The organism is Armatimonadota bacterium (assembly GCA_037138755.1).
Classification (GTDB): Bacteria; Armatimonadota; Fimbriimonadia; order Fimbriimonadales; family Fimbriimonadaceae; genus Fimbriimonas.
The window spans coordinates 114,115-207,227 of sequence record JBAXHT010000004.1 but is presented as its reverse complement, the minus strand read 5'-3'; the positions used below and the strand labels follow the sequence as shown (position 1 = coordinate 207,227).

Here is a 93,113-nt window from a genome sequence, read left to right as displayed (position 1 = left end):
CAAGTGGCTCGTCGCATCCTCTTCTGCTTGCCCCGCCCACGCAAGGGGCTCGTCGTCTTGCTCGTCATTTGGTTTGCAAGGTTGTAGGTGTACGACTCGAACCGGATCATTGTAGATGGTGACGGGTTGTAGAGTCCCACCGAGATGAGGCGGTTGGAGCTATTGTACAGATACTCCCCAAGTGGTGGGCGCCTGATATGTCGGATCGAAGGGAGGTTGGGAGACACCCTCCACAGTGCGACTGTGGAGGGATCCAAAAATCTGCCAACTACGTTGGCCCTCGATCTTGCTCGAACGAGCTTCTGTCACCCGACTATTTCCCGGTTAGATGTGTCCGCAGTTTTTCATAGACCCAGCCGGCACCAGCGATGACTGCGAGAAAGATCGGTAAGGCCAGTAATGAAGCTACGATCGAGGCAAGATTCTCCGGGACTTGAGTAGCTGATACGAGAGCAAACACTAAGGTTATCGTGCTCGCTACAAGCAACAAAATAGCCACAAAACGACCGATTTTTCTAAGTGTCGCGCTCTTACTTGATGACAATTGCGCCCCACATGTTTCTGGTGATCATATCAGCTGGAACTTCAATCATGACTTCACCGCCGGTATTTGTTCCGCTTCCAACAATGAAATTCGTTACCGTTGATACGGGCCTCGGCCAGGCATAGATTACGCCGTCTTTGAATCCTTCCTTAATGATTCCCTCAGCGGCGCCGGGGTTTGTGTTGTGAATGGCTCCTACCACTCCTGGTGCGATCTCATCGACAGGCATCAGTTTTGCCATGACCCCGGTAAGGAGCTTTCCACCCACGTAGGACGTAACTCCATCAGTAACACCATCTATTATGGCTTCCGTCGCATCAACCTCACCTTTCTCCAAGTACTGTTCCAAGGCACTACCGATCGCACCTCCGAGTCCCGCTCCAACACCGGCACCAATTGGATTTCCTCCCGAAATAATTCCCCCGATTAGCCCGCCAGCTATAGAGGCGACAATCCTAACAACTCCTAGACCCAAATCATCATAGTTTGTGAGTGGAGCGCTCTCACAATAGACGTACCAGTTCCGGCCATCCTGTGCGGGATCCCGTGTCAAGAACCGTCCGGTGCTTGCATCATAATATCGGTGCCCGAGTAGTTTTAAGCCACTGGCGTCTTCTTGGTAGCCGAAACCTCCGGCGTAGCCGAACGCTCCTTGCCAGGTTCCGGTAGAGGCGACTGCGTTTCCGAAGGCGTCGTATTGCTTGGTAGCGGAGACGGCCTTTGCTGAGTCCGTCTGCATCTCGGCGTTCTTGAGGCCGGAGTGCAGGAAGGTTGTGGTCGTGCCTCTCTTCTCGGATGTGCCGGGAGTGTAGGAGGCGAAGGTATCGCGGATGACAGGAGCGGTTACTCCAATGCCATCTCTGACGTAGTTTGTCGTCACTCCGCCTTCAATCTTGCTGACGCGGGTGTCGAGGCCGTTGTAGGCGTAACTTGCCGTTGTTGCTCCGCTGAGGCTGGTGAGCCGGGACTCCCAGTCGTAGCTGAGGTTCGTGACCGATGAGCCGTTCGTGACGGACGTGGTTCTTCCCGCTGCATCGTATCCGTAGCTCTTGGAGCCAGCGGCTAGCCACGTTCGTGGGCTTGGTAAGCAGAAGTAGTCAGGAGTGGCACTGGTAAGCCCGTCGAGGAACCTCTCGGGGATTCTGAGAATCTGCTTACCAGTGTCCCAACTTGGAATCACCTACGGCTAGCTACGTTCGTGGGCTTGGTAAGCAGAAGTAGTCAGCAGTGGCACTGGTAAGCCCGCTTAGGAACCTCTTGGGGATTCTGAGAATCTGCTTACCAGTGTCCCAACTTGGAATCACCTCCGGCTTAGTAATCTCGCCTCAGCGTCATGTCGCCAGAGTCAAAACACGAGCGCCTGGAGGCGAGGGATGTTCCGGAGCGCCAACAAAACCTCTCAGCAGTGAGACGACCGAGCCATCACCACCCGTCCACCAACCCAAAAGACCAAGATCCGCCCCGCCAAAATTCCACCGAGCGAAGCGAGCCCAAACTTCCAGACCTGCCACCAATCCCGAACCACCACCCAAACGGGGCCGTGGTGGGTGGGAACCGGCGCGATCAGAATGATCGCGCCAACTCAAATCTCAGGTCGACAAACCCCCGATTTCCTAGCCTATAAGTAGATGATCAAATTCTGCAGACTGCGCGCGATACATCCAAATCAAGTCAACGCATCTCACCTGCTCCCGCTGATTCTTGAGCAATGCGATGAACGAAGCTCAGCTCCGACCTCCACTCGCCTACCCAGGCTTACCCCCCGTTTGCCCAAATTTCAAAAGTTTGTTGAACCTGACTACCCATCAAAATGCATCGCAGTTCTCTCATCTACAAGGGCCAAGAGTCCATGACCGAGAGCCAAATCCCTGTCCCCACTTGTCCCCACCAAAATCGAGAAAATCACACGCCGTTGAACCTAAGTCCCCACCAAAACGCGTCGCAGTTCTCTCCCCCACCACAGCGAACCGCCCATCGCGAATAGCGAAAAGCACAATGCCCGAACGATTACCAGTTTCGCTTACCAGCTATACCGTTTACCAGGTGTCAGTCAGCAAGGCATCGGGAACACCAGAAGTGTCATGGTAGATCAGAACGATTTTCGGGGACAGCGGATCGCACGAGCAGAGTTTGCAAGGCGCGGAATAGACATTTCTCGCTCCGACCTATATGTAATGCACGGCGTGCTCTATATGCGCGGCGAAGTCAAGCCGATGCCAAACGCCACCTTTAATGATATGGCAGCCGAAATGGGCCTCGTCACAAAAATCCTTCGTCAGCGCCCAGAGATTCGAGACCTCGTCCTAGAAGTCAAAGTCGCCGGCGTCTCTACCGAGCCGATCGAAGCAGCCGCATAATTTCTCCAACCGCATAAAAACTCCCCGAAACGAGGTACCCCTCCGTATCCTCAGCATGGCCAGCCGCCTCTATGGCGGCTACCGTGCTGTCAAACGTCCTCGTTTTCAGTCCTAGCTGAGCCAGAGTTTCCGAGAGTTCGGTCGGCGTCATTGAACGAGGATTGTCCACCGGAATAACCCAGAACTCCTTCACGAAAGGAGCGATTCGAGGATAGAACTCCTCCGGATCGTGCCCCTGAAGCATCCCCGTAATGCAAATCAGATTCTGCTTCTGATCTTGATGCAACATCGCCGCCAAAACCTTGGCCGAAGGCGGATTGTGCGCCCCATCGAAAACCCACTCGGCTCCGCGACTTTGCAGCCGTTGGTACCGCCCCGGAATCGCCGCTGTCGAGAAACCCTTCTGGACCGCTGCGTGATCACGAACGGCTCCCGCAAGTTCGAGACAGGCGTAAGCAACCGCCGCGTTATGGTGCTGAACCGCCCCGAAAAGGCTCGGTTCCAGCTCAATCTCCGAAGTCGGAGTTTGAACTCGAACCTTCCCGTTAGCCAAGAGTTCGAACCGCACCTCGATACCAAGGCGCCAAATAGAAGCCCCCACTTCAGCGGCCTGTCGCTCAGTCACCTGCAACGGCCCCGGTGCCATCTCGCCAATAACCGCTGGCCGCCCCGGCTTCAAAACGCCCGCCTTTTCAAAAGCAATCTCCTCGACCGTATTTCCGAGAATACTGACGTGATCCAGCCCGATGCTGACAACGGCCGAACAAGCCGGAGTGATGATATTGGTCGCATCAAGCCTCCCTCCGAGTCCGACCTCAAGAGCCACAAACTCGCACCGATTACGCTTCCAGCACTCTAGCCCCAGAGCAGTTTTGAACTCAAACTCCGTAACTCCACCAAATTCAGTCTCGCTTAAACTCTCACCAATCGGCTTCAAGTAGCCAGTAATCTCGGCCATCTCCGCCTCGGAGATGTACTCCCGCCCAAGCTGAACCCGCTCTCTAGGCTCAACCACATAGGGACTGAAAAACGCGCCCGTCGAAAAGCCCTGCTCCACAAGAGCACTCTGAATCATCGCCGTCGTAGAACCCTTCCCGTTGGTCCCCGCAACGTGGATGAACTTCTGGTCTGAAGGCAAAAGCGACGCCCGCCGAGCGAACTCCTCCATTCGGTCCAGCCCCAGCCTCCATCCCCTCGGAGCTAAGCTGGCGATATAGGCGACCGCCTCGTCGTAAGTCATTTCCCGCGCCGAGCTTGCTCCTCATCCATCAGCTTGTTCAGCCAGACAAATCCGCCAACGATAACCGCCAGCACGCCGGCCGCCATCACCAGCTCGCCCGGTCGAACCAGGCGGAGAACCTGACGCCCTTGGGGCGAATACCTGGCAAAAATACCAGTGAGCACGACTAGCCCAACCATCGAACCGTACAGCGTTCCAAAAAGCTTCCAGCCCCTCAAGCCTTCCCACCAACCCTTCCGCGCAAGTAACCAATCAGCAGCGCGATGTCCGTGGGCCGAACTCCAGGAATCCTCGAAGCCTGACCCACAGTTGTCGGTCGGATACGACTCAGCTTCTCCTTGCTCTCAAAGCTCAAACTGTTCACCAACTCGTAGTTCCAATCATTCGGAATCCGAAGCTCGTCCAACTTCTGCGCCTTCTCCGCCATCCGCTTCTGCTGAACGACGTAGCCGCTATAAAGAGCCTGCAGTTCAATCTGGTCTCTCGCCTCGCCAGTTGAGGGAATACCCAGTTCGAGACCCATTTTCGCGGCAATCTCTTCGACCTTCGCAAGACCAATCTCAGGGCGACGCATCAGATCAAAAAGGCTCGTCTTTTGCTTCGAGGCGTTGAGTCCAAGCTCACCAAAAACCACTTCATCGGCGATGGAAACGTAGTTGGATTCCAAAGCAAACAGACCCCTCTGGATCACCTCTTGTTTCGACTCAAATCGCTCCCAACGTTTATCGTCGCATAACCCCACTTCCCGGCTCAGCGGCGTCAATCGTTCATCTGCGTTATCGTGGCGAAGTAGAAGCCGGTGTTCTGCCCTCGCAGTCAGCATCCGATATGGGTCCTCAACTCCCTTCGTGGTTAGGTCATCGACCATCACCCCAATGAAACTCTTCGTCCGCGAGAACTCGACCGGCTCATCCTCTCGCGACCAGCGCGCCGCATTGATCCCAGCAACGATCCCCTGGCCCGCCGCTTCTTCATAGCCGCTTGTGCCGTTGAGTTGCCCTGCCAAGAACAAGCCGGGACACAGCTTGCTCATCAGTTGCGGAGTGAGCTGCAGCGGATCCGCCATGTCGTACTCCACCGCGTACCCAGGGCGAAGCATCACCATATTCTCCAGCCCCTTCATCGTTCTCAGAAGCTCTTCTTGAACCCAAGCCGAAAGCGAAGTCGAAACACCCTGAACGTAAACGTCCTCTCCATTCCATGTCTCTTGCTCAAGAAACACAGGGTGCGAGTCTTTGTCAGCAAACCGAACGATCTTATCCTCGATACTGGGGCAGTAGCGTGGACCGATTCCTTCGATCTGGCCGCTGAACATCGCACTCTCTTGAAGGTTGTTTTGAATGACTTCGTGTGTTCGGATGTTGGTGTGAGTCTGCCAGCAAGGTAGCAATGTGCGTTCGGGGAACGAACGGTCGTGCAGAAAACTCATTGCCCCGGCATCTTCCTCACTCTCCATCACTTCGGTCTTCGAAAAATCAATCGACGACAGCGCAATCCGAGGCGTCGTCCCCGTTTTGAATCGCCTGAGCCGAACTCCCAGCGAAGCCAACGAAGCCGACAATCCCACCGCCGCCGCGTCGCCGTGCCGAGCTGCTACCGTCTGCTTCTTCCCTTCGTGACACAAACCATTTAGAAACGTCCCAGTTGTCAAAACAACCGAACGTGCTTCGATAACCGAACCATCAGTCAATTCGACGCCCTTCGCTCCAAGGTCGGTCCAAAGCACTCGCTCAACCGCCGCCTCAATCACCGTCAGCCCCGCCTGCTTCGCGAAAACATCTTGCATGAGAACCGGATAAAGATCCTTACAAACGTGGGCTCGCAATGTCTGAACCGCTGGTCCCTTCCCTGTCCCAACCCGCCGGATGTGGGTCAGAGCGTAGTCGGTGGTGACTCCCATCTGACCACCAAGCGCATCCACCTCACGAGCAATATGCCCCTTCGCCGGACCACCAATCGAACAGTTACAAGGCAAGTGCCCTATCCGATCTTTTCGCATTGTGATACAAGCCGTATTGAGCCCCAACCGAGCCGAGGCAAGTGCCGCCTCGATCCCCGCATGGCCCGCCCCAACAACAATCACATCAAACCGGTTCAATCCCACCTCTCAGCAAGAATCTCGGCAATTGATTCCAACATGGTCTCGTCAGAAGCATCAAACGCCCCAACCGTATGCCCATCAATATCAATCTGCCCCAGCACCCGGTCCCTGCGACGTATCAAAACCACAATCTCCGACCGGGTCTGAGTCGAACACGCCAGATAGTTGGTGAGCTCCCGAACATCCTCGATCACCTGATTAGCATCTTCCGCGACCGCGGTTCCGCAAACACCTCGTCCGACCGGAATGTGCGTATGATCCGTCTCTGCCCCCACATAGGCGTCCAAAACCAGCATCTCCCCTTCAAGCCGATAGATCCCGCTCCAGTTGTAGGTTTCCAAAGCATCGAGCTGCTGCATCGCGAAGAGCCGCAGATCAAAGCCGGTCAACGCCGAGCCGCGTACCGCGCCGACAATCGCCACCGAAACTTCTTGGGAAACCACCAATCTATTATGAACGCAAGCTCAGATCTCCCTCTCATTCATCGATTGCAAACAATCTGGCTAGCCGGACATCGAAAAACTGACTGCAAAAGCGATCCTGGATATACTCATTGGATAGTGCTTCGTCGAATGGGTGGCTGGTCGCTTGAGTTCTCAGCGGTGTTTTTCCGAACCCTGGCGGGGATGTTTGCCTTCGCCGCAATCCAAGCACTACTGGGAAAGCTCTTCGAACCAGTCGTAAAGCCAATCTACGATCTCGCTGGGTCAGCGGGAACCGTTCCTCGTTTTATTGCCGTCCTCGGAATCTACAGCCTCCAATTCTGGCTCACATACAAAATTCTCGTGAAGGTTATCAACTGGTATCTGGACAAAGATGACCAGACCGCACGCCAGCGAGCCCAGACCTGACGAACCACCAAGTTCACAGGTGGAAAATCCCGAAGTAATCGGCACGTGTCGCCTGCCCCCGCGAACAACTCAAGCCTATACCTTGACCCGCATCCCTGACCGCGCACTCTCCAACGCCGCCTCAGCAACCCTAAGCGCCGCGACCCCGTCAGCCAGCGAAACCGTAACCGAAGCCTCGCCCCGGATCGCATCAACAAACGCTTTCATCTGTCCAAAGAACGGATCGTCGTCCGGCATAAAGTGCCCGTCAACGCGCCCCATGCCCCGAACAGTTCCGGTAGTCCGCGAATTCCATTCAAGCATTCCGCCCGAACCGCAGAATTCGAACGACATCCCCGGATCTTCCGCGTCCATCCACGTGGACTCAACGTGCCCGACAGCTCCACTCTCAAACGTCAAAGTCGCCAACCCATAATCTGCCCCGGAACCAGTCTTAGCTCCCACCGAACGTGCCACAACCTCCACAACCGGCCCAAACGTCCACAAAAGGAAGTCGTAATCGTGAACCCCGAGGTCGATAAACACTCCGCCCGACTTCGAGTGATCCTCAAACCACCCCCGTCCCCCGCCAGGAAGCCCACCACCCCGCGACATCCGCAACGCCGCCGGAACCCCGATCTCGCCTGCCTTCACCAACTGATGGGCCCGCCTGTACATCGGGAACCACCGCAAAACCTGCCCCACAGTACAAACCAACTCGGGTCTCGCCGAAGCCGCGACGGAAATCGGCCCCGCCGCCTCGACCGACAGCGTCACCGGCTTCTCAATAAATACATGCTTTCCAGCCTCCAGCGCAGCGACCGCAAAATCCGCATGAACATCGCTCGGAGTCACCACCGCAACCGCATCGCTCTTCTCCAAAAGCTCCTCAAAAGACCCGTAAGCAACCCCGCCAACCTCCGAAGCAAACGACTCCGAAGACGAAGGAACAACATCAAACGCCCCCACCGACACCCCCGGCAGCCGCATCAAATGCCGAGCATGAACCCGACCCAACCGCCCTGCCCCCACAAACCCAACCCGAATCATGGATTCATTATGATGCACTGCGGCTAAGACAGTTGAGGGAGTACCTTACTTCGGTTTCCAGCTAACCTTTACGTTCTTGGCACCTTTCAGAAGGTGCTCTTCAATGTAAGGAATGATCTTTGATTGGTCAGGAAACAAAAACCCAATCGTGAAAGTTCCGCTTCCGCTCAGTTCGATAATGAGTGATTTTCCACCGAAAGCAAAACCAATCTCTCGTCCGCTCGAGAGCTTTGCGGTCCCACTGCCATCGACAGTGCTGAAGTCAGCCATCGCCGTGTCCACCAAAGATCGACGCCTCGGATCCTGCTCAACCGCTGATATAGCAGCCATTCCAAGCGATGTAAGCGCAAAGTTGGCCCTCGCAAGAACTGAGTTAAATCTTACCGATTCACCGTCTCGCTCTGTCCCTTTCTGCGGGATATCCGAAACGGGAAAGGTCGTTCCCGAGTAAGCAACGTACCAATTGAAGGGTTGGTCGTAAGTTTCGTCACTGAACAAGTAGTCGTATTGACCTTCATCGTTCTTAAACGACAAGGATCGCAGCACCTTCTGAGCACGCTGGGCGTGGGTCGCGCTGCGGTTTCCTCGAATGGTTATGACCTTAGGACTCTTACCCGCAAGAATGATGATATCGTTGACACGAAAACTCCCTGAGTAACTTGCCTTGTTCTTGATTCGAGCGATCGATCGAACGTGCATCGCAAGTCGCCCGTTACCAAAGGTAACCCAGCGATAACCAGCAGAAATGAACTCACCAAAGTGCTCCGGATAGAAACAGGGCTTAGGATAGAAATACTTCTTATCGAACAAGCTTGCTTCACCTTCCGCTCTGTTTGCGAACTTGTCACCGCAATCCATGATAAAAAAGGCGAACGGGTGCTCTTCGCTTTCCGTCTGCATCCGCTCTCCCACGTCCCCGAAGGAGGCAGCCTTGCCCTCCGTAAACGCGAATGGACTCCAAACTCGATAGGATAAACCCTCGACTGAGGCCGACTTATTGTGCCGCACATGTCCGCCTACGGGGCCGAAGAATTCGGGAGCGCGCGCTTCCTCTTCTGAGGCGTCGGTCAAAGTAATGATCTTCTTCAGTTCCTCTTCCGACGAAACGCCAATCGCCACAGTGTAGTTGTGCGTTCCAACCCGCCAAAGGAGCGAGTAACTATTCGTAGAGGCAACGCGTAACAGAATGAACCCGTTGTCAAAGTACTTCACAGGTCTCGCCTTGGGGTCAACTGCTTGCGCAATTCTCAGTGCATCCGCGTAATGTGTCGGTGAGTCCGAGATGATCGTTTCGCTGAACCCGACAAACGCCCCTCCGATAAGAATTCCCTTAGTCGTGTTCCCCTTTACCTCCGGTGCATCGGCGATGTTAAAAACGACCGAGGGAGTGCGGATCTGCTGAGTGGGATGCGGAACGCCCTGAAGCGGTGCCTCGCCCGTAGAGTTGATCTTGATCGAAGATATGATTTTCCAGACGATATCTCGTTGCTTGAGCGATTGTTCAGTATCGATCCAGATGAAGAACTTTCCGTACTTGAACTTGTAGCAGTACCTGCCATCAACCGTTCCGTACAGGACCTCGTAACTTCCAAGCGGCATGTTCTTCTGGAAAGCGACTGTCCAGCGACTCGGCAGAATCAAGCTGTTGACGAAAGTGGCCTCGTAGAAATCCGCCGAAGAGTAGTAGCGTTTTCCAGATCCTTCTATGTATTGATTCGCCTTGAGATTGTCCTCGGCGATGATGATGTTGAACCCGTTTCCGGTCAGCCTGTGCTCTGTGATGCTCGGATTCGAAGAGCTTGGCTTAACCTCTGGCGCATCAATAGTCAGTCCGCCGAGTTTCTGTGTGGTGAGTGTCTGGCCATTAGCAACCCCAAAAACAATTCCAAGCAGCAAAGGAAAAACGACTCTGACAATTTGAACCCGAAGCACGAAGTTGAGACTAGCCAGCAGAGTTTGGGTTTCACCTCGGAGGTTTTGATGATAACTGCGGCGAAAGAGAGTATCTGTCCGGTCGCCTGCAAATGCAATGCTGAAACGATGGACACTCCGCCCGCCGATGCTCGTGATCCTTCGCAAACCTTACACAAGCAAACTGCGCCCACGTGCCATTCACGATTTTAAGGAACTCACGATACACCGCCATTATCCTATCACGTTACACTTCCACATGATTCCCGCGAGCAAAGCTGTTGTTTTCTCGTAGGCAACAAGGCAGATGAGGAAGTCCGTTGTTATCGTAGGAGCAGGTTTGGGCGGACTGAGCGCCGCTATCCAATGTCGCCTCAAAGGTCACGAAGTCACCATTCTAGAGCAAGGGCGCGTCGGCGGAAAGGCGGGCAGAATCGATGAGTCCGGCTACACCTTGGATCCGGGTCCTTCCATCATTATCCTCACCGAAATCTACAAGCAGGTCTTCCGAGACGCCGGACGAAATCCCGACGACTACCTTCAATTCGTAAGGCTGAACCCAATCACAAGGGTGATGTTCAAGGGCGAATCAATCGACATCCCTGACGGCTACCCCGCCGCCCAAGCCCTCATCGACCGCATCGCTCCCGAAGATTCTGCTCAGTTCGCCCTGATGTGGTCGAAGCTCACTAAGATCGCGCCGCTTGTCGACAGGTCCGTCTTCGCCCACCCCTACGACAAACCCTGGCAGCTCGCCGATCCGTCGCTGATCAAGTTTGCCCTTCCGTTTGATGTGCGAAAAACGTACAAAGAGCTGGTAGACGGGATGTTCAAAAGCCCTCTGCTCCGGGCGTTCTTCTACGGCTTTCCTTCCTACGGCGGCCAAAGCTACCGCAGCAAGGCCCCGGGTGCCCTCCTGATTCCTTACTTCATGCTCCAAGACGGAGTCTGGTATCCGAAGGGCGGAGTCGCCGCAATCCCCGAAGCCTTCTCCAAACTCGCTGTCGAACTTGGCGTCGAAATCAGAACCGAATCCCAAGTCGTCGGTTTCGACTCCTCTTCGGACCAGATCAAAGCTGCCGTGATCGCAACCGGTGAAAAAATCGCCGGTCAAGTCTTCATTTGCAATCGCGACCGAGTCCAAACCCAAAGCTGGCTTGGCCGAGAACTCCCCTCAAAACCAAGCTATTCCTACTTCACCGTCCACATGGGTGTCCGCCGTCAGTTTCCCGAGCTAAAACATCACACCCTTTTCGTACCGGACAACTTCGAAGCCGGTTTCGAAGAACTCTACGAAGAACGAGTCTTCCCTTATGCTCCAATCGTGTATGTCAACAACACTTCGGATACCGATCAATCCGTTGCTCCCGTTGGCTGCTCAAATCTCTTCGCCGTCATCACATCTCCAGCAAATGAAGATCACTTGGACTGGCCCGCCATAACGAACGAATGCGTCCAGAGAACGCTCGATGTCATGGCCCAGGGCGGAGTTATTCTCGACCCCTCTGAGATTGAGATGCAGAGAATCCAAACCCCGGTCTACTTCGAGCGTGAGCATGGAAACTTCCGGGGATCGCTGTACGGCGCAGACGAGAAGCACCGCCTCTTCGGAATGTTCCCCTGGTCCAACCAGGACCCGGAGTTCAAAAACCTTCTCTATGTTGGCGGCTCAGTCCAACCCGGAGCTGGCCTCCCCATGGTCACCCTCAGCGGAAGATTTGCGGCGGCGTTGGTTTAGGCAAGCACGAAATACTCATCCAGCCGCTTACAAGTGCTCTGACTAGGATCATCGTAAATCTCCAATGCCCGAACCAGCGCCGACGCCGTATCAATCGAAGTCACACAAGGCACCCCCGTCTCGATACACGCGCGCCGGATCCGCGCCGCCTCGCTCTCACTCGTTTCCGTCAACGAGGCCGTGTTCAGCATCATCGAAACTCCTCCCGACTGAATCAGCTCCAACAGATTCGGTGAACCTGCTTGAATCTTCTGAACCACCTCACAATCCACCCCGTGCGAAGCCAGGTAAGAAGCCGTTCCCGGCGTAGCCACAACTCGCCGACCGTTAGCCAGCAACCGTCGGCCAATATCCACCGCCTGATCCTTATCCTGATCCCGAACTGTCAAACAAACCGCTCCGTCGCCTTTAAAATTCACCCCCGCCGCAACGAACGCCTTGTAAAGCGCGGCCTCATAAGTCGAGTCAACCCCCAGAATCTCGCCGGTCGACTTCATCTCTGGCCCAAGCATCGGCTCCACCTTGCGCAGCTTCTGGAACGAGAAGACGGGCGCCTTCACCGCATAAACCGACGACGGCCCCGCTGGGGCAGTGTCCACAACGCCGCCTTGGAAGATCGGGGCCCATTTCGCAGCTTTCTCACCAGAGTAAGCCCGACCATCAGTCCCCAACGACCACAAACCAGTCGAGTATCCCATCGAAGCTAGCGACTCACCCATCATACAGCGAGTTGCGACATCGACCATCGGAATTCCGGTCACCTTGCTCAAAAACGGCACTGTTCGCGATCCGCGTGGGTTCACCTCGAGAACGTAAGCCTCGCCATCGACGATGACAAACTGAATATTCACCAAGCCCCGAGCGCCTAGCTCGCGAGCCACCCCAATTCCGATTCGCACCATCTGATCAATCTCAGACTGCGACAATGAAACCGGAGGATAGATCGCCATCGAGTCGCCGCTGTGCACCCCGGCGCGCTCAATGTGCTCCATAATGCCGGGAACCAAAACGTCGGTTCCGTCCGAAATCAGATCTACTTCAGCTTCCTTTCCGAGCAAGTATTTATCTACCAAAACCGGCTGACCAGGATTCGCCGCCTCCGCCTCGTTATAGAAACCCTCAAGCTGAGACTCCGAGAAAACAATTTCCATCGCCCGCCCGCCCAGAACAAACGAAGGCCGAACCAGCACCGGATACCCAACCTCCGCGACCACTTCCCGAGCCTCCGCCAGCGAGCGAACCGCCCGGCCCTGCGGTCGCTTCACGCCGAGTTTCTCCAGCAAAGCATCAAACTGCTCCCGATCCTCCGCCGCCGCAATCGCCTCCGGAGAAGTCCCCAAAACCTTCTGCCCGCGCCCTTCAAGCCCCTCGGCCAAGTTGATTGCCGTCTGCCCCCCAAACTGGCAAACCACGCCGATAGGCTTCTCATGAGCTATCACGTCGAGAACATCCTCAAGCGTCACCGGCTCAAAATACAAACCGTTCGAAGTATCAAAGTCAGTTGATACCGTCTCGGGGTTGTTGTTAACAAGGATCGCCTTGTAACCCATATCTCGCAAAGTCCAAACGCAGTGGACGCACGAATAGTCAAATTCAATTCCCTGTCCAATGCGAATCGGCCCGGAGCCAAGGACGAGAACTGTTTCAGCCATTAAAGGAGCAGTTTACCGCTCTATGGAACCACTAAGTCCGGTCGAATCGTCCGAATCTGCGAAGCAAACTCCGCCTTCCATTCATTCATGTTGGCTTCCGACCGAAACCGCAGAATCACGTCCGACCGTCGAGTCACCGTACGAGGAGATTTCACCTCGGCCTCCGAACCCCGCTTTGTCGTCTTCTGACTATCGCACTCTAGCGATCCCGTCTTGAAAAACAAGACAAATCGCTTCGTCCGAGCGTCCAAAGCGCACCGATCCAAATCGCTCCACTTCCCAGCCAAATACTCTTCAAGTCGTTCGGTTATGTAGTCCGCCGCCTTTGGGTCGGATTTCGGAGTAGTCTTCGTCTCTTGAAGAAACACGACCTTCTGGTCATCCGCATTCCCGATCCTCATCGACCGCACAACTCTGGAGGTTCGAGTCTCCTCAATCACCGAAGCATGTCCCTGAGTCAAACGCTTCAACTCAGAAAAATCAGCAAATGCGACGAGGAGTGAGGCAACAATCATGACCCGATGATACGCCGTCCGAATTAAGAAGTCAACAACCGCGCCGACTCTTCGCGCAAAGGCTGAAATCCCACCTCGTCCGCATAGCACCGAGCGATGTGCTGAACAACAATCCCCGTCGCCGTAGCCACGTTCAACGAAGCCATCACCCCAAACATCGGAATCGCCACCGCCCCATCACACATTTCAACCAGCGATGAAGGAAGCCCCATCATCTCCGACCCGACGACCAAAGTGCAAGGCCATTTATAGTCAAAAGCATCAAACGCCACCGCCCGCTCATTAAGGGTCAAGGCCACACACTGCCGCCCCGCTGCCTTAGCCGAGGCCACCGCCTCAAACTCATCCGCCCAACCCCAAGGCTGCCACTGATCCGCCCCCCGATGCCCCGAAAAATCCTCCGCCTCATCAGACTCCTTAGAGAACGTGACCCGCTCCAGCATAAAAGCCTCCGCCAGCCGCAAGATCCCCCCGTGGTTCACCTCCTTCCCCAAAGGGCAAACCACCAACTCAATCGGCACCCGAGGCCGCTCGTGATAACCCTCTCGAAGCGAACCATCAGCCGAAGTCCAAGCCCAAGAATTCAAAGCCCGCATCCGGCGGACACGTTCGCGGTAGTTGATCCTCATGCGACAATCGTTGCACAAACGCACCGCGCCATTCTACTAAGCATCCTCGTAACTCACAAGGTAAGCCATAAACGCATTCAGTCCACAGCTAAACAAGACGATCACCGCAAGAATCGGAGCCCCATCCGCAGACCCCATCAACCCAAGCGCCATCGCGCCACAGCACCCATTCAGCATCGCCATCACGATGTACCAAACCTTAGCGATCGACATCGCCCACTCAACCCGGAACAGAATAAGCAGATTCCAACCCACCCCAAGCGACCCCGTTCCCAAACCCGGACCCTTGCTCACCGTCTTCACATCCGACATCACCATGATCATGTTCACAACGTTAAGCAGGATGATCAAGATACAGATGACGTTCAAGGCAACGCCCTGCCACTCCGGTTTGTAAGAACCCCCACTAAACGCCGATGCCCGAATCTGCATCTTGCAGTGCGGACAAGTCGTCGCCCCAATAATCACCTGCTGCTTGCAAAACGGACACGTTTCAAACGCCGGCGCAGAAGGAGCCGGAGCCGCCACCGGTTGGTGAATCTGCTGTCGAAGTTGCCGAATCTTTGGCTGATTCTGCACACCAGGGCTCAGCATCGCCACAAAGTCCAGAGCCCCCTGCGACCACCCGTTCCGAACATAAATCTCCAAAATCCGAGCCGATAAAGACAAATCGTCCCGCTTCAACTCCCAAGCCCGATAAAGCCAGGTCACCGCCGCCATCGGGTCGCCAGCCTCATCACGATTTGCCAAAGTCACGCAAAGCTGCAGAATCGCCTGAAGCGCTCCGGGATGAGTAGGATTCAACGCAATCAACCCCTCAAAGCCCGCCTTCGCTTCCTCAAGTCGCCCATCAAGCATCAGCGCGCGCCCATACGCAAACAGCACAACCTGATCCTGAGGAAACACCTGCGAAGCCATCTGAAGCGGCCCTACCGCCGCCTGATGATTCCCCATCCCAAGCATTCCCAGCCCCTGATACTTAGCCGACACCCCGCTCGAATCTGATGCCCAAGCCTGAGTAACCTCCACCAGCGACGCATACTCCTTCGCCTGCAAAAGTTGCTGAAGATTTGCCTCGCCAATCGTATCCATCCGGATTATCGTAACCCCTGCAACAACGATTTTGCTACTAAAAATAGGATGACGCCAATTCTCCCCTTCTGCGAAACTGCGAAACTGCGAAACCCCAAACCCAGCAAACCTACCGTGCCAGATTAATGCCAGGTAGGGAAATTGCTGGGTGAGCTGACTAAGGGCGCACGGAAGCGAACCAAGGAAGCCGGGGTGATACGGATGTCACGACGAAATATGAAGGTTGTCAGACTGCTCGAACCAGAAATGTGCCTGCAATGCAGATTCGCACAAATCGCGGATGTCGAGACCGCTACCGCCGGAAAGCAGAGAATGATCTACTGCCGAAGGTTGGACTGCGACAACTGGGATATGAGTAGTGCCGAACAAGCCACGGACGTCCAAGTTCAGGACGAAGCCGCCTAAAAACCAGCTTTCCGGCCGCTACACCGGAGGGTTAGAAAAACAAGATAAGACTTAACAACGAAAGGGGTTAGTGTTTTCGGGACGCGAATGGAGGGTTCGCGTCCCACTTTTTTTGCGCGAACGACCGTATGCCGGGATGCACTGGCCAATTCTGCGCTGGTTGAAGATCAAATTGTGAACTTCTCACGCTCAACCTGAAATGGCGAATTTCTATGCTGGTGTCGCACTTGCCGATCCTTAACTCTACGCGTATTTGCCCGTTCGATGGGGCACATCCGTTGAGTTACCCGCTACCGAACGCCGATCGCCTTCCAGGCTTCCTTGAGTGACTCGCTCACGGCATTCTCCGCCGCCTGGACCTGACGGTCACTGGGTCGGAGTGTGATTCGCAGACCGCCAGAACGGCCAATGAACAGTTTTCCGCTGAACACCGCCTTCTCTTCCTTCACATCAAGAAACCAGGCTTTGACATCGGTTCGGCCCTCTCGGTCGGTGTAGAGGTCGCGATCTTGCTGCTTCTGCTCAGAGTTCACGATGACCGGCACATAGATGTAGTCAGCTTTGACTTCTTTGGCTAACGCAAAGAAGTTTGCTTTTCGATACTCTTCTTCGTCGGTTAGATCAATTTTCAGGGCTTTGATCGCTTCGAGTACCGAAGCTTCTGGAACCACTTGGTAGCCCTTTTTCGTGAACTCACGAGAAAGGAACTTTGCAACCTTCTCAGACTGTCGCTGCATCAGGTCCTTGTTCTTTTCACCGGAGAGGTTCAGGCCCGGGATGAAGGCAATCGTCGTGGTCGCTCCCACTTGGCTTGACGTCAGAATGGCATAAGCAAGGAGTGTCGTTGTCATCTCATTAGATTCAACGAATCACCTCCGGGTTGGGTTGCGGTCATGGGGCCTTCGTTCGCTAAACATCCTGAAAGACCGTCGGCTATTCATTGAATTTTGGAGATCGGCGTTGGGTCAGGACACTCTCGCACCGAACGATGGCTTTGATACCTCGGGATCTCGTGTCAAGTGACATGATATCTCGAGGCATCGAATCATACCTGAGGTATAATTCTCTCTCGCGACAAAGCAAACGCTTCCCTTGCTACGCCGCGAACACCTGAAAGGTGAATCCATGCCGAAGAAAATCACAAGCAATATCAAACTGAATATTCCGGCGGGTAAGGGAACCCCGTCGCCCCCCGTTGGACCTGCACTGGGACAAGCCGGTATCAACATGATGGAGTTCTTGAAGAAGTTCAACGAGCAAACCGCTCCGCAAATGGGCTTCGTCCTCCCCGTCGAAATCACTGTCTACGAGGATCGCTCGTACAGCTTCGTGGTCAAGCAGCCTCTGGCAACCGACCTCATCAAGCGAGCAATCGGCCTCGACAAGGGTGCTGCAAACCCGAAGACCGACAAGGCTGGCGTCATCAGCAAAGAAAAGCTTCGCGAAGTCGCAAAGCTCAAAATGGCTGACCTCAACACCGACGACGAAGAAATGGCGATGAACATCATCGCAGGCTCGGCACGCTCGATGGGCGTCCGCGTCGAAGGCTAAAAAACCTTCAAACTTTAGGCAATGAAGCCGAATCCGGAACCTTCCGGGTTCGGCTTCCGTGTTTTATGGAACACATCTTGTAGAGAAACGTCAAGTAGTAGCGGAATGAAATCAGCCCGAAGTCTGATCGCCCTTTGCGTTGTTGCCCTAGCGGCGGCAGGCATGGCTGCGGATTCAGCAGTGGGGCAATCTGTTGCTGACCATCTGAACCGCGAAGCAGGGACCGATCTCGCGTTCATCGTTGAAGGTCTGATCAAGGATTCCGGAGAGACAAAAGACCTGGCGAAGTGCTTGGGATACGAAACCGACGAGCTTTGGCAAGTTGAGCTCACCGGCAAGCAGCTGAAAGAAGCCTTTGAGAAGAGCGTCAGCTTCTTCCCTTCTCCGTTCAGTAGCTTTTTGCAGATCAGCGAAGCAAAGATCACTTTTGATCCAAGTAAGCCGATTGGCAGCCGAATTTCAAGTGTGACAATCGGTGCCTTCAGCCAGCCGCTAGAGGCAGACAAGAAGTACAAAGTCGCAATGCCAGCCAGCCTCGCCAAAGGTGGGTTCGGCTACAACAACATCTGGGAATTCAAAACTCCTAGCCGGATTGTTCGTCCAACCATTGGAGAGGTCGTACGCGGAAAAGGCGTAAACTCTCAGGCATTCCGATGGTTATCCAATCCCTCCTTCTCGGCTACGTCGCTCTAACCCAAACTCCCGAGACGTTTGACCAGGCCCGCTCTTGGAACTGGTTGACCAAGCAGTGTGCCCTCGGCCCTCGCACACCGGGTTCCGAAGCACATCTCAAGTGTCGAGACATGATTCTTGAGGAGTCGAAGAAGTACTGCGCTCGTGCTGAACTTCAGCCTTTCCAGCACCGCTGGACCAAGACGAACAAGGACGTCGAAATGTGGAACGTGCTCGCATTTCATAACTGGGACAAAGCCAAGGTCCGAGTTGTCCTCTCGGCCCACTGGGATACGCGACCTTCGGCCGACCAGGAGTATGATCGGCAGCGTGCGGCGAAGCCGATTCCCGGAGCAAACGACGGAGCTTCTGGGGTGGCGGTCCTACTTGAGCTGATGCGGCTCAACAAGACTTTGCCCGAGGATATCGGGATATGCTATGCCTTTTTCGACGGCGAAGATCTTGGCCCCGAGCTCAGCGAGATGTTCCTGGGAGCTGTTCACTACTCAAACAATGTCAAGTCGCCCAAACCGGACTACGGAATCCTGCTTGACATGATCGGCGACAAGGATCTCAAGGTTCCTGTTGAGCCAAACAGCTATAAGAAAGCTCAAAAGGTAACTGTCGCCCTCTACCGTCACGCGAAAAAGGTCGGGCTTGAGAAGACTTTCCCGATGGAATATGGTCCGGAGATTCTTGACGATCACCTCTCAATGAACGCCGCCGGAATCCCAACCGTGGATCTGATCGACTTCGACTACGAGCACTGGCACACGCTTGAAGACACCCCCGACAAATGCTCCGCTGACTCTCTGGGCAAAGTCGGAAAGTTGCTCGAAACTTGGTGCCGGCTGACTCCAGCGTGGAAACCTAAGTAGATTTCGGTTTGCGGTCGAGAACCGCAAACTAAGAACTGAACTCTGCTACCCCAGATTCTGGATCGCTTTCACAGGATCCTTTTTGGCTGCCTTCATTGACGGTGCAATGCCGCTCAGGACTCCGGTCACAAATGACGCTCCAAGAGTGCCGAAGACGGTTTGCCAGGTGACAATCGGATTGATTGGTGAGTAGTTCGCCAGGAGCACGCAACAGAAACCACTGAACAGCAAACCAACGAGAGAACCGAGCAAGCATATGCCGATACTCTCTGCTAGGAACTGCCGGAAGATCGAACCGTGAGTTGCTCCCATAGCTTTGCGAATTCCAATCTCCGAAGTCCGCTCTCCGACGGAGAGCATCATCACATTGAGAATGCCGATTCCTCCCACAAAAAGCGCGATCCCCGTCAAGCCAACCAAGAGCCACTGCAGGATATCGGTGAACTTGTAAACGACTTTGAGCAAGTCCTTTTGGGTCAGGATGTCGAACTGCTCCTCGTCAAGCGTCTTCCGTAGTTCTGCCTTCAACGTCCCGAGAAGCTGCTCGGGCTCGACTTTGGAGTCTAGCTGGATCAACAGTCGATCGGTTTGTGAAGTCGGAACCCGCTTGTGTAACCCGGTAAACGGGATGTAGATCAGGTTTTGGAAGCTCCCCATCGACATCAGCGAGTCGTCTTTGGTGTCGTCCTTCGTGATCCCGACTACTTCGAAGAAGCGACCGTTAATCTTGATCTTCTTGCCGAGGGCAGCTTTGTCACCGAAGAGACCCTGTTTAGCAATTGAGCCGATGACGACGACATCCCTTTGGTCGTCACTTTTGGTCAGCAATCGACCCGACTCAAGATCGAACTTCTTCATCTGGAACCAAGTCGGCGTAGTCGCGACCAGGAAACTTGCCGCTTCGTTCCCCTCATATGTTGCTCCGCCGCCCACAAAGGTCCAAGCTCCAACACTCTGAACACCTTTGACCTTTGAGACTCGCACGGCATCGGAATACTTCAAGTACGAGGCTCCGCCAAGATTGAAGTTCATCCCCCCGCTCAGCTTTCCGGGAATAACAATGAGGGTATTCACTCCGAGGTCTTGAACTTGCTCAGTGAAGTCCTTGCGAACGCCAATTGCGATGCTGGCTAGGAGAACTACGGCAATCGTTGCTGCCATCACTCCGCTGGAGGTGAGAACCGTCCGGCGCAGGTTCTCGCGCATGTTGGTAAGGGCTTCGATAATCTCGTTCAACGGTTATCCTACGCATCAGCGAAGCCGGGTATTGATGCGAAGCACCGATATCACATCGCTAAAGTTGGCGATTTTCGCCATGACGGTCGCAAGCTGACTCGTGTCGGTCACCTCAATTGTCGCCTCAATCTCGGCGGTATTGTTCGACGAGGTTCGGATGTTTGCTGCCGAGACGTTGGTTTTGGACTCGCCAAAGATCGTCGAGACCTCCATCAAGAGTCCCTGTCGGTTGATCGCGACGACCTTAATCGAGACGCTGTACACCGCGCCGTCCGCTGGCCAGTGAAAACGTAGCAGGCGCTCTGGTTCTGTCTCCTCCATCTTCATCGCGTGCGGGCAGTAGCGGCGATGGATCATGATTCCGCGCCCACGCGAGACGTATCCGACGATCTCGTCTCCCGGAATAGGCGCGCAGCACTTTGCTCTCGCGAGAAGAACATCCTTCATGCCTGCCGCATGAAGCTGGAGCCGGCCTTCGCGAGTCTTGGAAACCTCGATTCGGTCACCGGTTGGTGCGGCGGCGACTTCTCCACGGATCTTGCTGACGACCTTTTGGACGGTAAGCAGTCCGCTCCCGATTTTGGCGAGAAGGTCTTGCCCGTTTTCGGTTGAGTCAAACTCTCTAGCGAGCTTTTCGAGCTTGTCGTCTCCCACGTACTTCTTTGGTTCAAGACCGAGGGCCTTGAGTTCGGAGACCAAAGCCTCCCTTCCCCTGGCTGCATCCTGCTCGCGGCTCTGCTTGCGGAAGTAGGCTTTCAGCTTGCTGCGAGCGTGCGCGGAGCGAACGAACTCTAGCCAGTCGAGCGACGGTGTTGCGTTGGAGCGGTTGACGATCTCTACCACGTCGCCGTTTTGAAGCTTGGTTGAAAGCGGAGCGATGGCGCCGTTGATCTTTGCCCCGACCAGCGTCATTCCGATCTGGGTGTGAACGCGGAATGCGAAGTCAACCGGCGTTGATCCGACTGGCATGTCGATAACATCTCCGCCTGGTGTGAATACAAATACCTGCTCTGCAAAGAGATCAGTTGAAAGTGATCGAAGGAAGTCAGAGGATAGCCGAGCATCACTCGACCAGTCGAAGAGTTGTTGTCGGAGGTTCGAAAAGGTGGCAACTTCCTTCTCAGCTTGCTCGCCCTCTTTGTACGTCCAGTGAGCAGCAACGCCGAACTCGGCGATTTCGTGCATGCGGGTCGTTCGAATTTGGATTTCTAGCGGCGTCCCGCTGGGTCCGAGCACCTTGGTGTGAAGGCTTTGATAGCCGTTTGGCTTCGGGTTTCCGATGTAGTCGTAAAACAACGACATCATCGGGATGAACATCTCGTGGACGATTCCAAGAACGATGTAGCAGTCCGAAACTTCTTCCAGAATGATCCGGATTGCGAGCAGGTCATAGATTTCCTCGAAATCCACTCCCTGTTTGATGATCTTGTTGTAGATCGAATAGAGGTGCTTCGGTCGCCCTCGAATCTCAGCGACCTTGATCCCGCGCTCTTGCATTCGCTCCTTGATCAGGACGATGGCCTGTTCGATGTCTCCAAGCCGTTCGTTTCGGCTGCGGTTGACCTTTGCCGTGATGTCCTCATACTCAGCTGGGTGGAGGTACTTGAAGCTCAGGTCTTCGAGCTGCCACTTCATCTGCCAAATTCCGAGCCTTGCCGCTAGAGGTGCATAAATGTCTAGAGTTTCGGCTGCGATGCGAACCTGCTTTGCCGGTTCCATTGCGTCGAGAGTCTGCATGTTGTGAAGGCGGTCAGCGAGCTTGATGACCATGACTCGGAAGTCCTTTGCCATCGCAAGGAGCATTTTCCGAAGTGTCTCGGCAGTACGCGTCGTTTCAGCCGCCTTTCGCTGGCGGATCGTTGCGTTCTCCAGCGGTTTAAGAGCAAGTTTAGTGACTCCGTCGATCAGATGCGCGACTTCTTCGCCAAATAGATCGCGCATCTGATCCAACGACATCTCGGAGTCTTCGACGACGTCGTGAAGCAACGCTGCACAGATCGTGTTGTCATCCATGCCGAGTTCAACAAGGATCTTGGCGACTGCGACAGGGTGCAAAATGTAGGGCAAACCCGACTTCCGGGTCTGCCCGGCATGAGCCGTCTCGGCGACGAAATAAGCGTAGCGGATTTTCTTGATATCCGCATCCGAGCGGGTCTCGCGCAACTTCATGAACAGACGATGCAGATCGTCGGTATCTTCCCAGTCGTGCGGAATCTCGAGGGGCGGGCGCATCTTGGCTTATTGCCTGAGCGAGCGCGCCGTTGCGTCGCTTCGGAATAGGTAAGTATAGGTTATTTGAGGAGCATTTCGCGAACTTCGGCTGCTTGTTCCGGAGTGTCAATTCCGGGACCACTTGGGGCTACTTCAACCATTCTGATCCGCACCCCGTTCTCCATGAACCGAAGCTGCTCCAGACTTTCCGCGAGCTCAAGCGGAGTTTGAGACCAGCTTGGATAGGTCAGAAGGACTTCTCGCCGGTACCCGTATATTCCGATGTGGCCCTTGAGAGGCTGAGCTCTATCCGTTCGAGGAAAAGGAATTCCGTGGCGACTGAAGTAGAGAGCATTTCCACTCAGATCAGTAACTACTTTGACGATGGCTGGATTCGACTCCGCTTCACCTGGAAGCGATGCCCACGCAGAGACCATCTGCACAGAATGGTCCTGAAACGGACTCGAAACGGTCCGAATCGTATTCGGATCAATCAGAGGCTCGTCACCTTGCACGTTAATGTAAACATCAGCCTCAACCTTAAGCGCAACTTCGGCGATCCGGTCAGTCCCCGTCGGATGGTCATTCTTGGTAAACACGGCTTCCGCGCCAAAACCCTCTGCCGCTTCGAAGATCTCTTGGTCAGGGGTAGCAATCAGAACCCTCTCAGCCGCTCCAGAGAGCATAGCTTTTTCGTAAACCCACTGAACCATCGGCTTTCCGCAGAGGTCGATCAGCGGCTTTCCGGGAAACCTGGTGGATGCCATCCTCGCCGGGATGACGATGACTCTACTTGGCAATGGTCGAGACCTCTCCCGCTGGTGGAATCAAGTTCATTGCCGTCATCAAATGGCTTTCACCTAATGAAACTGTCACTTGGTAGGCCTTTGACTTCGTCGCAATTCGAGAGATAACCTGCGTTGAATTCGAGTCGGTGGCGAACCAATAGTCGACACCCTTATCAACTCGCATTTCGTATTTCAAAGAAGGATTTGCAGATTGAATTGACTCCAAAAGCTGGGCAAACTGCTCGGTGTCAAGAGCCTCAAACTGGCGCATTAGCAAAACAATCTGGTTCTCATAAATGACCGCGCCGAAGCCGTCGGTATTCGACTCCCACCCAACCGACTTGAACCCCTCAGGCAAGCCCGGGATGACCTCTTCAATTGGAAATCCGCGGGAAGGCCGAGGAAACACCGTCAGCGCTCGATCTGCTGGCTCGCCGAGCGAGAGCCTTCGTCGACCGTTAAGCACGCAAGTGATGGAAGGCGACAAGAACTCCACCATCTGACTGGCGACTTGGCGATTTACGGGCTTCTCGGTTGCCACAGGACCATCTACTCCGCTGCATCCAGCGATCGAAAGTGCGACCAAACCACCCAACAGCCACCGTCTCATATCAACTTTGGATCTGCAAGATTTTGTAGCGCGTCGTACCAGCCGGCGCAACGACTTCTACGATCTCACCGACAATCTTGCCGAGGAGAGCCTCGCCAAGTGGCGAGCCTATCGAAACCATGTCTTGGGCCGGATCGGCTTCGAATGAACCGACCAGCGTGATGTCAATCTCGTCTCCAAACTCTTCGTCCAAGACTTTAACAATTGAGCCCAATTGAGCGATCACACCGCCGTCATCTTTTCGCTCGACGATTTTGGCATACATCAAAGCCTTTTCAAGATCGTTGATGCGCCCTTCAAGCCTCGTCTGGTTCAGCTTTGCCTCGTGGTAGGCTGCATTTTCTCGAAGGTCTCCGTGCGACTTCGCCTCACGAATCGCCTCAGCGATCCTCATCCGCACCGGTCCCTGAAGCTCCTCAAGCTCTTTTTTCAGCTTGTCGAAACCCTCTTGGGTCACTTGAATTGCATTTCCCATCAACCCTCTATTGTAGCTGGTTAACACTTTTAATGTACGCTTGTTCAGTTGGAATCCGTATCGCCGACCGTTACCGTCATCATTGTCAGCTACAACACTTGCGAGCAACTTGGGCGTTGCTTGACGGCTCTGGTCGACCAGGGTGTTAGTCAGGTGATTGTCGTGGACAACGCCTCGACGGACGGCTCGATCGAGATGCTCCGAGAAGTTATGCAACGGCTATTCCCGGGTTCCATTACGTTGGCATCCTCGCGCAACCTCGGGTTTGGCCGGGCGAACAATATGGGTTTGATGCGAGCCGAAACCGATTTGGTGCTCTACCTGAACTCGGACGCCTATGCCCACCAGGGGGCAATCGCTAGACTTGCTTCCACTTTCTCCGACGCCTCTGTCGTCGCCGCCGGAGGACGGCTATTGAATCCGGATGGTTCCTTGCAAGAGTCCGTCGCCGGACGACTTACGCTCGGCGCTGTGTTTCTTGAACAGTTCTTTCTCGACGGTGTCGCGCGGCGATTTGGACGCTCGTATTGGCGCACACGGCTGCTCCCATCTGACCGCCCGAGCGATGTTGAGCAAGTCATGGGGGCCTGCCTTATGGTCCGCAGAGAGGTTGATCCTAGATTTGACGAACGCTTTTTCCTCTATTGCGAGGACACAGAGCTGTGTCATCGGCTCCAGAAGCAGGGCAGAATAGTTTACGATCCAAAAGCCGAGTTCACTCACGAGCTGGGTTCGAGCTCGATGACGAACCGCTGGCGGTCGGTAGCACGCTACAACTACGGCAAATGCCTCTACTTCAGAATCACTCAAGGTGATTTCCCAGCAATCCTCTGCTGGATACTCAACCGGATGGGAGCTTTCTTACGTGTGTTCTTTGGGCTGGTTGCTTCATTGCCATTGCTGGTGATTGGCGGCAGAACTCACGAAAAACTCGTCACGTTTCTTCCGGTTCTATTTGCTTCTCGGGGCGACGTGCTTCCCAGAGACTTCCAGGAACCAACTACTCCAACTCAATCGTAGCCGGAGGCTTGCTGGTCAGGTCGTAGAACACTCGGTTGACTCCGTCAACCTCATTGACAATCCGACTGGCAACTAACTCCAAAACCTCAAACGGAATGTCCACCGCCCGAGCCGTCATGGCGTCCTCGCTCTCGACCGCTCGAAGCACGATCGGCTGCTCATAAGTCCGCTCATCGCCCATCACTCCAACGCTCTTGACGTCCAGGAGTGCTGCATAAGATTGCCAAATCCCCTTGTGTAAATCCCGCTTCCGAAGCTCGGAACGGAAAATCCAATCGGCTTCTTGAACCATTCGAACCCGCTCTGGAGTGACTTCGCCCAGAATCCGAACCCCGAGTCCTGGCCCAGGAAACGGCTCGCGATCAACCATTTCGTCCGGCAATCCAAGCAACCGTCCAACCGACCGAACTTCGTCCTTAAACAGCCAGCGAAGAGGCTCGATTAGCTTCATTCGCATCCAATCCGGCAAGCCGCCGACGTTGTGGTGAGTCTTGATCTTAGCTGCGGTCGGCGATCCGCTCTCGATCACGTCTGGATACAAAGTCCCCTGAGCCAGCCAGTCGCACCCCTGAAGCTCGTTCGCATGATCTTCAAAGACCCGCACAAACTGCTCACCGATCGTCTTTCGCTTCTCCTCCGGATCCTTCTTACCCGCGAGAGCACCGAAGAATCGGTCGTGCTCATAGTACGCCTTCAAGTTTGCGTGGAAGTGCCCCCCAAACGTCTCGATCACTTGATCCGCCTCGCGGTAGCGGAGCAGTCCATGATCGACGAAGACGCAAACCGCTCGATCGCCAATTGCGCGAATCAACAAAGCCGCCATCACAGAAGAATCAACGCCACCGGAGACCGCGCAAAGAACCTTCTCTTCTGGACCTACCATCGCCCGAATCTTGGCAATCTCTTCCTCAACAAAATTCTCTGTCGTCCAGTCGCCCACCAGTCCGGCTTCTTCTAAGAACCCCTTGAGCAAAGCTTTGCCAGAAGTCGTGTGAGTCACTTCTGGGTGAAATTGAACTCCAAATCTCTTCAAACCGGCGTTCTCCATCGCCGCCACCGGGCATGAATCCGTGGACGATGTCACCGTAAAACCAGAAGGAATCGAGACGACCTGATCGCCGTGCGACATCCAAACCTGGTCATCTTCCATCAGGGCAACCAACCCCGATTTCGAGCTCAGATTACGAAGTCCGTACTCTTTGTGCGACGCAGTCTCGACCACCCCGCCGAGCTTCTTCGCCATCAGCTGCTGGCCATAACATATTCCTAAAACCGGAATTCCGTCCAAACAAGAGAAATCCAGATCGGGCGCACCTTCTTCCAGAGTTGAGCGAGGCCCACCGGAGAGAATCACAGCTGTGGGCTTTTCAGCTGATATGCGGGCATAAGCGGTGGTCCAAGAAACCATTTCACTGTAGACACCCTGCTCGCGCACACGGCGAACGATGAGCTGGGTGTACTGCCCGCCAAAATCAACGACAAGCACTTTCTGATGGGTTCCGGTCATGAACCCTTATTAGTTTGGCTTACCGGAGCCGTCTCCCGCCACTTTTCGGCCCTGCAACTTTTCATAAGCCTCGATGTATCGCGCGGTACGCTTCTGATACTTATTCCAGCAAGGAACCTGGCTAGAATTAGCAATATGCAGCGTGCAAGCAGCGATCATCCCCGTGATCTTCGCCATGTTGTTGTAGTCCAACTTGTCCGCGTGATCACCCACTTTGTGATAGTCCGAAAACTCGTAGGCGACGCTAAACGTGTGAGCCGGAACTCCGACAGCCGCAAAGGCTGCGTTGTCGCTTGCCATGAAAAACGGAGCGGAATATTCAGGATGCTCAATCACCGGAACGCCAACCTCTTTGCCAACTTTTGCGCACACCGGTCCAATCGTGCTGAAGTTGAACCCTGTCAAATTGCAAGCTCCTACCCGAGGACCCTCGCTGTCGTCAGTCCTTCCAATCTGCTCGATGTTGAGCATCGCAACCGTGTTCTTCAACGGAAAAATCGGATTCTTGGCGTAGAACTGCGAGCCCACCAAACCTCGCTCTTCCCCATAGAACGTGAGGAAAATCACCGACCGCTTGGGCTTAGACTTAGCAATCGCTGACGCAATTCCGATCACACCTGCGACACCGCTCGCGTCGTCATTCGCACCGTTGAAAATTTTGTCTGCGCCTTCCTTAGCCTCACCAAGGTGATCGTAATGGGCCGAAACGACGACATACTCCCTGCTCAGAACCGGGTCTGAGCCAGGCAACAATCCCACGACATTTCGAACTTCCTCGCCAGCACCCTTGCCCCGCTCCCACTTGGTTACTTGGAAGAACGACTTTCCCACTCCCGGTTGAATTCCAATCTTGGTGAACTCGGCAGCAATGTACTCGCTGGCCTTGATCAGCTCAGGCGAAGGAGTTCCGCGCCCCTTGAGCTCGTCCGAAGCCAAATACGAAACGTGACGTTTCAACTCCTCCGCATTCACGACGGGCAACTGGATCGGTTGCAAAAACGCTGTGGCGAGGAGAGTTGTGATCATGGAGTTTGTCGCTTGATTTTGAGTGTAGTTTTAAGCTTTTTGACCGTTTGTTTTCCGCCAGCGAGGGGTTCTGTGGTGGTGGTCTCAGTGGTTTCGACTTCGACTTTGTCGAAGCTACCCAGGGTCTTGGAAAAGTGAGCTGAACCGGTTCCATCAAGATCTGATCGGGATTTCTTCTTGGCTCCCTTGGAGGTTTCCAAAGTGTTGCCATAGGCGTCTTCAAAGCCATCTCGGGTCGAAACGAGCTTGATGGTCAGGTCAGCGCCTGATTCGTTTTGCTTAACCAGAGTTACCGTGTACTTAAACTCTTGACCGCTGTAGGTACGGCTAAACAAATAGGATTCGCCTTCCTTGATATCAGTTTTAGGCAACACCAGAGGCAAAAAGCTGATTTCAGGTAGCCGCTGAGAATCCAGGCCGGGGAGCTTGGCGGGCATCTTGATCGCAGGGGCGGTGTTCTTAACAACAACTCCCTGGAGATCAAATGTCGCGATTGCCTTAGGGAAAAACTGATCGACGTTGGTGCTGTTCAGCGGAAGCTGGACGCCAAACGCCTCGGCGTCGATTTTTGAAATCGTTGATTCTATTTCGCAGACTGGTAGCCCCACATGAGAAGGTGAGAGCGGGTTTGCGACAACGGTCAGTGACACGTTTGCCTTCCCTTCGCGACCACCGAAAATCGGAATCCAACCTTCGAACTGGACGTTGACGTCAAACGAAACAGATTGACCGGAAGCAAAGGCGTAGGCTAAGGCAATAGGAATCATGTGATCACTTCTCTATGCCTCAACGGTACTTCGGGGAGGATCAGTTCCCCATCCGTCTTGTTGGTGAACCGAATGACGCGGTCGAGCAGAACCTTGATTGAACCCGCTACCGGGAAAGCCAGGATCATCCCGGGTAGCCCGAAAAGGGCTCCACCAGAGAAAATGACAAACATCGAAAGAATTGGGTGCAGGCCGACTGCGTTACCCACAAACCTTGGATACACAATGCTGTCGAACACGAAGTGGCAGACCGCATAAACCGCCACCAACATTCCGGCATAAACCCAACTTGAGCTGAAATGGATCATCATCCAGTCGGCCTTTCCGCTCAGTCCGGTCAGCACGAACAGAGTTGTCGCGGCGATCGCGACGTTAAGATACGGCACCAAGTAGAGTGCGCCAAACAGCACTCCGAGAAGAATGCCGTACGGAGCTCCCAGAATGCTGAGCAGGATGGACATGAACGCCATATAGCCAAACACTGCAATCGCGACGCCCCTCAGGTAGTTGCTGAATACATCCCCGATGTCTTCCGAAATTCCCTCTGCGGAAGTCCGCAACTGAGGCGGAATGACCCCGAACAGTCGTCTCTTGATGTCCTCCGCGTTGGGCAGTATCAGACCTACCAATAGCGGCACGAAGATCAGCATCAGCCCCTGGGAAACGAGGCCGCTCGCAATTCCTACGCTCGCTTTAAGCGCGCTTCGAAGCGTAGTTTGAATCTGTCCGCGCTGCGGCTCTATGTACTGAGCGATCAAGGCACGCTTGCTCGTCGGCAGATTCGCCTGAGTCAGAAGCTCGGAGTAACGCCCCAAATAGCTATCAATCGGATCCTTGCGCTCTGCGTTCGCCATCCGAACCTCAGGGACACCGCGCATGAAAAAGTTATCGTTTGGATTCGGTTGGGCGACCGTCCGGGCTAGTTGCTCAGCTTTATCTTTAAAACCACCGACTTGCTGAGTAACCACCGGTGTCAGCAACACCAGAAGGGCGATGATTGATCCGAAAAACAGAGTCATCAACGCCAGCGAAGCGCGGCCGCGTTTCCAACCTTTCGAAACCAGTTTGTTTACCCCCGGCTGCAAGATTGCCGAGATCAGGAAGGCGAGAATGAACGGAGACAATATCCCGCGAACCGCATACAAAAAAGCCAAGGTGGCGAATACAATCACCACCCACAGCGCAATTCTCCAGCCGGCGAGACCCGACGTCATACAGCTAGTTTAGACGCCAAGCTCTTCAGGAGCGTCAGCAACGGCCTTTTTGGCCTTCTGCTCGTTGATCCACTCCTCGGTCTTGGTCTTCAGCTCTTTGAACTTATCGTTCAGCTCGTCTCTGGTCTCGTTGCCTGCCTTGGGTGCAAACAGCATTCCTGCGGCCGCGCCGATGATCGCGCCGAGGCCAACCCCAGCCAAAAGGTAAAGAACTGCACTGGAATCGCTATCGTTGTTATTGCTCATCACTTCTCCTTGTAGGCTTATTTTACGCCTAAGTTAAGGGTTCGGTTACGGTTTTCTCACTTCTCGGCAAGCAACTTGATAACTACATCGCGGATTTTGTCTTCTCCGTTCTGCCCATTGTAGTTGAGCTCGCCTCGCCATCCGGCTCGGAAGCGGCCCTTTTTGTCGATAACGAACAGCGTTGGCCAGCAGTCGAGCTTCCAGGCATTCCAGTTTTCGAGCTTGCCGTCGAACAAAACCGGATACTCGATACCGAGTTTCTTGGTCTGCTCGGTGACCTTCTTGAAGTCCTTCTCGATGTCGATCTCGGGCGTGTGGACTCCAATGGTGATGACATCGTCATTCTTGAACCGATCCGTGAGCCGCTTGACGGCCGGGAGATTGTTTTTGCAGTTGTAGCAGGCAAACGTCCAGAAGTGGACGAGCGTCACCTTGCCCTTTCGATCGGCAAGTTTGATCGGCTTTTCAGTGTTCAGCCACTGGTCACCCGTTAGCTCGGGTACCTGGTGATCCATTTTGAGCTGTCCGAGAAGGGCGGCGGCGAGGAGAGCGGTCATTACAACAGCATATGAACCAGGCACTTGAACCGTTCCAATCTTTATGCGGTTACAAGCTCAGGAATGATTCTTTCCATGCGGGTCGTCCGGTTTTCGTCGGCGATCAGTCCTCCCGCAACCACGGTCGCACCACGGTAAGCCACCATCATCTGACCTGGGGTGACTGCCTTGACCGGATCGTCAAAAACAAGCTTGCCAGAGGGATACAGCGTCGCCGGAACCGCGATCATGTTGTAGCGAATCTTTGCTTGGACTTTGATCGGCATCGTCGGGGCTTCAGCCCAATACATATCCTCGCAGATGACTTCACTCTGAAGTAGATCCTTCTCCGAGCCAAGCACTACGGTGTTCGTCTTCGGCTGAAGGTCGATGACATACATCGGCTTGCCGTCCTTAGAAGCAACCTTGACGCCGCGCCGCTGACCAATGGTGTAGTCGGCGGTGCCATCGTGAACTCCCAGCTGAGTTCCATCGGCAAGCTGAATGGCCCCCGGACCGAATAGCTCTGGTCGAGCCTTGCGAAGGAACTCCTTATAGCCTCCGGCCTCGGAGACGAAGCAAATCTCCTGCGAATCAGGCTTGTCAGCCAGGTGAAGACCTAGCGAACGCGCCATCTCCCGCACGACTTCTTTCGAGCGGATTTCGCCCATCGGGAACATCACATGTTGGAGTTGCTCATGTCCGAGCATGTACAGCACATAACTCTGATCCTTTTCCTTGCCGACCGCTTTGAGCAAACGATACTGATGACCCCGTCGACGAATCCGCGCATAGTGACCGGTGACGAGCTTGTCACAGCCAAGCTCCATCATCTTCTGCATCAAGATTTCGAACTTCACGTGTCGATTGCACTGGACACAAGGATTCGGAGTTCGACCTTTGGAGTACTCGTCAACAAAGTTGTCGATGACCGACTTGCGAAACTCCTCTTTGAAGTTCAGAACGTAGTGCGGAATATCCAGTACCCTTGCAACTCGCCGGGCATCCTCGACGGCCCCAAGCGAACAACATCCGGCATGACGCGGATCGCACTGACTCTCCTGCCAAATCTGCATTGTCAGGCCGACCACGTCGTATCCACGCTGCTTCATCAAGCCCGCCGCGACAGAGCTATCTACTCCGCCAGACATCGCCACCAGAACCGTTGGTTTCTTAGCCATTACTTCAACAATGCCTGAACTTCTTCACTGCTCATTTCCGTGCTGAGTCCTTCACCGTTCAACTTCTTGGTCTTTCCGTTGTACTGAAGAAAATAAGTCGGTGTCCCTGCAACCTTGAGGGTTTCGATCGCGCACTCCTGGTCTCTCACGACTCGAAGAGACGCGGGGGAATTTGAATCTGCTGCCGCCTTTTCTATAGAAGCCCTGGAGACCCCTACTCCCTCGGCGATGGCGAAGACTTCATCTGGCGTCTTAGCGACTTCGGGGCTGGAAGTGAATGCCGAAGCAAATTGCCAGAATTTGCCTTCGTCCGCCGCAACTTCGGCGGCGACAGTTGCCAGCGGACTCATCTCATGCCCAGGAATTTTGAACAGCGGGAAGTGCCGATAAACGACTCGAATCTTGTCCCCATACTTCTGTTTGAACTCCATCAGCTTAGGGAAGCCAGTTCGACAGGCTGGACAGCACAGATCGGCAAACTCAACTAGCGTAACCTTAGCCTTATCATCTCCAAGGATGTTTCCCGGAGTCGCGATGAGCTGGGTTGATTGGACGGCAGAAACCGCTTCGTTGATAGCAGACATCTTGTTCTGAGTGCTAATAAGTCCAAAACTTCCGATAAGGGCTACCGCAAGTCCGACAGAAGCGATGATTGCATCGGGCCGAGAATCAGAAGCTGTTTCCTGATTTTGTCCGATGATCGAATACATCTTAGCGTGCAGGCCGAACAGAACCGTCATGATGATCGCCGACGTGAAACACCAGGGGCAGAAGGCGAAAATGACGGTCTTCGAAACGTATTGCAGATACCAACTCGTCGCAAACCCGAAGGCGCAAAGCAAGAAGCCGACGAGCACCAGTTGGCTCCGAAACACGTTTCCGATTGCCGCCCTAGCTCCCGCAAGAGCCAGGATAGCAAGGTAGCCGAAGGCTCCGAAAAAGGCAACAGGAATCTTTCCCCAGTAGGAGGAAGGGTGCGACGCTACCAACAAGCAGCCCTTGCCTGACATACAGGGAACTTCTTTTCCGAACAAGTGTTGGAACGAAAGAACCATCGCAACAAACAAGCCGAGGGCCGCGCAAATAATGACCGCTCGATTGAGCTTAGAGAATGACATCGTATGAGTATACGGTTTTGATGAGTCAACCATGCTCATTTGAACCTGACAGGTATTCTGGAAGTTCCTTCTAATCATTCTTGTGAGCACACTTCTTACTCCTAAAAGCCTTCTCGAGCAACCCGCGTCTCTTCGCAAGACGGGGACTTACTTTGTTCAAACCTGGGGATGCCAGATGAATGAGGAGGATAGCGAACAGATGGCGCTGTACCTTGAGCAAATTGGCTTTTCGCCGGTCGGATCGATCAGGGAGGCGCAGGTCGTCTTGTTGAACACTTGCTCCGTCAGGCAGAAGCCAGAAGATAAGGCGTTCTCGCTCATCGGAGAATTGCGCTTCCTCAAGGAACGCTTCCCGGATACCGTCATCGGCGTGTGCGGGTGCATGGCGCAGCTGAGGTCTGAGGAGATTCGGCGCAGGGCCCCGCACGTTGACTTCGTCGTCGGAACTGGCAACCTCTCCGAGATCCCTGCGCTGGTTACGGAAGCACTCGAAGGAGGACGGTTTGCCTCAAGAATTGAACTTCCGGAGCGCAGAGGAACGGTAGTCACACAGGTTCCAACGCGGCACGTCGGACGAGAGGGAAAACTCAAAGCGCACGTCCCGATCCAGTACGGTTGCGACAAATTCTGCACATTTTGCATCGTTCCCACAACGCGGGGCCGAGAAAGGTCACGACCCACTGAGGAAATTCTCGACGAAGTCAAGCGGCTGGCTGACCTTGGAACCAAAGAAGTTTGCCTCTTGGGTCAGACCGTTAACTCCTACGGAAAGAATTTGATGGAGGGCAAGGTTCCCTTCTCTGAGCTCTTGGTTAAGGTTGCGGAAGTTCCGGGAATCGAGCGTATTCGGTTCACCTCACCGTATCCCCGGGATTTCAGGAAAGATCTCATTGAAGTGATTCGCGATGTTCCACAGGTGATGGAGCAGGTACACATGCCCCTTCAGGCCGGCTCAAACTCGGAGCTCTCTCGGATGAAACGCCTTTACACGCTCGAGTCGTTCCGCGATATTGTCAGTGAGATCAGATCAATGATTCCTGGTGTAGGAATAACAACCGACCTTATTGTTGGATTTGCGGAAGAAACCGAAGAGGAGTTTCAAGCGACCCTTGAGGCGGTCCGTGAATTCCGTTTTGACTGGGCATTCATGTTCGCCTACTCGCCCCGACCGGGCACTCCGGCTGCGGTTTGGGATGGCCAAGTGAGCGATTCAGTGAAGAAGAAGCGACTAGCGGAGCTGATCTCCCTGCAGAACGAAGTAACAGTTTCTGTAAACCAGGGCCGAGTTGGCGAGGTGTACGAAGTGCTCGTTGAGGGAACCTCTCCAAGAAATCCCCGACTCATGCAAGGCTACTCGCGTGAGCAGACAATGATGCACTTCGAAGCTTCTCCCGTTCGAATTGGTCGACTGGCGAAAGTCAAAGCGATCTCCGCCCATCAATGGGGACTCGCTGGCGATCTTGTTTAGTTCAGATCCGACCGGTTGCCTCGAGGATGTCTATCTGAGATCGTCGGATGTTGACGAAGGAGCCAATCGTGTTAGTTCTTGCTCGAATCACGGTTGTTTCCGCTGAAATCATGTCGCGAGATAGCTTCGGCTTGAGACGCCTGCTTCGTAGCGCTTCTGGGCGATTTTCAGGGCCTGTATGGCTGGGGATTCGGAGGTCAGCAGCGACCGATACTGATCGGCTCGCGCCATGAAGGTTTGATGGGCGGTATTAGAAATGGTTTCCAGGTCGATCCGTTTGGCTTCAAGGTTTGCCAAGCTGTTTTCCAAAACGGCCCGCTCTTGATCCGCCCGGACTTTGCAGCTTCCGCCATCTGCAATCGGAGTTGAGATGGACAGGGTGATGGCCCAGGACTGGCGTCCACCGTCGTAGACTCCCGGTACTCACCGAAGTGATTTTCGGGCAACAAAAAAGCCCCTAAAAAGGAGCTTTTTGAACCTAAAACTGTGGCTGCCGCTGTAGGACTCGAACCTACGACCCAGTGATTAACAGTCACTTGCTCTACCGACTGAGCTAAGCGGCAATGGAGTGAAGAATTTACCTCCATCCATCATTGTTGGTCAAGGGGCGGGGGGAAATAGGGAGGGATCGTGCTAATATTCACTCTGCGAAGCACGCTGCGCAAAGTCCCAAATCCGAAAAATGAGTTCAGACGTTGCGCTTTCATCACGGGTCCGCTACATGCGGAATCTCGCAAACCACAAGTTTCCGACAGCCGCAGACTCTCTTGAGCTCATCGAAGTGATGAACAAAGTGATTGCGGCGGTTAAACAGGTTGACCCAACTCTTATTGTGAACCGATCGATCACTGCCAAAGAGCGGGAACGACTCTTATCGCAGCGCCTGATCTCACCAAATTTCCCCTGGTACCTGCCCGGTCGCGCGGTGATTTACAACAAGGACCGAACGCTCAGCGTAATGGTGAACGAAGAGGATCACATCAGGCTTCAGGCTGTCAGTGCGGCAGACAACGTTTCAAAAGCCGAACAAATCGCAAACTCGTTTCTGCAAATTCTTACAAAACATCTGGACGTTGCACATTCTAGCCAACAAGGATTCTTGGCAAGTTCAGTCTACAACTGCGGCGAGGGTCGCCGATTCTCGACTATGATGCACCTCGTCGGACTGGGGCATGACGCCTTAAGGGGTGAAGTTTTCGATGCCCTGCTCGAAAAGAAGATCACAGTACGGGGGCTGTTTGGCGAGGGTTCAAGACCCATAGGAGCATTCGCTCAAGTCTCAACCACGTTGGCATCCTTAGGCGAATTCATGGGTGCCGTCGATTACTTAGCAGACAGAGAACGTGAAACCAGGCTGGGACTAGAGGCGACCAAGCTGAATCGAAAAGCCAAGGAGGCCTTGGAATACATCAGGGCAAGTCCACGCGTAACGCTTCCAAACGCGTTTCGGGTGCTTGGTTGGTTGAGGCTTGCCGCGGCAACAGGGGCCGAAGGGTTTTCCAGTGACATTCGCAGAATTGATGCAGCACTAAACAGTCTCGACTTACTGATGCACGAAGACGAAGAGTTTGCCGACGGTCGCCGAGCGGATACCCTTCGAAAGCTACTTGACCTTTGATTCGGGTGCAAATTGGCAAGCCTTGGCGCCACGATTGAGGACGACTGCACTTTCGAAGCCGAAGAATTTTTGTGCTCTCGTCTCGTTCCGTAATGCAACAGTCTCGTATTCCTCCCTCGACACCTCTTCCGCGTCCGCAGCTCCGTACCTAACGGAGTAGACCAGCTTCTGGCGTTCAACACGGCGCATCATATCAGCGTAGCGGCTCTCCAAATCCCCTTCGCTTCTCACTTGAACCAGGAGGTGAGCAGGAATCCGCTTCGCACGAGAGATATTGGTAGAGGCGAGTTTTAGCGAGCGTCGAGCTACGTTGGCAGTTGTTAGCATTGCTGAAGGCGATGCAAACCGGATCGACTCGATCATGACATTGGCTCTCAGCGCGTCACTGATTCCATCGTCAAACAAGCCATTCTGGATCTCAACTTCGGCCACTCTGTTAAGTTGATCTGCGATTTTCGCCGTGGCGTAGAGAAGTTGTGCTTTGGGAGACTCAACTAGATTCTCCCCATGAAAACTTGCTTCGAGCGGCAAGAGTTGACCTCCTTGCGATGCTCGTACCCAATCATCCGCGACTTTTCTCAGCTCCAGAGGGCTGATAGGATGTCGATCATCCACGAGCGGCAACATTCGTCGATAGAACGGCACATACGCATCCAGCCGACGGTCCACACTCAAATCGACAGGTATCGGGACAAACGACTCCTGCAACAACGTCCTGTCGACAGCCGTTCCCGTTGCCGTGCAAAGCCCAATCCCCGCAAATACTCGTAAGAGAAGCCCCCGCAATTCTCCCATGTAGAGATCATCGGGTGAACCTAGCTTTGTTCCTTAGGTTAAAGAACAATGAAGATTTAGACCTAGCAATATTCAATTTTCTTAAAGTCTCTTTGAAATAATCTATAATATATGTGTTGAGGAATGAAGAAACCTCAAAGAACATTGGGAGAAATAGAAATGAACACCTACGTGCAGTCCTGGGAGTCGAGTCTTGTGATGGAAATCCGAAACGGTAATGCCGACGCTTTCCAATCGCTGATGGATACCTACCGACCGATGCTTATTGGACTCGCGCTTCGAAAGCTGCACAACACCGACGACGCCGCGGATGTCGTTCAAGAAACCTTCGTTAAGGCTTTCCGCAGCCTGAAGGACTTCGACACTAGCCGGCCGCTTCGACCGTGGCTTACACGCATCTGCATGAACTGCATCGTGGACCTTGCCCGCCAGCGAAAAAATTCAACCGAGTCAATCGACAACCACGAGTACTCGCTAAGCGACAACGGAGAGATGACCGAGCGAGCCGAGGGTGCCTTGCTACAAGGTCAAATCATGGAGGCAATCAAGCGGCTTCCATGGCGATATCGCCAGATCATCATGATGCGGCACTTCGAGCACATGGACGTAAACGAAATCGCCATCCAGCTCCATAAGCCGGAGGGAACGATCAAGAGCTGGCTGTTCCGAGCAAGGGCAATGCTCCAGAAGGATCTGGAACCGTCATTCGCCTGACGAAAGGAACTGCAACAAGAAAACGGGAGATCGCATGCAGTGATCTCCCGTTTCTGCTAAATCGACCAGTCCACTTAGAACTTGTAACCGACGCCGAGGGTTAGGAAGTTACCGTTATCTCCGCCCCGTCGGAACTGCCAGAAAGTGGCGTCGATGCTAACGGAGTTCTGTAGAGGATACGAAGCCTTGACTCCAAAGCTCAGATCGAACTTGTTGTCGGTCGAATCTCTGTACACTCCGCCAAAGAGCGATAGGTTGATCGCTCTTTCACCTTGTGAAGGCAAGTCTTTCCAATAGTGGATACTGAAATCGTTCTTTCCGCCAAATCCGTCACCGCCATACACACCAAGCTGCAAACTAGTGTCTGCGCCGGTATACATTCGATAGCTGAGCTGCCAGAGGGTAGTACCGTCTACCCGCGCTTGGGAAAATCCAAGAATCGACTCTGCCATTTCTTTGGAGCCGATCAGCTTTTCTACTGAGAAGCTGTATCCACTCGAGTCCGCTCCCCCACCGGTTGCCCGAGTGAACGGGTTGTAGGTGAAGTAGCCACCCGACTTTCCATTTTCCATGGTGAAGTCCTTCTTCGATGCCGCACCAAACTGCGCGTTTGCGGAGACAGCCATCATGGCCGTTCCGAGAATGATCACTTTGTTAAGGTTTTTCATAGTCCCCTCATCCTAAGAAGACGGTCTAACCGCCCCGTCAGATGCACGCATTGTACGCAATTTTGCGGGGAACCTGCAAGAGGTATCCTCTCAGGTGTGAGCGAACCTGAGAAAACGTGTACTTACGACCCATTGCACGAACTCATGGCTCGGTTTGAAAACGTCAAGATTTCTGACTCTTCTGTTAACTCGTTTGATGGACTTTCGATCGAGGAACAACTTCAGAAGCACATCGTCGATGGGATCAAGAAGGGACTCGAAACTCGTTTGGATGAAGCCAGAGAGACCTATTCACCCCTCCAAATCATCAATGATCTCTTGCTCGCAGGCATGAAGACAGTGGGAGAGCTGTTCGGCGCAGGCAAAATGCAACTTCCCTTCGTTCTCCAAAGCGCCGAGGTGATGAAGGCTGCGGTTCGCCATCTTGAGCAATTCATGGAGAAAGAAGAAGGCTCGGAGAAGGGCTCGATCCTCCTCGCAACGGTCGCCGGTGACGTGCACGACATCGGTAAGAACCTAGTTGACATCATTCTCACGAACAACGGATATCGGGTTGTCAACATTGGTATCAAGCAGCCGATTCAGGCAATCATCGAAGGTGCCCAGCAGCACAAGTGCCACGCTATCGGGCTGAGTGGTCTCCTGGTCAAGAGCACCATCATCATGAAGGACAACTTGATCGAGCTCAACGACCGAGGTCTTTCCGCCTTCCCGGTGATTCTTGGCGGAGCAGCCTTAACGAGGTCTTATGTCGAAGAGGATCTTCGGGCGATCTACAAAGGTCAAGTCTTTTACGCGCAAGATGCCTTCGAGGGGCTCCGACTCATGGAAGAGCTAGGCTCTAGTTCCGCAGCACAGCCGGTCGCCGACGAAGAGTCGTTCCCTGAACGAGTTAGATCCCACCGAGTTGATACTCTTGATCCGGTTCTCTACACCTTCGACGGAACCCGCTCAGAAATCCAACCATTACCTGAGAGTCCTTCACTTCCCTTCTACGGAGCCCGAGCGGCAACAAAGTTCGATATCTTCGAGCTGTACAAATACATCAACCCTATCGCCCTCTTCCGAGGTCAGTGGCAGTTCAAACGACAGGACGGCATGGGAAACATCGAGTTCAACGAATGGCTCGAAGCCAATGTCCGCCCGACATTTGACCGACTCTGCCGCGAACTTGGCAACGTCATGCAACCCAAAGTGAAGTGGGGGTACTTCCCTTGCCACAGCGATGGCAACGACCTCGTCATTTATCAGGACGATTCCCGAACCGAGCGGCTCCGATTCACATTTCCTCGTCAACGAGACGGCCGTCGGCTCTGTCTTTCAGATTTCTTCCGGCCAATTGGAGCAACGCCAGATACCGTTGGCTTCCAGATCGTCACCGCCGGATCGGCAATCTCCGAACTGGAGCGCGAGCTGTTTGCAAAAGGTGAATACCAGGACTACCTTTTCACCCACGGCATGGGCGTCGAAACCGCCGAGGCGCTCGCAGAATACTGGCACCGCCAAGTACGGATTGAAATGGGGATCGCCGATCAGGAGCCGGATGAAATGCGGCTTTTGTTCAGTGCGAAGTACCACGGCGCAAGATATTCATTTGGCTACCCAGCATGCCCGAACCTTGAAGATCAAGCAAAGCTGTTCGAGCTTTTGCAACCGGAAGACATCGGAATAGGGCTTACGGAAGAGTTCATGCTCACTCCGGAGCAGTCGACGAGTGCAATCGTGGTTCACCACCCCGAAGCTAAGTACTTCAACATCCGATAATGCTGTCCATGGATGAATGTCAGCAAAGTATGCGACTTGTTCGCGACGAGCTGAACTGCCATAGTTGAAACCGCCAGTGCGCAAACAGCTCTGGTGGAGGATCCAGATTTCAAACCCAAAATCACTCTCTGAACTTTGCATCGAGGCTTGCGACAATTGCGCGATGCAGTGTAACGGAAGCGCATTCCAAGGTGAGATGATGGGCAGTATGGAAGTCGCTTCGGAGCTAGGTCGAATCTGCGCGGATGCCTGCTTGAGCCATGCCAGTCGCCTCAAAGGCGGAGACGCCACAGAAGCCGCCGCTTGCCACGCGGCCTGCGAGAAGTTTATCCCCGAAGCCGAGACAGTTTATCGACACCTGGCTTCCTTCCGAGAGAGCGCGATTGCTGCGCACGGCGTCATCGAGATCATTGGACAGATGTCCAACGAAAATGTCGTGGCGAAATGATTCCAACCTCTACACCGTGGGATTTGGGCTTAAAGCTCAAACTCTTAGAGGGCGCGATCTTGGTGGATTTGCATTCTCGATACCGGAACCAAAACTCACGATTTCTACACTGGAATATTGAACCATGAATACCCACCAACGCCGCATTTACGACACTGTCTTCCAACGTCCGCTCACTCACAACCTCGGCTGGAGGGACGTGAAATCGCTTGCCGCAACTCTCGGAACCGTTGAAGTCGAGCACAATGGGAACGCTAAGGTGACGGTTGGGGGGAAGGTCATGGTGTTCCACTCGCCAGCAGAATCAGACATTCTGACTGTGGAGCAAGTGATGGAACTCAGGCACTTGCTAGAGGGCGTCGAGCAAGGTCCTCCCGAACCGCAGGACTTTCATTCGCTTGTTGTTATGAACCACTCCGGCGCTCGCATTTACCGGATGGAAGTCGTCGACACCACTCCGGAAAAGGTTGAGGCTTATGATCCTTCTGGGCAGCGACACCATGTACATACTAACCACGATTACTTTAAGAACTCGGAGCGGGCGAATCAGAACGAGTTCTTTAGCTCTGTTGCCGAGAAGCTCGCGGGTGCCGATCGGATAATCATCTTTGGCTCGGGTGAAGGCTCGAGCAATGCAATGGCTCGATTCACGAGCTGGCTCAAGCAGCATAACGAGCTTCTCTTCTCCCGAATAGTCAAGACCCAGAAAATCGATGAGAGCCACACGACCGAAGCGCAGTTGCTCCTCAAAGCGCGCGAGATCTATGCCGACTAGGGCAGGTAGGCGTTTAGTTCTTCGAGAATACTCCGGCAACCCAGCCGTCTTCTTCGACATGCTCGATGTAGTCTAGCCCCTGCTTTTCCGCGGCCTTCTTCACGTCCGCCCAGTTCTGGGAGATAATTCCGCTAACGATCCACTTCCCGCCTGATCGGAGCGCGTAAGTCGCGTCCGGAGCAAGGTTGATCAGGGTCGCCGAAATGATGTTGGAAACGACGATGTCCCATTCTGCCTCGAACTGAAGAGAGAGAACGTCGCCGACGGCGGTAAGAACTTCGACTTCGTTTCGCTCAAAGTTCTCTTTCGCAACTTCAACCGAAATGGGATCGATGTCAATCGCACAAACTTCGCCTGCTTGCAGGAGCTTGGCTCCGACCGCAAGAATTCCTGAGCCGCAGCCGAGGTCCAACACATCGAGCCCAGGCTGGACATATTTTTCTAAGTAAGCAAGGCAGTTCCTTGTAGTCGGGTGGTCACCAGTTCCGAACGCCTGTCCCGGATCAAGAATGATGATCTTATCGTCCCTTTGGGCTTCAAAGGATTCCCAAGTTGGCCTGACAACAAAGTGCTGTCCTACCCGTCGAGGTTTGAAGAACTTCTTCCATTCATTTTCCCAATCGACTTCCACGAGTGGCTCGGAGGTGACTTCGTCGACCCCGACTTCGGAGAGAGCTTTCTTGAGACCGTCAATTTGATCCTGAACGCCATCGACATCGACGTAACACCCGACAATAGCTTCCTTTTCCTCGAGTGTGTTTTCGATCCCAAAATCTCGAAATATCTCAATGATCGGCGACCAGTCAGCGGGAGCGGGCGAGAGGTGCGCCTTGATCAAGATCCAGTTCATTTCTTCTTTCCAAACAGCCCGCCGAAGAGGCTGGACTTGCCATCAGGCACTTTCTCACCGCGTAGTTCAGCAAACTCTCGAATCAGCCGCGCCTCGGCTTCGCTCACCTTCTTAGGAACGGTGACGTTGAGTTCAACCACCAGGTCACCTCTTCGGCCACCGTGAAGGGGCGGTAAGCCTTCGCCTTTTAAAGTCACCTTCTGACCAGGTTGAGCGCCGCTCGGGATCTCGACCGTTAGCTCCTTGTCGATCCCATCGATGGTCATCTCGTCGCCGAGAATTGCTTGGCTAACGGTGATATCGATTCCAGTCAACACATGCTGTCCGCGCCGGACAAACGGACCATCTTCGGCGACATGAAGAACAACATACAAATCTCCCGGCCTACCACCGCGAACTCCATCGGAGCCGTGACCAGGCATGTGGATTGTCGAACCAGTTTCGACACCTTGCGGAATATTGATCAGAACTTTGTCGGTCGAGGGTCGAACGCCCTGCCCCGAGCACTTACGGCAAGGATTGGTGATTGTGAACCCATGACCGTTACACTTCGGACATGCGGTCTGGGTGCGAACTTGCCCGAGGAACGTGTTTCTGACTGCGGAAACAACTCCCGAACCATTACAGCCACCACATTGGCTCGGCTGCCCTCCACCCTCGACGCCCGAACCGCTACAATCTGAACACTCCGAAGCGCGATTGACATCCACTTCTTTAGAAAGCCCGTTGATGACATCAAGAAGGGAAATCTGCAGATCGAGACGAAGATCATCACCATCTTGAGCCGGTGTTCGTCGCCTTCCCTGTTGTCCGCCGGAAGCTCCGAAGAACATATCGAAAAGATCGCCGATTCCGCCGCCACCCGCTCCGCCAAAGAACGGGTCTTGAGGCATGCCTTCGGTGGTTCCAAACTGATCGAATCGGGCTCGCTTGTCCGGGTCAGAGAGAACTTCGTACGCACCGGAGACTTCCTTAAATTTCTCTTCAGAAGCTGGGTCACCCTGGTTAACGTCAGGGTGATACTTGCGAGCAAGTCGGCGATATGCCGACTTGATTTCGTCTGCGCTGGCGGAACGCGATACCCCCAGCACCTCATACGGGTCCCGTTGGGCCATCGTGGGTTACTCCGTTTCGGCGTCGTCTTCCATCGACGCTTCCTCTTCGGCGATATCGCTCAGCGAAAGCGTATCATCCTCAGCAGCCGGAGCAGCTTCTTCTTCCTCTTCGCCTTCAACTGCAAGGTCGGCAAGGCTGATCTCTTCGTCATCAGCAAGTGATGCCGGGTCGGCATCTTCTAGACCAACTGTTTCAATCAAAACGGCTTCGTTCTCATCAAGTGCAGGGAGGAGCATTCCAAATTCGCCAGCAACGAAATCTTCGGCGAGAACAATGCTTTCGACGTGCTCGCCCACGGGCTCGGCAACGGCGGCAAAGCTTCTCGGCTCAATTTTGCCAGCGGCAATCTCCGCCAGAGCGATCGTAAGTGGGTGTCGCGACTCGATCTGCACGAGAGGAAGTGCGCCTTCTCGGAGCTGCTTAGCTCGCTTTGCAGCCAAGTTGGAGAGCACAAATTTGCCCAAAGGATATTCGTTAAGGATGTCTGGTGATGGGAGCATGGGACAAAGTACGCGAACTTCTAATATACCCTTTACTCCACCGTTGAGACAACTGCCTCATTTCCAAGAATTTTTAGAGGTGAATTGCGTAGAATTGGGATAGCAATGAGTGCAACCGCTGTAGCATCGGCAACCAAGATTCGCCTGAAGGTTCTTCGCCAGGATGGCGCAGGCAAGGAACAACGATGGGACACCTTCGAGGTCCCTTACGTCGACAAGATCAACGTGATCTCAGCCCTAATGCTCGTCCAGCGCAAGCCGACCACGGTTGAAGGTAAGAACGTTGCCGCTCCAGCGTACGAAGCAGCCTGCCTTGAAGAAGTTTGTGGCAGTTGCACAATGAACATCAACGGCGGCATTCGGCAAGCCTGCACGGCGTTGATCGAAGAAGTCGGAACCTTGGTCGGCGACACCTATGAGGTCACGCTTGAGCCGATGAAGAAGTTCCCATTGGTTCGGGACCTGATCGTTGACCGCTCCAAGATGTTTGAGAACCTGAAAAAAGTTCGGGCCTGGGTACCCATCGACGGCTCCTTCGACCTGGGAATGGCACAACCGCAAGACGACCACGTTCGCCAGCTCCGCTATGCACTGTCGCGCTGCATGACCTGCGGATGCTGCATGGAAGCTTGCCCCCAAATCAACGAGAAGTCCGCTTTTGTTGGACCGGCGGCCCTTGGCCAGGCACTGCTCTTCAGCACCCACCCAGTAGGCAAGACGTTGGACGGCGAGCGATACGAATTCTTGACCTCGGACGACGGCTTGAGCGGCTGCGGAAACGCTCAAAACTGCGTCAAGGTCTGCCCCAAGCAAGTTCCATTGACCCGAGCGATTGCCCAACTTAACCGAGATACCACTGTCTACAAAGTCAAGAAATGGCTCGGAATGTAATCCCGGCTCCCCTTGCCCTCAGAGAGGGAACAGGGGTTCGCTCCTGATTTGTTCACTCGGACAGAGCGATACCTAATTCTTCGTCAGACAGCGCTTCGATGCGCGCGTATTCTGCTGCTCGCTCTGCCGAGAGTTTCTTTCGCGTGTCTCGTCGAAGCTTGCCTTCCAAGAAGAGAATCTTTTCTTCCCTGGTTTCACAGATCAACCTCGGAACCTCGATGGGTTTGCCGTTCAGGAGGGCGACCATGGTCACGCGAGCCGTGTTTGCATGGCGTCGGACGCCGTGTTTCAGGTTCTCGGTCCAGACCTCGACCATCACTTCCATCGAGGTCTTCCCAACAAAGGTGACCTGCCCGGTCAGGGTAACCAGTTCCCCCACCTCAATAGGCTCATGGAAGTCGACCTGATCGAAACTCGCCGTAACGCAGGTAGTTCCGGAGTGCTTCGCGGATGCGGCGTAAGCGCAAAGATCAATTTTAGCAAGCAACTCGCCTCCAAAGAGCTTGCCGAGGAAGTTCGCCTCATTAGGCCGAATCACCTCGGCAATCGTAACAACCGTATCCGCCGCTCGCTTTCCTTGCATCACAAGCCAGTTTACTTTGGCAGCTTGACCGACTGAGTGCGAAGCCCTCCCGCGTCAATCTTTGTTCCAAACGACTTGCCTCCAACCGACACCGCGTACTTGCCAGCAAATCCCCTCATCCTGACAAACCCTTTGCTGTCGGTCTTCAGAGACAAGCTCGTCTTCCAATCCTTGTTGATTAGCCGATCAATCGCATTCATCGCAGGACGCCATGTCCAATCAGCCTTCACCATATGTCCGCCCTGAGCGGCTTTCCAATGGTCGTTCTCCCAAAATCCCCAGATGATCATTGCCTGGACATCGGGATGGGAAAAAGCGGCCCGGTAGTAGTCTTCGACGTAGCCAGCCTGCATCGCGTCATCGCGAACGCTATAGTCAAACTCTGTGATCTCGATGGGAAGTTTGGTTTTAGCATGAACTTCGTCCCAAACTTCCCACATTCGGCGCATACTCGGGGCGCCTGGTTCTAGGTGGGATTGATCACCAAAGACGTCAATCGGAGCCCCGCCAGCCTGAATCTGCTTCACTCGATTAATGGCGGTTTCCCGTTGCACTGTGTTCGTCGATATGTTGTAATCGTTGTAACAGAGCAGGGCGTTGGGATCCCCCTTCTTAGCGAGGCGGTGAACCTCTACAAACTTGTCCCAGCCGACCTTGTCCCAAATCTCGGTCTCGGAGTACGCCTCGTTGACAACGTCCCACAAGTAGACCTTCCCTTTCATCTTCCTGGTGTAGTCGCTCACATGCTCCGAGATCTGGCGCCACGTCTCTTCCTTGGACATCTCGGGCTTCAGGACCGGAGAGAACTTGTAAGAGCCCCAAACGAGGTTGTGCCCCCGCAAAGCGATGCCGTTATCCGCCAGCCACTTCTGCGCCGGGAAGATGAGGTTATCAAAGGTTGCCTGGTTGGTGCCGTTCCACTTGAGATCATTTCCGAAAGTGACGGTGTTAAAGAGTCGCTTCACGACCTCGCGATACTTGACCCCGTCTGGACTCGGGTTGAGCATGTAGGAACCAGTGAGTGCAACTCCGAAGCGAAAATCGTGCGAGGTCTGCTTCAGGGTCACCAATTGGTTCGCCAATGGCTTCCCTTTCGTGTCAAGAATTTGCAGATTCAAATTCCCTTTGCGCAGCTTCTCGATCCTCGCGTCGGCTTCTTTCTTCCACACTTCATCCCGCTCGTAAGTCGACTTTCCGGCGTAGTAACCAAGCTTCGAGACAGGATAGTTCGGGCCGAGGTTCACTAGTTTTACGTCGGTGATTTCGATCTCACCCATCCCAGTGAAGAAGAACTTGAATTGGCTTTTCCCCTCGGGAATCGACTCAGCCGCTTTCAAGCCAACTTCATAAGTTTTCCAGTCCCCTTCAACTCGAAACGGCTCGTACATCGCTTTGCTGTTTGGAGCCTCGGAGAGTTCGAAGACACCGCTCACCGAGATTGGCTTGTCGGACCTAGCTCGGAACTTCAGATGCAGAACGTCTCCCGCCGAGCAGGGCAGGTTCGTCAGCTTTCCGATCTGACAGTCCCACGGATTGCCATCGACGTTGTTGATCCCTGCCGTGATATTGTTTTGAGAAATGTCGGAGAAAGGAGGTTTAGAACCGCCGCCAGTCCATTCTTGGTACGCCTGGATCGCCGAGTCCACTAAAGTCTCGGGATAAGCGCGACGTGACGTTTTCGCCCCCGCAATCCGCAGGGCGACGTTCCGGATCTCGATCTGCCCCTTCGAGAGGCCCATGTGAAATGTCACTTGGTGCGAGCCGGAGATGATCGGATTTGCCAAAGAGCTCGAAATCGTGTACGGCGTCCAAGTGCTAGTGAGGTTGATTTCACGGTAAAGCTCTTTGGTGTATGGGTCGCTAGCTTTCTCGAGCATTGCAGCAATCTTTGCTCCGGTGGTGCTTCGTGCCTCGAACGTGAGTTCTCCCGCCAAACCTGCCGGGGCCGAGGCAGCGACGCGCTGACTTGCCATCACTTCGTAAGGCGTCCCCGGCGCGTATGAGTTGTTCACCTGCAGAATTCCGCCTTTGACGCTAACCGAAGGGGTCAGCGTCCAGCCACTCGCACCGGCCAGAAAATCACCGTTATCCAGGAGGTTAGGCGAAGCTTGTCTGGGGACGAGCAACATGACTGCGAGCGCGAGGATTCCCATATCTAGAGCTATTCTAACCCGACAACCTGTCTGATTTACCAGAATATCCAGAGATTGACTACTTTGGCATTTTCCCTGCAACTTTGGATTTCCATAAGGCAAGGAAGCCTTTGAGGACAAACCAAAATGACACGATGGATCGTTTCGCTCACCACCCTACTTGCAGTTGCAGTCGCATCTGCCGAGCAAACGGTGAATCCGGTGTTGCTCCCATCGTTCTCACCTCCATCTGAGCCGACTTTGAACCCGAGCACTCTAGCAATTCTAATCATCGGAGTGGCGGGGCTACACCGACTCAAGCAGTCAAACGAGATTTAAGGTCTCGCTTCAAGACCCCAATAACGGCTCCGGTTTCTGATCCCCGGGGTCGTTTTTCTTTGTCAGTTTGATCAAGCCAACGTTCACGGATAGTCCAACGAGGAGAATCAAAACTCCGACTCCCTGGACCCATGCCAACCGCTCGTGGAGAATCACCGCCGCGAACAGCGTCGTGAGCACGGGCACCAGAAACTGGTGAAGCGAGGCAACACTCGCAGGTAGTTCAGCAACTCCCCGGTAGTAGAACACCATCGCAATCACTCCAGATCCGAAAGCAATTTGGGCTAGGTTTAGCCAGTGCCAACCAGTGAAGGCTCCCCAGTTCGTTCGAAATGCATCGCTAAAGCCATACGCAAACACGACCGGCAGCCCGCCGAGCATCGACATGGTAAAGAGCGGAAGTGGCTTCACATGGGCCGAAACCGGCTTAGCGAGAATCACCGAAGCCGCCCACGCAATCGCACTCAGAAAGAGCAACAAATCGCCGAGCATTCGCTCGCTTGTTTCCTTCGCGGTCACCAATGATCCCGGACGACCCAGAACGACTAGGGCAACTCCGGCCAACGCGACAATAGAGCCGAGAACGCGAACTCGCGATTTTGGCTCGCGGCCCAAAATCATGCTCATGACTCCAACCATGATCGGGTTGGTGGCGAGAATAATCGCTGATTCTCCGGCCGGTGCTCGTTTGACCCCTTCAAAGAATAGAACCATATAGATTCCCATCGAGAAGAACCCGGTAAGAAGAATCGCCGTGCGATGCTCTTTTGGAATTGAAAGCGATTGTCGCGAAGCTAAACAAATCAGTACTAGCACCGCCCCCATCAAAAAATAACGCCAAAAAACGACCGCCGATGGTGCCATCACGGGGAACACGATCTTCATCGACACGAAGTTGAAACCCCAAAACAGCATCGTTATCAGCAAAAAGGGGTTGGGTCGAGGCATCCGTTCATAGTATGATGCCCTCTAGGACTCATGAACACCGACTACGCACAAACAAACTTCGGCGCTGCCAAGAGATTTCGACTGATTGTTAGAGAGGGTGGGCAAGCTCGCGAAATGGGCGGAGACGATGTTTCCATTGCTGTTGGAATCGTGGATAACATTTTCATGAATGCGCTGGAAACGAATACCAGCGATATCCACCTTCAACCCGAACGTGACCAGCTCCGAATTCGTTACCGACAGGACGGTATCCTCCACTCTGCTGGTGAGCTTCCGTTGGAGCAAGCCCAAAACGTTCTCGCCCGACTCAAGCTCGCCGCTGGAATGAGGATTGACGAACAACGCGAGCCTCAGGATGGGCGAATCGACATGGAGTACATGGGGCGCCGGCTTTCCTGCCGAGCCTCATGTCTGCCTTCCATGAACGGCGAGAAGATGGTCATGCGTATTCTCGATCCCGCCGCTATGAAGGTGGATCTCGGGAAGCTCGGAATGCCCGAAGACATTCTTGGCCGCTGGGAGCGTGCGATTTCGGCGCCTTATGGCCTGATTCTCGTTACCGGTCCGACCGGTTCCGGTAAGTCCTCAACCCTTTACGCTTCACTGAACACGCTTGATGCACGAGTACGAAACATTGTCACCGTTGAAGACCCAATCGAGTATGAGTATGAGAAAAACATCGCCCAGGTCCAGGTGACCGAGCGAATGCCTTTTCCAAGGGTCATGCGCTCTTTCCTTCGCCAAGACCCCGACGTCATGCTCGTTGGTGAAATGCGCGACCCCGAGTCGCTGAAAATCGGAATTCAAGCTGGCTTAACCGGTCACTTGGTCATGTCGACGCTCCACACGAACAACGCAGTCGAAACCATCGGTCGTATGTTCGACATGGGCGCCGAGCCGTATCTTGTCGGCGGCGTTCTCCTCGGCTCGCTGGCCCAGCGCCTCGTCAGGCTCAACTGCGCCAAATGCCGACAGCCATACAAGCCAACCGCAGAAGAAATCGAGCTCCTCAAGTTCACCCCTGCTGAGCTCGAGTCTGGCAAGTTCATGAAAGGCGCAGGCTGCCCCGAATGCAAGAACTCCGGCTACAAAGGACGAATTGGCATCTTTGAACTCATCCTAGGAACTCCTGAATTCCGAGCTGCGGTGGCCCGAAACGTCACCTTCGCTGAGCTAAACGAAGTTGCGAAGCAGCAAGGTTATCGAACAATGCTAGAGGACGGAAAAGCAAAAGCCGGCGCGGGATGGACGACGCCTTCTGAAGTCATGCGAGCTGTCATGACCGCTGCGCTTTGATAAGAAATCCCTCGACGGGCGATCGTGTCGCTCTCGCGGATGGACGTGGTGCGAAGCATTTTCCATCCGTGAATCGTCTTCACCCAGACGTCGTCGCTGATGGAGGTCATCAAGTGCCTATCGCTGCTGAATCCTTGCCTTCGATATCCCAGTGTTGATTTCGTGCGACATCTGACGTACAGACCGTCTTCTTGGTAAGCGATGATCGTGTTTGTAGCCGAATACACTTTTGCAATTTGAGCCGCCATCTTTGATTGCGATCCCATGTACGGTTCCACCGCATACTCATTACGGCCGACGTCAACCCATACAAAGTCGCTCGTTAGGATGCGCTCATTTAGCGCAAGTGCCTTATCGACACTAACCAGCATTGATTTAGCTATCGCTGAGTACTTAGCTTGGATATGATTCCGAAGTGATGTGTCAGCAGATGCACCTGCCACCAGGCAAGAAACTGCAAAGATCGTCACGAATTTGTTCATAGGGAATTCAAATGCACAGAATGTGCCTATCGCACCGGTTGTTAAGAAAAGTATCCTTAGTGATTCGCATCCATGCGCCTCACCCGAGTCAAGCTATTTGGTTTTAAGACGTTTGCCGACCGCACCGAGTTCTCTCTCGATGGCGGAGTCGTTGCGGTGGTCGGGCCGAACGGGTGCGGTAAGTCAAATCTAGTCGATGCAATTCTCTGGGGACTGGGTGAAGGCTCCATCAAGCACCTCCGGGCTTCTTCTTCCCAAGACGTGATTTTCTCCGGGGCCCAAGCCCGAAAAGCCGTTGGCTACGCCGAAGTCTCGCTCTGCTTCGATAACGAGGACAGCTCCCTTCCAATCGACGCTTCCGAAGTCTGGGTGACCCGCAGGCTGACTCGTGCCGGTGACAGCGAATACTCAATCAACCGTCAGTCTTGTCGGTTGCGAGATGTCGTCGAGCTCATGGCCGACTCCGGGCTCGGACGAGCTGGATACGCAATCGTTGGGCAGAAAGAGATCGACCAGGCGCTTGCGGCTTCAGCCGAAGACCGACGTGCTTGGATCGACGAAGCCGCCGGCGTCCAGCGCTACCGAACGCGCAAAAACGAATCGCTCCGGCGTCTCGCCGCCGCCCGAGATTCGCTCTCCCGGGTTGACGACATCCTCCGAGAACTCGAAGCCCAAAGAGAACCGCTAGAAGACGAAGCCGAGCAAGCAAAGCGATACAAATCGTTATCCGCTTCGCTCCAGGAGGTCGAGATTGGGCTCCTCATTCGTGATCTTTGTACCGCCCTATCCGAGCTCAAATCGCTGGAAGAGAAACTGAGAAGCTCCGGAGGAGTTGTCGAAGGTGAAAACCGCCGAGTCGAGGAACTCGAAAAACGTCACCGCGTGCTTAGCACCCAAATCCAAGAACTCGAAGTGAGTATGGAGCAAGCAAGGATCGCACAGCAAAGCGCGGTCACTGGGCTAGAGCGCGCCCAAGCCAACATCAAGGTTCTAGAAGAGCGCCTTGCCTCACTTGCAAACCAAGAAAAATCTCTCGAAGAAGATTCTGAGTCGCTTGATCGAAGACTGAAAGAAGCCGAGGTTGATCTCACAGACTCAAAACTTGAGGCTGAAGCCGCACTAGCGACCCTTACCGTCATCCAGTCAGATTCAGCTGGCGCAAGCGTCGAAGCCAAGCAACTCTCGGCCCAGTTAACCGCACTCGAAAAGCAGCTCAACGAAGCGAGAGAGCAGAAGGTCCGTCGGCTCAAGTGGGAAGCAGAACAAGAGGCGAGTGCCGAGCGGGCCAAGTTATTGCAACGCGAAATCTCGGGAATCGAAAAGTCGCTCCCAGATCTGCACGAAGGAATCGATGGGGCTCAGCAGGAGTTTGAAACTGTCGACGCGGCTCTCACTACTATCAACTCAGAGATTTCCGTACTCCAAGCCAGCATCGCCGAGGTGAGAAAGACGGACGAAGACGAAGCGACCAGGCTCCGTGGTTCTCTTGGCGAGCAAGCCAGTCTGGAAGGTCGGAAGCGCGGCATCGAAGCCACGCTTGATGCGCACGAAGGCCTCTCGCAGGGTTCTCGGGCAGTCTTGGAAGCCGCTGAGCGAGGGCTCCTGCAGGGGCGATACGAGAGCGTGGCGGACGCGATTGAGGCAGATCGTGAGTTCTCGCTTGCGATCGAAACTGCGCTCGGCGCTTCTGCCAACGACCTTATCGTCGATCACGACAGCGATGCGAAGCGAGCCGTTGGCTGGCTCAAAGAGAACCGCGCGGGGCGATGTACGTTTCAGCCGATTCCACTGATGCGGCCCCAAGAACCTTCAACCGAGTTTCGGAGAGTGCTGAACGAGAAAGGCGTGGTGGGTAGAGCGAGCCAGCTTATTGAATGCGAGAACCGAGTACGACCGGTGATCGATTCCCTGCTCGGCCGAGTCATTATCGTTGATACCCTTGACGACGCACTCAGGCTCGCCAAGACTAGCGGGTGGAACCGGCTGGTGACGATTGACGGCGAAGTGGTTCATAACAGCGGCGCCGTGACTGGGGGCCAGAACCAGCGACAGGGGTACGGCATCGTCCAGCGCAAATCGGATCTGGCTGAGATCGACCGGGAGCTTGCCGAGCTTCAGAAGCTCGTTGCTGGGGCCGACAAACGGAAGGCGAAACGGGCTCAGGAGATCGAGCAGCTTCGAGCACAGATTGGCGAGAAGGAGCTGGCCAGGCGGGAAGCAGAGGAACCGGTAAAGGAGGCTCTCCACTTCCTCCGAACCCTTCAGGATGAGCTGAAGGATGCCGAGCGGCAGTTGGGTAAGGCTCGGGGGGAGCTGGAGCAGATTCAGAAGACGGCGGGGACGAGCATTGAGGATGTTGATATTCCGGCGCTGGAGTCAGAGCGAGATTCGGTGATTCGGCAGTTGGCTTCGAAGTCGGCGGATGCGGAGCAGGCGGAGACTCGGTTACGGGAGGCGCAGGAGCGGACTCGGAGTGCTCAGACTCGGCAGTATGCGGCTGAGAAGCGGTTGGAGTCGGCGCGGGATGCTGAGAAGCACCGGGGACGGCGATTGGAGAATCTGGGGCCGGAGCGGGAGAAGGCTTCAGCGCAGATTGAGGTGCATCGGCAGGAGGCCGAAAGGTTTGAGGCGGATAAGGGTCATGCGATGGTTCGGTTGACACATCTCAGTAAGGAACGGCGCGAAAAGCAGGAGGAGGCGCAGGCGACGGCGGATCAGGCTCGGCAGGCGCGGGAGAATATTCTGGCGCTGGGTCAGGCGAACCATCAGGCGGAGCTGGCACGGGCTCGGGCGGAGACGCGCAGAGCTACTACCGCGGAGCGGTTGATGGATGCTTATGGTCTTACTGAGGAGGATGCGGTGGCTCAGGAAGGGGTTCATGAGATTCCGGATGATGCTCAGCAGTTGGCGGGGCGGTTGCGGCGCGAGATTAAGGCGATGGGCGACGTGAATGTCGGGGCCATTGAGGCTTATGAGCGGCTGACGGAGCGGCTTGAATCTTTGGGCGCGCAACGCGAGGATACGATGAACGGCATTGTTCAGGTCGAGGCTTCGATTAAGGAGCTTGATAAGTTGACCCGGGATAAGTTTGTGAACACGTTTGACGCGGTTCGCGATCACTTTGCCGAGATGTTTACGAAGCTGTTTGGCGGCGGGTCGGCGGAGCTTTCGTTGACTACTCCGGACAACGTTCTGGAGACGGGCGTCGATATTGTGGTTCAGCTTCCGGGGAAGAAGCGGCAGCCGTTGCAGCTACTCAGCGGGGGCGAGCGGAGCCTTTGCGCTTCGGCGTTTTTGTTTGCTTTGCTGAAGCATAAGCCGGCGCCGCTGGTGGTTTTGGACGAGGTCGATGCTCCGCTGGACGGGCGCAATGTTGAACGGTTTGCGGAGACTCTTCTGGAGTTTAGCAAGACGATCCAGTTCATCACGATTACTCACAACCACACAACAATCGCGGCGGCTCCGACTTTGCTCGGAGTGACGATGCAGGAGCCGGGGGTTTCGACTCTGGTTCCGATGCGGTTGCCGGGGACAGTTAACAGTTAACAGTTAACAGTTAGCAGTTCTCAGTTAGCGGTTCGGACTGAGAACTGCGACGCATTTTGGTGGGTAGTCAGGGTCAAAAGTCTGCGATTTTTGCGAGAAAGGTGGGTAGGGGTGCGACGGGCACATTGGAAGCCAGTTTGAGAATGGGTGTTTGATGTCGGCGCTCCGGCGATTGGCAGAGATTCGGGCCGAGATGGGGCCCTGAACAAAAGAGTAGCCTCGGGATTGGATCCCGAGGCTGGGGGTCTTCACCGCCGGTACGAATTATATCGGACGGGTGAAGGTTGGGGCTTTTGGTTACGCCTTGTTGGCTTTGCGTCGTCGGGCGAGGCCTAGGATTCCGAGGCCGATTGCGGCCATGGATGCGGGCTCAGGGACGGCTTGGGGGTTGTCACAGTGGAAGTCGTCGTCTCGACCAGTAGCGTTGTTGTGGCCCTGGATTGGCACGGGAGCGGATGTAGCTATTTATCCACTGGGGCGGGTGGGGGATTTTTGGCTGACCTCGATGGTCAGCCAAAAACGAAAGCTTGCCGGTTTGAAATTGCTTTCTCGCTATGGCTGGTTGTTTAACGGACGGCTGACGAACGGTTCGTCTTCGGCGGACCAGAAGCGCCAGGGGTGGAGGTCGCCTTTGCCGGGGGTGAGGCCAATTCTTGTTCCGGTTCGGATTTCTTGGGGAGGGTCGCCGGGTTCTAGCCAGAGTTGGTTGTTGGGAGTGGTGAGGTCGAGGCCGTAGTGGGATTGGTTGATTTCGAGAGCGGCGCAGAGTTTTCCGGGGCCGTTGAGGAGGTCTTGGTCTCTTTTGGCTTTGGGTCTTCTTTCTTGCATTGTTTGGATGCCTTCGAGGGGGACGGCGGCGCGGATGAGGATTGCTCCAGCTGTGCCTTTTGGTAGGGCGGTTACGCAGAACATCCAGTGGTTGCCGTAGGTGAAATAGGTGTAGGCGAGGCAGGGTCGGTCGAACATCACTTTTGTTCTTGGGGTGATTCCTCGGTAGGCGTGGCAGCCGGGGTCGGCGGGGCCGTAGGCTTCGGTTTCGATGATTCTGGCCCGGAGTCCGGGCATGACGATGTGTTGGCCGAGCAGGTTCTGGGCGGCTTGGAGGAGTTCGGGGTCGGTGGGGTGGGGGGTCATTTTTTTTGGGCTGGTCGAAGATTACAACAGCCCCACAGGTTCGCTACGCTTACCCTCCACTGAAAGCTTGCTTTTGGAGCAACCTTTCAGCGGACCCTTCCCCAATTCTGGGGAGTTTTCAGTTCGCGGCTACTTCGTTTGCCCTAGCCACCCGATGTCTTGTCCGTTGGCGATGAGGATTTCGTGGAGTTGGCCGAGGTGGCCGTGGATGTGGCGGAGGGAGAGGATGAGGAGCTCGACGCGGGTGACGTTTGGGTACCAGGTGAAGCCGCAGGTGGGAGAGGTGAGGTCGAGGGCGTCGATTCGGGGATCGATTTCGGAGTCGATGAGGTTGACCAGTTCGGTTAGCTGGTGTTTGGTGTAGGGCTCGTTGACGGGGACGTCGTCGCCGTCGAGATAGGTGTTCTCTTGAATATGGTTGGGCCACTTGTTCCAGCTGGCGAGGTCTTCGTAAAGGTACAGGTGGGCGTAGGCGAGGGCGTGGTAAGCGATTCGCCAGTAGTTTCGGGGGTGTTCCCCGGAGGTCCAGACGTCTTCGGGGCAGTTTTCGACGGCTTGGCGGAACATCGCCATGGCGGCGTGGTGCTGGCGTTTGAGGGCTTCGCGGACTTCTTGCATTTCTTGGGGAGTTTACGGGTGGACGGGGGTTTGGAGTTCCCTTTTGGCTGGTCGACCATCACGACAGCCCCATCGGTACGCTAACGCTCACCGACTCTCCGACGAGCGGGGAGTTTCTTGTTCCTACTTCCCGCCGGTCGTCGATATTCCTTGAATAAAGGTTTTCTGGGCGAAGAAGAAGAGGATGATGATGGGGAGGGTGAAGAGGGTGCTGGCGGCCATGAGTTGCATCCAGTTTACGTAGGGGTTGTTCACGAACTGTTGGAGGCCGTAGGCGAGGGTGTATTTGCTGGCGTCGCTGATGTAGAGCAGGGGTCCGAGGAAGTCGTTCCAGGTTCCGAGGAAGGCGAAGAGGGCGCAGGTAGCGAGAGCGGGTTTGCTAAGGGGGATGATGAGGCGACAGAAGATGACCCAGTCATTGGCGCCGTCGACTTTGGCGGATTCGGCCATTTCTTCGGGGAGGGTTTTGAAGAACTGGCTGAGGAGGAAGACGAAGAAGGGGGTTGCGCACATCGCGGGGACGATGAGCGGGAGGTATGTGCCGTACCAGCCGAGGGTGCGGAAGAGGGCGAAGTTGGGAATCATCGTCACCTGGCCGGGCAGGGCCATGGTGGCAAGCATGATTCCGAACCACATTTTGGAGCCTTTGAAGTTGATTCTGGCGAAGCCGTAGGCGACGATTGAGGAGCTGATGACGGCGGCGACGACGATGCAGACGCAGAGGAAAACCGTGTTTCGGAGGTAGACCATGAAGGGGATGGTCTCGAGGGAGTCAGGGTAGTTGTTCCAGGCGACGGGGTGCGGAATCAGGCTCGCAAATGAGAAGCCTTGGGTGGTGGTCCCCTCGCCTTTGGTGTAGATCTGCTCGTTGGTTTTGAGGGACGTCGAGATCATCCAGACGAGCGGGAGCATTGGCGGAATGCTGAGGCAGGCCAGTGCGATATAGGCGAGGATTTTGTTAAAGCGAGTCATCGAAACCCATCTCCTTGCGTCGTTTGAGTTCTTTGTCGACGTTCTGTTTTAGTTCGTCGAGGGCAACTTTTGGAGTTTTTGAGCCTCGAAGGGCAGCGTCTTCGGCACGTTGGAGCTGGTCTAGGAGGAAGCCGAGGTAGGAGACTGGCGGGTAGGCGTGAACGTTCGGGCCGTCGAGGATGTCGATGAAGGTTTGGAAACGAGGGTTGGCTTTGACGTAGGCCTCGTAGGTCGGAGAGTGGGCGACGTCGGGACTGAGCGGGATCCAGCCACCCCAGTTTTCGAACTTGGCGGCGCGGTTGGGGTTGGTTAGCCCGCTCCAGAATTTGAGCCACTCGAAGGCTCCCTTCTTGTTTTTGGCGGCGGCGGGGATGATCATGAAGTTACCGCCGATGCTGCCCGGGAGGGGGTTGCCGCCTTCGGGTGGTGGGACGGGCCAGACTCGGTAGTCCATGTCGGGTTTGTACTTGCGAATTTCTTCGACGCGCCATTGGCCGTCGTAGGTGATGCTGACGGCGCCGTCAATGAACGGCCATGCTCCGGTACTCGAGCCCGTGTTTTGGCTTGCCCAGAATCGCTGGGCGTTTTGAAATCCAACAAGTTTGCGCTGGTCCGCCATGGCAGTGAGGGCGGCAACCATGTCGGGGGTGTTAAGGCGGAGCTGCTTGGCTTTGTCGTCCCAAAATCCTGAACCGAAGGCGTAGGAGTGGGTTTGGAGCGAGGCGACGTTTAGGCCCATCCTTTGAAGGCCGCCGTTGGCATCCTTCTTTTCGAGCTTCTTGCCCATAGCGACGAGCTCGGAAAAGGTTTTGGGAGGCTTGTCCGGGTCGATTCCCACTTCGCGGAGGTGGTCGGCGTTGACGTAGTAGCCAAAGAGGTCGGCCCCAATTGTGATCCCGTACGTTTTGCCCCTAAACTGACCGCTTTGGCGCACCGCCGGATAGGTTTTGGTTTGGAAATAGGTCAGCTCCTCCGGAGTCATTAGAGTTTCTAGGGGTGTGAGGAGGTCTGCGGCGGCGAGGGGAGCAAGGCCGCCGTTCCAGATCGACATGACATCGCAGGGGTCTCCGCCGGTTGCGCTGAGGATGAACTTGGTTTCAGAACCGGCACCCGTGACGAACATCGGGACGACTTCATATTGGGTCTGGGATTCGTTGAATTCCTTCGCAATTTTGTAAACAACTTTTTCCCATTCGCCACCCCAGCGGTGCCAGAACTTTATCTTCTCACGATTCTTATAGTTTGTTCCAGGCATGCTAGCGGTGAGCAGTGGGAATCCGAGTATGGCTATGAGCGCAACAGCTACCAGCGGTTTCACTTTGTGGAGCCAGAACTTGGCATTTCTAGGTCCCCAATGATTAACGCCCATAGTGCACCCACCTCTTTTGAGTCCGGAAGATCAGGCCGGTGGATACCATGACAATCACGAACAGCACCCACGCCATCGCGCTTCCGTAGCCCATATCCATATACTTCCAACATCGGCGGAACATGTAGAGAGCGTAAAACAGCGTCGAGTCTTCCGGGCCGCCGGAGCCGTTGGAGATGACGAAGGCTTGGGTGAAGTACTGGAACGTGCCGATGACGCTCATAACAAGGTTGAAGAAGATCACCGGTGAGAGCATCGGAAGGGTGATCATCTTCATTTTACGGAAGGCACTCGCTCCATCTAAGGTGGCGGCTTCGTAGAGGTACATCGGGATGTCTTTGAGACCTGCGAGGTAGGTCACCATCGAGCCTCCAGCGGCCCAGACCGCCATGAAAATGAGGGTCCACGGTGTCCATACCGGATCGCTCAGCCAAGCTGGGCCGGTAACACCAAATACAGCCAGAATCCGATTGACCATTCCTACTTGCGGATTCAAAATCCACATGAAAATGGAGGTCATAGCCACGGTCGGCACGATAGAGGGGAGATAGAAGATGGTGCGGAAAACGGCAATTCCCTTGACGTTGAGGTTGAGAAGAAGGGCAAGGGCAACACCTACAACCAAGGTGAGCGGGACGGCGACGATAGCGTAGCGCAGAGTCACCCAAAGCGATTTGTAAAAGAGCTCGTCGTTGAACAGCATCATCTGGTAGTTCGCCAATCCAATGAACTTGGGCGGTTGGACGATGTTGTAGTTGCAGAAGCTGAGATAGAAGGAACGTAGGAATGGCCAGAGCGTAAAGACGAAGAATCCAATCAGCCACGGCGAGATGAATAAATAGCCCGTCAAGTTTTCTCGCGCCTTAGGACTCATGGGGGGTTAGCTTAACAGTTAATGGTCGGTCTCCGCAAGGGTGCGGGGTTTAATACCGGGTTTGAGGGTTTTAGGTTGGAAAACCTCACACATTCCGTAAGATATGTTCATGCATTCTGCTGTTTTGAGTTCAACTGGGCTCCCGAAAAGTCAGGAAACTCGGCTTGTATCGCTGTTAGCAAAGACCCCCCGGTTTTCACCTTGGGGTTCGAAGGATTGGAAGTCGCCAAAGGGGTTCCAATTTCAGACCGTCGACCAAGTTCCGGTTCCGGAAACGGTGATCTCGCGCAATCGCGATCATGCCGCGTTGGTCATTATTGAACGCTACTCAAACCCCGTTTTGGTTGATGACTCAAACGTGGTTCTTAGCAACGTCAAGGACGTGGTCCCAACGCTTCGGGTGATCTCACTGAGAGAAATTGAGGGGCTCTCGGCGCCGGTAGCTTGCCGAGCACTCGATAACTCAACATTCTTCCCGTTCGTCCAGCGGGCAGAGCTGCGAGCCATGGTTCCGGGCCTGCCTCAGCACATCTGCGCTCACTACATGGTTGGGGATCGCTACTTTGTGTGGACTTGGGACAGCGTGAGTGGGATGCGCTCGCACCACGAGCTTAGCTGGTTCAACGAAACGAATCCCGATTTGCTGACTGAGTCGATCACAAAGCTGGTCCGGGACCCAATTTCCGGATACTTAATTGGTGAAGGTAACGCGGTTCCACCGTTTGTGTTGAGTGCGGACGGATCGAAATTGCTTTCGTTTATTCGCACCTACGACGAGTCTACTGGACGAGTGACAAACACTCACCTGCTGGATAAGTGGCGCGAGCGGCTTGGAACAGATGCCGCCCGCGCGATGTTGCTCTAACGTCGCTTCTTGGATTCGAACACCTTGCGGAGTGCCAGTTGGCGCTCCGTTGGGTTTTTGACGGAGACGATCCTTTGGACCTTTCGCGTACCTTCCGAAACCTTGACGTTGATTTCTCGAGTTTTTTCACCTTCTTTGAGGGTTACCTTGAGGATATCGCCCGCTTTAACGGTGCGTTGAAGCGATCTGTACAGGCCAGTTTGGGCCCGTGCGTTATCACCCGTGACGTCGGTTCCGTTGATCTTTGTCACGATGGAACCCTGGGGAATTCCTGCGTCCTCTGAGAGAGAGACTCGCGGTGCTTTGTCTTCCAAACTGACGCGCAGCGAGAATGGAATTGAGCCGAACTTCTCATCGACGGTCATCAGTTCCTTGCCGATCTTGGCGAGCTGTTGTTCAACAGGGAGCTCACCCGGCTTCATGACGACATCGTCGTAGAATGTGCCCATGAGGTAGCCACCGAACCTTACTAGGTGGCGACGGATGTCTCCTTCCTCGAAGCCAGGTTTGTCGTCTCGGCACTGGTCCCAAAGGGCAAGTTCGACATCGTCGAGGCTTCGTTTTCCGTTGGTTTGATCGAGCATTTCGATGTCAAGAACCATGCCCACAAGCCATCCAGTATCGTAATAGCTGACTTGGTAGCCTTGGCTATTTCCACGCCCGTTCGAGGCGTCACGGACGCGATAGCTTGATTCGTATGGCGAGACATCAAGTCGTGCCGGCCTCGCCCGGACGGCGCTCAGGTTTTGAACAGCGTCGGCGTACAACTTAGCAATTGGGTCAGGGTGTCGCTCATTCTTGCCATACCATCCGTACCGACCCAGGAGCGTGTGGGCGTAGTAGTCGGTGACACCTTCAAGCCACCATAGGGCTCCAGTTTGGGGTTGGGTGGTGTAGTCAAAGGGGCCCAGAATCTTTGAACGGATGCGCTTTACATTCCACAAATGAAAGAATTCGTGAGAGAGAACACTTACCGCGCCTGGTCCAACTCCACTAGCAAGGCTGATTTCAGTACTGGAAAGGTGCTCAAGGCCACCCGCACCATCTGGAGCGTCGTTGACGCTGAAGTGCCACACGTATCGATCGTACGGGACTGCCTTGCCAAAGAAGTCGGCTTCCATGTCTGTCACGAACTTACATGCTTTGATGACGTAGGCGCGATCGACATCCTTCTTCGGGACTCCGCGATACGCAATGTAGTGGGTCTTGCCGAATGACTTGTAAGTATCCAGCGTGTAGTCGCCCCAAGTAACTGGGTTGTCGGCCAGGACATCGTACGTTGGGACTTTGTAGAGAGCCTGATTACCTCTCACCGGATTCATTCCGGTGATGATTGGAGTCCCGGCTGCGAACTTGAATTCCACCTGGCAGGGCTCTTGGGTCCGGCCGACTGGGTACATGTAGAACGAAGGACCAGAGAAGTGCCCAGTGCTGTTGGCGTACTGGACGGGGATTTCGTAGCTGATCGTCACTGACTTCCCTTTCGTCGCCGGGATGCTCCATGTTGTGATCAGCGGGTTTATGCCTTCGGTCTTGACGGTCACTCCGCCTTCTGCCTTTACGTCGCTCACCCTTTTCCACACGTCGTCATATCGATATGAGCCCGGCGCCCAGTTCGGGATTTGGAAAAAAACCTTGTCGCCTTGGGAGACGACTTCAAGTTCGACTTTGAGCTTGTTCTCCGCCGAACCCGGATACACGGTGTACTTCAGTTCGGCAAGGCTGGTGGCGGCAACGAGAGAAAGTGCCGTGAAGAAGATTGCTCGCATGGCGCGAGTTTAACCCGAACTGTACCAGTAATTCTAGTCGTCGGGGTCAGGCTCCAGTTGCAGAAAACTCTTCGTGGAGGTCTTCCGTGCGATCTGCGTGGGGGGCAAGTGTGTGATAAACACCTTGCATTTGCCTTCTTTGTCGCCTTCGAACGAGCGCGTCGCGGGCGACGGTTAGCGACTCTAGAGCTTGATCATTCTCTTTGCACGCCAGATTCCCTTGCTGGTAGTGGGTGAGCTTTGCGATGAGAACGTCGATCACGTCTTCGGCTCGGACTCCGTTGATTCCGACTTCCGGAGGAAGTCCGTTTTGGAATCGGATCGAGATGAACTCGTTTCGGAACTCGTATGGATCGGTTAGCTTCACTCCCATGATGTCCATTGTGCGCCATTGATGTTAAGGACGCAAGAAATAGTTATCCACAATTAGCCTTCTGGCGAAGTAAATTCTGGCTTGTACCCCTCGAAACTACAGCCACTGGTGTTCGCCTCGGGCGCGTACTTAGAGTCAAAGGGTTTTGGCGCCTGCTTCAGGAGCTTTGCCATTTCGACGTTCATTTCGGCGAGATAGGAACGACTGTAACCGGCCCACCTCTTGACGATGACGCCTCTGGTGTCGATGAGGCTGCAGTAGACCGAAGCCGGGAACTGGTACTCCTGCATCACTTCGAGCTTCGGGTTACTCACGACGGAGTACGGGACACGTAGATCGCTTTCCCACTTTAGGGCGTCCTTTTGCTCGGCATCGGTGACTCCGATGAACTCGATTTGGCGATCAAAGTGCTTGTAGAGTGCCTGCATCAGTGGCTCGGCATCAAACGAGCAGGGGCAACCTTTTTTGATTGCGTAAACGAACTGCGGCTTGGGGCCCGCTCCGCCGATTGCCGTGACGACACCTCGGGTGTTCGGAAGTTTGAACAGCTTCGCGGTTTTTAGGTTGAGGTTTTTGACCTCTGCCGCCATCTCCGGCGTCACAGGGTGGCGAGGCTTGGAGAAATCCAGGCTTGGATCAACCTTTCCGCGCGTGTTTGCCAAAGCGACAACGTTGTACGTGAAGTATCCAAAAACTCCCGCGATTCCGATCCCGATCACTTTGAGTGTCTTCACTTCCCTAGTTTATACGCTCGCGGAAAAACCTTGTGTCATCAATAGAATCTACAGAATCTTGTTTTTCGTTGTTCCTTCTTCCCAGCTGACGAACCATAATCAATCTTTGGAAGTGCACATCTGTTTCGGCTTTTCAAACGTATGTAGAAAGGCGGGCGCAAGCACGGAGGATATTTGAGTTCAAACGTTCTCGTCATCGACGACGAATCTTGCATTTTGAAAATGATGGAGTTGGTTCTTTCTAACTCTGGATTTAACGTCACAACCGCTAAAAACGGTAGTGATGGACTAGCTGCTTATGGCAATGGCGCCAACTACGATGTGGTTGTTTCGGATTACCGCATGCCGGACATGACCGGGATTGAGGTTGAGGAGGAAATCATTCGCCGAGACCCTTCGGCAAAAGTGATTATCGTTTCCGGATTTGGTGGCTGCGATACAGCCCTTGAAGCCATGAACCGAGGCGCGACGGATTTTCTTCGCAAGCCATTTGCACCTGAGGCACTACGCGATGCGGTTCGAGCAGCAATTGAGCGGGACGGTAAACATACTCCGATCACCACGGTTTCGCGCGAGTTCTCTCGTCGAAACGTCGGCGGATTCAACTTTGAATTGAACGAAGAAGCTGTAGATGATATCTACGGTGACTTGACTTGTACGTTTGAAGTCATGCGTCAAAACGATGATTCGCCCCGATACGTCAAGGTGATTCTCCCCGCAGTGGTTCAGGAGCTCATCAAGGCGTACATCGACTCTGATGATGTTCCTTGTGGAAAAAGGTTCTTCCAGGCGCTTTGCGAGTATGAGCTTGAAACTCACCTGCGTGAGGAAAAGTCGATCCCTTCGTCGGCGACCTTAATGATCGATCCCCTTCTGAAACGCCATACTGAATGGATTGACCGCATGATGACGGTCTCACTTGCGGACTAACGTATGCCAGCCAACACTCCTGGAAAACTCAAGATCTTTTTGGGCTATGCGCCCGGCGTCGGAAAAGCAAAGGTGATGATTGAGGAAGCTCGTCGCCGTGCCGCTCGGGGCGAAGATTGCGTTATTGCAATCATCAACGAAGGAGACCGATTGCTTTCGGAAGATTTTAGCGCAGGTCTTTCGACAATTCCACCATTGGTTTTTCAATATGCTGGCACTGAGGGTCGGGAGATTGATATTCCATCGATCTTGAAGCGGGCACCGCATACCGTCTTAGTCGACAACCTTGGGCACACCAACGTTTCTGGATCTGCTCACGCAAACCGTTGGGAAGACGTGGAAGAGCTTTTGCAGAAAGGGATTCACGTTTTGGCTACGATGAACGTTGAGGCTCTGGAATCGCTGAACGACGATATCTTTGAGATCACTGGGCGTCGGGTTGTCGAAACTGTTCCCGACCGTCTGTTCCACCATGCTGATGAAGTTGAGCTCGTTGATGTTACACCCCAAGCCTTGCGCAACCGCGTGAAGCGCGGAGAAATTGTTCCTACAGAGCTGGTTGAGACTGAGCTGAAAGGTCGTTATGACGAAGTCAAACTGAACGCTTTGCGCGAAATGGCCATGCGGGAGATTGCAGGCCGTGTTGATGAGGACTTGATTGCCTGGCGGAAGCGGGAGCGGATTGCTCGGCCCTGGCAAACAAGCGATCGTGTGTTGATCTGCATTACTCCGACGCGGTCTTCTTTGAGAATGATTCGTCGGGGCTGGCGTCTCGCCCAGAAGATGCAGGGCGAGGTCAAAGCAGTCTATGTTGAGGAACCAAAGCTACCGGAGACGGCGGCTCGCATCCTTCAAGACGACTTTATGCTTTGCGAGCGGTTGGGAATTCCAACGGTGACCTTGAAAGGCGACGTCGCGTCATCAATCATCAAATACGTGCAGGATAACAACGTAACCCAGATCATTCTTGGGCACAGTGACCGCACCAAGCTCCAAGACTTTTTGAAGGGTTCACTTCTGCTTGAATTAGCGAAACAACTGAAGACCGTGGATATCCTGGTGGTCGCCACCCAGCAAAGCCCAACTGAGTAAGTAAACTCGTTGGCGATGCCAAAACTGATTCTGGTCCGACACGGACAGTCGCTTTGGAACGTCGAAGACCGGTTCACCGGCTGGGTCGACGTTCCCCTAACTGCTAAGGGTATTGAAGAGGCACTTGCCGCCGGCGGTCGCCTGAAGGATATTTCGGTTGACGTCGCCTATACGAGTGGGCTTCAACGTGCTCAGCGGACGTTGGATCTGATTCTGGAAGGCATGGGTGTAACGGTCCCGATCATCCGCGATCCGGCTCTGAATGAGAGGCATTATGGCGACCTTCAGGGGCTGAACAAGAAGAAGACTGCGGAGAAGTTCGGCGACGAGCAGGTCAAGATTTGGCGACGAAGCTACGATATACCTCCTCCCAATGGCGAGTCTTTGAAAGATACTGCCGCCCGGACTCTTCCCTTTTTTGAGCGAGCGATTCTCGGAGATATTGCTCAGGGCAAGGATGTCCTGGTTGTCGCCCACGGTAATTCGAATCGTTCGATCGTGATGCAGCTCGATGGTCTGTCCGAAGCGGAAGTGTTGGAACTCAATCTAGGTACTGCGGTTCCTCTGGTTTATGAGCTAACTGAAGACGGATCAGTCTTAGGCAAATCCGTTCTCTAGGTTACGGCGCCTGACAAAAAAGCCCCTCCAAGATTCTTGGAGGGGCTTTTTTCATCGTCGTCCTTATCGGACGACGGTGAGTGTTGTGCTGATCGACGGATTGCCAGTCGAGCTGACAGTTGCTGTTACTGTCGTCGTCAGGTTTCGTGGAACCCTACGTGTTCGCAGAATGACCGTTCCCTTGGTCTGCCCTGCCGTAACCGTAAAGTCGACGCTGGTGACCCCTGTAGGCAGCTGAAGGAGAGATGCGTTCGAGAACGTGATCTTTCCAGTTGTCGTGACCGCAGGCGCCCGATTGAGTGTTACTTCTATCGTGACGGTTCCGCCCTGTTTGACCTGGTTGCTCGGCAGCAACTTGATCGACTTGACCTCCAGAGCTCTAACCGTCAGAGAGGCAGTAGCAGCTGGAAGAGTTCCTGCCCTTGCAGAGATCGTCGCAACTCGCGTCTCAGTGAGCGCAGGAGTTCCGATGCTGAAGGTAGCCGTGGTCGATCCTGTGGTGAATGCAACAGGATTTGGAGTGAGGGTGACTCCGGCAAGGTCACTTGCAAGAACCATTTCGAATCCAGGGATCGCAGGAGCACTGATCGTAATCGTTCCGGTAGAGCTCGAACCATCCGTCACCTCTGAAGGGTTCAGAGTGAGTGTGTAGGTCAATGCTTGGACCGTGACGTTATCGGATCTGCCGAGAGACATCGTCGGACCTCTCCAGGCAGTGATCGTCGCGACTTCGTCGCCCGATAGAGCGAAGAGTGCTTGGAGTCTTACCGTTGCGGTGGAAGCACCAGCTGGAATCACGACCTCAGAGATCAGGTTTCCGTTGGCATCCACCGGGTTGAGAAGGTCAGGCCGGCTGCTGTTAAGCTGGACCCGAGCTCCGCCAGCAGGAGCAGGATTACTCAAGGTAATGCTGCCGTTGGTGACTCCACCGCTCGGGATCGTCGTCGGGTCAATGATGAACCCGCTGACTAGGATCGCCTGAACGCTCAGATTTCCACTTACTGGACCGTCGATGATTACAGATCCACTCTTCCTATCGGCAAGAATCGCTCTGCTTACGTTCGCGGCTTCAAACGGGGTTTGAATGACGAAGTTTGGCGATTCCGTCGCTCCCGCTGGGATCGTGACTTGAGCCGGGGTGATCGTGTATCCAAGCGGATTGTTTTGGACGCTAAGATCGACGATCATTGCCGCACCTGCTTTACCATCCAGGGTGACCTTTCCGGTTGAGGTACCGCCAGCTGCAACTGAAGTTGGCGTCAGAATAACCGATTTGAGCTTCGCAGGAGTGACTCCAAGAGTAGCTGTTCGGGTGACGCCGAGGAGGCTTGCATTGATTGATCCCGAATCATTTGCGCTGACACCGTTGGTGTCAATCACGAATGTTGCTTGGCTTGCACCCGAAGGCACGGTCACAGTTGCTCCACCAGGGAAGGTGAACAAATCTGCTCGACTCGTGGAAAGGTTGACGATCGCTCCGGCCGCTGGTGCGGGTGCATTCAGGAGCACGGTAGCAGTCGATTGCACACCTCCGATCACACTCGTTGGGTTCAAAACTAGTGACCTCAACCACGGAGTGATCTGGAGGGAAGCAATCCTGACGTTTCCTCCGTAATCTGCTCGAATGTTCACGGTTTGATTACCAGTGACAACTCGACCGAAAACCTGGAAGTTCGCAGTCGTGGTTCCTTCGGCAACCGTGACAGTTGTCGTCGTCAGCGAGGAGGACGGTTGGAACGACGCAAGGCTTCCATTATCGAGCGATAGCGAGATGGTAGAACCACCTGTTGGTGCTGGTGCAGAGAGCGTGATCGTACCAGTCGAAGCTGGAGGGCTGGAAAGACCGGACGGATCTCCGCCTGGAATTGAAGCCGGGTTCATGGTCAGTGACGCGATGAGCGGCAATGACTCTCTCCATCGAAGGAGGAATCCATCACGTTGATAAGCAATTCCTTGACCCGTTGGGTTCGTCGTCGCAAATGTCAGAGGCGACCCGTTGAAAGTCAGGAAGTAAGCGTTGGACTCGGTGATCGTTGATCCCGGAGGGGTTTGGGTATCCGGTGCCTGCTTGAACGCGAGTGCCGTAATAAAAGCCGGAGCTAGTCCACCCGTATCTGCAACATCGGTCCTAGTTCCGGTGGAACTGAAGATCGTGTATGTTCGCACAGTATCCGCCCATCCGAACGTCCAAACGTCGCCACCATTATCCACGTATGGAGCAAAGATTCCTTCGTCCAACAAACCACCTATGTAGGTGCTTCGGATAAGTGCGGTTGCGTCTGGGTTGAGAATGGTTAGCCAAGCATCACTTGCACCGGTCTTTGGAGCGGCCGGATAAGTGAAGGCTCCTCGCAGGCTGTTGACTTGAGGAATCTCTTCAACGCCGTTGGTAACAAAGGTCGAATCTACGATCGTCGGAACCCATGGATCTCCAGGAGTTCCTTCGGTTCGCGTGCTGGCCTTGACCGTTCCTGTGAGGTAGGCGTTACCACGGGGGTCGACAGCGATACCAGCGGCAAGAACATCTCCACGATTATCGATGTTTGTGCTGTACAGGATGGTTGAGCCATCGGCACTTATCTTTGTTGCAGTGATATAGTTTCGGCCGCTGAGGAATGTTTCTCCGAAGACGCCTCGTGTACGAGGGAAGTCAAAAGACTGAGTTCGCCCAAGAACATAGACGTTTCCTGAAGGATCGGTAGCGCACGTGGTGCCGCCGAAGTCTCTTCCATTGACCTGGTGGGTATGTAGAAGTCCTTCGGTGATGTCTTCCGCAGCTCCGCCTAGGAGCGAAGACCAAAGGACTCCTGAGTTCGGAGAATACTTCCGAATCCAGATGTCCCGACCTCGCTGGAGTCGGCTGTTGGTAAATCCACCGGCAGTCGTGTCAAACACTGGTGACGACCCGGCAGTATCCGAGTTCCCAGTAGCAACCAGGGTCCCGTTCAGGAAGAAGTTGCCATTTCTGTCGAAGGCTGAGCCAGTTATTGTTGGAGTTGCGCTGCCGCCAGTCTGGATGTAACCTGAGGCAGTTGAGACCGGCGCAAATTGATTCGTTGAATCATTGTAGTCAAGCGAAAGATAGAAGGCTCCTTTGTTTCCAGGAGCGGCACCGAGTTCAGAAACTCCAGCTGCCGTGCAAGCACCGGTCATCAAAAGCCTAACAGTTGCTCCTGGAATAACTGTTGCATCTGGACGAATACTGAAAGATCGGATTGCCGAAATGCGGGGAGTTGTGATGGAATCTCCGATTCGGAAAAGAGCGTAAGAGTTGTTGTTGAGCGGAGTCAGAACTGTTGTCGCCGACTTGGTTAAACGCAAAATCCAGATATTCCCAGCATTTGAGGTCGGAGCCGACTGAAACGGAGGAAAGTTTGTGGAGTTTGTTTGCCCAACGACCCAAATGTTTCCGAGAGGGTCGAGCTGGATAAAGTTCCCTTGCTCATCACCTGAGCCTGCAACAAGGATCGAGTAGTCGTGATTGTAGGCATCCCCCTGAAGTCGCGACACAAAAGCATCTCGACCCACTGGCGTAGAAAATCCGAAAGGACCGTATAGGACGGGGTAGATCGATGATCGTGTGTAGCCGGTGATGTACACCGAGCCGAGCGAGTCAGCGGCAACGCCACGAACCTCATCCCAACCGCGGTCGCCACCGTAGTAGGTGCCGTAGACCAACGGGTCAATGACAAGCGACTTGGTCTTGTCGTATGCGCCAACCTCGAACCCGATATGAGTATCGTCAATTTTTTTGAACTTGACAGGCACAGCTACTTGCTTGGAACCAACCATTTGGTATGCAAACAGACCTTGCTGATATTTGGAACCAAGTACGGTGCCGATCTCAAGACGATGATCGTCAACTACCTTGAGGGAGGATGCACCCTTAAAGTTGAGGTTGATCGACTTCGGAGATGCTCCTGGCTTGACAATGAAGTCGTAGCGAGGCGTCTTATTCTCGAAGTAGGCAATTGCGTCAACACCTTGATAGATGCCGTTCAAGCGAACTTTTTCGAAGTTGGTAGTGGTGATCGGAGCCTTCTTGTCTCCGGACAAGTACTGCCGAACCCCAGTCGTCTTCACACCGACTGCCGAGAACTTCTCGGCTCCCTCGAACAACATGCCCACTGTATGACCCGCATACTCGTTGGTTTTGTCACTCTTGGTTCGATTGTATTGGAAGACGAATCCTTTCTTCGATATCCAAAGATCCATTCCATTGGCTGAGCCAGAGAAGAGAGCTTCAGAATTCCATTGACCCTTATTTTGAGTAAATGCGGCTCGATTGAGTCGGCCCTTGAAATCGGTTGCGGAGGGGCTTGACGCCACCTGCGCTCCGACTACGGAAGCTAACCCAAGCAACAACGCACCACTCAGTGCTGAATTACGGATGGTATTCATTGAAGACACTAACAAGACACCTCTATTGCATCCTTACGGCTACACAAACGTGCCCGACAATATCGGGCGCAATTCGCCTAGCTCTGCCATTATATTGCAGAATATCGCCCCGCGCTAGTGTCCAGCGCAAAACCCTCACCAATCTCAAACATTTTTGTTCTTCCCTCGCATATCTATCAGGTGCTTTGAACCTAGAACCAGGCAGAACATCACTGTCTATGTTGTGGAAGAAGAAGGGCGTTTTTGATGATGTTGCACCGAGCAGCCCAAGCGCGGTGAAGCTAGGTGTGTCCGCGACCAACGGATATAGAAACCTTGTGATTCTTCCCAACGATCCCATTTCGCAGGACTTTTGCACTAAGATTGATTCACTGTGCAAGGATGCGACTGCGCCAGAAGCGACTGATCAGACCTTCGAGCAAGTTGCGGACGTCCTCAATCAAGTTGTTGAGCACTTCGCACGTTCGCAGAGAAAGGCGATAGAAAAGTCGATCGAGGCAACGTACGACAGTCTGCGCGAAGTTCTATGCTCCCTCGATGGTGCGGTGAACTCGGGAGATGCGCTGGAAGACGTCACCGAACAGTCTTCGGCAAGAATCACAAAGCTGGCGGAAGCCCAAAGTTTTGACGAAGTAGTCAAAGGGTTGAAGGAAGAGGTGAAGATTCTTTCGCAAGCGATCAGCGAGCACAAGGAATCCTCGAAAGCTATCCGGAAAGTTTGTACATCTCAGATCGAGGACCTAAGATCAAAGCTTCGCGTCGCTGAGCGAAGTGTCCGGACGGACCACTTGACCAAGCTCAGCAACCGATCGGCTTTTGACTTCATGCTCGCGACGGCGATCAATAAGACGGCTGTTGGCGAGGAATATCATCTGGCCATTCTGGATCTGAACAACTTCAAGCAGATCAATGATTCTCACGGGCACCTAGCGGGCGATGCTGCCCTAACACTGTTTGCGCAACGACTCACCGAGACCTTTGGGGTGCTTGGCGGTAACGGAACCCAAGTGGCTCGTCTTGGTGGAGACGAGTTTGCCGTGGTGTTTAAGGGTAACAGGATTCAGCTTGAAGCCAAGCTTGAACGCGTCAACAGCATCTTGGAGAAGAAGCCACTTCAGTTCAAAACTTCGATGATTAGGATCGGCGCCAGCTATGGCATCGTCCAGCTCCGACCCACGATCAGCGCAGAAGCAGCCTTCCACGAAGCCGACGTTCGGATGTACGAGCAAAAGCAGGCTCGGAAAGCCGCCTAAAGAGTGGCTTCTTCGATTGCATTGAGCGCGGCAATTTGCTGATTTGCCTTCCGCAGTCTGTCGCAGAGTATTTGGCTCAGATTCAGCAGAGCTCGCACTGCCATTAACGGTTCCGTTCGAAGCAGTTCCCTAAGTGCCTGTTCGGGAATTTGTACAACCGTGCATGGTTCCACCGCGACAACGGATCCCGATCGCCGCTTACCATCTAAGAATGCTACTTCCCCGAACGGCATTGGAGACTTGAGGAAGCCGATCACATCCTCAGCCTGCGTTCGGACTTCAGCCTTCCCTTGCGCCAAGATCATCAAGTCGCGAGAGTCGTCGTCGTCATGCATCATGTAGTCGCCGACGTTGAACTGCTTCAGTTCGGAGATGTGAGCCAACTTGTCGTTGAAGTCTTCGGTGAAACCAGCGGCTAGGTAGCTTTCGGCGATGATACGGCGAACGTCCATGAACGTCTCATTATAGATTGCGGCAACTCCCATTTATGGATAGACTGGAGCAATGGCGAAAAAGATCGTCTTCCAGGGCAAAGGTCACGTTGAACTCATCGATTTTGAACCTACCGTTGTTGGAGATGGTCAGATTCGAGTTCGGACGACTTGTTCCTTGATCTCCACTGGAACCGAGGGCATCTGCTTCATGCGCCTGTTTGAACCAGGAACTCACTGGGACGACTGGGTGAAGTACCCATTTTCAACGGGCTACTGCACGGTCGGCGAGGTTGCTGAGGTTGGTGCATCGGTTTCTTCGGTCAAACCAGGCGACCGAGTGTTTGTGCGTTGCTCGCACGCTTCAGAACACGTGGTGGCGGCGGCGCGGGTCTCGTTGATCCCGGACTCTGTTTCATGCGAGCAGGCGATGTGGGCCGCTTTGGCGATGATTGGCTCGATGATTCTCCCTACCGGGGATATTCGGCTGGAAGATGATGTAGCGATTATCGGAGCCGGGCCCATCGGTCAGATGGCGTTGCGCTGGTGCGTTGCAGCTGGCTGCAATGTGATCGTCTGCGACCCTATCGCGATGCGACTCGAGATGGCAACGACAGGTGGCGCGGCCACCGTATTCGCCGGTTCCGTGGACGATTTTGGTGACGCCGTTAGAGCCCACTTTGGTTCCCTTCCCCGGATTGTGATCGATACGACGGGAGCTGCGGCCGTGTTCGCGAAGGCATTACCTCTGGTGCGAGATTTCGGAACCCTAGTTCTGCTGGGCGATACTGGAACACCATCAGAGCAGAGACTAACTCCTGACGTAATTCGTCGAGGTGTCAGGATTCATGCCGGGCACGTCATGCATGAGACGAAGGATTGGTTTGAAGATCGCATCCACCGAACATTCTTCCGACTCCTGGGGAGCGACCGGTTTACGTTGGACGGGTTGAATACTCACAGGTTTTCTCCTGAAGCTTGTGTGAATGCATATCAGCTAACAACTGAGAAACGAGCGGAAACGATGGGTGTTTGGTTCGATTGGAGAGAATGACGAACCTTTCCTACAATTAATCCGTGCGCTACGCATTTACTCTCGTTGAATTGCTGATCGTGATCATCATCATCGCTGTTCTTGCGGCGATTGCGATTCCGAAAATCACGAGTTCGACTCGGCGATCACACGAAACTCATCTCAGGGCCAAGCTACGCGCCATTCGAGTTGCTGTCGAGCGAGTGCGCGCCGACACAGGTCTGTTACCAAAAGATCTTGGTCAGCTCGACGATTCGGACGAACCAGGCCAGCTTCGCAACTCCGAGGGAAATTTGGTTTCTCCGCCCTCAGGATCTTGGAATGGTCCCTATATTGACCCCACAACAATCGGGCTCGATCCGAACGACTCGACGAAGCTGAGAGATCCGGTTTGTGGAGGAACATTTGGCTATTCGTTGGATGGACGAGTGACACCTTGCGCAACGGGCACCGCCTTGGATGGGTCAAACATGGCTGCTTGGTAATTCCACCAGGATTGATTTACGCCTCGTATTGAAATTCGACTTATAATATCCTCGGATGGCTACCGTAGTTACCGGCGGGGTGAGTACGCACAAAAAGAAGAGTGTGAGATCTCGAACCCGGCGTTTGTGTGAAAAACAGAACGTCAATATGTGCGGTTAGCTGTTGGGGTGACAGTGGTTTTATGATTTGCATTAGCGTTTGGTCGTTAACACGAGCTGGACTTGATACCGGATCCATACCGCAACAGTGGCAGCTTTCTGGAGCTCCCACCAAGGGTTTAGGACTTTCACGAGCGCTTTTGTCCAAGGGTAACCCTGTATTCCCGAAAGTTCACGGCGTGGCTGCAATCGGAGGCGACACCGTAGACTTCTGGGATACCTCCGGTCGTCGAAATGCGGCCGGCAGCGACGGACTCTTACGCGAGCTTATCGAGAGAGCAGTTCGACTGGATTTTACGGTTGGTCAAGTTAATCGTTGGGCCTTAGTCTCGTTTCCTCCTCTTAGACAAGATCCTACAACAGGTCTCAAATACTGGTTCACGAATGATGCTGGCGGGACCGATATTCGACCGTCATTCTTGCAGGTGAGCCCCGACTGGTACTCAGTGCTGAGTAGGATAGTGGTCCCCCCTGGAATACAGTCAGCATCCGCAGGCTTCTCTCTGCAAGTCAAAGCTGATTCTCCGCCCGGCTGGTCCCCAAAAGTTGATGCAAAAGTTACACTCGGAGATCAAACTTTGCGAGTGATTGAAGTGAGGGAACCAACAACTGAAGAACAGAAAGCTGCTCTGCGGGCGACGGGTGCATTCGAATTCATGGCACGAACAGCAATAGTGGTGCAAGTAGATGATGAGCCAGCACAGATAGGTAGCTTAGACCTCCATTTCCCAAGCGAAATTGCAAGTGGTTATTTCCGGGTATCTGCTGATGGAACAACTGTGTCTAAAGGTCCCGACAGCGACGAATGGACTCGGCAAGCCGAAAGCCCGAGAGTTGTGACTGTATCCACGTCCAGAAAGCGACGAGTCTTTGTCACAAACTGCGCTGGTGCCTTGCTCTCGAAAATCAGAGCAAGTCTTCTTGAGTCTGTACCCATAACCTCGATCGCTTTGCCGCTCCACGCCAGAGAGGCGTCCATGAATCGGTATTCAAGTGAGTCTGCGTTTGTCTCCAACCTAGCGAAGACTCCGTAACATCGTTCCAAGTAAACTTCTACCCACTGATGTCGCTACTGCACGCAACGATTGGGGAGAATGCTCCGGAGAGCTTTAATGTGGTTATCGAGATTCCTCGAGGGAGCACAAACAAGTATGAAGTCGACGCCAAAACTGGGCTGATCAAGCTGGACAGGGTGCTCTACTCACCCCTTTTCTACCCATTCGACTACGGCTACATCCCTCAGACGCACTACATCGATGGCGACCCCATCGACGTGCTCGTGCTCGTCTCTCATCCAACTTTCCCAGGCTGCATCATCGACGTGACTCCTATCGGGGTTCTTGAAATGACCGACGACAAGGGTCCTGATGAGAAGATTTTGTGCGTGGCAAACAAAGACCCCCGTTACGGCTATCGCCGCTCGATAACCGAACTGAACGACCACACTCTAAAGGAAATCAGTCACTTCTTCCGGGTCTACAAGGATCTGGAAGACAAGTTCGTCGAAGTACGCAACTGGCACGACCGAGATGTCGCCCTGGAACTGATCCAGAAGTATCGATTGGTGTAAGACATGAGCTTCGAGTACGAACCAACAATTCAGCTCGGCGAAGATACGACCGAGTACCGTAAACTCTCCTCGAGCGGAGTCTCGACGGTTTCTATCGAGGGCAAAGAGTATCTGAAAGTCTCCCGTGACGCCGTGCGTGAACTCGCTAAAGAGGCTTTTTCGGAGATCAACTTTTACTTCCGAAAGAGGCACTTGGAGCAGCTTAGAGCGGAGCTTGATGACCCGGAGGCAAGCGACAACGACCGTTTTGTGATCTACACTCACCTGCAAAATGCCGTAGTCTCGGCCGCGGGGCTTCTTCCATCGTGCCAGGACACGGGAACGGCAATTGCGTTCGGAAAAAAGGGACAGTTCGTGCTTACCGATTTTGATGAAGATGAAGCCGTTTCGGAAGGGATTTATGAGACCTACGCTGAGAAGAACCTGCGGTACAGCCAAATCGCCCCGCTAGAAGTTTTCAAGGAGAAAAACACTCGCAATAACCTCCCGGCTCAGGTTGATATCATGTCGTCGACGGGCGAGGAGTTCAAGTTTCTCTTCGTGGCGAAAGGCGGCGGAAGCGCTAATAAGATGTACCTCTATCAGGCCACCCCGGCGGTTCTGAATGAGCGAGATCTGACTGAGTTCGTGAAGAGCAAGTTGAAGGATATTGGGACATCGGCTTGCCCACCTTATCACCTTGCAGTCGTTCTCGGCGGGACCTCTGCTGAGACGGTCATGAAGTCGCTCAAACTTCTCTCCGCCGGCTACTACGATCATCTCCCTACGACTGGCTCAGAGGGTGGGCGGGCGTTCCGTGATGCTGAATGGGAAGCGAGGATTCTGAAGATCGCTCAAGAGAGCGGGATCGGAGCCCAGTTCGGGGGCAAAATGTTTGCGCATGATGTTCGGGTTCTTCGGATGCCTCGCCACGCAGCATCGATGCCCATCGGCATCGGCGTCAGTTGTTCTGCCGATCGAAACATCAAGGGCAAGATCACCCGGGATGGAGTTTTTATCGAGCAACTTGAGCACAACCCCGTCCAATACCTTCCAGCAGAGCAGCCGAAACTTGCTCCGCCGGTTCAGATTGATCTCACGCTTGGGATGACTCGAATTAGGGAGATTCTTTCGAAGTTTCCGGTCAAGACTCGCGTCAGCCTTACGGGACCGATTATCGTGGCCCGAGATTCTGCCCACGCTCGGATTCGCGAAATGTTGGAACGCGGCGAGGAGATGCCGAGTTACTTCAAAGAGTTTCCGGTGTACTACGCCGGTCCCGCCAAAACCCCGCCGGGTATGCCGACCGGCTCATTTGGTCCAACCACTGCCGGGAGGATGGACGCATTCGTCGATCTCTTCCAGCGCCACGGGGGCTCGATGGTAATGCTGGCGAAGGGCAATCGGTCAAAAGTGGTGACCGAAGCCTGCAAGACGCATGGCGGCTTCTATCTCGGCTCAATCGGCGGACCTGCCGCTATCCTCGCTCAAAACAATATTACAAGCGTGGAGGTCTTGGATTTCGAGGACCTGGGCATGGAAGCGATCAGGAAGATCCAAGTTGTTAACTTCCCTGCCTTCATCGTGGTCGATGATAAAGGGAACGACTTTTTTGAAGGGCTGTGAGAGCAGCTGCCAGATAGCAGATAGCAGTTAGCAGCCCCGAGGGCAAACTGCTAACTGCCGACCTATAACTGTTAACTAAGTTATCTCTTGATGTTGATGAGCTCTTGCAACATCTCATCGACCGTCGTGACGATCTTGGTGTTGGCCTGGAACCCTCGCTGGGTGATGATGAGGTCGGTCATTTCGCCGCTCATATCCACGTTTGCTTGTTCGAGATAGCCCGCGTTGACGGTGCCCATTCCAGAGTCATTCGCGGTGCCGACCAGAGGATTGCCCGAGTTGTTTGACTGCAGGAAGAGGTTCCCTCCATCTCGATTCATACCTTCTGGGTTTGAGAATTTGGCCATTCCGAGTTGCCCAAGCGAACGGGTCAAACCATTCGAGAAGATGCCGGTGATGACGCCGTCTTTGGAGATGGAATAGTTCTCAAGAGTTCCCGAGGGAAAACCGTTCTGATCGATGCCATTCACCTGGCTCTTAGCAACTAACTGCGAGATGTTGGGGAATTTCACCGACATGGTGAAGGGTGGGTACAGACCCGGTGTACTAGGACCAACTGTAATTGAGTTTTCGGTCCCTGTTGCCAGTGAGGTGACTCGCCCACCGTTAGAGTTGAAGTAAAGGCGCTCATTACCAGCAGTTGCACTTCCGCCTAAAAGGTTTCCTGTTGCGGGATCACCTTCGTACATCTCCCAATCCCAACTTGAGAGTGCGCCAGCCGGAGCAGGACCGACGGCAGGTGACTGACGGTTGAGGATTCGCAAGCTAACATCATGCGATCCGCCAAGCGAGTCGTACACACGAAGTTTTGTCGTTACCGAATCGGTAGGAGCGGCCGTGGAATCGAGGTTGCCTGAGAATGATGTCGAGTCAGTCACTTTGACGGTGCTCATGCTGCCAACCGGGATCGCGATTGTGCTCGAGGAGGTCAATGGAACTGTTGAGTCGATTGCGCCAGTTGTGTCAGCAGTCCATCCGAGAACCCGCTCGCCGGTCGCCTGGTGAGTCAGAACGCCCGTACTGTCAAGATCAAAGCTTCCGTCCCGGGTGTACGCCATTCTCGACGAGTTCGAGGTCATAAAGAATCCGTTACCCTGAATCGCCAGGTCTGTGGGGCGATTTGTCTGGCTGAGCCCGCCTTGCTCGAAGTTCACGTCGGTTCCACCGACGTAGACGCCGAGGCCGTACTGAGTTGGGTTAACGCCGCCGCGAGTTCCCGTGGGTCCACTTGCGCCTTGGGTTGTCTGCGACATCATGTCGGCGAAATTGACTCGCTGGCCTTTGTACGCAGTGGTCGAGGTATTGGCAAGGTTGTTGCCGATAACGTTCATTCGAGATTGGTGCGCCTTGATTGAGGCAACACCCGAGAGCATGGCTTGTAGCATCCGTTCTAATTTCCCTATTATGATTTGCTTCGCACTTCTGGCTTAGCATTGGCCTCTTTGGGGTTTTTAGAACCAGAGTCCGGCCAATATCACTTGATAACAATCTTTGGTCTGTTTGGAAATTCCTTTAGACCTAAACGACGATGGCACTATCAATATTAGTAAACACGTTATCTTTCAACGTGCTCTTATCGACGGCGGTGATGACTGTCTTATTCTTGATGCTTACCACTAGGGCAACATCATCCACCATAACGAGCGATTCTTTTGCCCCTTTTGCGGCGGCCTTTTCCACTCCAGACATCACTCGATCCCACGCATTCTGGTCTAGCTCGATGTTCCGGCTTTGCAGCCGAGTCTGGGCGTGCCCGCTGAGCTTGAGCCGGTCCTGCAGAAGCTCGGCAAATTCCCCAATCCGGCCCTGCTCGACCGGGGCAGTTGGAGCCGGCGGCTGATTGGCGATCAGCTCCGAAATGCGTGAGTTTTGAATCCGATCTGTGGACATGTTAACCTACTTTGATGAGATCGCTGGGACTGACACTGACCGTCGTACCATCTGACTTCTTCACCTGAACCTGAATCTTACCGCCTAGGCGCGTCAGCCCCGTGGCTTCACCACTCAGGCTTTCCCCACTGCTGCTGAGAGCAGTGACCGACTTTCCTACGAGGTTGGCGTAATCTGCAAGATTCTGAGTCGGTTCGACCGATTGGATTGCGCCTAGGCCGACTTCAACAATTTTGCCATCTGCTTCCTGAATCGCAATCTTATAGCTGCCATCGCGGCTCACCATTCGCGTTACTGTTCCGGTCACAGTTGGTGTGATAGTTGCATCAACTGCCGATCCTGGACGGACTGCAGTAACTGTCTTACCCATCAAGGTTTGCGCTTGCTCAACATCCGACTGTTTATTGAGTCTGTCAATACCTTGCGTCGTACCTAACTGGGCAATCTGCGAGTAGTATTCAGAGTCCTTCATCGGCTCTAATGGGTTTTGATTAGCCAACTGGACTGACAGCAGTTTCAAAAAGTCCTGCGTGTTCAGCTCGGATTGACTCTTCGTTGAGCTCTTCTTTTGGGCTGAACTGAGAACCTGATTGTTTGTGATGAGTGTTGTATCCATTTTAACTTTCCAAATCGATGAGACCTTTCGGAACTCGGACTCGCTGGGACGGCAAGGCATGCGATTCCAAGTTCTTTGATTGGAAGAACTTCGTCACCGCTTCTTGTCTCGGTTGTTTTTGAGGGGAGGGCTGTCGGTTAGAATCCGCGGAAGTTCCCATGGGCATCGAGTCCGCAGAGAGAACTTCAACGCGGACTGTCGAATTCGTCTTTGCTGTTAGAACAGCTGCTAACTCATTCTTTGCCTCATGAAGAGTCGTTTGCAGATGCTGATCTGAAGCGCAAAGTGAAGCCGTCAGCCCAGAGATCCCCTTCGTGACCTGTACCACAACCGTTCCCAACTCGGCCGGTTCCATTCGAACAGTGACCTCATTTCGCACACTATTGACCGCTAACGCTTCGATCTTCTGCGTCAACTGATGAACAACCGCACGCCGCTCGGTTGGAGTCATGGACATCGATTGCTCAACCTTTTCGGTGATTTCCGTCGATACCGTCTTGACCTGGGGTTGACCAGCTGGGCCTTGCCCCATGGAATCAGCGGAAGATTCACCTTGGTCGTCCATGCTGGATCCGCTCTCCGAAGGATTGCTGACCTCGGTCACAATCGACTCAATCGCACCGCCTACTTCCGATTCTGCGGGCCCGACAGCGGCAGCTTTGGGATGCAGACCTCCCAAACTGGGAAGGATCTCATGTTCCTCAACGGTGGCTGGTTGACCGGATTTGGATTCTCCGACCACCGCTTGCTCAGTATTCGACTGAGATAGGTTTGCTTCTGCGAGCGCCTGCGGCACTGGAACCAGATCCGGTTGAAGAATTGCCCCCGAATCAGCAATAGACGCCTGTCTTTCTGGCGCCTCTTGCACCTTACTCGCCGAAATCGCGACGATGTTAAGTACGGGTGCGGCCTCACAACTTACCAAAGACGTATCCGCCATTGGCTGACTGCCTTCCAAGATAAGCGAGCCGACAACGGCTTTGTCAGCAACGGGCACACCCGAACGATCTTCGACCACCGCCATCGCATCGGCAGGCACAAGCAGTTGCGATGAAACCGTAGCGAGGCCCAATAGCTCTGCCCAAACAAGACTTGGCTCAGATTTGGTCTCTTTCGTGCCTTCGGTGGAGTCCAGTTTTTGCGGTTGAGCATTCGGCTCAGCTTCCGCCACTTCTCCCGAAGACTTCCCTTCGGCTTGCTTCAAAACATCTTTGAATTCGTTTTGACCTTCAACCGGGGGTGTCTCGATTTCTCTTCCGGGTGGAGCTCCGGGTGGCTTGACCACCGTGGAGACGCCCGCTAACAGCATTCCTGCGTCCATACAATGGGATGTTCGGCGCAAAGTTGCGGTTCTTTAGGGTGCATTACTAGGTTCAAATCAGCCATACTGTCTAGGTGCCAGGAATCTCCGAGACTCCACCAATCCGGGCAATTTTGTTCGATGTTGATGGCACCCTTGTCGATTCGGTAGCCATGATCGTGGCCGGCCTCGGCGATACCTACGAAAAGTTCACTGGCTCTCGTCCTTCCGACGCAGAGATCATCGCCCTCATCGGCACCCCTCTTGTTGCGCAGATGAAGCTCTTTGGGTTAAACCCAGATGAAGCTCAGCTCAAAGAGCTTTGTGACTACACGATTCAGCAGTACGGCATACACCAAGATCTCGAAACGGAGTTCGATGATGCAACCCGTGCACTGATCAAGGCCAAGGAAAACGGCGTCAAAACCGCTTTGGTCACCAGTCGCAACGCGGTCGAGGTGGAAATCCTCGCTCAACACTTTAGCGGATGGAGCGCGGCGGATACGGCCGTCAGTGCATCCGATGTCGTCAACCCAAAACCTAGCCCAGACCCCGCCCTGCTCGCCATTGAGCGGCTCGGAGTCAGCGCAGAAAACGCCATCATGATTGGCGATTCAGTTTTTGATCTTCGTTGCGCCCGGGGAGCTGGTCTCCGTTCGGGTGCTGTCCTGTACGGTGCTGGCAAAAAGGAAGACCTCCTCGCCGAAACCCCAGACTACGTCTTTACAACCCCAACAGACCTATTGGATTGGGTCTGCAACCTAATAGAGCAACACCATGCCACGGAAGAAAACCACTCCTGTCGAACAGATTTCTGAAATAACCCCGGTAGCCGCAAGCGAAATCGCACCAAGCGCACCCAAGACCGTTAAAAAGCCCGCTGCTAAGCGAGTCGCAAAGCCAAAAGTTGAAGAGACTCCGCTTGCGGCTACTGCACTTCCCGAAATTCGCCAAAAGGTCGAAGTTGCACCCGTGCGAAAGAAGCTCGGTAAGCCGAAGACCGAAGTGTCTTTGGCCGCGCTTGTTGAAGAGCACGCGGAAGCTACCAGCGATATCGCCGAAGAACTTCAATCGCTGATTAGCGAAGATGTTTCCCTGGCCTTCCGGCCCCGCCGAGCGGTTCCGGCTGTTGCGGTCGTCGAAGACGAACCTACTCCAGTCGCTAAACCTGAGCGAAAGCCCGCGCCAAAGAAGCCAGCAGAGCCAGATAACTGGGACGAAGAACTACCGATCCCCGTTTTTCGAGCGAGAGAAGGCGCCCCTATCGAGCGTGAAGCTCGACCGGAGCGAGAAGCTAGACCCGAACGCGGACGACGTCAGCGCCCTGAGCGCGAGCGCCAAGAAACTGAGCGTGCGCCACGGGTGGCACGAGAAGCTGAGGAGACGAGAGCTCCGCGCCAAGAGCGTGACAGAGACGACCGGGAAGAATCGCGACCGCTAGTTGAATTTGAACCCACAGAAGTGATTGAGTTTGACGACTTGGTCGTGAAGATGCGAACGATCTCGGAGGACGCTCCAAAGCCGGAACCGAAGCAAATTCGGACGAAGATCAGCGAGCGTGAACCATCGCCGAAGCCAGATCTAAAGGCGAAGCCAGAGAAGACAATTCTTCCTCCGCGAGCCTTGATCGACATCCCTGCCGATGCACCGCAGGTTGTTGTTCGTGAAGGGCTGCCGACCCTCGTTCGAGACCACAAGGTTTATCCGAACCTCTGGTTCTACGCCCAGCCGCAGGACGCATCAAGAATCGAGACAATCCTCGATGAAGTCAAGCAAGCCGCCGAAGCGGGGCTTGAGGTGTTTGCGCTTGGGTTCGATGCAACCTGCGACGAGCACCATTTCTCTGCAATCTCAACTCAGATCGTTCAACTGACCAAAAAGATCGCTGGTATCACCCGCAACGCTCAGGTGATGGTTCACCTGAATCTTTGTGCAGCCAAAGGGTGGGAAATTGACTTCCCTGAGGCAGTCTATCGCGATCGGCGCAACGACCTCTCGGAGCCGAGTCTCAGTGATGACAAGTACTGGAAGCACGTCGAAACGCTGCTTCGGAACATGGTTGCATCAATTCAGAACGAAGGAATCGCTGATAACTTCCTCGGAATAGAACTTGACCGGGACAACTGGCTGATCGCCGAAGCTCAGGGATTCGACATTTCTCTTGCGAGCAAGCGTAAATTCCGCGAATGGGTTCGTGAGCGGTACCAGGGCGACGAAGTTCTTCTTCGTGCTTCCTGGTTCGATGGAACTGCATCGTTCGACTCCATCCGCATTCCCGACTTCAACACCGACGGACTCAAAGATCAGCGGCTTATCCGATCCGACAGACGAGAGCGGGCAATTGTTGACTACAACCTTTTCCTGAGCGACATCACTGTTCACCGTCTTGCTGATCTTTCCTACGCTGTCAAAGAAGCTTCCGGAGGAAGGTTCCTGGTGGGAGTCCGTTACGGGCTCTCATTGGAGAACACCTATCCAACAAGTGGGCAACTTGCCCTCGGAAAGGTATTGCGAACCCCAGAGATTGACTTTGTCTCAGCGGCGCCGTCCTACAAGGATCGCACCCCAGGCGGAGTCGCCAGTTTCACGCTGCCGATTGACTCGGTGGTTCTGAATGGCAAATTGGCCGTCACCCTTGAGGACTTTAAGACATCCCTTGCCAACCGCCCTGAGCCGGATACTCACAATCCGGTCATGCGCACTCCTCAGGCTCTGGAAAGTGTTCACTTGCGCGGCCTGGGTGCCGCGTTGGCTCATGGAACGGGCATCAATTGGAGCGACCAATGGGGCAACGGTTGGCTGACGACTAACTCGGTTTGGACCCGGGCCAAGACCCTCCGCCAAACCCTCGTCCGTGCCATGGCAGCAAACCCTTCTGAGCCGGATGTCGCCGTGTTCATCGACGAGCGAACCATGGGTTACCTCATGGGAACCAAGCCATTCACCAACCTCGTCCGCTCTGTCCGTGAGTCGGTTCTTCGGGCAGGCGTCAGCGTCGGCTTCTACCTCCTGAGCGATCTCACTCACCGCGAAAAATTCCCAGAGAGCAAGGTCTATCTGTTCCTGAACGCATGGGATATCCGGTCCGATCTGCGCTCAGCGATTAAGCAGCGACTCCACCGGGACGGCAAGCTCCTCGCTTGGTTCTACACCGCTGGCGTCTTTGACTCTGGCCGCGAAACGCTAGAGCGAGCTCGTGAAGTGACCGGAATTGCGATCAAGCCTCAGCCGATCTTCAGCAAGGCTGGAACTCAGGTTCTGGACCGCCGAAATCCGATTGCCCAGGCTTTCCCAAACGCCTCTATCTCGACGGATACCATCGTCGAACCGACCTACTTCGCAATTCCTGAAGAAGGTTCGGTCTTGGGTGAATACATCCAAACGGGGCTTCCGAGCCTCGTGGTTAAAGACAACGTCGGCGACGAGACTGGAGCTAAGTGGACCAGCGTCTTCCTCGGCGAGCCGGTTTGTAATCCGGCCCTCATTCGCGCACTCGCCCAAAAGGCGGGAGCCCACGTCTACAGCTTCTCCGATGACGTGGTTCACGTCCGCGCTCCATTCCTTACAGTTCACTGCTGTGGCGATGGTCAGCGAACCATCACTCTCCCCGGAAAGTGGAGTGCCTACAACCTTCAGACCGGAGATTGGGCGGTCGTTGATTCCAACTCGTTGCGGTTCACTGCAGCCGATGGAACGACATTGAACTTCCTCATCGGCCCAACCGATGAAGTGCGACGAATTCTTGAAGCTGACCCAAGGCAACTGCTCCATATGGCAGAGCTTCCGGAGCGCGAGTCAAATGTTCGCATCGACGTCAGCACGTTTGATGTTCCCATCATGCGACTCGACGAGTGGTCTAACGGAACGGACTCTAGCGAGGACGTTGGTATTGACGACTGGTACCTGCAAAACCACGACGACGATTACCAAGAGGACGCATCGCTCGCCCCTGGCACGATACAGACTTCAACAGGGCGTCGACGCCAAGGGCGAAACCGACGCGAGCGGAAGCTCACGCTTGCCGAGCAAGTGGACTTCGATCCAACTGGTGAAGAGAAACTTAAGGAAGATGGCCACGGCGTTGAGATAGATATTCTCTTCAGGAAGAGGGACTAAGCCATGGCGCACAAATTCGGACACGTCGCCGTCGTCGGTAAACCTAATGTCGGCAAAAGCACTCTGATCAACCTGATCACAGGGCATAAGGTGAGCATTGTCAGCAGCAAGCCCCAGACTACGCGGCGACGCGTCATGGGGATTGTTTCGAAGCCTGAGTATCAGATCGCCTTCATCGATACTCCGGGAATCCACGAGCCAATCAACCGCCTTCAGCGAGCGATGGTGGAGCAAGCGCGAGGTGCGTTGGACGGAATCGATGCAATCTTGGTCGTCGTCGATTCGGCTTCGAGACCGGATGAGATCGAGCAATCCATCGCCCGTCTCGTCAAACAGCACAAAGAAGTTCCTGTCGTTCTCTGTCTGAACAAAATGGATCACCTCAAAGCGGAGCATGTGGTGCGACATGTTGAGGAGTACACCGAGCTGTTTGGCACCGAGGAGTACATGATGACCATTGCGACGAAAAACGAGAACGTCGACAAGCTCATCGATATTCTGCTTTCTCACTTGCCGGAACGAGCTCCTTTCTATCCAGAAGATGAGTTCACGGATCAATCTGCTCGCTTCCTTGCCGCGGAATACGTTCGTGAAAAGATCCTCATCAAAACTCGTCAGGAAGTTCCTCATGCCACGGCCGTTGTGGTGGAGTCTTGGGAGGACGAAGGCAATCTCACCAGGATTTCGGCGACGATCATCGTCGACAAGACTTCCCAACGCCCAATCATGCTCGGTAAAGCCGGAGCATTCATCAAAGAAATCGGAACCCAAGCTCGGGTTGAGCTAGAGGAGATGCTTGGCAACAAGGTCTTCCTCGAACTTCATGTTAAAGTCCAAGAAGGATGGCGACAGAACCCTAGGATTCTTCATGAACTCGAGTACGACGGCTAGAGGGTCTCTCGTTTTTCGCTGTTCGTTTATCGAAGCGATCAACCGTGGGGCATACTGTCTTAACCATGTTGATCGCCGGAATCGCTCTTTCCTCGTTGTTGGTTGCCACACCAGGTAGACAACAGCCAAATATGCAAGCGATTCCCAGGTTCGCTGATGGGATGGCGGAGATCGTTCCCGCCTTCGCTGAACCAAAGGATTGGATCCGAGAATATCTTTGGGTCGAAACTGAGTTCGATTCCGATCAAGACGGCAAGAAGGATCGAGTTTTCGTCAACGTCACTCGACAAAAGCAGACTGAAACTCAAGGGTTGAAGGTTCCAGTAATCTACCACTCTTCGCCCTACTTTGCCGGAACTTCAGATGGAGTCTCCGACCTCTGGGACGTGAAGCAAGAAGTTGGAACTGCACCCCCTCCCCGCACCCAGCACCCGAACGTCAAATACGACCCAAACCGCACCGTGATCTCTAACTCAATGGTCCGGGAGTGGATTCCTCGTGGGTTTGCCATCGTTCACTCGGAAGCACCCGGCACGGGACGATCTACCGGAGCCGTCACCATCGGAGCCGTACCTGAAAGATTCGCTCCGAAAGCCGTAATCGACTGGCTGTGTGGCCGGGCCAGGGGCTACAAATCAATCGACGGCACTGAGCAAGTGTTCGCCAAATGGTGTACGGGGAAAGTTGGAATGATGGGCACTTCGTACGAAGGCACACTTCCGATTGCCGCCGCAACCACCGGAGTAAAGGGGCTTGAAGCCATCATTCCGGTTTCTCCAAACACATCCTACTATCACTACTACCGCTCTAACGGTCTCGTTCGAAGTCCTGGAGGCTATCTGGGAGAAGATATTGACTCACTATTTGATTTCGTGAGCAGCGGGGATCCCGCGTTGCGACCTGCGGGGATCAGACTTTACCGGGATGGTCTGTTCGCCAAGAATCAAGACCGAACGACGGGGGACTACAACTCGTTTTGGGCAGACCGAGACCTGTTGCAGTTTGCGAAGAACATCAAATGCGCTGTCCTCATGGCGCACGGCTTTAATGACTGGAATGTTGTTCCTGAGCACGCTGTTCGGATCAGCGAAGCGGTTAAGGGTAGGGTGCCCCTGGTGCAGTACTTCCACCAAGGTGGACACGGTGGCGATCCTCCGTTCGAGATGCAGAACAAGTGGTTTTCTCGGTTCCTGTATGGATTAGATAACGGGATCGAAAAGGGACCGAAGGCGTACATCATGCGTGAGCAAACTCCACGACGTGGTGCTCCGACTCCCTACCCGGATTATCCAAATCCGTTGGCTAAACCTGTTTCGCTCTACCCGGATGGAAAGTCTCTCGACATGGTGCCTGCGGCGGTTGGATCAAAGGGAGAACTCACCGATGATGTCGCGTTCGGACCTCCAGCCCTGGCGAAGGCCGAAGCGTCCCTAAACCGTTTGCTGTTCGCTACTTCGGAGCTGAAGGCTCCCCTTCACATTTCCGGGACGCCTAAGATCACGATTCGAGTCGCGTCTAGCAAACCAGCAGCGAATCTATCCGTCTACTTGGTCCAGCTTCCGTGGATTGAGGGCGGACCGATGCTCACGAACATCATCACCCGTGGCTGGGCCGACCCGCAGAACGCTAAGTCTTTGCGTAAGGGAGGCAGCTACCAGAGCATGGAGCGAGGAACTCCGCTCAAACCAGGCGAGTTTGTGGATCTCACCTTTGACCTCCAACCCGACGATCAAGTGATTGCTGCTGGACGAAAAATCGGCTTGATGATTTTCTCAAGCGATCGAGAGTTCACCCTTTGGCCAAAGGCGGGAACGAAGTTGACCGTTGATCTTGCGGCGACCCGCTTGAGTTTGCCCGTCGTTGGGGGCTCTTCTGGATATGAGACGGCCCTCGGCGGCAATCCCGGCGGATGGATTTTTGATGGACTATTCGCCAATCGACTGTGAGTTCCACGATGTTCTTGAGCACCATGCCGTGCTCAAGAACAGAGTCGCCTTGACAGTTAAGGTTGGCGACGGTTCGCACGAGCTGATTGGCGTCATATCAGACTTCACGATTGAATCGGGAGTTGAGTTTCTGATCCTTTCCGACCATCGTGAATCGATCCGATTGGATGATGTCATTTCCTGCCAGCTAGCCCCCAAAGCTACGCCGTGAACCATTCCAAGTTATTGGCGACCATCTCTGGATGCCAGTCATGGCCATGGTCGTACTCGATGAGCTTTCGCTGGCCCGTCAGCGAGTTGTACGCTGCACGAACGGTATCCGGCCGGCAGGCGGGGTCCTTCAGGCCCAGGCTGACCTGAGTGGGCACTGTGCAGTGCTCGGCTTGGAATGCCGTGTCGAAGTAGCTGAGAGTATGGAGGACACGGGCTTCGCCAACAGGAATCGTATCCATGAAGTCCTTAACTTCTTTAAGCGGGTATCGGTAGACACTGTTCAAAAGGGTGTTGCCGATGGTGCTGAGGAAAGGCATGTCTGCGCAGACGCGCTTGATGATGGGATTCCATGCCCCTTGCCAGATGCTGATGCCGCCGCCTTGGGACATTCCGGATACGCCGATATGATCTGCGTCGACGTGAACTTGGGCTTGCAGAATCCGAGAAGCGATCACCGCATCTTGGAACATTCTCCGGAACACCCAAGTTTCTGGCTCGTCGGCACCCTGAGAGAAGTATCCGCGCTCAAGCGAGTATGACTCTTGATGGAAGGGGCCCTCGCCATGAAAATTAAAACTGAGCGAGACCATGCCTGGTCGCGTCCCATATTGATCCGGGAGCTTGGATTCTCGGCCGTAGGGAGGCAGCCATAGAAATGATCTTAGGCTCCTTGCGCCCTCTGGGTACGCCAGCCATCCGTATTTTAGGGCGCCATCAATTCCCTCGAAAGCAAAAGTGTCAACCTGGTGAGTCTCGGTTTCGGTAGTTTGGAACTGCCAGTCAACGACCTTCAGAGGATGGTGAAGGGCCTCGTGGGTTGCGTTATGCCAGAAGGCTTCGAAGTCTTCAGGTTTCTCGTAAGGGAGTTCAATCATTTCGGAAGCCTCGCTCAACATCGTTGGCGGCGGACAATGTTGAGCGCTACTGTCAGGCGCCGACAGCGCGGCTGAGCGCTTCGACATGAAGACCAGTGGTCATCAGCCAAGCAATTGTTCGCTGGATGTCTTCGACTTCTCCGCTCAGATCGACCTGCATGTAACCGAAGTCGGCGTCGATGTTGGCCTTGACGATGCTCACCTTTACGTTGAAGTCTCGACTGATCCGCCAAATCCAAGGCTCAGAAACTTGATCTGCATTTGCGGAAAGGTTCACTAGAACGGAGGTCATCTTGAGTGGAATTGTACCCCTCGCCTGTTATAATCCACATAGATATGAACCAGAGGCTTTTTGTCTTCGATACGACCCTGCGCGATGGTGAGCAGAGTCCCGGAGTTCGGCTATCCCTTCCTCAGAAACTTGAGATCGGGCATCAGTTGGTACGACTTGGAGTAGACATCATCGAAGCTGGCTTCCCCATCTCGTCCCCTGGCGACTTCGAAAGTGTACACACTCTGGCAAGCGAGCTTAAAGGAGTAACAATCTGCGGACTTACGCGGGCACGTCAAAAAGACATCGAAGTAGCCGCTGAAGCCCTCGCCCCTGCGGAGAGGAGAAGAATCCACACCGGGCTCGGAGTTTCGCAAAACCACCTCGATAATAAACTCCGAATGACCAAGGAGCAGGCGTTGGAGACCGGGGTCAACGCAGTTAAATGCGCTCGACAGTTCACTGACGATATCGAGTACTTCATGGAAGACTCCGGCCGCGCAGATCGGGACTACGTTTACAAGGTTGTCGAAGAAGTCATCAAAGCCGGAGCTACCACGATCAACGTTCCAGACACAACCGGTTACGCCTACCCCGACGAATACCGCGATCTCATGGCAGGAATCCTTAACAACGTTCCGAACGCCGACAAGGCGATTTTGAGCTGCCACTGTCATAACGACCTGGGTATGGCGACCGCGAACACCGTTGCTGGCGTTATGGGCGGGGCCCGTCAGGTTGAGGTCACCATCAACGGTATCGGCGAACGAGCAGGAAACACCGCGCTGGAGGAAGTTGTGATGGCATTGTACGTCCGCCGCGACGTTCTTGACATCGCCACGAGAATCGATACCACCCAACTGTTGGTCACTTCTAGGCTCGTTTCTCAACTCACCGGAATGCTTGTTCAACGTAACAAGGCCGTCGTCGGAGCAAATGCCTATGCACACAGCTCGGGTATCCACCAAGACGGAGTCCTCAAGGATCGATCCACCTACGAGATTATCGACCCTTCGTTGGTCGGAGCAGCGAAAAGCGAGATCATTTTAACGGCTCGTTCCGGTCGACACGGCTTGAAGCATCGCCTCCAAGAACTCGGATACGAATTCACTCCTGAGCGATTCGAGCAGATCTACTCGAAGTTCTTAGAAATGGCGGATACCTTATCCGAAGTTGGCGACGAGCACCTGAGAGAGCTAGTGGCTAGTTGATTGAAATCGCACTTGTTGATGCTTTTGCACACCTGCCGTTCACCGGAAACCCGGCCGGGGTTTGCCTTCTTGATGATCCGCTGGACGAAGTGTTGATGCAGAACATTGCGATGGAAATGAACCAAGCGGAGACCGCATTTTGCTGGCCCGAGGGCTCAGGATTCCGGCTGCGCTGGTTCACGCCAACGGTTGAAGTTGAACTCTGTGGCCACGCCACACTGGCAACTGCTCACCGGCTATTTGAGACCTCGGGAGCTACAACATTTCGATTTCAGACCTTGAGCGGAGAACTCCGCGTCACGAGAAGTGAGAAGGAGTACCACCTGGAGTTTCCTGCCTTTCTCGTGGCTCCAGAAGGTCTCCCAAACGATGTTCCAGGTTTAGACAATGCTCTTTTCGTTGGGTCCACTGGGCTGGATTGGCTTGTCCAACTTGACACAGAAAAGGCAGTCAGGGAGTTTCAGCCAGATCTTGCGGCGATTGCCAGTATCGGAAAACGGGCTCTGATGGTTACAGCGCCAGGCTCAAATGGGACTGATTTCGTTTCTCGTCTCTTCGGACCAAATGTCGGAATCGCCGAAGACCCAGTCACCGGATCTTCTCATTGCGCACTCGCACCCTATTGGAGCAAAAAGATTGGCAAAGCCGAAATGCTCGGATACCAAGCCTCTCGGCGCGGAGGCTTCGTACGATGCCAGTGGAGCGGGGGAGACCGCGTCACGCTGATCGGTCAGGCGAAAACAGTTCTCGTCGGGCATTTAACAATTTGATAAAGTCAGAGCAAGACTTCCAAAATAGAGTTGCTGATTTCGTAAACGGTGAGAAGACCGGAGCCATACAGGCTTGAAGTACAAAGAAACTTCATGCCTATCCTCTCAGCAACATTCCTCGACTTCAGATGACTTGGCAAACATCTGGCGAGGATCCGGCGAAGACCCAGCTTCGTACCAAACAGATACTGAATGAATCCACGCGCAGATTCGGTGGCATATCCATTCCCCCAATACGCTCGCGCAAGAATCCAAGTGATCTCATACTCGCCACTTGCGCGATTTTGATCGTCTTCCAGTTCCCGAAAACTGAGCGAACCAATCAATCGGCTATTCGATTTCAACGTAATCGCGTAGTGTTCTGGAAAGCATTGAGAGTTCTCCACCTCACACAGAACAAGCTCCAACGCCTCTTTAGATTTGAGAACCCATCCATCATTTCGAAAGGTTCGCATCACGACGGGATCACTAAAAATGCTGAAAGCAGCCTCCGCATCGGTATGCTTCCAAACGCGAACCCGGAGCCGTTCCGTTTCAAAGATGAAGTCGTCCTTCATGATCCTATAAAAACATTTTTGGCAATAACTTAGAGAACAAGATGATAGATGGTGCTCAATCCTCCGCAAGAATACGAGTTCGCTATGGCGAAACCGATCAAATGGGGCACGCGTATTACGCGAACTACTTGTATTGGTTCGAGCAGGCGCGCGGAGAGTGGTGTCGTGATCGAGGTTTTGCCTACAAGGAGCTCGAAACAATGGGCTACTTCTTGCCGGTCGTCGAGGTGCACGCTCGCTACAAAGGAGAAGTCAAATACGACGACTGGATCGAAGTTCGAGTCTGGATGAGCGAGGTTAAGCGGGCCGCAATGAGGTTCGACTACTCCGTGCTCAACGAGTCAACGGGACTCGTGTCCACCGAAGGTTACACTTGGCACGTTCTAATGGGTTCGCAGCGGAAGGCTGTTTCCATTCCTCCCGTCATTCGAGAAATGCTTGAGCGAGAGAGAGTTGGAGGCTAGAAGTCGAAAAACTTCCGACTTCCAACCTCCAACTTCCAACTTAGACTGCCGCGCTGGTGCGCTGAATGACGCTTTCGATAAACGCAGCATTGTTCGGAGTTCGCTTGATGAGCTTGATGAACTGCTCGGTGGCTTCCATCGAGTTCTGCTCTTTCGCCATCAATCGGCGAAGCTGAACCACACCTTGGTAGATGTTCGGGTTGAACAACAGTTGCTCTTGTCGAGTTGAGGATCGACGAACATCGATAGCTGGCCAGATGCGGCGCTCCGAGAGTTCCCGATCGAGAATGATCTCGCTATTACCGGTTCCCTTCAGTTCTTCAAAGATGGATTCGTCCATCTTTGAACCGGTGTCCACCAGAACCGAAGCGATGATCGTGAGCGACCCGCCCTCTTCAATGTTGCGCGCAGCTCCGAAGAACCGGCGAGGTCGATACAAGGCCGAAGGATCTAGACCACCCGTGAGAGTTCGTCCGGAAGGGTTTATGGTGAGGTTAGACGCCCTCGAAAGGCGAGTCAACGAGTCGAGCATGATGACGACGTCACGGCCGCTCTCCACGAGTCGCTTGGCTTGCTCCATGCAGAGTTCAGCAACCCGCATGTGGTTCTCGGCAGGCTCGTCGAAGGTCGAGGAGATGACCTGTCCGCGAACCGATCGGCGCATATCTGTCACCTCTTCCGGTCGCTCATCAACCAAAAGAACCATCAAAAAGACTTCCGGGTGATTGGCGGCGATTGCGTTGGCAATCGACTTCATCATCGTCGTCTTTCCAGCCTTCGGCGGTGAAACGATGAGCGCGCGCTGGCCCTTTCCGATCGGAGAAATTAGATCGACGATTCGCGTTGGAATATTGTCTGGACTGGTTTCCATGACGAGCCTTTCGTCAGGGAAAAGTGGCGTCAGCTCGTCGAAGTTCTTACGAGCCTTCGCGGTAAATGTGGTGATTCCTTGGTTGTTGACTGATTCAACTCGGAACAAGCCTCGGTATCGCTCGCCTTCTTTCTGGGGCTTGCAGAGTCCAAACACGATATCCCCACCGCGCAGATTGAGTTTCTTGATCAGCGTCTGGCCTACATAGGTGTCTTCGGGAGAGGGTTGGTAGGTGTCCTTACGAAGGAAGCCCCATCCGTCGTTCATGATCTCGAGGATCCCCTTTGCGTAGACGGCTTCTTTGTCAGCATTGACCTTGACGAGGAGGGCTTCGATGACCTCGTACTTGAGGAGGTCGGCGGAAATCTTATGCTTCTTAGCGAGCTTGAGGAGCTCAGCCGGGGGCATGTCGTCGTAATGACTAAAATCGGTCTCCGGCAGCAGTTCCGGATCGATCTGCATGTCGCCTTTTGGCAGACCCTCGGTGGAGTTGCCGCGAGGTCCGCGACGGCGACGATTTTGGTTATTGTTTCCACCAGCGGCACCTGCGCCCTGGCGTTGTCGAAATGTAGGGTTCATAGACGTATATCAGTCCGTTGAGTGGGATAAGGGGGATTCACCGTTCGAATCTCGAAGAGATTAATCTTGGTGGTAGACAGCGATGTAAGGCAAGTTGCGATACCGCTCGTCGTAATCTAACCCATATCCTACCACAAATTTGTCAGGAATTTCGAAGCCCAAGAATTCTGCATCCACTTCCACGATCCGCGCTTCCGGCTTGCTCAGCAAAGTGCAAATTTGAAG

89 protein-coding genes, 1 tRNA gene and 1 pseudogene (1 of these 91 running past the window's edge) are annotated in these 93,113 nt (G+C 54.2%); 35 read left to right on the top strand and 56 right to left on the bottom strand.

From position 1 onward, the window contains the following. Window positions 1-530 precede the first annotated feature (530 nt). Window positions 531-1,724: an RHS repeat-associated core domain-containing protein gene (locus tag WCK51_15415; protein MEI7578276.1), complete on the bottom strand. Its 1,194-nt coding sequence runs from the start codon at window positions 1,722-1,724 to the stop codon at window positions 531-533. A 901-nt stretch (window positions 1,725-2,625) separates the two neighbouring features. Between WCK51_15415 and WCK51_15410 the strand changes: the two genes are divergently transcribed. Beyond that, window positions 2,626-2,901: a hypothetical protein gene (locus WCK51_15410; protein ID MEI7578275.1), complete on the top strand. Its 276-nt coding sequence runs from the start codon at window positions 2,626-2,628 to the stop codon at window positions 2,899-2,901. Here WCK51_15410 and WCK51_15405 read toward each other — a convergent pair. From WCK51_15405 to WCK51_15390, 4 genes are read right to left on the bottom strand one after another with little or no spacing between them, the layout of a single operon-like run. Beyond that, a complete protein-coding gene (locus tag WCK51_15405) occupies window positions 2,873-4,141 on the bottom strand; it encodes a folylpolyglutamate synthase/dihydrofolate synthase family protein (protein ID MEI7578274.1) in 1,269 nt (422 codons plus the stop codon). The two genes, WCK51_15410 and WCK51_15405, sit on opposite strands and share 29 nt — an antisense overlap. Then, window positions 4,138-4,359, bottom strand: coding sequence for a hypothetical protein (locus WCK51_15400; GenBank protein ID MEI7578273.1), 222 nt, complete (start codon window positions 4,357-4,359; stop codon window positions 4,138-4,140). The genes WCK51_15405 and WCK51_15400 overlap by 4 nt, the downstream gene beginning before the upstream one ends. After that, complete coding sequence (gene mnmG / locus WCK51_15395; protein MEI7578272.1) at window positions 4,356-6,239, bottom strand: tRNA uridine-5-carboxymethylaminomethyl(34) synthesis enzyme MnmG; 1,884 nt, start codon at window positions 6,237-6,239, stop codon at window positions 4,356-4,358. Before mnmG ends, WCK51_15400 begins: the two co-directional genes overlap by 4 nt. After that, window positions 6,236-6,685, bottom strand: coding sequence for a GAF domain-containing protein (locus WCK51_15390; GenBank protein ID MEI7578271.1), 450 nt, complete (start codon window positions 6,683-6,685; stop codon window positions 6,236-6,238). The genes mnmG and WCK51_15390 overlap by 4 nt, the downstream gene beginning before the upstream one ends. Window positions 6,686-6,802: 117 nt before the next feature. Between WCK51_15390 and WCK51_15385 the strand changes: the two genes are divergently transcribed. Then, on the top strand, window positions 6,803-7,093 hold the full coding sequence (locus WCK51_15385) for a hypothetical protein (GenBank protein ID MEI7578270.1): 291 nt from the start codon (window positions 6,803-6,805) through the stop codon (window positions 7,091-7,093). 75 nt (window positions 7,094-7,168) lie between these two features. Here the strand turns inward: WCK51_15385 and WCK51_15380 are convergent, their stop codons facing one another. After that, window positions 7,169-8,122, bottom strand: a complete 954-nt coding sequence (locus WCK51_15380; protein MEI7578269.1) for a Gfo/Idh/MocA family oxidoreductase — start codon at window positions 8,120-8,122, stop codon at window positions 7,169-7,171. A 45-nt stretch (window positions 8,123-8,167) separates the two neighbouring features. After that, a complete protein-coding gene (locus WCK51_15375; protein MEI7578268.1) occupies window positions 8,168-10,054 on the bottom strand; it encodes a hypothetical protein in 1,887 nt (628 codons plus the stop codon). Window positions 10,055-10,340: 286 nt separating this feature from the next. Here WCK51_15375 and crtI point away from each other — a divergent pair, with 286 nt between their 5' ends. After that, complete coding sequence (gene crtI / locus WCK51_15370) at window positions 10,341-11,771, top strand: phytoene desaturase family protein (GenBank protein ID MEI7578267.1); 1,431 nt, start codon at window positions 10,341-10,343, stop codon at window positions 11,769-11,771. Here crtI and carB read toward each other — a convergent pair. The 4 genes from carB to WCK51_15350 are packed head-to-tail and all read right to left on the bottom strand — an operon-like array spanning window position 11,768 to window position 15,659. Then, window positions 11,768-13,423, bottom strand: coding sequence for a carbamoyl-phosphate synthase large subunit (gene carB, locus WCK51_15365; protein ID MEI7578266.1), 1,656 nt, complete (start codon window positions 13,421-13,423; stop codon window positions 11,768-11,770). The two genes, crtI and carB, sit on opposite strands and share 4 nt — an antisense overlap. A 20-nt stretch (window positions 13,424-13,443) precedes the next feature. Beyond that, window positions 13,444-13,938, bottom strand: coding sequence for a hypothetical protein (locus WCK51_15360; GenBank protein MEI7578265.1), 495 nt, complete (start codon window positions 13,936-13,938; stop codon window positions 13,444-13,446). A gap of 23 nt (window positions 13,939-13,961) precedes the next feature. Further along, entirely contained in the window at window positions 13,962-14,567 is a 606-nt protein-coding gene (locus WCK51_15355) for a TrmH family RNA methyltransferase (GenBank protein MEI7578264.1), read from the bottom strand. Window positions 14,568-14,603: 36 nt separating this feature from the next. After that, window positions 14,604-15,659, bottom strand: coding sequence for a tetratricopeptide repeat protein (locus WCK51_15350; GenBank protein ID MEI7578263.1), 1,056 nt, complete (start codon window positions 15,657-15,659; stop codon window positions 14,604-14,606). 201 nt (window positions 15,660-15,860) lie between these two features. On the opposite strand from WCK51_15350, the gene WCK51_15345 reads away from it, so the two are divergent. Continuing rightward, window positions 15,861-16,064, top strand: a complete 204-nt coding sequence (locus tag WCK51_15345; GenBank protein MEI7578262.1) for a hypothetical protein — start codon at window positions 15,861-15,863, stop codon at window positions 16,062-16,064. 290 nt (window positions 16,065-16,354) lie between these two features. On the opposite strand, the gene WCK51_15340 is transcribed toward WCK51_15345, so the two are convergent. Continuing rightward, window positions 16,355-16,915: a hypothetical protein gene (locus WCK51_15340; GenBank protein MEI7578261.1), complete on the bottom strand. Its 561-nt coding sequence runs from the start codon at window positions 16,913-16,915 to the stop codon at window positions 16,355-16,357. Between the two features lie 274 nt (window positions 16,916-17,189). Between WCK51_15340 and rplK the strand changes: the two genes are divergently transcribed. The 3 genes from rplK to WCK51_15325 all read left to right on the top strand — a co-directional run bounded on the left by rplK (window position 17,190) and on the right by WCK51_15325 (window position 19,165). After that, window positions 17,190-17,615, top strand: a complete 426-nt coding sequence (rplK, locus tag WCK51_15335) for a 50S ribosomal protein L11 (GenBank protein MEI7578260.1) — start codon at window positions 17,190-17,192, stop codon at window positions 17,613-17,615. 105 nt (window positions 17,616-17,720) lie between these two features. Further along, window positions 17,721-18,308 carry a 5'-nucleotidase gene (locus tag WCK51_15330; protein MEI7578259.1) on the top strand — a complete coding sequence of 196 codons (588 nt, stop codon included), beginning with the start codon at window positions 17,721-17,723 and terminating at the stop codon, window positions 18,306-18,308. Further along, window positions 18,269-19,165 (top strand): M28 family peptidase, encoded by an 897-nt coding sequence (locus WCK51_15325; protein MEI7578258.1) that lies wholly within the window; start codon window positions 18,269-18,271, stop codon window positions 19,163-19,165. Before WCK51_15330 ends, WCK51_15325 begins: the two co-directional genes overlap by 40 nt. A gap of 45 nt (window positions 19,166-19,210) precedes the next feature. On the opposite strand, the gene WCK51_15320 is transcribed toward WCK51_15325, so the two are convergent. From WCK51_15320 to greA, 5 genes are read right to left on the bottom strand one after another with little or no spacing between them, the layout of a single operon-like run. After that, window positions 19,211-20,401, bottom strand: coding sequence for an ABC transporter permease (locus tag WCK51_15320; protein MEI7578257.1), 1,191 nt, complete (start codon window positions 20,399-20,401; stop codon window positions 19,211-19,213). Window positions 20,402-20,416: 15 nt separating this feature from the next. Then, on the bottom strand, window positions 20,417-22,633 hold the full coding sequence (locus WCK51_15315; protein MEI7578256.1) for a bifunctional (p)ppGpp synthetase/guanosine-3',5'-bis(diphosphate) 3'-pyrophosphohydrolase: 2,217 nt from the start codon (window positions 22,631-22,633) through the stop codon (window positions 20,417-20,419). A 59-nt stretch (window positions 22,634-22,692) separates the two neighbouring features. Further along, the gene (gene kdsB / locus WCK51_15310) at window positions 22,693-23,412 is read right to left on the bottom strand and encodes a 3-deoxy-manno-octulosonate cytidylyltransferase (GenBank protein ID MEI7578255.1); all 720 of its coding nucleotides are present in this window, start codon (window positions 23,410-23,412) and stop codon (window positions 22,693-22,695) included. Continuing rightward, the gene (locus WCK51_15305; GenBank protein ID MEI7578254.1) at window positions 23,402-24,010 is read right to left on the bottom strand and encodes a hypothetical protein; all 609 of its coding nucleotides are present in this window, start codon (window positions 24,008-24,010) and stop codon (window positions 23,402-23,404) included. The genes kdsB and WCK51_15305 overlap by 11 nt, the downstream gene beginning before the upstream one ends. A gap of 1 nt (window position 24,011) precedes the next feature. Continuing rightward, a complete protein-coding gene (gene greA, locus WCK51_15300) occupies window positions 24,012-24,485 on the bottom strand; it encodes a transcription elongation factor GreA (protein ID MEI7578253.1) in 474 nt (157 codons plus the stop codon). Between the two features lie 48 nt (window positions 24,486-24,533). On the opposite strand from greA, the gene WCK51_15295 reads away from it, so the two are divergent. Then, window positions 24,534-25,505, top strand: a complete 972-nt coding sequence (locus tag WCK51_15295; protein MEI7578252.1) for a glycosyltransferase family 2 protein — start codon at window positions 24,534-24,536, stop codon at window positions 25,503-25,505. Here the strand turns inward: WCK51_15295 and guaA are convergent. Genes guaA through WCK51_15255 form a run of 8 tightly spaced genes read right to left on the bottom strand, consistent with a single transcriptional unit; the run spans window position 25,486 to window position 33,100 of the window. After that, window positions 25,486-27,012: a glutamine-hydrolyzing GMP synthase gene (guaA, locus tag WCK51_15290; protein MEI7578251.1), complete on the bottom strand. Its 1,527-nt coding sequence runs from the start codon at window positions 27,010-27,012 to the stop codon at window positions 25,486-25,488. The genes WCK51_15295 and guaA overlap by 20 nt on opposite strands. Window positions 27,013-27,021: 9 nt before the next feature. Then, window positions 27,022-28,038: a M28 family peptidase gene (locus WCK51_15285; GenBank protein MEI7578250.1), complete on the bottom strand. Its 1,017-nt coding sequence runs from the start codon at window positions 28,036-28,038 to the stop codon at window positions 27,022-27,024. Further along, entirely contained in the window at window positions 28,035-28,805 is a 771-nt protein-coding gene (locus WCK51_15280) for a hypothetical protein (GenBank protein ID MEI7578249.1), read from the bottom strand. The genes WCK51_15285 and WCK51_15280 overlap by 4 nt, the downstream gene beginning before the upstream one ends. Next, the gene (locus WCK51_15275) at window positions 28,802-30,019 is read right to left on the bottom strand and encodes an AI-2E family transporter (protein ID MEI7578248.1); all 1,218 of its coding nucleotides are present in this window, start codon (window positions 30,017-30,019) and stop codon (window positions 28,802-28,804) included. Before WCK51_15275 ends, WCK51_15280 begins: the two co-directional genes overlap by 4 nt. A 9-nt stretch (window positions 30,020-30,028) precedes the next feature. Further along, complete coding sequence (locus WCK51_15270; protein ID MEI7578247.1) at window positions 30,029-30,265, bottom strand: YtxH domain-containing protein; 237 nt, start codon at window positions 30,263-30,265, stop codon at window positions 30,029-30,031. A gap of 56 nt (window positions 30,266-30,321) precedes the next feature. Then, entirely contained in the window at window positions 30,322-30,822 is a 501-nt protein-coding gene (locus WCK51_15265) for a redoxin domain-containing protein (protein MEI7578246.1), read from the bottom strand. A gap of 41 nt (window positions 30,823-30,863) precedes the next feature. Next, window positions 30,864-31,982, bottom strand: coding sequence for a tRNA 2-thiouridine(34) synthase MnmA (mnmA, locus tag WCK51_15260; protein ID MEI7578245.1), 1,119 nt, complete (start codon window positions 31,980-31,982; stop codon window positions 30,864-30,866). Next, window positions 31,982-33,100, bottom strand: a complete 1,119-nt coding sequence (locus tag WCK51_15255; protein MEI7578244.1) for a vitamin K epoxide reductase family protein — start codon at window positions 33,098-33,100, stop codon at window positions 31,982-31,984. The genes mnmA and WCK51_15255 overlap by 1 nt, the downstream gene beginning before the upstream one ends. An 82-nt stretch (window positions 33,101-33,182) precedes the next feature. Between WCK51_15255 and miaB the strand changes: the two genes are divergently transcribed. Beyond that, the gene (gene miaB / locus WCK51_15250) at window positions 33,183-34,568 is read left to right on the top strand and encodes a tRNA (N6-isopentenyl adenosine(37)-C2)-methylthiotransferase MiaB (GenBank protein MEI7578243.1); all 1,386 of its coding nucleotides are present in this window, start codon (window positions 33,183-33,185) and stop codon (window positions 34,566-34,568) included. Window positions 34,569-34,676: 108 nt separating this feature from the next. On the opposite strand, the pseudogene WCK51_15245 reads toward miaB, so the two are convergent. Then, window positions 34,677-34,961: pseudogene (locus WCK51_15245) on the bottom strand (TolC family protein). A gap of 94 nt (window positions 34,962-35,055) precedes the next feature. Beyond that, window positions 35,056-35,131 (bottom strand) — tRNA-Asn (locus WCK51_15240). A 119-nt stretch (window positions 35,132-35,250) separates the two neighbouring features. Here WCK51_15240 and WCK51_15235 point away from each other — a divergent pair. Continuing rightward, window positions 35,251-36,186, top strand: a complete 936-nt coding sequence (locus WCK51_15235; GenBank protein MEI7578242.1) for a hypothetical protein — start codon at window positions 35,251-35,253, stop codon at window positions 36,184-36,186. Here WCK51_15235 and WCK51_15230 read toward each other — a convergent pair. Further along, window positions 36,172-36,981: a hypothetical protein gene (locus WCK51_15230; GenBank protein ID MEI7578241.1), complete on the bottom strand. Its 810-nt coding sequence runs from the start codon at window positions 36,979-36,981 to the stop codon at window positions 36,172-36,174. The genes WCK51_15235 and WCK51_15230 overlap by 15 nt on opposite strands. Window positions 36,982-37,140: 159 nt before the next feature. Here WCK51_15230 and WCK51_15225 point away from each other — a divergent pair, with 159 nt between their 5' ends. Then, window positions 37,141-37,695 (top strand): sigma-70 family RNA polymerase sigma factor, encoded by a 555-nt coding sequence (locus WCK51_15225; GenBank protein ID MEI7578240.1) that lies wholly within the window; start codon window positions 37,141-37,143, stop codon window positions 37,693-37,695. 74 nt (window positions 37,696-37,769) lie between these two features. On the opposite strand, the gene WCK51_15220 is transcribed toward WCK51_15225, so the two are convergent. Beyond that, the gene (locus tag WCK51_15220; GenBank protein ID MEI7578239.1) at window positions 37,770-38,363 is read right to left on the bottom strand and encodes a hypothetical protein; all 594 of its coding nucleotides are present in this window, start codon (window positions 38,361-38,363) and stop codon (window positions 37,770-37,772) included. Between the two features lie 96 nt (window positions 38,364-38,459). Here WCK51_15220 and WCK51_15215 point away from each other — a divergent pair, with 96 nt between their 5' ends. From WCK51_15215 to WCK51_15205, 3 genes are all read left to right on the top strand, one after another. Continuing rightward, complete coding sequence (locus WCK51_15215; GenBank protein MEI7578238.1) at window positions 38,460-40,127, top strand: vitamin B12 dependent-methionine synthase activation domain-containing protein; 1,668 nt, start codon at window positions 38,460-38,462, stop codon at window positions 40,125-40,127. A 163-nt stretch (window positions 40,128-40,290) separates the two neighbouring features. Then, on the top strand, window positions 40,291-40,575 hold the full coding sequence (locus WCK51_15210) for a hypothetical protein (protein ID MEI7578237.1): 285 nt from the start codon (window positions 40,291-40,293) through the stop codon (window positions 40,573-40,575). Between the two features lie 124 nt (window positions 40,576-40,699). After that, window positions 40,700-41,350: a hypothetical protein gene (locus WCK51_15205; GenBank protein MEI7578236.1), complete on the top strand. Its 651-nt coding sequence runs from the start codon at window positions 40,700-40,702 to the stop codon at window positions 41,348-41,350. 13 nt (window positions 41,351-41,363) lie between these two features. Here WCK51_15205 and prmA read toward each other — a convergent pair whose 3' ends face one another. The 3 genes from prmA to rpoZ are packed head-to-tail and all read right to left on the bottom strand — an operon-like array spanning window position 41,364 to window position 43,816. Further along, complete coding sequence (prmA, locus tag WCK51_15200; GenBank protein MEI7578235.1) at window positions 41,364-42,200, bottom strand: 50S ribosomal protein L11 methyltransferase; 837 nt, start codon at window positions 42,198-42,200, stop codon at window positions 41,364-41,366. Continuing rightward, the gene (gene dnaJ / locus WCK51_15195) at window positions 42,197-43,315 is read right to left on the bottom strand and encodes a molecular chaperone DnaJ (protein MEI7578234.1); all 1,119 of its coding nucleotides are present in this window, start codon (window positions 43,313-43,315) and stop codon (window positions 42,197-42,199) included. Before dnaJ ends, prmA begins: the two co-directional genes overlap by 4 nt. Window positions 43,316-43,321: 6 nt before the next feature. Further along, window positions 43,322-43,816: a DNA-directed RNA polymerase subunit omega gene (gene rpoZ, locus WCK51_15190; protein MEI7578233.1), complete on the bottom strand. Its 495-nt coding sequence runs from the start codon at window positions 43,814-43,816 to the stop codon at window positions 43,322-43,324. A gap of 105 nt (window positions 43,817-43,921) precedes the next feature. Between rpoZ and sdhB the strand changes: the two genes are divergently transcribed. Further along, window positions 43,922-44,707 (top strand): succinate dehydrogenase iron-sulfur subunit, encoded by a 786-nt coding sequence (gene sdhB / locus WCK51_15185; protein MEI7578232.1) that lies wholly within the window; start codon window positions 43,922-43,924, stop codon window positions 44,705-44,707. A gap of 52 nt (window positions 44,708-44,759) precedes the next feature. Here the strand turns inward: sdhB and WCK51_15180 are convergent, their stop codons facing one another. Further along, window positions 44,760-45,290 (bottom strand): acyl-CoA thioesterase, encoded by a 531-nt coding sequence (locus WCK51_15180; GenBank protein ID MEI7578231.1) that lies wholly within the window; start codon window positions 45,288-45,290, stop codon window positions 44,760-44,762. A gap of 11 nt (window positions 45,291-45,301) precedes the next feature. After that, the gene (locus WCK51_15175; GenBank protein ID MEI7578230.1) at window positions 45,302-47,443 is read right to left on the bottom strand and encodes an endo-1,4-beta-xylanase; all 2,142 of its coding nucleotides are present in this window, start codon (window positions 47,441-47,443) and stop codon (window positions 45,302-45,304) included. Between the two features lie 126 nt (window positions 47,444-47,569). Here WCK51_15175 and WCK51_15170 point away from each other — a divergent pair, with 126 nt between their 5' ends. Next, a complete protein-coding gene (locus tag WCK51_15170; protein MEI7578229.1) occupies window positions 47,570-47,761 on the top strand; it encodes a hypothetical protein in 192 nt (63 codons plus the stop codon). Window positions 47,762-47,770: 9 nt separating this feature from the next. Here the strand turns inward: WCK51_15170 and WCK51_15165 are convergent, their stop codons facing one another. Then, complete coding sequence (locus WCK51_15165; GenBank protein ID MEI7578228.1) at window positions 47,771-48,709, bottom strand: DMT family transporter; 939 nt, start codon at window positions 48,707-48,709, stop codon at window positions 47,771-47,773. A gap of 30 nt (window positions 48,710-48,739) precedes the next feature. On the opposite strand from WCK51_15165, the gene WCK51_15160 reads away from it, so the two are divergent. Further along, complete coding sequence (locus WCK51_15160; GenBank protein MEI7578227.1) at window positions 48,740-50,005, top strand: GspE/PulE family protein; 1,266 nt, start codon at window positions 48,740-48,742, stop codon at window positions 50,003-50,005. Here the strand turns inward: WCK51_15160 and WCK51_15155 are convergent. Next, entirely contained in the window at window positions 49,909-50,487 is a 579-nt protein-coding gene (locus tag WCK51_15155) for a hypothetical protein (GenBank protein ID MEI7578226.1), read from the bottom strand. The two genes, WCK51_15160 and WCK51_15155, sit on opposite strands and share 97 nt — an antisense overlap. Window positions 50,488-50,559: 72 nt before the next feature. Here WCK51_15155 and smc point away from each other — a divergent pair, with 72 nt between their 5' ends. Then, window positions 50,560-54,033, top strand: a complete 3,474-nt coding sequence (gene smc, locus WCK51_15150) for a chromosome segregation protein SMC (GenBank protein ID MEI7578225.1) — start codon at window positions 50,560-50,562, stop codon at window positions 54,031-54,033. Window positions 54,034-54,330: 297 nt separating this feature from the next. On the opposite strand, the gene WCK51_15145 is transcribed toward smc, so the two are convergent. The 6 genes from WCK51_15145 to WCK51_15120 form a co-directional block, all read right to left on the bottom strand. Then, entirely contained in the window at window positions 54,331-54,480 is a 150-nt protein-coding gene (locus WCK51_15145; GenBank protein MEI7578224.1) for a PEP-CTERM sorting domain-containing protein, read from the bottom strand. A 105-nt stretch (window positions 54,481-54,585) separates the two neighbouring features. After that, window positions 54,586-55,167 (bottom strand): DNA-3-methyladenine glycosylase, encoded by a 582-nt coding sequence (locus WCK51_15140; GenBank protein ID MEI7578223.1) that lies wholly within the window; start codon window positions 55,165-55,167, stop codon window positions 54,586-54,588. Window positions 55,168-55,296: 129 nt separating this feature from the next. Continuing rightward, window positions 55,297-55,785, bottom strand: coding sequence for a hypothetical protein (locus WCK51_15135; GenBank protein ID MEI7578222.1), 489 nt, complete (start codon window positions 55,783-55,785; stop codon window positions 55,297-55,299). 123 nt (window positions 55,786-55,908) lie between these two features. After that, complete coding sequence (locus WCK51_15130) at window positions 55,909-56,757, bottom strand: carbohydrate ABC transporter permease (protein MEI7578221.1); 849 nt, start codon at window positions 56,755-56,757, stop codon at window positions 55,909-55,911. Further along, window positions 56,744-58,126 carry an ABC transporter substrate-binding protein gene (locus WCK51_15125; protein ID MEI7578220.1) on the bottom strand — a complete coding sequence of 461 codons (1,383 nt, stop codon included), beginning with the start codon at window positions 58,124-58,126 and terminating at the stop codon, window positions 56,744-56,746. The genes WCK51_15130 and WCK51_15125 overlap by 14 nt, the downstream gene beginning before the upstream one ends. Further along, window positions 58,116-59,000: a sugar ABC transporter permease gene (locus WCK51_15120; GenBank protein MEI7578219.1), complete on the bottom strand. Its 885-nt coding sequence runs from the start codon at window positions 58,998-59,000 to the stop codon at window positions 58,116-58,118. The genes WCK51_15125 and WCK51_15120 overlap by 11 nt, the downstream gene beginning before the upstream one ends. 109 nt (window positions 59,001-59,109) lie before the next feature. On the opposite strand from WCK51_15120, the gene WCK51_15115 reads away from it, so the two are divergent. Beyond that, on the top strand, window positions 59,110-59,865 hold the full coding sequence (locus tag WCK51_15115) for a hypothetical protein (GenBank protein ID MEI7578218.1): 756 nt from the start codon (window positions 59,110-59,112) through the stop codon (window positions 59,863-59,865). Here WCK51_15115 and WCK51_15110 read toward each other — a convergent pair. The 3 genes from WCK51_15110 to WCK51_15100 are packed head-to-tail and all read right to left on the bottom strand — an operon-like array spanning window position 59,862 to window position 62,741. Then, window positions 59,862-61,634, bottom strand: a complete 1,773-nt coding sequence (locus WCK51_15110; protein MEI7578217.1) for a hypothetical protein — start codon at window positions 61,632-61,634, stop codon at window positions 59,862-59,864. The genes WCK51_15115 and WCK51_15110 overlap by 4 nt on opposite strands. A gap of 46 nt (window positions 61,635-61,680) precedes the next feature. After that, the gene (locus tag WCK51_15105; GenBank protein MEI7578216.1) at window positions 61,681-62,007 is read right to left on the bottom strand and encodes a hypothetical protein; all 327 of its coding nucleotides are present in this window, start codon (window positions 62,005-62,007) and stop codon (window positions 61,681-61,683) included. Window positions 62,008-62,060: 53 nt separating this feature from the next. Then, window positions 62,061-62,741: a redoxin domain-containing protein gene (locus tag WCK51_15100; GenBank protein ID MEI7578215.1), complete on the bottom strand. Its 681-nt coding sequence runs from the start codon at window positions 62,739-62,741 to the stop codon at window positions 62,061-62,063. A 174-nt stretch (window positions 62,742-62,915) separates the two neighbouring features. Between WCK51_15100 and WCK51_15095 the strand changes: the two genes are divergently transcribed. Genes WCK51_15095 through WCK51_15085 form a run of 3 tightly spaced genes read left to right on the top strand, consistent with a single transcriptional unit; the run spans window position 62,916 to window position 65,381 of the window. Continuing rightward, window positions 62,916-63,671 carry a response regulator gene (locus WCK51_15095; GenBank protein MEI7578214.1) on the top strand — a complete coding sequence of 252 codons (756 nt, stop codon included), beginning with the start codon at window positions 62,916-62,918 and terminating at the stop codon, window positions 63,669-63,671. A gap of 3 nt (window positions 63,672-63,674) precedes the next feature. Then, window positions 63,675-64,763 (top strand): sensor histidine kinase KdpD, encoded by a 1,089-nt coding sequence (locus WCK51_15090; GenBank protein ID MEI7578213.1) that lies wholly within the window; start codon window positions 63,675-63,677, stop codon window positions 64,761-64,763. Between the two features lie 15 nt (window positions 64,764-64,778). After that, a complete protein-coding gene (locus WCK51_15085; GenBank protein ID MEI7578212.1) occupies window positions 64,779-65,381 on the top strand; it encodes a 2,3-diphosphoglycerate-dependent phosphoglycerate mutase in 603 nt (200 codons plus the stop codon). Between the two features lie 63 nt (window positions 65,382-65,444). Here the strand turns inward: WCK51_15085 and WCK51_15080 are convergent, their stop codons facing one another. Next, entirely contained in the window at window positions 65,445-69,782 is a 4,338-nt protein-coding gene (locus WCK51_15080) for an SBBP repeat-containing protein (GenBank protein ID MEI7578211.1), read from the bottom strand. Window positions 69,783-70,000: 218 nt separating this feature from the next. On the opposite strand from WCK51_15080, the gene WCK51_15075 reads away from it, so the two are divergent. Beyond that, window positions 70,001-71,035 (top strand): diguanylate cyclase, encoded by a 1,035-nt coding sequence (locus WCK51_15075; GenBank protein ID MEI7578210.1) that lies wholly within the window; start codon window positions 70,001-70,003, stop codon window positions 71,033-71,035. Here WCK51_15075 and WCK51_15070 read toward each other — a convergent pair. Continuing rightward, window positions 71,032-71,487 carry a cyclic nucleotide-binding domain-containing protein gene (locus WCK51_15070; GenBank protein ID MEI7578209.1) on the bottom strand — a complete coding sequence of 152 codons (456 nt, stop codon included), beginning with the start codon at window positions 71,485-71,487 and terminating at the stop codon, window positions 71,032-71,034. The genes WCK51_15075 and WCK51_15070 overlap by 4 nt on opposite strands. 52 nt (window positions 71,488-71,539) lie before the next feature. Here WCK51_15070 and WCK51_15065 point away from each other — a divergent pair, with 52 nt between their 5' ends. The 4 genes from WCK51_15065 to WCK51_15050 all read left to right on the top strand — a co-directional run bounded on the left by WCK51_15065 (window position 71,540) and on the right by WCK51_15050 (window position 76,318). Next, complete coding sequence (locus WCK51_15065) at window positions 71,540-72,520, top strand: zinc-binding dehydrogenase (GenBank protein ID MEI7578208.1); 981 nt, start codon at window positions 71,540-71,542, stop codon at window positions 72,518-72,520. A 23-nt stretch (window positions 72,521-72,543) separates the two neighbouring features. Next, complete coding sequence (locus WCK51_15060; GenBank protein ID MEI7578207.1) at window positions 72,544-72,984, top strand: prepilin-type N-terminal cleavage/methylation domain-containing protein; 441 nt, start codon at window positions 72,544-72,546, stop codon at window positions 72,982-72,984. A gap of 1,222 nt (window positions 72,985-74,206) precedes the next feature. Beyond that, window positions 74,207-74,713, top strand: a complete 507-nt coding sequence (locus WCK51_15055; protein ID MEI7578206.1) for an inorganic diphosphatase — start codon at window positions 74,207-74,209, stop codon at window positions 74,711-74,713. 3 nt (window positions 74,714-74,716) lie between these two features. Beyond that, window positions 74,717-76,318, top strand: coding sequence for a FumA C-terminus/TtdB family hydratase beta subunit (locus WCK51_15050; GenBank protein MEI7578205.1), 1,602 nt, complete (start codon window positions 74,717-74,719; stop codon window positions 76,316-76,318). A gap of 80 nt (window positions 76,319-76,398) precedes the next feature. On the opposite strand, the gene WCK51_15045 is transcribed toward WCK51_15050, so the two are convergent. The 4 genes from WCK51_15045 to WCK51_15030 form a co-directional block, all read right to left on the bottom strand. After that, window positions 76,399-77,703, bottom strand: a complete 1,305-nt coding sequence (locus WCK51_15045; GenBank protein MEI7578204.1) for a flagellar hook protein FlgE — start codon at window positions 77,701-77,703, stop codon at window positions 76,399-76,401. 133 nt (window positions 77,704-77,836) lie between these two features. Then, entirely contained in the window at window positions 77,837-78,208 is a 372-nt protein-coding gene (locus tag WCK51_15040) for a TIGR02530 family flagellar biosynthesis protein (GenBank protein ID MEI7578203.1), read from the bottom strand. A gap of 1 nt (window position 78,209) precedes the next feature. Then, complete coding sequence (locus WCK51_15035) at window positions 78,210-78,824, bottom strand: flagellar hook capping FlgD N-terminal domain-containing protein (protein ID MEI7578202.1); 615 nt, start codon at window positions 78,822-78,824, stop codon at window positions 78,210-78,212. A 1-nt stretch (window position 78,825) separates the two neighbouring features. Then, the gene (locus WCK51_15030) at window positions 78,826-80,145 is read right to left on the bottom strand and encodes a hypothetical protein (protein ID MEI7578201.1); all 1,320 of its coding nucleotides are present in this window, start codon (window positions 80,143-80,145) and stop codon (window positions 78,826-78,828) included. Window positions 80,146-80,219: 74 nt separating this feature from the next. On the opposite strand from WCK51_15030, the gene WCK51_15025 reads away from it, so the two are divergent. The 5 genes from WCK51_15025 (at window position 80,220) to WCK51_15005 (ending at window position 87,288) form a co-directional block, all read left to right on the top strand. Further along, window positions 80,220-80,942 carry an HAD-IA family hydrolase gene (locus tag WCK51_15025; GenBank protein ID MEI7578200.1) on the top strand — a complete coding sequence of 241 codons (723 nt, stop codon included), beginning with the start codon at window positions 80,220-80,222 and terminating at the stop codon, window positions 80,940-80,942. Beyond that, on the top strand, window positions 80,902-84,240 hold the full coding sequence (locus tag WCK51_15020) for a hypothetical protein (protein MEI7578199.1): 3,339 nt from the start codon (window positions 80,902-80,904) through the stop codon (window positions 84,238-84,240). The genes WCK51_15025 and WCK51_15020 overlap by 41 nt, the downstream gene beginning before the upstream one ends. Before the next feature lie 3 nt (window positions 84,241-84,243). Next, entirely contained in the window at window positions 84,244-85,131 is an 888-nt protein-coding gene (gene era, locus WCK51_15015; protein MEI7578198.1) for a GTPase Era, read from the top strand. A 65-nt stretch (window positions 85,132-85,196) separates the two neighbouring features. Then, window positions 85,197-87,077, top strand: coding sequence for a Xaa-Pro dipeptidyl-peptidase (locus WCK51_15010; GenBank protein MEI7578197.1), 1,881 nt, complete (start codon window positions 85,197-85,199; stop codon window positions 87,075-87,077). Next, complete coding sequence (locus WCK51_15005) at window positions 87,052-87,288, top strand: hypothetical protein (protein MEI7578196.1); 237 nt, start codon at window positions 87,052-87,054, stop codon at window positions 87,286-87,288. The genes WCK51_15010 and WCK51_15005 overlap by 26 nt, the downstream gene beginning before the upstream one ends. Here WCK51_15005 and WCK51_15000 read toward each other — a convergent pair. Next, window positions 87,278-88,165 (bottom strand): acetylxylan esterase, encoded by an 888-nt coding sequence (locus WCK51_15000; protein ID MEI7578195.1) that lies wholly within the window; start codon window positions 88,163-88,165, stop codon window positions 87,278-87,280. The two genes, WCK51_15005 and WCK51_15000, sit on opposite strands and share 11 nt — an antisense overlap. A 52-nt stretch (window positions 88,166-88,217) precedes the next feature. Then, window positions 88,218-88,457: an NIL domain-containing protein gene (locus WCK51_14995; protein ID MEI7578194.1), complete on the bottom strand. Its 240-nt coding sequence runs from the start codon at window positions 88,455-88,457 to the stop codon at window positions 88,218-88,220. A gap of 44 nt (window positions 88,458-88,501) precedes the next feature. Here WCK51_14995 and WCK51_14990 point away from each other — a divergent pair, with 44 nt between their 5' ends. Continuing rightward, window positions 88,502-89,647 carry a 2-isopropylmalate synthase gene (locus WCK51_14990; GenBank protein MEI7578193.1) on the top strand — a complete coding sequence of 382 codons (1,146 nt, stop codon included), beginning with the start codon at window positions 88,502-88,504 and terminating at the stop codon, window positions 89,645-89,647. Continuing rightward, window positions 89,644-90,417, top strand: a complete 774-nt coding sequence (locus WCK51_14985) for a PhzF family phenazine biosynthesis protein (protein ID MEI7578192.1) — start codon at window positions 89,644-89,646, stop codon at window positions 90,415-90,417. The genes WCK51_14990 and WCK51_14985 overlap by 4 nt, the downstream gene beginning before the upstream one ends. A gap of 5 nt (window positions 90,418-90,422) precedes the next feature. On the opposite strand, the gene WCK51_14980 is transcribed toward WCK51_14985, so the two are convergent. Then, a complete protein-coding gene (locus WCK51_14980) occupies window positions 90,423-90,974 on the bottom strand; it encodes a GNAT family N-acetyltransferase (GenBank protein ID MEI7578191.1) in 552 nt (183 codons plus the stop codon). Between the two features lie 41 nt (window positions 90,975-91,015). On the opposite strand from WCK51_14980, the gene WCK51_14975 reads away from it, so the two are divergent. Then, window positions 91,016-91,438, top strand: coding sequence for a thioesterase family protein (locus WCK51_14975; protein ID MEI7578190.1), 423 nt, complete (start codon window positions 91,016-91,018; stop codon window positions 91,436-91,438). A gap of 40 nt (window positions 91,439-91,478) precedes the next feature. On the opposite strand, the gene rho is transcribed toward WCK51_14975, so the two are convergent. After that, window positions 91,479-92,888: a transcription termination factor Rho gene (gene rho, locus WCK51_14970; GenBank protein ID MEI7578189.1), complete on the bottom strand. Its 1,410-nt coding sequence runs from the start codon at window positions 92,886-92,888 to the stop codon at window positions 91,479-91,481. Between the two features lie 60 nt (window positions 92,889-92,948). Then, on the bottom strand, window positions 92,949-93,113 hold the end of the coding sequence (gene hpt / locus WCK51_14965) for a hypoxanthine phosphoribosyltransferase (protein MEI7578188.1). Its footprint extends 369 nt past the window's final position; the window shows 165 of its 534 coding nt (coding positions 370-534); the start codon falls outside the window, past its right edge — the gene reads right to left on this strand; its stop codon occupies window positions 92,949-92,951.

Coding starts and splice junctions, on each gene's coding strand:
- WCK51_15410 (MEI7578275.1), top strand. CDS start 2,626: ATGGTAGATCAGAACGATTTTCGGGGACAGCGGATCGCACGAGCAGAG.
- WCK51_15405 (MEI7578274.1), bottom strand. CDS start 4,141: ATGACTTACGACGAGGCGGTCGCCTATATCGCCAGCTTAGCTCCGAGG.
- WCK51_15380 (MEI7578269.1), bottom strand. CDS start 8,122: ATGATTCGGGTTGGGTTTGTGGGGGCAGGGCGGTTGGGTCGGGTTCAT.
- crtI (MEI7578267.1), top strand. CDS start 10,341: ATGAGGAAGTCCGTTGTTATCGTAGGAGCAGGTTTGGGCGGACTGAGC.
- carB (MEI7578266.1), bottom strand. CDS start 13,423: ATGGCTGAAACAGTTCTCGTCCTTGGCTCCGGGCCGATTCGCATTGGA.
- WCK51_15360 (MEI7578265.1), bottom strand. CDS start 13,938: ATGATTGTTGCCTCACTCCTCGTCGCATTTGCTGATTTTTCTGAGTTG.
- WCK51_15355 (MEI7578264.1), bottom strand. CDS start 14,567: ATGAGGATCAACTACCGCGAACGTGTCCGCCGGATGCGGGCTTTGAAT.
- WCK51_15350 (MEI7578263.1), bottom strand. CDS start 15,659: ATGGATACGATTGGCGAGGCAAATCTTCAGCAACTTTTGCAGGCGAAG.
- WCK51_15345 (MEI7578262.1), top strand. CDS start 15,861: ATGTCACGACGAAATATGAAGGTTGTCAGACTGCTCGAACCAGAAATG.
- WCK51_15340 (MEI7578261.1), bottom strand. CDS start 16,915: ATGACAACGACACTCCTTGCTTATGCCATTCTGACGTCAAGCCAAGTG.
- rplK (MEI7578260.1), top strand. CDS start 17,190: ATGCCGAAGAAAATCACAAGCAATATCAAACTGAATATTCCGGCGGGT.
- WCK51_15330 (MEI7578259.1), top strand. CDS start 17,721: ATGAAATCAGCCCGAAGTCTGATCGCCCTTTGCGTTGTTGCCCTAGCG.
- WCK51_15325 (MEI7578258.1), top strand. CDS start 18,269: ATGGTTATCCAATCCCTCCTTCTCGGCTACGTCGCTCTAACCCAAACT.
- WCK51_15315 (MEI7578256.1), bottom strand. CDS start 22,633: ATGCGCCCGCCCCTCGAGATTCCGCACGACTGGGAAGATACCGACGAT.
- WCK51_15305 (MEI7578254.1), bottom strand. CDS start 24,010: ATGAGACGGTGGCTGTTGGGTGGTTTGGTCGCACTTTCGATCGCTGGA.
- greA (MEI7578253.1), bottom strand. CDS start 24,485: ATGGGAAATGCAATTCAAGTGACCCAAGAGGGTTTCGACAAGCTGAAA.
- guaA (MEI7578251.1), bottom strand. CDS start 27,012: ATGACCGGAACCCATCAGAAAGTGCTTGTCGTTGATTTTGGCGGGCAG.
- WCK51_15285 (MEI7578250.1), bottom strand. CDS start 28,038: ATGATCACAACTCTCCTCGCCACAGCGTTTTTGCAACCGATCCAGTTG.
- WCK51_15280 (MEI7578249.1), bottom strand. CDS start 28,805: ATGATTCCTATTGCCTTAGCCTACGCCTTTGCTTCCGGTCAATCTGTT.
- WCK51_15275 (MEI7578248.1), bottom strand. CDS start 30,019: ATGACGTCGGGTCTCGCCGGCTGGAGAATTGCGCTGTGGGTGGTGATT.
- WCK51_15270 (MEI7578247.1), bottom strand. CDS start 30,265: ATGAGCAATAACAACGATAGCGATTCCAGTGCAGTTCTTTACCTTTTG.
- WCK51_15265 (MEI7578246.1), bottom strand. CDS start 30,822: ATGACCGCTCTCCTCGCCGCCGCCCTTCTCGGACAGCTCAAAATGGAT.
- mnmA (MEI7578245.1), bottom strand. CDS start 31,982: ATGGCTAAGAAACCAACGGTTCTGGTGGCGATGTCTGGCGGAGTAGAT.
- WCK51_15255 (MEI7578244.1), bottom strand. CDS start 33,100: ATGTCATTCTCTAAGCTCAATCGAGCGGTCATTATTTGCGCGGCCCTC.
- WCK51_15235 (MEI7578242.1), top strand. CDS start 35,251: ATGAGTTCAGACGTTGCGCTTTCATCACGGGTCCGCTACATGCGGAAT.
- WCK51_15230 (MEI7578241.1), bottom strand. CDS start 36,981: ATGGGAGAATTGCGGGGGCTTCTCTTACGAGTATTTGCGGGGATTGGG.
- WCK51_15225 (MEI7578240.1), top strand. CDS start 37,141: ATGAACACCTACGTGCAGTCCTGGGAGTCGAGTCTTGTGATGGAAATC.
- WCK51_15220 (MEI7578239.1), bottom strand. CDS start 38,363: ATGAAAAACCTTAACAAAGTGATCATTCTCGGAACGGCCATGATGGCT.
- WCK51_15210 (MEI7578237.1), top strand. CDS start 40,291: ATGCAGTGTAACGGAAGCGCATTCCAAGGTGAGATGATGGGCAGTATG.
- WCK51_15205 (MEI7578236.1), top strand. CDS start 40,700: ATGAATACCCACCAACGCCGCATTTACGACACTGTCTTCCAACGTCCG.
- prmA (MEI7578235.1), bottom strand. CDS start 42,200: ATGAACTGGATCTTGATCAAGGCGCACCTCTCGCCCGCTCCCGCTGAC.
- dnaJ (MEI7578234.1), bottom strand. CDS start 43,315: ATGGCCCAACGGGACCCGTATGAGGTGCTGGGGGTATCGCGTTCCGCC.
- rpoZ (MEI7578233.1), bottom strand. CDS start 43,816: ATGCTCCCATCACCAGACATCCTTAACGAATATCCTTTGGGCAAATTT.
- sdhB (MEI7578232.1), top strand. CDS start 43,922: ATGAGTGCAACCGCTGTAGCATCGGCAACCAAGATTCGCCTGAAGGTT.
- WCK51_15180 (MEI7578231.1), bottom strand. CDS start 45,290: ATGCAAGGAAAGCGAGCGGCGGATACGGTTGTTACGATTGCCGAGGTG.
- WCK51_15175 (MEI7578230.1), bottom strand. CDS start 47,443: ATGGGAATCCTCGCGCTCGCAGTCATGTTGCTCGTCCCCAGACAAGCT.
- WCK51_15170 (MEI7578229.1), top strand. CDS start 47,570: ATGACACGATGGATCGTTTCGCTCACCACCCTACTTGCAGTTGCAGTC.
- WCK51_15165 (MEI7578228.1), bottom strand. CDS start 48,709: ATGCCTCGACCCAACCCCTTTTTGCTGATAACGATGCTGTTTTGGGGT.
- WCK51_15160 (MEI7578227.1), top strand. CDS start 48,740: ATGAACACCGACTACGCACAAACAAACTTCGGCGCTGCCAAGAGATTT.
- WCK51_15155 (MEI7578226.1), bottom strand. CDS start 50,487: ATGAACAAATTCGTGACGATCTTTGCAGTTTCTTGCCTGGTGGCAGGT.
- smc (MEI7578225.1), top strand. CDS start 50,560: ATGCGCCTCACCCGAGTCAAGCTATTTGGTTTTAAGACGTTTGCCGAC.
- WCK51_15140 (MEI7578223.1), bottom strand. CDS start 55,167: ATGACCCCCCACCCCACCGACCCCGAACTCCTCCAAGCCGCCCAGAAC.
- WCK51_15135 (MEI7578222.1), bottom strand. CDS start 55,785: ATGCAAGAAGTCCGCGAAGCCCTCAAACGCCAGCACCACGCCGCCATG.
- WCK51_15130 (MEI7578221.1), bottom strand. CDS start 56,757: ATGACTCGCTTTAACAAAATCCTCGCCTATATCGCACTGGCCTGCCTC.
- WCK51_15125 (MEI7578220.1), bottom strand. CDS start 58,126: ATGGGCGTTAATCATTGGGGACCTAGAAATGCCAAGTTCTGGCTCCAC.
- WCK51_15120 (MEI7578219.1), bottom strand. CDS start 59,000: ATGAGTCCTAAGGCGCGAGAAAACTTGACGGGCTATTTATTCATCTCG.
- WCK51_15115 (MEI7578218.1), top strand. CDS start 59,110: ATGCATTCTGCTGTTTTGAGTTCAACTGGGCTCCCGAAAAGTCAGGAA.
- WCK51_15110 (MEI7578217.1), bottom strand. CDS start 61,634: ATGCGAGCAATCTTCTTCACGGCACTTTCTCTCGTTGCCGCCACCAGC.
- WCK51_15105 (MEI7578216.1), bottom strand. CDS start 62,007: ATGGGAGTGAAGCTAACCGATCCATACGAGTTCCGAAACGAGTTCATC.
- WCK51_15090 (MEI7578213.1), top strand. CDS start 63,675: ATGCCAGCCAACACTCCTGGAAAACTCAAGATCTTTTTGGGCTATGCG.
- WCK51_15085 (MEI7578212.1), top strand. CDS start 64,779: ATGCCAAAACTGATTCTGGTCCGACACGGACAGTCGCTTTGGAACGTC.
- WCK51_15080 (MEI7578211.1), bottom strand. CDS start 69,782: ATGAATACCATCCGTAATTCAGCACTGAGTGGTGCGTTGTTGCTTGGG.
- WCK51_15075 (MEI7578210.1), top strand. CDS start 70,001: ATGTTGTGGAAGAAGAAGGGCGTTTTTGATGATGTTGCACCGAGCAGC.
- WCK51_15070 (MEI7578209.1), bottom strand. CDS start 71,487: ATGGACGTTCGCCGTATCATCGCCGAAAGCTACCTAGCCGCTGGTTTC.
- WCK51_15065 (MEI7578208.1), top strand. CDS start 71,540: ATGGCGAAAAAGATCGTCTTCCAGGGCAAAGGTCACGTTGAACTCATC.
- WCK51_15055 (MEI7578206.1), top strand. CDS start 74,207: ATGTCGCTACTGCACGCAACGATTGGGGAGAATGCTCCGGAGAGCTTT.
- WCK51_15050 (MEI7578205.1), top strand. CDS start 74,717: ATGAGCTTCGAGTACGAACCAACAATTCAGCTCGGCGAAGATACGACC.
- WCK51_15045 (MEI7578204.1), bottom strand. CDS start 77,703: ATGCTACAAGCCATGCTCTCGGGTGTTGCCTCAATCAAGGCGCACCAA.
- WCK51_15040 (MEI7578203.1), bottom strand. CDS start 78,208: ATGTCCACAGATCGGATTCAAAACTCACGCATTTCGGAGCTGATCGCC.
- WCK51_15035 (MEI7578202.1), bottom strand. CDS start 78,824: ATGGATACAACACTCATCACAAACAATCAGGTTCTCAGTTCAGCCCAA.
- WCK51_15030 (MEI7578201.1), bottom strand. CDS start 80,145: ATGGACGCAGGAATGCTGTTAGCGGGCGTCTCCACGGTGGTCAAGCCA.
- WCK51_15020 (MEI7578199.1), top strand. CDS start 80,902: ATGCCACGGAAGAAAACCACTCCTGTCGAACAGATTTCTGAAATAACC.
- era (MEI7578198.1), top strand. CDS start 84,244: ATGGCGCACAAATTCGGACACGTCGCCGTCGTCGGTAAACCTAATGTC.
- WCK51_15010 (MEI7578197.1), top strand. CDS start 85,197: ATGTTGATCGCCGGAATCGCTCTTTCCTCGTTGTTGGTTGCCACACCA.
- WCK51_15005 (MEI7578196.1), top strand. CDS start 87,052: ATGGACTATTCGCCAATCGACTGTGAGTTCCACGATGTTCTTGAGCAC.
- WCK51_15000 (MEI7578195.1), bottom strand. CDS start 88,165: ATGATTGAACTCCCTTACGAGAAACCTGAAGACTTCGAAGCCTTCTGG.
- WCK51_14995 (MEI7578194.1), bottom strand. CDS start 88,457: ATGACCTCCGTTCTAGTGAACCTTTCCGCAAATGCAGATCAAGTTTCT.
- WCK51_14990 (MEI7578193.1), top strand. CDS start 88,502: ATGAACCAGAGGCTTTTTGTCTTCGATACGACCCTGCGCGATGGTGAG.
- WCK51_14980 (MEI7578191.1), bottom strand. CDS start 90,974: ATGAAGGACGACTTCATCTTTGAAACGGAACGGCTCCGGGTTCGCGTT.
- WCK51_14975 (MEI7578190.1), top strand. CDS start 91,016: ATGATAGATGGTGCTCAATCCTCCGCAAGAATACGAGTTCGCTATGGC.
- rho (MEI7578189.1), bottom strand. CDS start 92,888: ATGAACCCTACATTTCGACAACGCCAGGGCGCAGGTGCCGCTGGTGGA.